The following is a 115,343-nucleotide window of genomic DNA, read 5'->3' on the forward strand; positions in this document are numbered from 1 at the left end:
ACGGTCACGACCGCCGGCTCGAGCGGCGGCACGCCGTCGGCACTGCCGAGGGGCTTGCCCAGCAGCAGGCGAACGTACTCCGACCCGATGAATCCGGCTCCGCCGGTGACGAGGATCCTCACGGGTCGGGAAGTCTACGCCGACCGTTCGGCGGCGGCGGCACGTGTTCTGGCACTGCCGGTTAGGGCCGCCCGGACGATTGCAGGTGCAACAGCGTTCCGGTAGAAAGTGCCAGCGACGTACGACTCGTCGTGTTGCACGTGTCGAAAAACGGGGGCGAGAAACGGCGTGTCGCTGGTCAATGCTGCTCGGCCATCGCCGGGTCCGGACACCACACCACCGCCCGGCCGCCGCATAGCGGGCCTGATCCGGCGACTGATCGCACCCGAGCGGCTGTACATCGGAGCGCTCGGTCTGACCGGCCTGGCGGCGGTCCTGTCGGTGGCGCTGCCGCCGGCGGAGCGCGGTGAACTCTCCGCGAACATGGTGAGCGCGACACTGGGCGCGGCCGTCGGTGGTCTGTCCCTGGACACGTTCCTGCTGTCCAGGCCGGGCGGCTGGGTCTTCTCCCGGGGGCGTCCCTGGGTCCTTGCGATGCTGGCGTCCTCGATCCTGCTCTCCGTCGTCGCCGCAGCCGTACTCACCGCGGTCGCCGGGATCGGCAGTTACCTGGTCGGCGTGGGGTCGGCCGCAGGTCTGACGATCTTCAACACGGTCTCGTCGATCGCGCTGCGGCAGAAGGGCTTCATGGCCGTCTACTCGCTGCGGGCGGCGAGCGGCGCGGTCCTGGTCGGTGGTTACGTCGGGCTGTACTTCGCCGGCTACCTCGACGGCGGCCTGTGGAGCATGGTCTGGCTGGTCGTCCAGTGGGTCAGCGCGCTGGCGGTGTGCGGCCTGGTGCTGGGGATGCTCCGGCGGATCGGGCGCGCGCCACGGGCGCAGGCGACCGGGGTGGACTACCGCGCCGACCTGGCCGCCGTCGGCAACCTCCATCTCGGGATCTTCGCCCAGATGATGACGCTCCGGTTCAACCAGATCCTGGTGGCCCGGTTCGTCGGGGCCGGCCCACTCGGCGTGTACGCCCTGGCGGTCGCCGCACTGGAGTTCGCGCAGGCCGGTGCCGTCGTACGGGCGCAGCGAATCCTGGCCAGCCGGGATGGCACGGATGGGCCCGACCCCACCCGAGCCGTGGTCACCGCGGCCCTGCCGGTCGCCCTGGCGGCCGTCCTCGGGCTCGGCGTGCTCGGTTACCTCCAACCCGAGTACCGGCACGCCTGGATCCTCGGCCTTGTCCTCCTGCCCGGTTCGCTGGCCACCGCCGCCGGCAAGAGCTGGAGCGCCCTGCTGCTGAAGAGGCGGGGCGAGCGGGCGACGACTGTGGTCGCCATGATCACCTTGGCGTTCGCGATCCCCGCGTACTTTGCGATCATCCCGTGGGCGGGTGTGTTCGGGGCGGCGATCGCCTCGACGCTCGCCTACGTCGTACACGCCTTCGCCTCCAGAGCGAGCCTGCGACGAGCGCAGTCGCCGAATCATGGGACGGTTTGACATGGATGTCTCGATTGTTGTCCTCGCGTGGGAGGACTTTGAGCGCACCCGCGCCTGTGTCCTGTCGCTGCCGTCGGAGGCGGAGATCGTTGTCGTCGACAACGGCAGCTCACTGCACATCCAGGAGTCGCTCAGCGAGTTCTGCGCCCAGCAGGGCGTCCAGTACGTCCAGTCCGGCTCCAACCTGGGATACGCGCGAGGAATGAACCTCGGCGTGCGCCACACGAGCCGGTCGAACGTGATCCTCTCCAACAACGACATCATCGTGCACGCCGACGCCGTGGCCCGGCTGCTGGCCGCCCTGCAGGACCCGAAGGTGGGCGCGGCCTTCCCGGGCGTCGTCACGCCTTCCGGGGTGTCGCAGACCGAGGGTGGGCGGTTCCTGGGCCTGGGCGTCGGTTTCGCCCACGCCACCGGGCTGAGCCTCGTGCTGCCGAACCTGCGGATCGTCGCGCCACCGGAGAAGGCGGACTGGCTGACCGGGCCCTTCGTCGCCATGCGCCGGAGCACCTTCGACGCCATCGGCGGCGTCGACGAGACCTCGTTCTTCTACTCCGAGGACATGCGGCTGTGCTGGGCCGTCCGTCAGCAGGGCCTGCGACTGGCGTACGTCCCGGAGGCCGTGATCATGCACGAGGACGACGCGACCGCGAAGCGGCGCTGGTCCGAGGAGGAGATCTCCCAGCGCCGCACCCGGGAGTTCATCCGGGCGAGCCGGACCATGGGCGGCCGGCGCGGCCGCATCGCCACGACCGCGTACGTGGGCGGGGTGCTGCTGCGCGCTGCGGTGGGAGGAAACCCGGTCCGCCGCGCCATCGCGCGTGGCGCCGTCGAGGGACTGCGTGCCTGATGAAGGTGTTGTTCGTCTGCACGACGGGCGGCTCGGGCCGGCGGCAGCTCGGTGGCGCCGAGCGCATCCTGACGGAGATCATCCCGGCTCACGCACGTACCGGCCTCGACGTCATCGCCGCCACCTCGGACGACGAGGTGGGCTACGCGCTGCGTGAGGCCGGGGTGCCGTGGATCGGGCTCAGCGCGACCAGCCGGGTCGATCTCGGCTACGCTCGGGAGATCCGCCGCCTCGTCAACGAGGTCCAGCCGGACGTGGTCTGTGCTCATCTGCTGTCGGCGGCGATGCACTCCCGGGCAGCGCTGAGCATGGAACGCAGGCGGACCCCACTCGTCGTCACCCTGCACAACAGTCTCTGGCAGTACCGGGACACGGCCGGGTCGTTCCAGCAGAAGGCGCTCATCCAGTCCAACATCACGCTGGACCTGGCCATGCGTCGCGCCCGTCCACACGCGACGGTGGCGGTGTCCGAGTTTGAGGCCGCCGAACTGCGCGAGCGTGGCGGTGTCAAGAACATCCACCTGATCCCCAACCCGCTGCCCGTCACGTGGCCCAGCCCGAAGCCGCACACCCCACAGCCGGGTCGCCGGCCGGTGGTCGGCTATCTCGGCCGGCTGGAGAAGGAGAAGGGGGTCGATCTCCTGTCCGAGATCGCCGCTCTCCTCCCCGAGTTGGACTTCAAGGTCGCTGGCGCAGGCACGCTGCCGATCGCCCCCCAGCCGAACCTCGACCTCGTCGGCCGGGTCGTCGCAGCGGACTTCCTCCAGGGGATCGACTGCCTCGTGGTGCCGTCCCGGGTCGAGTCGTTCGGGCTCAGCGCGCTGGAGGCGTTGTCGCTCGGCGTACCCGTGGTGCACACCGGCGCCGGCGGCCTCGCCGAGGTCACCCGGCATGCGACGGGCACCCTGGCGTTCCAGGCGGACCTGGCGCCGGCCGCGCTCGCCGACGCCATCCGGCAGGCCGTCGGCCGCCGAGCCGTCGACGAGGCCCAGCGGGTGGCCGAGTGGTACGCCCAGGAGTACGCCTTCGACCGGTGCGTCCAGCGGTGGCAGAGCCTGTACAGGTCCCTCCTGTGACGGGGATGCCGTCGCCCGACCGGTTGTCCGCACGTGATCCGCAAACAGTGAGGGAGGTGTCCGCGTGACAGAGACGTTGACGATCGTCACGGTTCTCTACCGGTCCAGCGACATGCTCGCCGAGACGCTCCCCACCTGGGTACGCGCCGCCGACGGGCTACCGGTGAGATTCATCTTCGCCGACAACTGGCCGGAGGACGAGAGCGCGAAGGTCATCGCCGACTGTCTGGACGACGACCGGTACGAGTATCTCCCCGACTCGTCGAACCCTGGCTTCGCCGCCGGCTGCAACCGAGCCGTCGCCGCGGTGCGGACGAGCCACGTCCTACTGCTGAACCCGGACGTCTGGTTGCCGGAGGACGCGCTGGCCCGCCTTTTCGCCGCCATCGCGGCGGACCCGGACAGCCCGATCGCCGTGGGTCTCGCGATGCACGGGGGCGAGTACGTCGGCATCGATCTGCACCCGGTCTCGCTCTTCATCGACCGGTCGGTGACGGTGCCGCGCGGACCACTCGGTCCGTCCGGTGGGGCGGCTGTCTTCCCCACCGCCCTCTTCCACCGCTTCGGCGGGTTCTACGAGCACCTGTTCGCCTGGGGTGAGGATGCCGACCTGGCGTTCCGCCTCTACGCGGCGGGCCTGCGGACCCGGCGGCTGGACTTCATGCTCCCGCACGCCGGTGGCCACAGCGTCGAAGGCGACAACAAGCTCCAGGGATTCCGGGCGTTCCTGCTGGCCCGCAATCGCCTCCTGGTCGCCGCGCGGACCTTCACCTGGCCGCTGATGCTCGTCGCGATACCGGTCCTCGCCCTGGCGCACGTGGCGCTGGCCGCCCGACGTGCCCGTCAGGGCCTGCTCCGCCCCTTCCTGCGCGGCGTGGGGCGTGGCCTGCTGGAGGGGCCTGCGGCCCGCCGGCAGTGGAAGGGCAAGCGATTCGGCTTTGCAACCCTGATCAGCTATCTGAGAGTTCGGAGCGCGTGATGTCAGGACACCCGTGGAGTGTCGTAACGGTCACCTACAACTCTGCGGACACGCTCCGGCGGTGCTGGAGCGGTGTCCACAAGCCCTATGAGTGGATCGTCGTCGACAACAACTCCGCCGACGACTCGGCCGCCGTGGCGGAGGAGCTGGGTGCCCGGGTCATCCGGTTGCCGGAGAACGTGGGCTTCTCCAAGGCCAACAACGTTGGCGTACGGCAGACGGCGAGCGAGTACGTGCTGTTCGCCAACCCGGACCTCGAGATCGGGCCGGACGGGTTCGCAACCATGCAGCGCCACCTCGACGTGCACGGTGGTCTGGTCGCGCCTCAGCTGCTCGCGACTGACGGCACGCCCCAGCCCAACGGCCGCGGTTTTCCTTACGCCACGGCGAAGCTGGGTAACCGGAAGATCTGGCCGCTGTCCCGGATGCACGCGAACTACCGGGTGGTGGCGAACGACGGCGAGGCCGTCTACGTGGCGTGGGTCATGGGTGCGGCGGTGGCCGCTCGCACCGCGGACTTCATCGCGATGGGTGGCTGGAACGACAAGTTCTTCCTCTACTACGAGGATCACGAGCTGGGGCTCCGGGCGTGGCGGCACGGCATGCCGGTCGCCCTGCTCGGCGACGTCCGCTGGACCCACCACTGGGCCCGCGCGACCAACTCGTTCCAGTGGTCCCGCGCGCACACCCTGGAACTGCAGAGCGCGAGGACCTTCTTCGGGATGTTCCCGGAGTTCCTGATCGGGTTGCCGACCGCGGCTCGGCGTAACCCGCATGCGGCCCGCCTGATCGGTTCGCCGGTGCCAGCGCAACGGGGCACGGGTGGGTCCGTACCGACGCCAGCTTGGCCGGCAGCGTCCAGCTAGTGTCCGCGTTCTCCCTTCGCCAGCGGGTGATGCGACGAACGACCATGTCGCAGCCATTGGCCGAGGCGTATCGTGGACGTGCGAACAGTTTCGGGGCCCTGCGGCTCGCGTTCGCACTCGCCGTGGTGCTCTCGCACGCGGCCGCGCTCGGCTTCGGGCGGCCGCTCTTCCGACAGGTCGACCTGGGCGACGTGGCGGTAGCCGGATTCTTCACGATCTCCGGGTTCCTGATCGTCCGTTCCGCTCGACGCAGCTCGGTGCCCCGCTTCCTGTGGCACCGGGCTCTGCGGATCTGGCCCGGCCTGTGGATCTGCCTGCTGGTGACGGGCCTGGTCGTCGCACCCCTGCTCCACCTCGATCGGCACGGCACGCTCGACGGACTGTGGCGGAGCCCCGGTGGCGTGCTCGAATACCTGCGGCAGAACTGGTGGGGTGGCCTCCGCCAGTTCGGTATCGCCGACCTGTTGCAGGGCGACACGCCGTACTGGCGGTGGCAGGGTGGCAACACGATCAATGGGTCACTGTGGACCCTCGGTTACGAGATCGTCTGTTATTTGCTGGTCGCCATGCTGGCGGCGCTCACCTTCCTGCGCCGGCAGTTGCGCTGGCTCGTGCTGCTCGCCGCGTTCGCCGTCTACGGGGTGATCTGCTGGAACTACGTCCTGCACGGCACCAACGGGCAGGGGCTCAGCGACGGGCAGGGCATCTGGGCGACGGGGACGATCGGCCCCCTACCGCTGCTCGGCGCGCTCCAGAAGACCGACCTGCTCTGGTTCGGCTTCATGTTCCTCCTCGGCGGGGTAGCTGAGCTGTACAGCGACCGTCTGCCGATCAACGATCTGCTGGGGGTGCTCGCCCTCGTCGTCTTCGGGTGTTCCGCCGTCAGCGGGCACTTCTTCGGCCCGGGGCTGGTCGCCTATGCGTACGCCATCCTCTGGCTCGCCGTGCGGCTGCCAAAGGCGCTGCACCGGGTCGGAAATCGCAACGACTACTCGTACGGGGTTTACATCTACTCGTTCGTGGTGCAACAGGTCATGGCCACGCTCGGGGTGCAGGCGATCGGTCTCACCGGCTTCTTCCTGGTCAGCGCCATGGTCACTCTCGGAATCGCGTTGCTCTCCTGGCACCTCGTCGAGGAGCCGGCGTTGCGGCTGAAGAACTGGACGCCAGCCATGCTGCGTGAGCCGGAAGACCAGCCGACACCGCGCGACGATGGTAGCCCGACCGGTGACGGACCGCCCGGGAGCATCATCGCGCCAGTCGATCGCTTCCGCAGCCCCGGAACCGGCCGCGAATCTGCTGTGGCACCAACGGCTGGTTAGGGACGACATGACGCTCCGCTCTTCCCGACGACGCCGTCAGGTTGGAGCATGACGCATGGTCGTTCCGCACTCGGGATGGGAATCGGTGTGGTCGTACAACTCGTCCGTGAGGACGTGAGCCGTTCCGACGCGTCGGCGGTGCCTGCGACCAGGCGCCGTGGCAAGCCGGCGGACTGGATCGCGATGGCCGTCCTGGTGGCTCTGATCCCGGTGATCCACGACCTCAGGACCACGCTCACGGCGTCGTACTGGCTCGACGAGGCGTGGGTCGCGCTATCGGTACGGCTGCCGCTCAGCGATCTGCCGGTGGCGACCTCGTCGACCCCGCTCGGGTGGAGTTTCCTGCTGCAACTGGTGCCGGACACCGATTACCTGCGGGTGGTGCCGATCGCGTTCCATGGGCTCTCGGTTGTCGCCGCGTACGTGCTCGGTCGGTCCCTGCACTGGCCGACGCAACGCCTCAGGGTCGTCGCGGGGTTCGTCTCCGGGGCGGCGGTGCTGCTCCTGCCTGCGCAGCAGATCCGCCACGATCTCAAGCAGTACACGGCCGACGCCGCCGTCACCGTGGCTCTGCTCGCGCTAGGTGCCTGGGCCGAGCGCACCTGGTCGCGCAGACGGCTCCGGGTGATCACGGCGGCGGTCACCGGGGGGATGTTGTTCAGTCACGTGACCGCGATCGCCGCCCCATGTGTGTTCGGCGGGTTGCTGCTGGTCACCGCGATGCGGCAGCAGTGGGCCCGGCTGCGGGAGGTGGTCGCGGCAGGGCTCTGCACGGTCACCATCATCGTGATCATCTATTTCAGCATCTCCGCCCAGGGCAAGAACGACGCGATGCAGCGGTTCTGGGCCGACAGTTTCCCCAGCCTCACCGAGCTGCCCGGTTACCTCGGCCAGCAAATCGACGCCCTGACCCCGGTGCTGGGCGCACCCGCCCTTGTCGTCGGCGGTCTGCTCGTCGCCGGCGTCGTCACCATCGTCCGACAGGGCCGTCCCGCCTGCGCGACCGCGGTCGTCCTGCTGCCCGTGGCGGTGACAACACTGGGAGTCGCCAGGTCCTATCCGCTGTTGGAGCTTCGTACCTCCCACTTCCTGCTCGTCACGACGGCCACGGTGGCCGGCATCGGCGTCGTCGGCCTTGCCCACGGTGTGGTTACACTGGTACGACGCTGGGTCCCCCAGTTGCCGCCCACCGTGGCGACCGTGGCGATCTGCGCGGTCATGCTGACCACGTTCGGAGTGCACAACGAACGCTGGTACCGGTTCGACGGCAACAAGTCGGGGCTCTACTACCTCGCCATGTCGGTGACCGACATCCGTTCGTCGACGGAGTACGTGGCCACGCACCGGTCCCGCAACGACGTCGTCGTGGTGAACGCGGGGGCCTGGTACGGCTTCGCCTTCTACTCCAAGCCCGACCCGGTCAAGATTGTCGCGCGATACGGCAACACCGTCGGTTGGTGGGTGGACATGCCGACCCGATCCGATGTCGTGGTGGTCCGGGACCTCGACGAGCAGGCGATCCGCGCCGGCCTCACCCAGGCCCTGGCCCTGGCAGGACGACGTGGTGGCGCCCGGATCTGGCTTATCCGCTCACACGTCATCGGCGAGGAGGCGAATGCCTGGCGGACGGTTCTCGCCGACTACCGCGTCGAGCAGGCCTTCGACGGAGTCGAACCGGTCATGCTGATCAGCGAGGGCTGACCAAGCCGCCCTGCGGCTACCGCGTCAGGGACCGTCCCTCAGCCGACCGCGGCCGGGGTGGATTGCCCGCTGGCTGCCCCGTCGACCGCGGCGTGTCCGCCCCGGCGAGCGCGACCGCCAGGACGAACACGGCAACCGCTCCGAGCCAGAGCCAGGCGTCGAAGAAGAAGATCTGTGCCGCGAGCCCGACCAGGAGGATGCGGGTCGTCACCGAACGCAGGCGCCACCAGAGCATCGTCAGCAGCGACAACAGGCCGGCCAGGCCGAGCAACCCGTAGTTGTACCAGAAGGTCAGGTAGGTGTTGTCGAAAACCTGCGCCTCACCATCACCGATGGCGACCCTCTCCAGGTAACGGACATTTGACTCGGGACCGTTGCCGAACACCACTGTCGACCAGTCCTTGGTGATGCCGTTCCAGACCACGCTGATTCGGGCGAAGCGCGCGTTCGCGCTGGCCGACTGCAGGGGGTCGGAGATGCGCGACTCTGCCGCGCCGGCGGGATCGGCAGGCCCCTTGGCGGGGCCGGAGGAGCCCGGGGGGGACGTGCCGGAGCCCGGTGCGGGAGTGGGTGTCGTCGGCGACCCGGGAAACCAGGTCGGCCCGGGTGCGGCAGTGGTGATGAACGAGAAGGCCGATGGTTTGACGGCCACCAGCATCAGGGCCGTCGCGGCGATGAGGATCGCGCTGCCTACACCGCGCCAGGAGATCGTGCGCCACTGCAACAGCAGCCAGAGCGCGAGGGCGAGTACGATGCCCACCCATGCGCTGCGGGTGCCGGAGAGCACCAGCCCCACGAGGTTCGCGACGACGGGGACGTACCAGTATTTTCCCCGGATGGTCAGCGCGATGAGAGCCATCGCCATCGCGAAGCTGCCGTAGATGATGGGATGTCCCGAGATTCCCACCGCGCGGGTCGCGTCGAACGCCGACGTGTAGGTCCAGTGGTAGGCGAGTTGGTCGAAGATCGGCCAGCTCAGGGTGATCGTCTGATACTTGGCGAACGCGGCGACGGGAACGCTGAACCAGGTGAGCCACTCGGCGATCCGGATGATCAGCTGTCGATCGCGACGGGCTTCCTCGATGACATGCCAGCAGAGCACACCGACACAGGCGAGCGGGGCGAGACCGACGACGATCGGCTTGACCCCGTGCCAGTGCACCAGACCGGAGATCAGCCCACACAGCGGGAGGACGAGCACCGCCAGGATGACGTTCCGCCGCCACCCGTCGCGCTCGGCGCGCAGCAGGCGCCCCCAGACCGCGAGGACGAACAGGAGCAGCAGCAGGGTGTACGACGGGTTGGTGGGGTAGCCGAAGTTGATGGTGACCGGGATCGCGAAGGCGACGATGAACACCGCCCAGGTGATCCGGACAGCGTCGAGCAGCACCCAACCGAGCACGGCACCGACGGCGACTCCGACCGACAGATCCCACCTGCCGACCACCAGGAACGCGACGGCGAGCACGCCCAGGCCGATGCCGAGAATGCGGTCCAAGCCCCCCGTGCCCTTGACCTTTTCGGCCAACGAACGCATCCCCCGATTGTTGTTGTCCACGATCAGCTACCGCGGCGCCACAGATCCCGCAGAGCGTCCCAGTTGCCAGCGATGCCCTGCTCGCAGGGCGTTTCGACGTAGTAGGCGCCGTTGGAGTTGTCCGGGTCCCACCAGAGACCGCAGATCGGCTTTCCATCCCCGCCGTCGAAGGCGTACTCAAGATAGCTGCCGGCCGTGTTGGTCACGCCGCCAGTCGTGCGGGTCGCCTCACGCATGCCTGGTGCCAGCGAAGCGCCGGAGAAGTTGAGCCCCAACCGGAACTTGCGCGCAGCGGACTTCTGAGTGTCACCCGGGTACAGCACGAAGTGCAACCACGCACCGCTGTGGTCGCAGAAGACGTGTTGCTTCTCGTCCGAGGGCAACTTCGGCGCACCGGGAGTGTTGTACGACACACACCCGCCGATTCGGCTCAGCCAAGGCTTGGCCAAGGGTGCCAGCTCGCCCTGGAAGGTGCTGGTGTTGATGGAGAGCTGGGTGGCCTCGTACGGCGAGAGGGAGGCACTGGCCGATGGTGTCGGCGAGTCTCCCCCGCCAGCGCCAGCCTTGCCGACGAAGAACCCCGCTGCTCCGGCAATCAACGCGATCACCAACGCGCCTACCGGCAGGATCCACTTGGGCCGCTTCGGATCGCGTCGCACCGGCGCGATCCGACGAGCCGTACCGCCGAACGGGTCGTGCGGGGCCGGGAACGGCGCAGGAGTGCTGGTGACCACGGGCGGCCCGCTCTGCGAGGCCACGGGTGAAGTGGGCGCCCCGGAGACGGGATGTGGGGATGCGGACACCGGCTGCCCGGAGACCGGGCTCGCGTGCATCGCCCAGGGGAGCTGCGGCGGATGCGCTGCCAGCTCCGGCGCACCGGAGACCGACTTCGGCGGCCCACTGACCTGCTGCGGCACGCCGGACACCGGCGGCGCCGAGGAGGGCGGCGCCGAGACCGGCAGGTCGGGCACCGGCTGGTAGTCCATACCGAGGCTCTGGAAGAGCCGCTGCGGGGCGTGCCCCTCGTTGGCCCGGTAGGCCACCCAGGGGTGGGCGGCGGAAAGGTCGGCATCCGCGTATGGGTGGCCGCCGGCGGCCTGGGCCAGCGCGTTGGCCGCCGCGGCAAAGGCCGTCCGCCAGCGCTCGTCGGACGCGGCAACCCCGTCCAAGACGGCCACTGTGGCGAACTGGCCTTCCCCGTCGACCGCGGCCCAGGCCTTGCCAACCTGACACGCGCCCAACATATGGGTGTACCTGTATGGGCTCTCCGCCTGCATCCCACTCCTCCGCTCAAGCGCCGAGCGGATCCTACAGAGCCGACGCCATCTCAGCGTCCCGCCGGTCGGCCGTGCGACAGCTCAGGAGAACGGACGGTTGCGGCAAACCTTGCCGACTGAAAGTTTTGATGCATAGAGTCACGGCGTGAATGAAGAAGCGGCTGCGGCGTCGGTCGAGCAGGTGCTCGACCTGTTCGACGGGGTGCGCCTCACCCCCACCCAGCGCCGCATCGCGCACTGCCTCGTGCAGCACGCCCCCGCCGTGGCGTACCTGTCCGCCGCCGAGGTCGCCGAGTTGGCCGGGGTCAGCCAGCCGTCGGTCACCCGGTTCGCCGTCGCGCTCGGCCACGACGGCTACCCGGCGCTGCGCCGCCGGCTGCGCGACCTCACCATCGCAACGCCGGCCGGATCGGCGGACAGTGGAAACGAACTCCAGCAGGCGGTACGCGCGGAGATGGGAAACCTGGACCGGCTGGCCGCTCAGCTCGCCGACCGGGACCGGATCGCCGAGACCGGGCGGCTGCTCGCCGAGAGCCGCCCACTGCCGGTGCTCGGCCTGCGCGCCGCAGCGCCGCTGGCCGCGTACTTCGCCTACTTCGCGGCCAAGGTGCACCCGGACGTACGGGTCCTCGACGACGGCGGCAGCCTGCTCACCGACCGGCTGGAGCAGGCGGCCGAGGCCGGTGCGTCCGCCGTGCTCGCCTTCGTGCTGCCCCGCTACCCACGGGAGACCCTGGACGCGCTGCGCGACGCCCGCGCCGCCGGGCTGACCGTGGTGGCGATCACCGACTCACCGGTCAGCCCGGCCACCGAGCACGCCGACGTGGTGCTCGCCGCGGCTGTCGGCGCGCAGCTCGTCTTCGACCTGCACACCGCACCGATGACCCTGGCCATGGTGCTGTTGCAGGCGATCTGCGACGCCACCCCGGCCGACACCCAGCGCCGACTGGAGGCGTTCGAAGCCTCCGCGGCCCGCCGACAGTTGTTCCTCGGTTGACCGGAGGAGAACCAGAGATGACCCAGCCCATTCGTGCCGCACGGGGCAGCCAGCTCACCACCCGGGGGTGGCAGCAGGAGGGCGCCCTGCGGATGTTGATGAACAACCTCGACCCCGAGGTGGCCGAACGCCCCGACGACCTGGTGGTCTACGGCGGCACCGGCAAGGCGGCGCGGGACTGGCCGTCGTACCACGCGTTGGTCCGCACGCTGACCGACCTGCGTGAGGACGAGACGATGCTGGTGCAGTCGGGTCGCCCGGTCGGGGTGATGCGTACGCACGAGTGGGCACCCCGGGTGCTGCTGGCCAACTCGAACCTGGTGGGCGACTGGGCGACCTGGCCGGAGTTCCGCCGGCTGGAGCAGCTGGGCCTGACCATGTACGGGCAGATGACCGCCGGTTCGTGGATCTACATCGGCACCCAGGGCATCCTCCAGGGCACCTACGAGACGTTCTCGGCGGTGGCCGCCAAGCGGTTCAACAGCACTCTCGCGGGGACGCTGACGCTGACCGCCGGATGCGGTGGGATGGGCGGCGCGCAGCCCCTCGCGGTCACCATGAACGGCGGCGTCTGCCTGATCGTCGACGTGGACCGCACCCGGCTCGACCGTCGGGTGCACGACCGCTACCTGGACGAGGTCGCCGACTCCCTGGACGACGCGGTCGCGCGGGTCCTCGCCGCGAAGCGGGATCGCCGGGCACTGAGCGTCGGCGTGGTCGGCAACGCCGCCGAGGTCTTCCCGGAGCTGCTCACCCGTGGCGTCGAGATCGACATCGTGACCGACCAGACCAGCGCGCACGACCCACTGGCGTACCTGCCGGTGGGGGTGGAGCTGGCAGACGCCCGCGACTACGCCGCGGCGAAGCCGGCCGAGTTCACCGACCGGGCCCGGGCGTCAATGGCCCGGCACGTGGCGGCGATGGTCGGTTTCCTCGACGCCGGGGCCGAGGTGTTCGACTACGGCAATTCGATCCGGGGCGAGGCGCAGCTTGCCGGCTACCAGCGAGCCTTCGACTTCCCGGGCTTCGTGCCCGCGTACATCCGGCCGTTGTTCTGTGAGGGCAAGGGGCCGTTCCGGTGGGCGGCGCTCTCCGGCGACCCGGCCGACATCGCGGCCACCGACCGGGCGATCCTGGAACTGTTCCCGGAGAACGAGTCGCTGGCCCGTTGGATCAAGCTGGCCGGCGAGCGGGTCGCCTTCCAGGGCCTGCCGGCCCGGATCTGCTGGCTCGGTCAGGGCGAGCGGGACAAGGCGGGTGTGCGGTTCAACGACATGGTCGCCTCCGGCGAGCTCTCCGCGCCGGTCGTGATCGGCAGGGACCACTTGGACACCGGCAGCGTGGCCAGCCCGTACCGGGAGACCGAGGGCATGGCCGACGGCTCCGACGCGATCGCCGACTGGCCGCTGCTCAACGCCATGGTCAACACCGCCAGCGGCGCCTCGTGGGTGTCCATCCACCACGGCGGTGGGGTGGGCATCGGCCGGTCGATCCACGCCGGGCAGGTGTGCGTGGCCGACGGCACCGCCCTGGCCGGCCAGAAGATCGAGCGGGTGCTCACCAACGACCCGGCGATGGGCGTCATCCGGCACGTCGACGCTGGCTACGACTCGGCCCGCGAGGTCGCGGAGCGAACCGGGGTCCGTGTGCCGATGACGGAAGGCGGACCGGCATGAGCGACGACCTTGCTGCCCGGTTCCGGGAGTTGTGGGACGAGATCGCGCCGGTCGGGCGGGACGCCGACAGCGGCGGCTACCTGCGGTACGCGTTGACCGCCCCGGAGATCGAGCTGCGCGGCTGGTTCCGCGCACAGGCTGAGCAACGTGCCATGCCGGTCATCGAGGACGGCAACGGCAACCTCTTCGCCCACTGGGGTGACCCGGAGGGCGAGGATGCCGTGCTCACCGGCAGCCACTTCGACTCGGTGCCGCACGGCGGGGCGTACGACGGGCCGCTCGGCATCGTCAGCGCGTTCCTCGCCGTGGACGAGCTGCGCGCCGCCGGGGTGACCCCGGACCGGCCGCTGGTGCTGGCGGCGTTCGTGGAGGAGGAGGGTGCGCGCTTCGGCGTACCGTGCCTGGGGTCGCGGCTGCTCACCGGGGCGCTGCCGCCAGAGCGCGCGGCCGGCCTGCGCGACGCGGCCGGGGTGAGTTTCGCCGAGGCGCTCGGCGACAAACCGGCGGGCGCCCGCCCGGAGCTGCTGGGCCGGTTCGGCGCCTTCGTGGAGTTGCACGTCGAGCAGGGCCGCGCGCTCGTCGACACCGACGCGCCGGTCGCGGTGGCCAGCGCGATCTGGCCGCACGGCCGGTGGCGCTTCGACGTCGACGGCGAGGGCAACCACGCGGGCACCACCCGGATGGCCGACCGCCGCGACCCGATGCTGACGTACGCGTTCACGGTGCTGGCGGCCAACAAGGAGGCCCGGCTGCGCGGCGCGCACGCCACAGTGGGTCGGGTCTCCGTCGAACCCAACGCCACCAACGCCATCCCGTCGAGGGTGACCGGTTGGCTGGACGCCCGGGCCGCCGACCCGCAGACCCTCGCCGGCCTGGTGGAGGCGGTGCGCGGCAAGCTCGCCGAGCGGGCGCGGCGCGACGGTACGGCGGTGACGGTCACCGAGGAGTCGGCGACCCCGCTGGTCGCCTTCGACGGCGGGCTGGCGCAACGGCTGGCCGCGCTGCTCGATGCGCCGGTGCTGCCCACCGGTGCGGGACACGACGCCGGTGTGCTCGCCGGGCACCTGCCCACCGCGATGCTCTTCGTGCGCAACCCGACCGGGGTGTCGCACTCCCCCGCCGAGGCAGCCACCGACGACGACTGTGCCGCCGGGGTCCGGGCGCTGGCCCGGGTGTTGAAGGAGCTGACATGCCGGTGACACCGACCCGCTGGCTCGCCGAGTACGCCTGGCTGCCCGAGCACGCCGAACCCACGCCCGACGTGCTGATCGAGGTCGAGGACGGCCGGATCAGCGCAGTGACGCCACTGACGCCCGAGAGTCAGCCACCGGCCGGGGTCGAGGTGCACGCCGACGCGGTGCCGCTGCCCGGCCTGACCCTGCCCGGCCTGTCCAACGTGCACTCACACGCCTTCCACCGGGCTCTGCGCGGGCGTACCCACGGGGGCCGGGGCGACTTCTGGACCTGGCGGGACCAGATGTACGCGGTGGCGGACCGCCTGGACCCCGACACCTACCTCGCCCTGGCCCGCGCGGTCTACGCCGAGATGGCGCTGGCCGGAATCACCTGTGTGGGCGAGTTCCACTACCTGCACCACCGGCCCGACGGCGGCGCTTACGACGACCCGAACGAGATGGGCGCTGCGCTGGTCGAGGCCGCCGCGCACGCCGGGATCCGGCTGACCCTGCTGGACACCTGCTACCTGACCTCCAGCGTGGACGGTCAGGCGCTCGCCGGCCCGCAGCGCCGGTTCGGTGACGGCGACGCGGCCCGCTGGGCGCAACGGGCATCGGCGTTCCAGCCGACGGACTCCCACGTCCGGGTCGGCGCGGCCGTGCACTCGGTGCGGGCCGTCCCGGCCGACCAGCTCCGAACGGTCGCCGACTGGGCCCGGGAACGACGGGCACCTCTGCACGTGCACCTCTCCGAGCAGCCCGCCGAGAACGACGAGTGCCGGGCCGTGCACGGGCGCTCGCCCACCGCGCTGCTCGCCGAGCACGGTGTGCTCGGGCCGGACACCACCGCCGTGCACGCCACCCACCCGACCAGCGCCGACCTGACGCTGCTCGGCGACAGCCGGACCGGGGTGTGCCTCTGCCCGACCACCGAGCGGGACCTCGCCGACGGCATCGGCCCGGCCCGCCTGATGGCCGACGCGGGGATCCGGCTGAGCCTGGGCAGCGACAGTCACGCGGTGGTCGACCTGTTCGAGGAGGCCCGGGCGGTGGAGCTGGACGAGCGCCTACGGACCCGCCGACGGGGCCACTTCGCGCCGGTCGACCTGCTGACGGCGGCCACGTCCGCCGGGCACGCCGCGCTGGGCTGGGCCGACGCCGGGAGGATCGCCGTCGGCGCCCGCGCCGACCTGGTGACGGTACGGCTGGACACCGCCCGCACCGCCGGGGTGCCGCCGGTGGGTGTGTTCTTCGCGGCCGCCGCGGCAGACGTCGAACAGGTCGTCGTGGACGGTCGGGTGGTGGTGACCGACGGCCGGCACCTGAGCGTGGACGTGCCCGCCGAGCTGTCGGCGTCGATCGAGGCGGTCACGCCCTCATGAGCAGCATGCTGGTCGACAACATCGGGGAGCTGGTCACCAACGGTGCCGGTGAGGGCCCGCTGGGCATTCGCCGCGACGCGGCAGTGCTGGTCGAGGAGGGCCGGGTGGCCTGGGTCGGGCCCTCCGCGTACGCGCCGGCGGCTGACCGGCGACTCGACGTCGGTGGGGCCGCCGTCCTGCCCGGCTTCGTGGACAGCCACGCCCACCTGGTCTTCGCCGGGGATCGCGCCGCCGAGTTCGCCGCCCGGATGGCCGGTGAGCCCTACACCGGCGGCGGCATCCGGACCACTGTCGGAGCGACCCGGGCCGCCACCGACGACGAGCTACGGGCCACCGTGCGCCGGCTGCGCGGGGAGGCGCTGCGCCAGGGCACCACGACCATGGAGATCAAGAGTGGGTACGGGCTGACCGTCGCCGACGAGGCCCGCTCGTTGCGGATCGCCGCCGAGTTCACCGAGGACACCACCTATCTCGGCGCGCACGTGGTCCCCGCCGAGTACGCCGACCGCCCGGACGACTACGTGGGGCTGGTCTGCGGCCCGATGTTGGCCGCCGCAGCGCCGCACGCCAAGTGGATCGACGTGTTCTGCGAGCGGGGTGCCTTCGACGTGGACCACGCCCGGGCGATCCTGGCCTGCGGGCAGGCCGTCGGGCTCGGTGTGCGGGTGCACGCCAACCAGCTCGGCCCCGGACCGGGCGTGCAGCTCGGCGTGGAGCTGGGCGCGGCCAGCGTGGACCACTGCACCTACCTGTCCGACGCCGATGTCGACGCGCTCGCGTCCTCCCTGGTCGACTGCATGTGCCATGAGGGTCCGCACACCAGCACCGTCGCGACCCTGCTTCCCGGCGCGGAGTTCTCCACCCGCTCGCCCTACCCGGACGCCCGCCGGCTGCTCGACGCCGGTGTCACAGTGGCGCTGGCGACGGACTGCAACCCCGGCTCCTCGTACACCTCGTCGATGGCGTTCTGTGTGGCCCTGGCGGTCCGCGAGATGCGGATGACCCCGGCGGAGGCGGTCTGGGCCGCGACCGCCGGTGGCGCGCGGGCGCTGCGCCGCGACGACATCGGTGTCCTCACCCCCGGCGCGCGGGCCGACCTCGTGGTCCTGGACGCGCCGTCCTACCTGCACCTGGCCTACCGGCCCGGTGTCCCCCTGATCCGCCAGGTAATGCGCAACGGAGTAACGCCATGACGACCGTGACCATCCAACCCACCGGAATCTCCGCCGACGACGTTCTCGCGGTGGCCCGCGGCAGCGCCACGATCGTCCTCGACCCGGCAACCACCGACGCGATGGCGACCAGTCGGGCCATCGTGGACGGCATCGAGTCGTCCGGCCGTCCCGTCTACGGGGTCTCCACCGGGTTCGGGGCGCTGGCCAACACCTTCATCGCCCCCGAGCGGCGGGCTGAGCTGCAACACGCGCTGATCCGGTCGCACGCCGCCGGGGTGGGTGCCCCGATGCCGCGCGAGGTGGTCCGGGCCATGATGCTGCTGCGGGTCCGGTCGCTCGCCCTCGGCCGCTCCGGGGTCCGGCCGCTGGTCGCCGAGGCCCTGATCGACCTGCTCAACCACGACATCACCCCGTGGGTGCCGGAGCACGGCTCGCTGGGCGCCTCCGGTGACCTGGCGCCGCTGGCGCACTGCGCGCTGGTGCTGCTCGGTGAGGGCTGGGTCCTCGGCCCGGCCGGCGAGCGGCAGGACGCGGCCGACGCGCTGACCGCCGCCGGGCTCAAGCCGATCGAGCTGGCCGCCAAGGAGGGGCTGGCGCTGATCAACGGCACCGACGGCATGCTCGGCATGCTGCTGCTGGCCATCCACGACGCGGCGCACCTGTTCGCCATGGCCGACGTGACGGCCGCGCTGGCCATCGAGGCGATGCTCGGCTCCGAGCGACCGTTCCTGCCCGAGCTGCACGCCATCCGGCCGCACCCCGGCCAGGCCGCGTCGGCGGCGAACATCCACCGGCTGTTGCAGGACTCCCGGGTGATGGACTCGCACCGCGACGACCTGGCGCACGCCGTGCAGGACGCGTACTCGATGAGGTGTGCCCCGCAGGTGGCCGGCGCGGCCCGCGACACCCTGGACTTCGTCCGCACAGTCGCGGGTCGGGAGCTGGTGTCCGTTGTGGACAACCCGGTGGTGCTGCCGGACGGGCGGGTCGAGTCGACAGGTAACTTCCACGGCGCGCCGCTCGGCTTCGCCGCGGACTTCCTGGCCATCGCCGCGGCCGAGGTGGGCGCGATCGCCGAGCGTCGGGTGGACCGGCTGCTCGACGTCACCCGTTCCCGGGAACTGCCGGCGTTCCTCTCCCCCGACGCCGGGGTCAACTCCGGGCTGATGATCGCCCAGTACACGGCGGCGGGGATCGTCGCCGAGAACCGTCGGCTGGCCGCCCCCGCCTCGGTGGACTCCCTGCCCACCAGCGGCATGCAGGAGGACCACGTCTCGATGGGCTGGGCCGCGGCCAAGAAGCTGCGCACCGTGCTGGACAATCTCACCAGCCTGCTCGCGGTGGAGCTGCTGGCCGGCGTACGCGGTCTGCAACTGCGCGCCCCGCTGGAGCCGTCAGCGGCCGGGCGGGCGGCCGTCGCGGCGCTCGGCCCGGCGGCCGGCGAGCCCGGCCCGGACGTGTTCCTCGCCCCGGTGATGGAGGCGGCCCGCGCCGTCGTCGCCGGGCCGGAGTTGCGCGCCGCCATCGAACGGGAGGTCGGCCCGCTGGGCTGACCTCCGCCGGGTCGCTGTCGTCCGCCGCGGGTCAGGCGGCGGACGGCAGCACCTGGTGCCCGTCAGGCGGCGGGCGGCAGGACTTCGCGCCCGTCAGTTGGCCGGCGGCAGGACCTTGGCGATCAGCTTGGCCAGCTCGCGCAGCGCCTTGCCGCGGTGGCTGATGGCGTCCTTCTCCGCCGGGGTCAGCTCCGCGTTGGTCCGGTCCTGTCCGTCGCCCAGGAAGATCGGGTCGTAGCCGAACCCACCGTCGCCGCGCGGGGCACGCAGCACCCGCCCGGACTGCCGGCCGTCGACCAGGTGCTCCTTGCCGCCGGGCAGCACCAACGCCACGGTGCAGACGAACGACGCCGCCCGCTGCTCGTCGGGCACGTCGCCGATCTGGTCCAGCACCAGCTGGAGGTTGGCCTGGTCGTCGCCGTGTCGGCCGGACCAGCGGGCGCTGAACACCCCCGGCATCCCGTTGAGCGCGTCGACCGCGAGCCCGGAGTCGTCGGCGATCGTCGGGAGCCCGGTCTGCCGGCACCCCTCCCGCGCCTTGATCAGCGCGTTCTCGCCGAAGGTAAGACCGGTCTCTGGCAGCTCCGCGTACTGCTCGACGTCGTCCAGCCCGAGCAGGGCGATCCGGTGCGCGCCGAGCGCGCCGTCCAGGATCCGCTGAAGCTCCACCAGCTTCTTGCGGTTACGGGTGGCGAGCAGGACCTTGTTCATGCTGAGACACCTTTGTTCGCGACTGCGGGGCTCGCAAGCTCACTCCTCACGCTCACCCGAGTGCCTTCCGCTGGGCTTCGGCCAACTCGGCGCAGCCGGCGACGGCCAGGTCGAGCAGACTGTCGAGCTGGTCGCGGGCGAACACGCCCGCCTCACCGGTGCCCTGCACCTCGACGAAGTCACCCGCGCCGGTGCACACCACGTTCATGTCCACCTCGGCGGCGACGTCCTCCTCGTAACAGAGGTCAAGCCGCGCCTCGCCGGCGATGATGCCCACGCTGACCGCGGCCACCGACCGGTGCATCACCTTCTCCGGCTTACCCGCCAACGACTTCCGGGCGGCGAGCCAGCCCACCGCGTCGTGCAGCGCGACGTACGCGCCGGTGATCGCCGCCGTGCGGGTGCCACCGTCGGCCTGGAGCACGTCGCAGTCCAGCACGATCGAGTTCTCGCCGAGAGCCTTGAGGTCGATGCTGGCCCGCAGGCTGCGGCCGATCAGCCGGGAGATCTCGTGGGTGCGACCACCGACCCGGCCCTTGACGCTCTCCCGGTCGGAGCGGGTGTTGGTGGCCCGCGGCAGCATCGCGTACTCGGCGGTCACCCAGCCGAGCCCGGAGCCCTTGCGCCAGCGGGGCACCCCCTCGGTGACGCTCGCCGTGCAGAGCACCCGGGTGCCGCCGAACTCGACGAGCACCGAGCCCTCCGGATGGGTGCTCCAGCCTCGGGTCAGGGTCACCGGTCGGAGTTGAGAGGGCCCTCGCCCGTCAGGTCGCGCCATACCTGCACCCTATGCGGTGCGACGGTCCACCTCCGCCGGGGTGTCCCGCCGGCAAGGCGCGGGAGGTCAGACGTCGTAACTCGCCCCGGGCCGGACCACGTCGATCGGTCCGGTGTACGCGGCGGCGGCCGACTCCAACGTGTGCGCCTCGCTGCCCCAGGCCGCGACCAGGTGGGTGAGCAGCAGCCGACCCACCGCGGCCTTGGTCGCCGTCTCGCCGGCCTCCCGGCCGGTCAGGTGCAGATCCGGTGGGTTGTCCACCCCGTCGAGATAGCTGGCCTCGCAGAGGAAGACGTCGGCGTTCTGGGCCAGCCGCAGCAACGCGTCGCAGGACGCCGTGTCCGACGAGTAGCACAGGGACCGACCGTCGTGCTCCAGCCGCACCCCGTACGTCTCCACCGGGTGGTTGACCCGGTCGACGGTGACAGTGAACGGGCCGATCGGGAAGGTGCCCGGCTGAAGGGCGTAGAACTGGTACACGTCCTCCACGGTGCCCTCGTCGCCGTAGGCGGCACTGAGCCGGTCCGGTGCGCCGGAGGGCGCGTACACCGGAAGCGCCGGGTAGGGGCCGTCCGGGGCGTACCGGCGGACCACCACGTACGTCACGGCGTCGAGGATGTGGTCACAGTGCAGGTGGGTCAGCAGGATCGCGTCCGGGGCGTGCAGCCCGGCGTATCGCTGGAGGCTGGACAGCGACCCGGAGCCGAAGTCGACCAGGAGCCGGAAACCGTCGGCCTCGACGAGGTAGGCCGAGCACGGTGACTCCGGGCCGGGAAAGCTGCCGGCGCAGCCGAGGACGGTCAGTCGCATCGAGTTGTCTCGCTGTCACTGTCAGTAGCATCCGTGGCGGCCGCAGTCCCAGCCATGATCTCTACCGACGCGTGCGTCACGCTGCGCAGCCTACGCCGGGGTGCCCGGCAGCAAGAATGATCCAACCGAAGTTGTCACGAACGTGACACCTGCTCACGGTGCCGTGGACAAGGCACGGGCCGCCGACGCAGATCGGCGGCCCGTGCCCGGGAAGACCACGTCGGTCAGGCCCAGAGCTGCCCCTCCAGGGCGTCCTCGGCATCCGACAGCGTGCCCCCGTACGCGCCGGTGGACAGGTACTTCCATCCGCCGTCGCAGACCACGAAAGCCACGTCGGCGCGCCGGCCGTCGCGGACCGCCTCGTGCGCCACCGCGAGCGCGGCATGCAGGATGGCCCCGGTGGAGAACCCGGCGAAGATGCCCTCGACCTCCACGAGCTGCCGGGTACGCAGCACCGCGTCCCGGGTGCCGACCGAGAACCGCCGGGAGAGCACCGAGGCGTCGTACAGCTCCGGCACGTACCCCTCGTCGATGTTGCGCAGGCCGTAGACCAGCTCGCCGTACCTCGGCTCGGCGGCCACGACCTGAATGCCGTCGACCTTCTCCCGCAGGTAGCGTCCGGTGCCCATCAGCGTGCCGGTGGTGCCCAGCCCAGCCACGAAGTGCGTGATGGTGGGCAGGTCGTGCAGCAGTTCCGGCCCGGTCGTCTCGTAGTGCGCCCGGGCGTTGGCCTCATTGCCGTACTGGTAGAGCATCACCCAGTCGGGGTGCTCGGCGGCGATCTGCTTGGCGGTGGCGACCGCCTGGTTGGAACCACCCGCCGCCGGCGAGAAGATGATCTCGGCCCCGTACATCCGGAGCAGTTGGACCCGCTCCGTGGAGACGTTCTCGGGCATCACGCAGACCAGTCGGTAACCGCGCAGCTTGGCCACCATCGCCAACGAGATGCCGGTGTTGCCACTGGTCGGTTCGAGGATGGTGTCACCGGTGCGGAGCCGGCCGGCCTCCTCCGCCGCACGGACCATGAACAGCGCCGCGCGATCCTTGATGCTGCCGGTCGGGTTCCGATCCTCCAGCTTGGCCCAGAGCCGCACCGGCGGCGCCCCGTCGGGCACCGTCGGCGAGAGCCGGGGCAGGCCGACGAGCGGCGTACCCCCGCAGGCGTCCAGCAGACTGTCGTACCGCGCCATGGCGGACGACCTCAGCGGGCGCTGTGCGAGCTGATCGCCGCAGCCGCGGCGAAGCCGAACGCGCCGCCGGCCACGGCCGGCAGGATGGTCACGCTGTCGCCGTCGGAGAGCTTGGCGTCCAGCGCACCGAGGAAGCGGACGTCCTCGTCGTTGACGTAGACGTTGACGAAGCGGTGCAACGTGCCGGTCTCGGTGATCAGCCGGCCGCGCAGACCGCCGTGGCGGGAGTCCAGGTCGGTGAGCAGATCGGCAAGGGTGTCGCCGCTGCCGTCGACGACCTTGGCGCCGCCGGTGTAGCTGCGCAGGATGGTGGGGATGCGAACCTCAATGGCCATGATGTCGAGCTCCTTGATCGGGTGTGCCTACGGTGACGGGACGAACGGGTGCGGGCGCTGACGGGTCAGCGGCCGGAACACTCGTAGTCGACCGTCGCCGGGCTCTGCCCGAACATGTAGGACTGGACCGCATGCGGGTCGACGCCCGCCTCCACGACCTGGACCGGCTCCTCGGCCACCACACCGTCGACGATCCGGAAGGACCGGATCTCCTCCGAGTCGGGCTCACGGGTCGAGACGAGCAGGTAGTGCGCGCCCGGCTCGCCTGCGAAGGAGACATCCGTCCGTGACGGGTATGCCTCGGTGGCGGTGTGCGAGTGGTAGATGATCACGGGCTCCTCGTCCCGGTCGTCCATCTCCCGCCACACCCGCAGGTGCTCCATCGAGTCGAACTCGTAGAAGGTCATCGACCGCGCGGCATTGTCCATCGGGATGTGCCGGGTGGGGGTGTCGCTGCCGACGGGGCCAGCGACGACGCCGCACGCCTCGTCGGGGTGGTCCCGCCGCGCGTGGGCGACGATCGCGTCGATGATCGACCGGTCGATGCTCAGCACGAGCACCAGCCTAACGCCTGATGAGCACGGGCCGAAGTGGTGCCGGTCACGCTTAGTCGATCAAGGCGTTGAGCAGCGACTCCTGCAAATATCCGAGGTACGCGTAGACCGACAGTTGGAACACCCTGCTGGAGGCCGGATCCTCGGCGACCGCGTCGTCCAGCTCTTCGCCCAGGTCCGTGCCGTCCTTGATCTCCAGCCGGACGCCCATCGCGAGCCGGGCGTCGTTCAACGCCCGCAGCCACGCCTCGGCCGCCTCGGCGTCCAGCCGCACCTCACCGCCGGCCTCGTCGGGAAGCGCGGCGAGGATTGCCCCGGCCTGATCGATCTTCGCGGTCTTCAGGTCGCCCTCGGTGTAGCGGCGGAACTCGGCGGTGCCTGGGGCGTCCTTGGGATAGACCGCCGGGAAGAGCCGACCGACGACCGGGTCGGTGTGGTCGAAGCCATCGGTCAGCAGGCCGACCACCTCGGAGGCCACCTTGCGCAACACCCGAACCTCGTCGACGGCGAAGGTGGCGACATAGCGGCCGGACTGGCGACGGAACATGCTCATGATCTGTCCACCGTCGCCCACAGCCCGTACGCGTGCAGCTGCGACGCGTCGTGCTCCATCCGCTCCCGGGCACCGGTGGAGACCACGGCCCGGCCCTTGTGGTGCACGTCCAGCATCAGCTGCTCGGCCCTCTCCCGGCTGTAGCCGAAAAGCTTCTGGAAGACCCAGGTCACGTACGTCATCAGATTGACCGGGTCGTCCCACACGATCGTCACCCACTGCCGGTCGGACGCCGGCACCTCGTCAGTGTCCGGCGTCTCGACCGGTGCAACCTGCGGAGCCGCCATGCCCCCCATCGTGCCACCGGTTTCCCGGAACCGAGGAACCGGAACGCCGGCCCGGCGTGGATCGCCCACCCCGGGCACCCCTGACTCGCCCCGAACGCCGTCGGGCGCGCGGTGCAAGGCGGACCCCAACCGAAGGGTCGCCACGCCGTCAGGCGAGCAGGATGCCGTGATCGACTGCATCGGAGAGCACCGCGCCCAGCGAGAGGCGGATCACCTCGAACCGTCGGGAGATCTCCCGGGACAAACCCAGCTCGACCTCCCGCACCGCCCGCTGGGACCAGGCCCGCGCCGCGCTGTGGTCGTTGTTGCCGGGCGTACGCCACTGCTGCCAGCAACCACCGGAGAGCGCCACGGCGACCGGCGGGAGCACCTCGGAACGGGCCGCCGCCGGGTAGCTGGACAGGGCGTCGATCGCCTCCGGGCCGGTCAGCCCGGCGACCCCGGCTGTGCTGGTGATCAGCAGCACCTTGTCCAGGTCCTGGCCGGGCCGGTCGTCGACCAGGCCGTACTGCACGGCGGTGGCGATCCGCCGGTGCACGCCCTCGGTCGGCGGCGCGCCGAGCACCCGGCTCGCGGCGTCGGTGATGATGCCGCGCACGGCCTGGTCGCACTGCGCCGTGGCCAACAACGACAACGCCGCCATCTCCCGGTCGAGGAGATCCGGGAGGCCAGCACAGCCGACCCCGAACACGATCTCCTGGACCGCCCGCAGGTGGATGTTCGCCAGCTCCAGGGCGAGGTGCTGGCGGATCCGCTGGGCGCACGAGCGGGTCTGCCGGTCGAGCCGCTCAGACCAGTCGCCAGGGTCGGCGGCCACCGCGATCCGGTCGTGCTGACCCGGCAGCACCGGCGGGTTGACACTGGCCCGTTGCAACCCTTCCCGCGACGACCAGCCCACCAGGGCCCGCCGCAGATCGGCGGCGGAGTCGGCGTCGTCGACCGGGAACCACCGCGCGCCGGCCAGCGCCGGCACCGCCGCCAGCAGCGCCGCCCGGTGTGCCGCGATGGTCACCGCAGCCGGGGTGGCCTCCGTCGCTCCGCTCCCGGCTGGCGGGACGGACGCCCCCGCGTCCTCCGTAGTCGCCGCGCCGTCGGCCAGCGGGGCCCAGCCCGCCGCGCCGGGGGTGACCGCGAAGACGACCTCCACCGAGGTCGGGGCGACCTCGGCGAGCAGGTTCAGCTCCGTGGCGGTGAACGCCTGGTCGGCGGCGATCACGAAGAGCAGCGCACCGGCACGGCCGACCGCTTCGAGCAGCACCCGGTTGCCGGCCGCGCCGAGCGTGGCGGTGTCCGGAACGTCGATCAGGGTGAAGTGCCGCAGCAGCGGCTCGGGCACGCTCAGCTCGACCCGCCGGGGCGGACGGGCCAACGCCGGACCGGCGGCGTCCCGGTCCGCGCCGTACGAGTGCGGTTGACGGTAACCGGGCACGAACGCCGCCCGGGTGGGCACCTTGGCATTGCGCACCACCAACCAGCTGCCCGCCGGCACGGTGAGCATCACCGGGTCGAGCTTGAGCAGGGTGGCGAGCACGGCGCGCCGCTCGGCACCGGCCGGGCCGACGGCGACCACGCCGAGCGGCTCCTCCGGTGCGGGACCGGTGACGCCGACCCGCGTGGGCAGCGGGCCGCAACTGGGCAGGTCGGTCGGGCCGGTCATGTCGTCCGGCGAATCGACCGAGGGGAGAGGGCCCTGCTTCATCAGGTGCCTCCCGTTGCAGGTGACCGGTTGCCCGGTCGCGTGAACATTCCAGTGGAGCAACCCCCGGATGTCGAAGACTACGGGCGAGCCGACGACCGGGCGGAACACCTCCGATACTCACCGGTAATTGTGCCGCTACTCAACTTCGTTCGGTGACGGTGCGGGCGCGCACGGAATTCATCGATATGCTGCCCGGATGAGTCGATGGGAGTTCGTCGGCCGAACAGATGAGCTCAACCGCCTGCTCGCGGCGGTGACCGGTGAGGCTGGCCGGGGGCTCTTCTTCAGCGGCAGCGCTGGCATCGGCAAGAGCCGGTTGCTGCGTGAGGGCGTGAACGCGTTGCCCACCGACCGGTTCGCGATCTGGTCCATCGCGGCCAGTGCCACCACGGCCGCGCTGCCGTTCGGCGGGCTGGTGCAGGTGCTCCCCGCCGAGCAACCCCAGGGCCTCTCCCCCGCCGGCATCCTGCGCTGGGCGCTCAACCTGCTGCAACAGCAGGCGGCCGGCCGACGCATCGTGCTCGCCATCGACGACGCCCACCTTCTCGATCCGCCCTCGGCGGCGCTGGTGCATCTCGTCGCCCGCGCGGAGAACGCCACAGTGCTCGGCACCCTGCGCGACGGCGAGCAGATCCCGCTGCCGATCCGTGCACTCTGGACCGACGATCTGGTCGAGCACGTCGAGCTGACCCCGATGCCACCGGAGGAGACCGCAGGCCTGCTGGCGGCCATCCTGGAGGGCCCGGTCGACGCCGGCTCCGCCGACCGGCTCGGCCAGCTGTCGGCCGGCAACCCGCTGCTGCTGCGCGAGCTGGTGCACGCCGCCACCGGCAGCGCGGAGCTGAAGCGCACCTACGGCATCTGGAAGTGGACCGGCCGACTGGAGCTGGCGCCGAGCCTGACCGACCTGATCGACACCCGGGTCGGCAAGCTCACCGACGGCGTCCGCGCGGTCGTCGAGCTGGTGGCGTTCGGCGAACCACTCGGTTTGCACCTGCTCAAGCAGGCCGCCGACCAGGCAGACGTGGAGACCGCCGAGGAACGCGGTCTGATCAGCGTGATCCAGCACGACCGGCGGACCAACGTCCGGCTGGCCCACCCGCTCTACGGCGAGGTGATGCGTCGCCGCTGCCCGGTCAGCCGCACCCGCCGCCTTCAGGCACACCTCGCGGAGCTGCTGGAGCAGGTCGGCAAGCGCCGACGCGACGACCTGCTGCGGGTGGCGGTCTGGCGACTCGACTCGGGCACCGCACAGGACCCGGCCATGCTGCTCGATGCCGCGGTGCAGGCCTTCACCCGCTACGACGTGCCGCTGGCCACCCGCCTGGCGCGCGCCGCGCTCAACGCCGACGGCGGCTCCGACGCGGCAGAGCTGCTGGCCACCATCCTGATGTTCGCCGACCGGCCGGAGGAGGCGATCGGCGTCCTCGACGCGGTGCCACCCGAGCCCGGCGACGAACGACGACTCTGCCGCTGGCTGACAGTGCGCGGGATGGTGAGCTACTGGGGGTTGAGCCGCCAGTCCACGGTGGATGAGCTCGCCAGCCGGGTCAAGCAGCTCGGTGACTCCGCGGACCAGTCCCGGGTGCACGCCTTCGAGGCGATCATGCGCCTGCACGGGCTCGACACGACGAAGGCGGTGCGGCTCAGCCAACGCGTACTGGACCGGCCGGCGGCCGGCGTCGCCGCCCGCGAGCTGGCCCGATCCACCATCGCGTACGTCCAGGCCGCACAGGGCCAGCTCAACCGCAGCGGTACGGCGATCGCCCAGGTGCACTCCGCCGCGGGCAGTTGGCGCACCGACATGCCGTACCTGCAGTTGGCACTGGAACTGGCCCGGGGCACCAGGCTCATGCTCACCGGTGACCTGGCCGGGATCGACGCGATCGTCGCCGACGAGTTCGCCGACCTCGCCGGTGCCGGCGACTTCCGGCTCGGCACCGGCTACCTGGCCATCCTCCAGGCGTACGCGGCCCGGATGCGTGGGCAGAGCGACGCGGCCATGCGAACCTCCCTGGGTGCCTGCGCGGTGCTGGCCACCAGCCGGGTCTACGCCGGTCTGGCCCAGGCCGAGCGCGCCCAGTCGGCGGCCCTGCGCGGCGACTCGGCGCAGGCCACCGCGGCGATGGCCGAAGCGGACCGCACCCACGCGCCGGGCATGGCGGTGCTCTACCCGTGGCTGGAGCAGGCCCGGGGCGCGGCGCTCGCCGCATCGGGCGACCTGCCGGGCGCGGTCAAGCACCTAGGCGACCTGGTCGACCGCCTGCGATCGGATGGTTTCGCCGGGCACGAGGTGCACGTCCTGCACGACCTGGTGCGGCTGGACCAGGCGGGCATGCCGGTCGGTCCCACCTGCTCCGACGGTGGCCGCCGCACCGTCGCGCAGCGCCTCGCCGAGCTGTCCGAACGGGTCGACGGGGCGCTTCCGCCGCTGCTGGCCCGGCACGCCCACGCGGCGGTGACCGACTCCGCCACCGATCTGCTCGCGGTCGCCGACGACTATGCCGCGTTGGAGCTGACCGTGTTCGCGGCGGAGGCCACCTCCCAGGCCGTTCAGCGGTTGCGCCGGCAGCACTCGCCTGCGGCCAACGATGCCCGGGAGCGCCTGGCCGGGCTGCTCGGGCGTTGTGACCTGATCCGCACACCGGCACTGCAGGCGGGCGCGCCGGTGCTCACCGAGCGGGAGTGGCAGGTGGCGCGCCTCGCCGCGCACGGCGCACCCAGCCGGGCCATCGCCGAGCGGCTCTACCTCTCGGCGCGCACCGTGGAAAATCACCTTCAGCGCATCTACGCCAAGCTCGGCGTGACCGGTCGCGCCGAGCTGTGGGCCGCGCTGCGCTCGATCCCGGGCCACGAGGGCGGCGACGCGGGCTGAACCTTAGGCTGGGGCGGTGAGCACCCACCGCCCCGCGCTGCTGACCGACCACTACGAGCTGACGATGGTCAGCGCGGCACTGAAGGACGGCACCGCCGACCGCCGGTGTGTCTTCGAGGTGTTCAGTCGCCGGCTGCCGAGTGGCCGCCGCTACGGCGTGGTCGCCGGCACCGCCCGGCTCATCGAGCTGATCCGCGACTTCCGGTTCGACCCCACCGAGGTCGACTTCCTGCTGCGGACCGGGGTGGTCGACGACGCGGCCGCGGCCTGGCTCACCGACTACCGCTTCACCGGCGACATCGACGGGTACGCCGAGGGTGAGCTGTTCTTTCCGGGCTCGCCGATCCTCACCGTCTCCGGCGGCTTCGCCGAGTGCGTGGTGCTGGAGACGGTGGCGCTCTCCGTGCTCAACCACGACTGCGCCGTGGCGGCAGCGGCGGCGCGGATGGTGACCGCGGCGCGGGGCCGGGCGCTGATCGAGATGGGGTCGCGTCGGGCGCACGAGGAGGCGGCGGTGGCCGCGGCGCGGGCCGCGTACCTGGCCGGGTTCCGGTTCACCTCCAACCTCGCCGCCGGTGAGCGCTACGGCATCCCGACGGCGGGCACGGCTGCGCACGCGTTCACCCTGCTGCACGACGACGAGCGGGCGGCGTTCGCCTCGCAGGTCGCCACGCTGGGCAAGGACACCACGCTGCTGGTCGACACGTACGACATCAGCCAGGGCATCCGCAACGCGATCGCGGTGGCCGGCCCGGAGCTGCGGGCGGTACGGATCGACTCGGGTGACCTGGCGGTGATCGCCCAGCAGTCTCGGGAGCTGCTCGACTCGCTGGGCGCCACCGAAACCAAGATCATTGTTTCCGGTGACCTCGACGAGTACTCGATCGCCGCGCTGGCCGCCGAACCGGTGGACATGTACGGCGCCGGCACGGCCGTGGTCACCGGCTCCGGTGCGCCGACCGCCGGGCTGGTCTACAAGCTCGTCGAGGTCGAGGGACGCCCGGTGGTGAAGCGCTCCGAGCACAAGGCCACCATCGGCGGCCGGAAGGTCGCGGTCCGCCGTCACAAGCCGACCGGCACCGCCACCGAGGAGATCATCGTCCCGCAGGGTGTGCCGGACCGGAAGCCCAACGACCGGATGCTCCAGCGCTCGTACGTGGTGGGGGGCGAGCCGGTCTCGCTACCCTCTCTCGACGAGTCACGGGAGCACCTGCGCGAGTGCCTGATCTCCATCCCGTGGGAGGGGCTGAAGCTCTCGGCCGGCGACCCGGCGGTGCCGGTCACCGTCGTACCCTCCGACTGACCTCGACCCAGATCGCCCGCACCGGCCGGATCACGAGAGGAACCCCCGAATGGCCAACGCTCTGATCATCGTGGACGTGCAGAACGACTTCTGCGAGGGCGGCTCACTGGCCGTCGCGGGCGGCGCGGGGGTGGCCTCGGGCATCTCCCGGCTGCTGGCCTCCGAGCCGGACCGGTGGTCCCACGTGGTCGCCACCAAGGACTACCACGTCGACCCAGGTGCGCACTTCGGCGATCCGCCGGACTTCGTGGAGTCCTGGCCCCGGCACTGTGTGGTCGGCACCAGCGGCTCCGAGTTCCACCCCGAGCTGGACACCGGCCGGGTCGAGGCGATCTTCCACAAGGGCGAGCACGCGGCGGCGTACTCCGGTTTCGAGGGGCATGCCGACGACGGCGAGTGCCTGGCCGACTGGCTGCGCCGGCACGACGTCGATCAGGTCGACGTGGTCGGCATCGCGACCGACCACTGCGTCCGGGCGACCGCGCTGGACGCCGCCCGGGAGGGCTTCGCCACCACCGTGCTGCTCGAGTTGACCGCCGCCGTCGCTCCGGCGACCACCGACGTGGCGCTGCGCGCGATGGACGGCGCCGGGGTGACCCTGCACGGCGAGCCTGTGATCAGGGCCGCATGAGGGCGTAATTGGTTGGCCATCGGGCCGCCTCCGGTCGAGGATGTCGCCGGAGGTACGGACCCACGTGAACATGAAGCCTTACCGGCAAGCGCTCGCCCTGCCCGGCCTGCGGTCGCTGCTGCTGGTCGCCGTCCTTGCCCGCATCCCGCTCACCGCTACCGGGGTGACGCTGACCTTCCACGTGGTGTTCGATCTTGATCGCGGTTACGGGGCCGCCGGTCTGGTGGGCGCGGCCGTCACAGTGGGCGCGGCGATCGGTGGGCCAGTGCTCGGCCGACTGGTGGACCGTCGCGGCCTGCGCCCGGTCCTGGTGGTCACCGGCATCGCCGAGGCGATCTTCTGGTCCACCGCGCCCACGCTGCCGTACCCCCTGCTGCTGCCGGCCGCCTTCGTGGCCGGCTCCCTGGCCCTGCCCATCTTCTCCGTGGTCCGTCAGTCCATCGCCGCGCTGGTCCCGGAGGCTCAGCGCCGCCCGGCGTACGCGCTGGACTCCATGTCGGTCGAGCTGTCCTTCATGATCGGGCCGGCGCTGGCGGTGGCCCTGGTCACCGCGATCTCCGCGCAGACCACCATGTACCTGGTCGGCGGCGGCATCGTCGCCGCCGGGATCGCCCTGTGGGTGGTCAACCCACCGATCCGGGGAGCCGCCGAGCCCAGCGGCCCACCTCGGCGGGTGCCTCGCCGGGAGTGGCTGACCCCCCGACTGCTCGCCGTGCTGGCGCTCAGCGCCGCCGCGACCCTGGTGCTCGGCGGCACCGACGTGGCGGTGGTCGCCGTGCTGCGCGCCAGCGGCGAGGTCGGCTGGACCGGCGCGGTGCTGGCCATCTGGGCGGTCGCCTCGCTGTTCGGCGGGTTCGCCTACGGGGCCGTGCACCGCTCGTTCTCCCCGTTGGCGCTGACCGCCGCACTCGCCCTGTGCACCATCCCGGTCGGGCTGGGCGGTGCGCACTGGTGGCTGCTGTGCCTGGCGCTGATCCCGGCTGGCGCGCTCTGCGCGCCGACCATCGCGGCCGGCTCCGACGCGGTCAGCCGCCTGGTCCCAGCCGAGGTACGCGGTGAGGCGATGGGCCTGCACGGGTCGGCGGTCACCGTCGGCATCGCGATCGGCGCGCCGCTCGCCGGCGCGGTGATCGACGCCAGCTCGCCACTCTGGGGCTTCGTGGTCACCGGAGCGCTCGGCGCGCTGGTCACCCTCGTGGTGCTTCCGATCGAGCTACGCCGCCGCCGCACCGCTGACGCGGCCAACCCCGCGCAGTCCGTCGAGGCCGACCTCGCCCCCACCGCCCGCTGACGGCTGCACCCACGCTGTCGACAGCGGGGGTCGGGGGCCGGGGTGGCCGGGCGTGCCGCGGCAGCGGACCAGCCAGGGTGTCCGCCGGGCTTCCGACCGGCATGCATGCATGCATGCTGAAGAGCGTGATGCCTGTGAGTCATCTTGATGACTCACAGGCATCAGGCACTTCAGGCACACAGCCCCGTCGGAGCCAGACCGGTCGAGCCGAGCCCGGCTGGACATGGCGACGGGCGCCGCTCCCGGTGATCCCGGGGGGCGGCGCCCGTCGTACAGCTGGGTTGAGCGTCAGTGCCGGTCGATGTCGCTGCCGGTGTCCTCGCGGTAGCTGGCACCGCCGTCCGACTCACTGGTGAGCGGCTTGGAGCCGCCCTCCGGCGGGCCGGCCAGGCTCTGGCCGCCAGCGGCCAGTTCCGGGAACTTCTCGTCGAACGCCGGCCGCTCGGAACGGATGCGGGGCATCCGGTCGAAGTTGCGCAGCGGCGGCGGGCTGCTGGTCGCCCACTCCAGCGAGTTGCCGTGACCCCAGGGGTCGTTCACCTCGACCACCGGGCCGGTCTTGTACGACTTCCAGCAGTTGTAGATGAAGGGCAGCGTGGAGATACCGGTGATGAACGCACCGATCGTGGAGATCATGTTCAGCGTGGTGAAGCCGTCACTGGGCAGGTAGTCGGCGTACCGACGGGGCATGCCCTCGTTACCGAGCCAGTGCTGCACCAGGAACGTGGTGTGGAAGCCGATCATGGTGAGCCAGAAGTGAATCTTGCCCAGCCGCTCGTCGAGCATCCGGCCGAACATCTTCGGGAACCAGAAGTAGATGCCGGCGAACACCGCGAACACGATCGTGCCGAAGAGCACGTAGTGGAAGTGCGCCACCACGAAGTACGAGTCCGACACGTGGAAGTCGATCGGCGGGCTGGCCAGCAGCACACCGGTGAGACCACCGAAGAGGAAGGTGACCAGGAAGCCGACCGCCCAGAGCATTGGCGTCTCGAAGCTGATCTGGCCCCGCCACATGGTGCCGATCCAGTTGAAGAACTTCATACCGGTCGGCACGGCGATCAGGTAGCTCAGGAAGCTGAAGAACGGCAGCAGCACCTGACCGGTGGCGAACATGTGGTGCGCCCAGACGCTCATCGAGAGCGCGGCGATCGCGACGGTCGCGGCGACCAGACCCTTGTAGCCGAAGATCGGCTTGCGGGAGAAGACCGGGATGACCTCGCTGATGATGCCGAAGAACGGCAGCGCGACGATGTAGACCTCGGGGTGCCCGAAGAACCAGAACAGGTGCTGCCAGAGCATCGGCCCGCCGGTTGCGGGGTCGTACACGTGGGCGCCGAGGATGCGGTCCGCGGCGAGCGCAAACAGCGCGGCGGCCAGCAGCGGGAAGACCAGGATCACCAGGAGGCTGGTGACCAGGATGTTCCACGTGAAGATCGGCATCCGGAACATGGTCATGCCGGGCGCGCGCAGGGTCAGGACCGTGGTGATCATGTTCACCGCGCCGAGGATGGTGCCCAGGCCGGAGATGGCCAGACCCATGACCCACATGTTGGCCCCGACGCCGGGCGAGTGCTCGACGCTGCTCAGCGGCGCGTACGCGAACCAGCCGAAGTCAGCGGCACCACCCGGGGTGATGAAACCGGCCGTCGCCATCGTGCCGCCGAACAGGAACAGCCAGTAGGCGAAGCTGTTCAGTCGGGGGAAGGAGACGTCGGGTGCGCCGATCTGGATCGGCACGATGTAGTTCGCGAACGCGAACACGATCGGCGTCGCGAAGAACAGCAACATGATCGTGCCGTGCATCGTGAAGAGCTGGTTGTACTGCTCGGGCGACAGGAACTGCAGCCCGGGTCGGGCCAGCTCAGCCCGCATGATCAGGGCCATCAGGCCGCCGATCATGAAGAACGCGAACGCGGTGACCATATACATGATCCCGATTTGCTTCGCGTCCGTGGTTCGCAGCAGCCGCGCGATGGCCGACCCCTTGACCGGCTCCCGGACCGGCCAGGGCCGGGTCACGACCGGCTTGGGTGCGACGGTGGTCACGAGTGGCCTCCGGTTCTCGGTTGTCCCGCTCGGCACACGCTGGTTATCGGCGGGCCGTCATCCGCAAGGAGGATAGTCCCCGGCAGGTCGCAGCGCCGCGTGGGGTGGCGTGACACGATCTACTACGGGCCTACAGCGGGCCGAGCAAGAGCCGGTAGTGCTCCCCGAAGATGCGGCCGCCGCGTCCGCGCAGCAGGGGGTCGCGCAGCGCCGGCGGCACGTCCCTGGTGCGGTTGCGGTCCCGGGTCCGGTCGCGCACCCAGCGCGTACGCGGCCGACGACGACTCTCGTACGCGACCAGGGCCGCGTCCACGCTGCCGGCGGCGCGCAGCGACTCGGCCAGCACCACGGCGTCCTCCAGTGCCATCGCCGCACCCTGGGACAGGGTCGGCGCGGTGGCGTGCGCGGCGTCACCGATCAGCAGGACGCGACCCCGGTACCAGCGGCCCAGCTCCACCTCGTCGGTGATCCCGACGTGCACCTCGTCGAGCGCCGCCAACACCTCGGGCACCGGGCCCCGGTAGTCGGCGAAGAGTTCGCGCAGCCGGGCCAGTGGCTCGGCCGGCTGCTCGGTGCCGGCCTCGTCGGCGTACAGGTGCAGTCGCCCGGCACCGATCGGCACCATCAGGAACCCGGAGCGCTGGCCGAGCAGGGCGGTCCACTCGGCGACCGGCGGGCCGTCGCGGAGCACGGCCCGGTAGACCACCTGCCCGACGGGGCGCGGCGGCCCACCGAGGGCGGCGAGGGCCCGCACCGAGGAGCGCGGCCCGTCGGCGCCGATGACCAGGTCGTACTCGGTGGTGGTGCCGTCGGTGAAGGTGACGCCGACGGCGCCCGGGAGCAGGTCCAGGGTGCGCACCTCGGCGCCGTGGCGGACGGCGCCGCCGGCCCCGCTGAGCAGCACCCGGTGCAGGTCGGCCCGGGGCAGCGCCCGGCATTCGCCGACGCCGGCCCAGAGGGTGTCGAGGTCGACGTCGCAGAGCTTCGCGCCAGCGGCATCGAAGAAGTGCTGCCGGTGGATCACCTGCCCGAGTGGACGGACCGGGTCGTGCAGGTCGAGACGGTGCAGCGCGCGGGCGGCGTTGCCGGGCAGGTAGAGGCCGGTCTCGGTGGACTCCCCGGGCGGCAGCCTGTCGGTGACGTCCGGCCGGAAGCCCGCCAGGCGTAGCGCCCGGGCCACGGCCAGGCCGGCGATGCCCGCGCCGACGACGAGGATGCGCAGGGGGGAGCCACCCATGGTGGTGTACGCCTCCGGAGGGGGAGCGGCACGCGTTGGAGGCAACACGCTACTCGGAGCTATTCGCGCACACCAGGCCCCAATCGGCCGGCTCGGCGGCGCTCGTCGGCGGCGCTCGTCGCTTAGCTGGCCGTCGAGCGGCAGCCGTCCGGGGGTGGTGGCAATCCTCACAATTCACCAGTTTGACGCGCGCGGTTGCGGATGAGTTTCAGACATGTGAATGTGTCATTGAGCGTGGGAGCGCTCCCGCACAGCCCCACCACATCCGGCGCCCGGCACGCGCCGAGTCAAGGAGCGTCATGAAACGTCAACTTCGGGCCCTGGCCGCCGCCGGGCTCCTCCTCACCAGCTCACTGGTGGCCGTGGCCCTCGGCGGCAACGCCTCCGCCGACACCCTGATCTGTGAGCAGTACGGCTCGACCACCATCCAGGGTCGGTACGTGGTGCAGAACAACCGCTGGGGCACCACCGCCCAGCAGTGCATCAACGTCACCGGCAGCGGCTTCGAGATCACCACCCTGAACGGCAGCAGCCCCACCAACGGCGCACCGACGGCGTACCCCTCGGTGTTCTTCGGTTGTCACTACACCAACTGCTCCCCCGGCACGAACCTGCCGATCCAGGTGAGTCAGATCAGCAGTGCCACCAGCAGCATCTCCTACCGGTACGTCAGTGGCGCCACCTACAACGCGTCGTACGACATCTGGCTGGACCCGTCACCCAAGCGGGACGGGGTGAACCAGATGGAGATCATGATCTGGCTCAACAGGCAGGGCCCGATCCAGCCCATCGGCTCCGTGGTCGGCACGACGAATCTGGCCGGTCGGACCTGGGAGGTCTGGCGGGGCAGCAACGGCTCCAACAACGTCATCTCGTACGTCGCGCCGTCGGCGATCTCCAGCCTGAACTTCAGCGTGCTGGACTTCATCAACGACGTCCGTAACCGGGGCGCGATCACCAACTCCTGGTACCTGACCAGCATCCAGGCCGGCTTCGAGCCCTGGCAGGGCGGCGTCGGCCTGGCGGTGACGTCGTTCTCGGCCTCGGTCAACGGCGGCGGCAACCCCACCACCCCGCCGCCGACCACCCCGCCGCCGGGCAATGCGGCCTGCGCGGTGAAGTACACGGCGAACTCGTGGAACAACGGGTTCACGGCCGACGTGCAGATCACCAACACCGGGTCCAGCGCAATCAACGGCTGGACGCTGAACTACTCGCTGCCCAGCGGGCAGACCGTCACCAACGCGTGGAACGCCACGGTCAGCCAGAGCGGCTCCGCGGTGACCGCCCGCAACACCGGCCACAACGGGTCCGTCGCACCGGGCGGCACGGCCAGCTTCGGCTATCAGGGAACGCTGAGCGGGGCGTACTCGTCCCCGACCAGCTTCTCGCTCAACGGGGCCACCTGCTCGCGCGCCTGAGCAGTATCCCAACCGACAGCGAGGGGCGTGACCATCTGGTCACGCCCCTCGCATTGTGCCCGCCACCCGCGCTCTCCTCGACGCGCTTATCCCAGTACCGTCGGTCGGATGACCTCCGCCTCCTCGACCAACTCCCTGTACGTCACGAGGTCAATCTCCTGCAGGGAGAGTCGGGCCGCGGCTGAGTGCAGGAAAGTGACAGCCCGGTCGAGCTGCACCTGGAATTCATTTCCCCCGACTGGCCCAGGAGAGGATTCGACGTCATAGCCCTGGACGTCCAGCGAAACCACCAGTGGGTTGATCACGTACTGAATCCAGATCGGTTTGAAATCGCGGTCGCCCAGTGCTGAAGCCGCAACCAACGCCGCGTCAACACAGATGAGCGCGTCCTGCGCGTAGGTACTCCAGGGTGAGTCGAGTTCGTGCCCATTCGGCCCAGCCGCAAGGATGCGCTGCCGGAGCTCACGGTGATCGCCCCGGGAGGGCCCACCCTCGATGAACCCCGACACCAGATCGAGGGCTATTCGAGCCGTAGGAAAGGTCCATTTGCCCGACGTCCGCCGCTCGACCTCGTCCAGCAGGGGGACCAACGCCTCGGCACATGCCCCGAACAGGGCTGCCTTCGAGCGCATCGGAAGCGACTCGACAGAGAGAGCAAGCTCTTCGATTGTCGAGTCAAGATCGAAGTTTGCCATCAGTTGTGCTCAATCCTCAGGTCTTCGCCCCGCACTGCTGAGGTGCGCCTTCGTAGTTCGACGACGGTGAGGTGCCACTCGCCGCTGTGTTGGGCCGACCGGCGGTGGTCTTCGATGTCTCTGCCGCCGGTGGCCGCCGCCTCAGTACGGGCGCCGGATCCCTCGCTCCGAGAGCGTCGTTTCGTAGAAGCCGAGGAAGCGCTCTGCCTCGCCGACGGCGTCGTCGAGCTCGTCGAGAGCTGCGGGGTCGCCGGGATCATGGCGCAGTAGACGAGCCGCCTCCTCCAGCTGCATCAACAGGGCAGCGAACGTATCGCCCTGCAGACAGATGCCGGGAAACGCCCTACCCACCAGCTGTACGACGGCACAGTTGGTGCCACGGGACAGCACCTGCGCTTGCTCCTGACTCATCTGGGCAGAATCGCAGAATCCCTCGAAGGTCGCCCAAGGAGGTCTCCTAACCCGGTGACCGACGTGAAGAGGTCGGTAGGGCTGCCAGCGCAACCCTAGGTGATCATGCCGTGCCGCACGCCCGCCGACGGCAGCGATGTACCTGCCGAAGCAGCGGCAACGAGGAGATCTGCAGCGGTCCGAAGCGGCTGACCTAGATGCATATCATTGGCATCCACCCCATTACCCTGGAGCCAAGTGGATGCTGTGCCGTAGCGGCGACGACCTCCGCTTCACGGTCGACGTGCAGATCACCAACACCGGGTCCAGCCCGATCAGCGGTTGGACGCTGACCTACAGCTGCCCAGTGGGCAGCAGGTCACCAACTCGTGGAACGCCACGGTCAGCCAGAGCGCCTCAACGGTGACCGTCCGCAACGCCGGCTACAACGGGTCCCTTGCACCTGGCGGCACAGCCAACTTCGGCTACGAGGGCACGCTGAACGGGCCGTACTCGTCCCCGACCAACTTCTCGCTCAACGGGGCCACCTGCTCAAGGAGCTGAGGGCGACGTGAAGACTGCGGGGTGAGCCAAATTTGCTTTCACCCGCAGTCTTCACTGCACGCGTCTATCAGTAGTCGGCGTTGACGCAATGTCAGTCTCGACTACAAATCAACGACCCTTGGACCGCTGATATCGCAGGAATTCCTGGGCCTCATTGACTGCAGATTCCGAAGCCTTGGAATGCCCATCCACTGAAGCAAGCAGGTCTAGCCAACGACCGGCATCCGGTGGGTTGGTATTGAGCACGCGGTTCACCATCCACGCACCCAACGCGGTCGGCTTCCGCCGCATCGACTCCCAAAGGTAAGGGAGATGCAGAGGTCCCGCACTTTCGAGAGCATGCACGACTGGCCCCGGGGCGCCAATATCTGAGCCATCAAGCCGCTCAAGGAAGGCGAAGAGCGGCGGAGCAAACGCCTGAATGTCGAAGTGATCCACGAGACGGTCACACACCTCACCCAGGCGGCCCCACCCCGCGCTACTCTCGTTGCCGAGATCGAAGTCCGCCGGCCCAAGCGCCTGCAGCTCCGCGATCAATCCTTCGAACTCATCCACTCCGCCGCCCTCCAATCAGACTAGCTAGATATCACAGAGATTTTGTCCAGGGAATTGCGAATCGATCTGGATCTTCATTTTAGCTTGCGCCGCCGGCGGTGCATTAGTGTGGGCGGCCAAATCCGCAAGATCGTCCTGCACCAGGTCGTGAGCAGTCCCAGTGTACGTGCCCTTGCGGGTTGGAATCTTTCGGTGTTCACCCTGCGGGACAGCAATCGCCGGCCCCGTCTTGGGATCGTATCCCGGGATTACTTGGCCGGCAGGGTGCTTTTGCGGAAGATGGTGGATGTCGAGACCATCATTCGCCTCGGACGCATTCTTGAGCTCGTTGTATTGACCCACCTGGTATGGGTCAACTGGTGACATGTTATGGACCAGCAAGGCTGCCGATCCAGCCATCACATGGTAGCTGTGTGCCGTCCTGACCGTCAGGTCATGCATTACTCGGAATGACGGGTAGGATTTGACCGCCTGCACTTCGGCAGTCCCTCCACCAAAGGGCAGGAGTTTCTCACCCACCTGGAGGTCCACCGCGTCCACCCAGTCGCGTCGGTCCTGGCTCCAGAACGGGTGATGTTGGGTGGTTTCAATTACAACGGCACTGCTCCCGACCAACACCGTGAGATCCGTGAGGTTGACGTCGTTGTTGACGTGCGTCGCAACAACCTCTTCCGCAGACCAAGCTCCCGTTGCAGGGTCGGCGGCCACCACCCGTTCACCGAGTCGAACTTTCTCGATCGGCTTGACGCTACCATCAGCGAGCAGAACGAGCGTTCCAGGCGCAAAGCTGTGGCACCCCTTATTGAATAGGGTTTTTACACCATCGACAAGGTCGCCGAGGAGACCCTTAGCCCGACTGGCTAGATTGGCGAACTTTTTCCACTTCCAAGGAGCCCCATATCTTGCAGCAAGTTTGCCCAACGCTCCACCGAGGGCCGAGCTAGCAACATTGATGGCGGTATTCAGACAGCCACCCATGTCGCCCTTGATGAAGCAGTCCAGGGCATCGGTAATGCCCAGCTCGTCCATCATGATCTTGGCGAGAGCCTTGGCCGCGTTCAGGAGCTTCTGCTTCGCTCGCGCGATCCGCGCCTGACGCTCCTTCTCAGCCGCCGCGGCAGCCGCGGCAGCCTTGTCCGCCTCGCTGGCACGAGGGTTGTTCCAGACGTTCTTGGTCGGCTCGTCCGGGTCATATGCGCCCGAGCAGCCGCCACATCCGTCGTTGTGTCCCTTGACGGCGTGGTAGTTGCCGTACATGTCCTCGTAGTCGGCACCGGGACCGCACGCGTCGTCGGAGCACGCCTTGAGGCCGTCGGGGTCAGAGAACGAGATCGGGTTGTTGTTGGCGTACGCGTACCCGTGCATCTGCTGCGGGTCGTTGACGTCGATGATCGGGTCGACCGAGATGAACCGGCCGGTGACCGGGTCATACTCGCGGGCACCGATGTTCACCAGGCCGGTGGTCGAGTCCTGATTGCCGTTGACGAAACCCTTCTCCGTCGGCCATTGCCCTGGTGTTGTCGGCGTGCCGCGGGTCTCGCCGAACGGCGTGCTCCGCCGGTGCACGATGGCACCGTTCTCGTCGACCGTCGCCTGGCCCGTGCCGTGGTGGTCGGAGGCGACGTAGTGCAGGCCGTTGAGCTTGCGGACGATCGTGCCGCCACCCGGCAGGGAGTAGTAGCGGGTGCCGTCGGTCGCCTTGGTGGTGTGGTCGAGCCGGATCTCCATCCCCGGCAGGTAAAGGGTGGTGGCGTTCGGCTCCTTGCGAAGCATCCGGGAGCCGTCGACGTCGTACAGGTAGCTGGTCTTCTTGCCAGCGGCGTCGGTGACGGACTCGAGGTTGCCCTCGGCGTCCCACTTCAGGGTCTGGTCCTCGCCGACCTTGGTTCGACGCGTCGTGTTGCCTGCGGCGTCGTAGCCGTACTCGTGGAGCTTCGAGCCCGCCGACGTCGTCTCGGTCATCGAGCGCAGGGTGTGCGGCTGCGGCTGGCCCGCGGCCGGGTACGTGTACGCGCGCTCCTTGATCGAGGTGCCGTTGGCGGCGAACTGCGACTCGGTCTTGCGATTACCGACCACGTCGTACGTGTAGGCGTGGTGGTACGGGGCCACCCCACCCACACCCGTCGTCGACGGGCCTCCGGCGCACGGGTCGGTGGCGGTGCTCGCCGACGTCCAGGCCCGCTCCATGCGGCGCAGGTAGTCGTAGGTGAAGCACTGCACGTCCCGGGTGCCCGAGGGTGTGTCGGCGATCTGGGTGATGTTCCCGGAAGCGTCGTAGCTGTAGCGGGCGTCGATGTCGATGACCGGGGCACCGCTGCGGTCCAACCGCTGGTTGGTCAGGCGCTTGGAGCCCTGCTCGTACCCGTAGGTCGACCAGACCTTGTTGTCGCCGAGCTTCGCCTCGGTCTGGATGACCTCACTGGTCGCCGAGTAGTCGACGTCCGTCAGGTACGGCACGTCGCCCTCGGTCGCGGTCAACCGCTCCATGCTGTCGTAGGTGTAGGCAATGCTCTCGAAGGGCAAGCCACCACCGTCGGACATGCCCACCGCTCCCACGGTGCCGTCCGGGTTGTACTCGGCCGCGAAGCTGTACAGCCCTGCGATTTCGGCGCCAGCGTGCTCGGGCACCTGGTAGTAGGTGGCGTGCGGCCGGTAGAACTCGTCGTAGGCGGTGTAGTAGGTGGCGTACTCGGCACCGTCGATCCACCGGCTCGTCATGGAGAGCTGCCCGAGCATCTCCAGGTCGTAGATCCAACTGCTGAGGAGTACGCCGGTCTCGGCCGATCCCTTGTAGGTGGCGGCCGTCCGGCCGATCGCGTCGTAGGTGGTGCTGATCGTCTCGTTCACACCATTGGTGGTGCTGGTGAGCCGGTCCAGATTGTCGTAGGTCATCGTCGACGTACCCGCATCCGGGTCGATCGACTTGACCTTGCGGCCGAGCTGGTCGTACTCGTGCTTCCAGACGTTGCCGGCGGGGTCGGTGACCGTCGCGAGCTGGCCGGAGCGGTTGTAGGTGTAGGCCGTTTTGTCAGAAGCCCCCGACGGCTCAGCGCCCTTGTACTGCAGCAGCTGCGTCGTCTGCCCGATCGCGTTGGAGATCGTTGTGGTGGGGGTGCCGCCCTGCGGCGGGTCGACCGACACCCGGTCGCCGCCGTATGTGGTGCTGGTGCGCCACTTCTCGTTGCCCGCTACCGCGAAGATCTCCGCCTTGACCCGGTCGGCCCCGTCGTAGACGTAGAGCGTCTGACCATCGACCTCGCCGTTGCGGGCAGGGAAGATGGCGTCCGTCGGGACACCGGCCGCGTTGTAGGTCGCGTACGTCTTGTCGAGGTTTCCGGTCGGGGTGTAGAAGGTGTCCGCGATCATCCGGGTGCCATCCGGCCCCTCGGTCTGCACCTGACGCGGACGCAACAGACCGTCGTGCAGCTTGTACTCGACGCTGTACGAGCCGTCGTTCTGCCGCTTCTCGGTCTTGACCGCGACCGGCTTGTCGGTGCGGATCAGGTAGCTGTACTTGATGCTCGGGCTAAGGCCCGTCGCACCGGTACGGTCCGGCATCCACACCTTGGTCAGCCGGCCCAGAGAGTCGTACTCCAACTGACTGACCAGGTTGTTCTGGTCAGCCTGCTTGACCGGGCTGCCCCAGGCCGTGGCGTACTCGGTGGTGGTGACGTGGCCGAGCGGGTTGGTCTCGACCACCTTGGTGGTGAGGCCGTTCGTCTCGGTGTACTCGGTGGTGGTCGTCTTCCCCATCGCGTCGGTCGCGGTCAAAGGCCGACCGTACGAGTCGAAGGTCCCCGACGCGGCGGTGATGTAGGTGGCCGTGGTGCCGTTGTGGCTTGCCATCCGCTCCGACTTGGTGGGGTTGCCCACCGTGGGCGCCACACCGAACGCCTTGCCGTCGTAGAGGGTGCGGGTGTCCGAGATGACCTGGGTCTTGCGATCCGGAGTCACCGAGCACGCCACCGACACCGACTCGGTCCGCGCCACCAGGCTGTACAGGTGGGCGCTGGCGTTGTCGGCGTAGGTGGTGCGGTTGCAGGCCTCGTCACCGGTGACGGCGACGTCGCCGAGGTTCTCCGTCTGCGTGACCCGACCGAAGGTCGTTTCGAAATCCGAGACGTTCTTGGTCTGGCGCCAGCCGCCGGCGGCGAGCGCGACGAAGTTCTGGGTCACCGAGGTGTTGGTGAACCAGGCCTTCTTGGCACCCCAGCTGTGCGACTCGGTGGCGGTGTTGTGCCGCCACGGCGTCGCGATGCTGCGGCTGACCACCGCCGCGCCGTCATAGACGGTGCTCTCCAACTGGTGACCGGAGAACTCGTCGTAGTCGATGTGCTCGACGCCGGCGGAGTCCTTCACCCGGATGTCCCGGGTATCGGTACTGTTCGGCATCTTGTCGCCGTGCATGCCGCGCAGGTAGCGGTACTCGGTCTTGGTGGTCTGGGTCTGGCCGTTACCAACGGTGACGACGACCTTGCCGTAGCCCCGCCATTCACTCCAGGTGAGGTCCTTCGGGTCGGAGATCCCGTCGGGCTCGGACTTCCGCCAGGCGGCACCGTCCTGGTAGTCGTACCTGGTGACCATGTCCGGTGCGCCACCGGTCCGGTCGGTCTCGACAACCGCGGCGACCACGTACTTGAAGAACCAGTCCGTGATGGGGTCGCCGCTGCCGTACGGGTTCCACTTGACCGGGTAGCACCGTTTGGTGCTGTTGCCCTCGGTCGGCAGCGTGCTCTTGGTGCAGTCCGGGGTCGCGTAGTTGACGTCGATCTGGCCGCCGGTGTCCGTCCAGACGGTGGCGAGGCGAGGCCGGACCAGCGGACCAATGTTGTCGTCGTCCCGGTCGACCCGGTTCGACAGCTGGAGGTTGCCCAGTTCCACCGACGGCATGGCGATGTCGGTGCCGTACAGACCGGTGTGGGTGATCTTGTGCAGCCAGAGGGTGCGGGAGCCGTCACCGTTGTCGAGGAGTTGGTGGTCGAGCTTCCAGGTGTCGACCGGCTCCCACCCGCTGCCCTGACGGATCTCGGTGGTGATGCCGGTCAGGCGCGCCCGGGTCCAGAAGGTCGGAGTGATCTGGTCAAGCTTGCACTTGGTGTCTTTGTTGCAGTTGCGGTCGAAGGGGACGTCCGGCCAGTACGGCGCCGTGGTCGTGTTCAGATCCTGTGGGTCACAGTCGATGGAGCCGGTCGCCAGGCACCGCTCCTTGACGTCGAACCGCACCCGCGCCGGAGCGTTGGTGGTGTAGACCGCTTCGTGCCGCTGCCCGTAGTCGATCCGCTTGAGGTAGCCGCCGCGGTGGTAGGGCACACCGTTGGCATCGGTGTTCTTGGCCCGGGCGTAGTAGTTCGTCTCGGGCGCGTAGAAGTACGAGCTGACGTTGCCGTAGCGGTCCTTGACGTAGTCGAGGCTCCACCGCCACGCCTGGTCGCAGTACGAGGCAGTGAAGGTGGACTTGTTGCACGGCTCGTTGGCGTCGTCACCGAAGACCGGCAGCGTCCAGGTCGACCCGGTGACCTCCTTGTTGGTGGTCCAGCCCGGGAGCTTGTTCAGGCCGAAGAAGTACTCCGTGCCGTCGGTCGTGGTGACCTTCCAGTGCTCACCGTCGTTGTCGCCGTTGTCGGCGCCGGTGAGCCGCTCCACCTTCGAGCCGTCATCGGTGGCGAACTTCCAGGTGCTGCCGCTCTTGACCAGCTCGGTGGACTTGCCGTTGAGCAGGATGGTGGCGTTGTCGTACGCCCAGCACTGGTCGGCGTACTGGTCGTGCCCGTCCTCGGCACAGGACTTGTAGCGGCGCTCGATGTGCCCCGGCTCGTAGTTGAAGCCCTCACCCAACCAGGAGCCCTGGTTGTTGGTCGTGGCGGTACGGCCGTCGATCGACTGCGAGGAGTACGCGAGGGTGATGCCCGGAGCGCCGCCACCCGGAACCGGGGGCGTCCGCATCGGGTAGCTCCACGAGAACCCGCCGGTGGACGGCGCCACCGACCACTTCGACGACGGCGCGAGCTTCGTCGCCCCGTAGTCGCCCTGCGAGGAGGATTCGGCCGCGGCCAGCGCGAAGGTCGAACCCGTCGCGGCCGCGCTGACCGTGGCGAAGAGCGTGCGCGACTCACCGTCGTTGACGGTAGGCACCGGTTCCGCCGCGCAACCGGTCTTCTCCGGGGTGGTCAACGCACACTCCGGCAGCTTCACCAGCTTCAGGCGTGATCCGAAGTCACCGCCGAAAGCGCCGCTCAGGCCTTCGTAGCTGACGCCTAGCTGGATGTCGCCAGCGCCCTGCTGACCATCGGCGCGGTTGACCCGCACCAGCGGGCCGTCGACCCTGGCCCGCTCGGAGGCAGCGCGGTCGAGCACCTCGACGCGTACCTTGCCCGGAGCGGCAACCGGCGGAGTGCCGGCCTTCTGTACTGGGCTGGCAGCGGCCGACACCGACACCGCGAGGCCACCGGCCTTGCCGGTCGCGGCCGGGGCCGTTGACGCAGCGGCGGTACGCGCGCCGGCCTGCTCAGGTGCACCGGCGGGCGGGGCGGGTACCGCGATCTCGGTGGCTCCCGCCGCCGGCCAGGTGACCTTGGCCGGCGTGGTGGTGGCGGGGGCCGCAGCCGGGTTGGCCGTACGCGGCTTCACGCCCAGAGGTGCCCGGTTCGGAACAGTCTTGCCGACGTCGGTCGCCGTCGGGCGTTTGCGCTCGGCGGCAGCCGACGCGGGGGCGTTGACGACCTGGATGACGCTTGCGCACATCACGACGGTCATCGCCCAAGACACTGGTCGCACTACCCGGCGCTGCAACGCGCCGGATGTGCCCAGAAGTCGGGAGAACATCCACCCTCCCCAGGGTTGGTTGGACAAAGGCATGAGGCATCGGGGCCGCCCTTCCCAGGGCGGCCCCGATGCTGGTGGTGTCAGAGGTTCGGCTGCTCGACGACCAGACGGGTCCGGTCGATCTTGACCTTGTCTGCCACGCCGTTGTAGATCCGGATGTCGTCGATCGCCCCGGACAGGTTCTCCTGCTCGGCGCCGTTCACGAAGGACCGGCCGAACTGGACGTTGCTGAGAGCGGGCAACGGCCTGTCCAACTGGAGTCCGAGGGCCTGACCGTTGAGATAGAACAGCAGCTCACGGGTGTACCCGTTGTAGACCAACGCGATGTGGTCGCCTGGACGGGCTATTGACGGGGAACTGTCGAATCGGGCCGGCTGTGTGATCCCGGCAGCGGCCATCTCCCAACGCCCTTCAGTGTTGCCCCGAAGGACCACGACGCTGTTGTTGGTGGCGTCCTTGATGGAAATCGCCGTCATCGGGTGGCCCTGCGAGCCGCTGGTGAACCGAACCCGAGCGGAGATGGTGAAGCTTCCTGCCGGGTCGACGACGGGGGTGGCCGTCTCGGCGTACTCACCGGCCTTGCCGGTGAGCTGCAGGTATCCGGCACCCATCATCGCATTGAACGGGTTGGGGGTCCGAATGAGAGTGCTCGGTTTCCCGAGTCGCAGCGCCTCACCACCGGCATCGTAGTTCGGGCTCAATCCCGAGGTCTCGGTGCTCAACTGCCAGTAGCCCTTACGGTCCAGCTTGTGCTTCTCCAAGCCGGCCGTGTCCTCGCTGACGACCGGGCGGTCGAAGACGGAGACATCCGCCATCGCGCCCTTCCAGAAGTCCGAGTATCCGCCGCCCTTGTAGGTGTGGCGGCCGAACTGGAGGGCACCACGGGCCTCGACCAGCGAACGTCGATCCTTGAACACCGGAGCGCCGGAACCGACCTGCAGGGAGATCTTGTTGTTCGGGCCGTCGAAGACAGCCGTGACGAAGGTCCAGTCGGTGGTTGCCGGCCCCGCGTTCACCCTCCATTCACCCAGGTTGATGACATCGTTCGTCGGCATCCGGAAGAACCAGTTGCCCTGTTCGACACCCAGGCTGAAGCCCGGCTCACCGGTGGCGTCCTGACTGACCGCCACCTGACGGCGGCTGGGGTCGTCCACCCGGAACCAGCCGGTGACGGAGAAGCTTCGTGCGGTGCTCACCACCGAGTTGTCCGTGACGAGATAGGCGTTGGACGTGCCGTCGAAGGTGGCGGCGGTGTCCCATGCTCCGAGCGAACCTGCCACGCCGAACTTGACGCCACTACCGATCTTGGCGTCGTGCGCGCCGAGTTGGTCGCTCGCTGACTTCGCAGTCGCGATGTCCGACAGTGGCCACTGTGCGACCGGCGGACGCTTACCCACCCGGAAGGTGCAGGTGGCGATCGTGCTGGACCGTTTCGCCACGTCGACCGCCTTGACGAAGAGCTGGCGCGGTCCCTCCTTGTCGGGCGTCCACTTGATCGTCACGGGGCCGCCAGCAGTGGCCGGCTTGACCGACACGGTGGCGCTGTCGTTGAAGTTGTACAGGTACTCCACGACGTCGGTGGCGGCCGAGTCGAAGGTGAAGCTGCCCTGGACGCCGATGGAGCCGCGCCACTGGTCGTCGTCGAGACAGTCGGCCGTGGTATCTGCCGCATCATCGGGCAGATACTCCGGCGAATCGACGTCCGGCGCGCTGGGACTGGTCTTGTCGTAGTAGAACTGGCAGACGTTACGTGTGCCGTCGGAACTCCAAGGGCCCCAACTCACTCCGTCGCTCGCCCGAACCTCCCAGGAGATCGGCACGTTCTGCGCGATGGTGGTCGGCACGTAGTAGCTGAACAGCGAACCGCTGGCCTTCAAGGGGGTGGTGTAGCTGACGGTCTGGAGGCTCCCGCCGGCCGGCGTCCAGGTGACCTTGAACTCGGCCTTGACCTGCTCGGTGTGTGCGGACGAGTGGTCCGGGTCCCGCAGGACGGCGTTGAGCCTCGGCGGAACGTCCGTGTAGGGCGCGGTCGTGCCGTACACGCAGCCACCACCGGGTGACATGGTCAGCTCGGACTGGTTCGCGATCACTGGCGCCCGGTTGTAGCGGACGGAGAGCACACCGTTGTCGCAGAACCGCTTGGTGTGGGTGGAGTCGCTCTCGCTCACCGAACGGAGGCCGAGAGTGACACTGCTCCAGCCCTTGCTGACCGCCTGCTGGACCGCGGCCTTGGCTTCCCACTCGGTGTTCTGGTTCGTGGAGGTGCAACTCGACTGCACCTTGGTCGGTGAGTTGTTGGCCAGGTGCGTGGCACCCGACCACCCCGACCCGCCGGGCTGGTTGCTCCAGTTCGTGCTGGACTTGATGCCGGAGGGCATCAGGTAGAGCGCCGCCGCGCGTGCGGTGGTGTTGTAGACGTGCTGCAAGGTCACCCGGAACTTGGCCTCCAGGATGGTCTTGCCGGCGTACGGGGTGGCCAACTGGTAGAAGATGCGCTTGACCTTGGAGTTGTTGCAGGAGCTCGGGCAGAGACCGATGCGCTCGTGTCGCTTCGTGTCGAACTTCCAGTACTCCTCGGACGGGTAGCCGCTGTCGACCATCGCCCAAGCGCTGTTGGTGCTGCTCTGCCATACCGGGTCCACGTACACCGGGTAGGTGGTGTCCGGGTTGGCGAGCATCGCCGCATCCGGGGTCAGGCTCAGCGTTCCCTGGGTGTAGTCGAGGCCGACCTGTCCCACCCGCGAGTCCTCGCCCGGCCCTCGGGCCGAAGCGTCGTTCGGGTCCTCGGGTTCACCGGCCGCGGCGGTGCTGCGCTGGAGGTCACCGCCGCCCTCCTCGTTGCCGCTGTCCCACATGGTCGGGGCGTCGGCCTCCATGACCGGGTTTCCGGTCGCGGGGTCGAGAGCGACCACGCCACCTTCCTCGGTCTCCTGGATGTCGAGCCCTTCGCCGGTCACCCCCAGCCGGAGATCCCTCAGCTCAGGCAGATTTGCGGCCTCGGGGGTCTTCAACACCAGGACGTGCGAGAAGCCCTCGACCGTGACGTTGGCGACCAGGTCGACGTCGGGAAAGACCTCCGGGTAGGTGGCCTGGTCGCCGGAGATGGTCGGGGTGGGCAGTGAGTGGGGCCAGGTGAGCGTCATGACCCGGAAGTCACGCTCGACAACCATGAGAGGCGTGGTGCCCCCGCCGGACAAACGCATGTTGAGCAGCGCCGCGGTCGGCGTGATCGTTCCGTCCGACTGGGCCACGAGCGCTGCACTGGCCGGTACCCAGGTGTCACCCCGGAGGACGCGTACCGCCTGGTTGTACTCGTTGGCGATGAGCGTGCCGTCCGGCTGGGCGAAGACCTCGCGGTATTCGCCGCGCTGGGCGAGCACCTCGACAGGCTGATTGAGGTCCACCGCCGCGACCAGTGCCTCGGCTTCGGTGTCCCGGACCGGATCGGTCTCGACGGCGGCCACCGGCGCGGTCGGCGGGGCCGGCTCGGGAGCGGCCACGTAGGCGGTGCCGGACAGCAGGCCGGCGAGGCCCACTGTGAGGCCGAGCGTGAAGAGCCGACCCCGCTTTCTGGTACGACGGATCACCGTCAGGTCCTCCCCCGTTGAACTGCGCCAATTCATGTTCTTCATCAGTTGACCGCCGCCCCGAACGTGCTCACGTTGGCCGGGATGCCGTTCACGCCGGGCTGCCAGGTGTCGGTGGGCGTCGTCGACCCGCCGGCCAGGCTCGACCAGGTGAAGCCGTAGACGGCGTCGGTGCCGTACGGGCTGGCCACCAGCAGCCGCTTCGAGGTGACACCGAGCGAGGTACCGACGATCTCACTCGCCCGGGGGCTGCCCGGAAGGCTCGTTCCGTTTCGCTCGATCTTCACCGGTGCGTTCGTCGAGCCGAGCGCGGGAAGGACCCATACCTGACCGACGTCACTGGTGTTGACGCCACCGTCCTCGGTTGGGGCGTAACTGTCCCTGCCCGGGATGCCCACCGCGATGAACATCGTCGAATTGGTGCCCTCGACCGCAGGGTTGGTGTTCACCACCGCGACCTTCTCGCCGAGGTAGTCGCCGCTGCTCGAGCTCAACTGGCGTCCGTTGTCCAAGACCGAACTCACCTGCGTAAAGGTGTTGGTCGCGGTGACATGGAAGACGTGCGCCGTGCCGGCGTCAGTCGGTCTCGGGAAGGTCGGTCGGACGCCGAGGTCATCCTCACCGGGCGCCCCCACGACCACCAACGAATCCTGGGTGCCCTGGGCCGACCCGACCGGCCGGTACGGCGCGATGGCGATCGACTTACCGAAGTTGTCGTTGGCTTCGGCCCTATCCCGCTCCGGACTCGACACCGCGTCCTGGTTGAGCTCGGCGGCGAGCGTGGGCAGCCCGCTGGTCAGCACGTGACTGAAGACGTTCACCGCTCCGGCGAAGACCTCGGTGCCGATCGCCTCACCCGGCGAGCTGACGCCCCAGTGGTACTTGGATGCGGCCACCGCGTAGCCGGTGCGGTCGTCGATCTCGGCCACGCCGGGAATGCCGGCGCCCTGGCTGAGCGCCACGTTCACGTTGCCGCGGATGTAGTGGACGATGCCGGTGACCGGGGCCGCGAGGCTTTCACCAGGCGCGCCGATGACCAGATACGGCTGACCGCTGGCGGTCTGGCTGCCGGCAACCGCGTAGCCGAACCAGTCGAAGGCTTCGGCGGTGTCCGGCACGTTGGTGACGTCCTGGTGGTAGGTCAGGGAGTTCGGGCCCTTGGCCAGCCCTGCCGGTGAGCCGAGCAGGACGAGCACGACACCAGCGTCCTGCAGGCCGTTGACATCCTGATACGGGACACCCACCGCAAGGTCGGTGCAGCCGTCGTTGTTGGCGTCGTACGAGGAGATCGAGGTGCCGAAGCGGTCACCCGGCTCGGGCGCTCCGGGCACCTTGTCGACGCCCTCCTGCAGGGTCTGCACAGTGGAGCCGCCGCCATAGCTGACGTGCACCTGCCCGGCGCGGATCTGGCTGTTCACCGTGGCCTCGGGGTCGGCGATCGCGACATCGGCGACGCCGTCGCCGTTGAAGTCACTCTCCGTGCCGTTGGTGCAGCCGGCCACCGGTGCAACAGTGGTGTAGACCTGCATCTCGCAGAACGAGGACCAACTGTCGCTGCCGGTCACGCCGTCAGATGCCTTGACCCGCCAGCGGTAGATGCCACCGTCGACGAAGGCGCCGGCCGGGACTGTGGTCGCGGCGGTGGCCCCGTTGCCGACTCCGCTAAGGACAGCCGAACCGATCGGCGTGTCGGCGTTCATCGCCCACCACTCGAAGGCGACCGTCATGGCGGTCGCATCCGCGTCGGAGACGGTGGCCTTGAGCTGCGGCGTCACCGTGTTGACAGTGGGGCGGGCGGAGCCGGTGACGCAGCTGGTGGCCGGCACTGTCGCCCTTGCGGTCACCGTCGGGTACGAGTTGTAGGTGACGGTGGCCTTCGGCACGCTGGTGGTGCCGGAGTAGTTGCGGGACCGGAACTGCTTGAACGATGTCGAGTCGGTCTCGTCGGTCGCTCGTAGGCCCATGTCCGCGCGGGTGTCGCCCGCGTTGGCCGCCCGCTGGAAGAAGCTGGTGGCAGCCACGCCGACCCAGTTGTCGTCACAGCTGCTGTCGAAGCCGGCCGACGCCGTGGTCACCTTCTCCTGGTAGTTCCAGGCCGGTTGGTTGCTCCACACGATGCCGTCGGAGATCGAGCCTGTGGTCCAGAGTTCCCAGGACCGCCCGGCGCACTGCACCGACCACCAGTTCCACAGCGAGATGGTCGCCGTGTTGATCTGCTTGCCGACCAGGGCGGTGGTGTCCCAGCGGGCGAACGTCCGGGTGATCGGGCCGGTCGGGCCGAGCTTGCCGAGCCGCAGATCATCCTCGCCGCCACGGTCGACGCTCTCGTTGGCCTGCACGAAGGTGTCGAAGGTGGTGGAGAGCGGGTTGATCTGCGGGTCGATGGTGATCGGGTACTGCCGCTCCGGCGCCTTGAGCCACTTCTGGTCCGGCGTGAGGGTCAGTGCGATGCCACTTCCCGCGGCGGTCTTGGCGACCTTCGCCACGGTGGAGGTGACCGGCACCTTGTTGACGGGTGCACCCTGGGCGTCGACCCGCGCGTCCCACATCATCAGGGCCGGGGTCGTCGCAATGGCGCGACCCGTCGCGTCCCTGATGGTGGTGTCGCCGCCCACGCCGCGCTGGGTCTCCGCGACGTTGCGGCCGGTCAGCGGCAGCGTCAGCGTCGCGACCCGGCTCAGGGCAGCGGGGCTCTTGACCACGAACAGGGTTTCGAGGCCGTTCCGGCTCGCCCGTACGACGAGGTCGACGTCGGGCAGGGCGTTCACATAGGTCGCCCGGTCCTCGCGCAGTTGCGGCTCCGGCAACGCTCCAGCCCAGGTGACGGCCACCCGGTCGTCGCCCTTGCCCACGGCTGCCAGCTCGTGGGTGCCGTCCGGTTGCGGGCCGGAGATCGACAGGTCGTAGGGATGCGCCGCGGGACGGACCGTGCCGTCGGCGGCGCGGTGAAGGGTCAGATCGACCGGGACCCAGCCGCCGTCACGGCGGACCCGGGTCGGCCCGAGGGACAGCTCCGCCCGGAACTGCCCGTCGGGCAGGGCGAACACCTCGGTGGTCTCGGAGGTGAGGCTCTTGACCTGCACCGGTTTGCCGGTCTTGCGGGCTGTCCGTACGGACATCGCCTCGTCGGACCTGTTTTCTACGCCACCCGTTACGCCATCAGGCCCGGCGGCGAGGTACTCCGCCGGTTCGCCCGATATGCCAGCCAATGCGACCGCCGTCAGCACGGCAACACCTGCCGCAAGGCATGAACGAACGGTGGCAGTCTTTCGACCTGCCACGAACCCTCCCCCGTGTGTTCTCAGATATCGATCGGGACTGTAGGGAGAAGCCCGCTCTACGCACAAGTAGCGTCACAAACAGTGAGGAGGAAAGCGACAATCGCCACATTTCGTCGGCGCCGATCACGGAGTGGAGTCTTCCCTGCTCAGAGCGGATGCGGCGGGAGCGGTCCAGCAACCCCTGGTCAAGCGCAATGCCGCAGGAATTCGGGCGCTGAAAATTGCCGCCCGGACAGCAGAAATGCCACCCAGAGCGGGGTTCACTCGACACCCGGGTGGCCCTGTTCGACGCACTGTCAAACACGGCACTGCGGCGGCGAAAAGCAGCCCGGCGCCAATCGGCTACGCGCCGAATCGACCGCTGCAACACATTTACAACCGACGGTGCCAGCCATCCCGACCTGCCAGGATGCCCGCAGCCACGGCAGGTCTAGCGCTGGGCGTCCCGGCATATCCGCCGCTTCCCGAGAGAGCGAGAAGGAGTGCTGGGGCCGAGGCCCATCAACGATCATCATCGTGGCCAGGAGGAGCTAACGCACGTTCTCAGGCGATCGGAGGACATTCCCTTTCCGCGCTGAAGCCTCCGCATCAGCCGCGCTCGATCGACCCCGATTCCGGGAAGTCGGGGCATCCTCACGACGGGGACACCCCGACTTCACCGAAGCCGAGTCGATCAAGCCAGGAGCCGGTCAGACCCGGGTGAGGCGTACGGCGTCGGCGACGATGAGGCCCGTCGCGCTGCTCCACCGGCTCACGCCCACCCGGTTGGCGTCGCCGGCCGGCAGCGTGAACGTGCCGAGGGACCGCCACTGCCCACCGGTGGCCCGCTGGTCGACGATGATCGTCCGGTTGCCGGTGGTGGTGGCGACGACGTACGGGGTGGCACCGTTGTAGCCGGAGGTCGCCGGCCACCACGCATCGACGCGGTAGTTGGCCGTCGCCGGGACGTTGAACCTGTACCAGGCGACGTCGCTGGCCGCGACGGGTTCCGCGTAGCGGTAGTCGGCGCCGTACCGCTGCCCGGAGTACGTCGACACACCCCAGTTGGCGCTGGCGGTGAACCGACCGGAGGTGGTGTTGTCCACGATGGAGGACCACGCCGGGGGGTTCCCGCCGCCCGACATCTTCGCCGCCACGTCGGCGCGCATGACGTTCAGGTCGATGAAGGACGGGTCGATCTTGCCGCTGGTGCTGGTCTCCCGGTGCCCCCGGGCGTAGCTGCTGTCCCGGCCCAGCCGGGTGAGCACGGCGGCGGTGGCCGCGATCGACGCGTTGTACTGCGCGGCGGTCATCTCCTGGTTGACGCCGTTGTAGTCGATCTCCCACCCGATCATCAGGGTGTTGCCGTCCCCGGCCGGGATCGGCCCGCTGCCGCCGCTGGTCCCGGCGTGGTTGCAGCGGCCGGCGGAGATGACGTGGAAGACACCGTTGTAGTCGACGAGCGCTTGGCAGAGCGGGCCGGCCAGATCCGACCGGCCGTTGATGCAGATGCCGAGCGCCGGGTGCGGGTTGCTGGCGCTGGAGGTCGCGGCAGTGTGGTGCCAGAGCACCCCGATCGGGTCGAAGGAACCGGGCCGCATCCGGTTGAGCCAGTCGCCCTCGACGACGACCTGGACCCCGGCACCGCGCAGCACGTCCACGAGCCAGGGAATGGTGGCCATCAGGCGTCCTGGAGCAGGTCGGCGAGGCACTCGGCCTTCGGCGCGGCGCTGGCCGGGGCGGGTCGTGCGACGACTGTCAGTGCGGCGACCACCAGGGCGGGGATGCCGAGCACCCCTCGGCGGTGCAGACGGATGGACGGTGTGCGGGCCATGGCGATCCTCCAGCGACAGGGGGACACGAACGGATCGACGATCGTGATGACGGGACGCTATACCGTCACGTACGTCGATGTCGATACCCTTCATTGCCGAGTCACGGAGTGAAGGAAACCGCCGGTTCAGACCTCGCCGAGGGCGTCGATGTCGCGCATCTCCTCCGCCGTCAGCGAAAAGTGGAAGACGTCGAAGTTCGCGGTGATCCGCTCCGGGGTCACCGACTTCGGGATCACCACGATCTCGTGGTCGATGTGCCAGCGCAGCACCACCTGAGCCGGGGAGACACCGTGCGCGGCGGCGATCCTGGTCAGCACCGGGTCGCTCAGGTCGCTGGTCTTGAACGGGCTGTAGCCCTCCAGCACCACGCCCCGGTCCCGGTGCTCGGCGTGCCGCTGCCGGTCGTACAGCGACGGGCTCCACCGGATCTGGTTGACCGCCGGGTTCTCCTCGGTGGACTGGATCAGCTCGTCGATCTCCGCGGTGCTGTAGTTGCTCACCCCGACCGCCCGGACGAGGTTCTCGTCCCGGGCGGCGAGCAGCTCCCGCCACATCGGGATGCTGTCCGCGGCCGACGACGGCGGCCAGTGGATCAACCAGAGGTCCACCTGGTCGACGCCGAGCGCCTCCAGGCTGGCCTCCAACGTCGCGCGCTCCCGGCCCACCCGGTCCGGCGGGAGCTTGGTGGTGATGAAGACATCCTCCCGGCGCAGCCCGCTCTCGCGCACCGCCCGGCCGACCTCGCGCTCGTTGCCGTACATGGTGGCGGTGTCGAGGTGCCGGTAGCCGGTGTCGAGCGCGGCCAGCACGGCGTCGTAGCCCGCCTGGCCGGTGGCCTGCCAGGTGCCGAAGCCGAGCAGGGGCATCCGCACGTCACCGGGGAGCAGGGCGGTGGGCTGGTCGGTGTGGTCCATGAGGTCCGTTCTACCCCGCCGCGCCCCCGGCCGCCGAGCGAACCGGACACTCCGGCATCCAGCGCGGTGGTCCGGTTTACCGGAGAATGCGGGTGTGAGCGACCGGCTGGAGGAGTACCGGCGACGACGGGACGCTGCCCGTACGCCGGAGCCGGTGCCGGAGCAGAGCCCCACGGCGGCCGGCACCGACACCGACGCCGGTCGCTTCGTCATCCAGCAGCACCACGCCCGCAGCCTGCACTGGGACCTGCGCCTGGAGCACGAGGGGGTGCTGGCCTCCTGGGCGGTGCCGCGTGGCCTCCCCCGCGACCCCGGCCGCAACCACCTCGCCGTGCACACCGAGGACCACCCGATGGAATACCTCGACTTCTCCGGCGAGATCCCCGCTGGCGAGTACGGCGGGGGCCGGATGCTGATCCACGACCGGGGCACCTACCGGTGCGAGAAGTGGCGCGACGACGAGGTGATTGTGACGCTCGCCGGTGAGCGGACCGCCGGTCGCTACGTCCTGTTCGCCACCGGCGGCCGGGACTGGATGGTCCGACGCAGCGACGCGGCGCCGCCGGGTTGGACACCGATGCCCGACCTGGTCCGCCCGATGCACGCCACGCCGGCCGCCAGGCTTCCCCGCGACCGCGCCGCCTGGGGGTACGAGCTGCGCTGGGACGGGGTCCGGGCGATGGCGTACGTCTCCGGCGGGCGGCTGCGGTTGCTCTCCGAGACCGACGAGGACATCACCGGCGGCTATCCGTGGCTGCGGGCGATGGCCGAGGCGCTCGCGCCCACCGAGGCGGTGCTCGATGGTGTGCTGGTGCGCATCGACGGTGCCGGCCGGGTGCGTCCGATCCGCCAGAGCACGGGCAGCCGGGTTCCCGCAGGCGCGCAGTACCTGATCGTCGACCTGCTCTGGCTGGAGGGCGTCAGCAGCGTCGACGTGCCGTACGCGCAACGCCGGGAGCTGCTCGATGGGCTGGCCCTGGCCGGTGCGCACTGGCAGACTCCGCCGTGGTTCCCCGGCGCGGGCGACGAGGCCCTGCGCGCCGGGCAGGAGCAGGAGCTGCCGGGCGTGGTCGCCAAGCGGCTGGACTCGGTCTACGAGCCGGGGCGGCGCAGTCGACGCTGGCTGAGCGTCGACGCGGTGTGACGGCGAGGAGCGACGTGTACCTGACCCACCTGGACTGCCCGCGCTGCGGCAAGGAGCACGCCGCCGAGGTGTTGCAGAACCTCTGCGAGTGCGGTTCCCCGCTGCTCGCCCGCTATGACCTGCCTGCGGTGGCGAAGGCGGTCACCCCGGAACGTTTTCCGCTGCGCCCGGCTGACCTGTGGCGCTACCGGGAGCTGCTGCCGGTCGCCGACCCGCGGCACGTCACGACGCTCGGCGAGGGCTGGACGCCGCTGCTGCGCACCCCGGCGTACGGCGCCGAGATCGGCATCACGGACCTGATGGTCAAGGACGAGGGGTTGATCCCGACCGGCTCGTTCAAGGCGCGCGGGGCGGCGGTCGGGGTGAGCCGGGCCCGTGAGCTGGGCGTCGAGCGGATCGCGATGCCCACCAACGGCAACGCCGGGTCGGCCTGGGCCACGTACGCCGCGCGGGCCGGAATGGGCGCGACCATCGTCATGCCGCTGGACGCGCCGGGCATCTGCCGACGCGAGTGCGTCGCCGCCGGCGCCGATCTGCGCCTGGTGGACGGGCTGATCAGCGACGCCGGTCGGCGGGTCGCCGAGCTGATCGCCGCGTCCAACGGGTCGATCTTCGACGCCGGCACGCTGCGTGAGCCCTACCGGCTCGAGGGCAAGAAGACGATGGGGTACGAGATCGTCGAGCAGCTCGGCTGGCAGGCGCCGGACGTGATCATCTACCCGACGGGCGGCGGTGTCGGCCTGATCGGCATCCACAAGGCGCTGCACGAGCTGCGCGAGCTGGGCTGGATCGGCGACAAGCTGCCCCGGCTGGTGGCGGTGCAGTCGACCGGCTGCGCGCCGATCGTGCGGGCGTTCGCCGCCGGTGAGGATCGGGCGCAGCCGTGGGTGGACGCGCACACTGTGGCGTTCGGCATCACCGTGCCGACGCCGTTGGGTGACGAGCTGATCCTGGCGGCGCTGCGGGAGTCTTCCGGCACGGCCGTCGCCGTCGACGACGCGGAGATCCTGGCCGACCTTCGGGACTTCGCCGCCCGGGAGGGGCTGCTGCTCTGCCCGGAGGGGGCGGCCTGTCTGACCGCGGCCCGGCACCTGCGCGCCGGTGGGTGGATCCGGGCCGGTGAACGGGTGGTGGTGCTCAACACCGGCGCCGGGTTGAAGTATCCGGACACCGTCGACGTGTCCGGCGTACCCCTGATGGGTTGAACGCGCGAGCACCCCGCGGACCTGGTGGTCCGCGGGGTGCCGACGTGTCGATCTACTGGTAGGTGATGTCCGAGGGTGAGTAGAGGCAGTTGACGCCGTCGGCGCCCTCGCCGATCTCGGTCGGCTCGCTGCCCTTCGGCACACCCTTGTACTTGACGCAGATGGAGGTCTCCCGGTCCGGGTCGCCGATGATGGTGATCCGGCTGAACCGGGCGGTGTCACCCCAGTTGGTGTTGATGCCGGCGATCGCGTCGGTGTCCCGGACGATCACGTTGTCGATCACCACGTGCCGCTGGTACGACGTCGAGCAGTTGCCGCAGGCCCGGTAGAGCTTCCCGGCGTTCTCCACCCGGAAGTTCTTGATGTAGACGGTGCCCGAGCCGTTGTGCTGGAAGACCTTGTCGCTGGCCGAGCGGGCGCCGCCGCCGTCGACCGTGTACGTGGTGCCGCCCCGGAAGGTGGCCGCGTCCTCGCCGACGTCCTCCCACCAGACGTTGATCAGGGTGCAGTTGCCCTCGCAGTGCACACCGTCGCCGGCCGGCGCACCGATGATCACGTTGCGGAGGGTGGCACCGGCGGCCAGCTCGAACATCGGGTCCTGGCTCTCGCTCTGCCCGCCGTCGCCGATGCCGTAGTAGCGCTTGAGCCCGCCGTCGAACGTGCCGGAGACGGCGATCGTGGCGTCGACCTTCTGGCTGCCGGTCGGCGTCGGCCAGCCAGCCGGCGGCGGAGTGGTGGTCGGCGGCGGCGTGGTCGGTGGCGGCGTGGTGGTCGGTGGCGGCGTGGTCGGGGTGCCGCCACCGGACGAGTCGACAGTCACGTCGTCGAAGCCTCCGCTGGCGTACGCGGTGACCAGGCCGATGCGGCCCGCGCCAGCAAGGCTGTTGCTGCCGGAGGCGATCTGCGTGCCGTTGACGAAGCCCCGGATGGTGCTGCCGCTGGTCTCGATGCGCAGGGTGTACCAGGTGCCGGTGCCGACGCCCAGCGCCGCTGAGCCGATCGCGGTGACGCTGCTGCCGTTGACCGCCTGGAGCTCGGCCCGACCGGAGCCGAGCAGGGCCAGCCGGTACATCTTGGTGCTGCTGGTGGACCGCGCGGCCAGCCCGACCAGGGCGCTGGAGGAGCCGAAGCTCGCCGGCCTGACCCGGGCCTGTACGGAGTAGTCGGTCCAACTGGTCTGGCCGGCGAACTGCCGGGCCAGCTCACTGCCGGCGTTGGACTGGTTGAGCACGCCCGAGCCGTCGACCGTCCAGGTGCCGCCCGACTTGGACCAGCCGGAGGTGTTGCCGTCGTTGAAGTCGTCACTGAAGACGGTGGCCGCGAAGGCCGAGGTCATGCCGGCGGTGAGGGCTGCCGCGGTCACGCCGGCGCCCACCGCCAGGAGTAGTGGTCGGCGGCCGGAGAGTCGTCTCTTCTGCACAGTTGTCCTCCTTGACGCATGTGGTGGCGATCCCTCGGCGCCCACTCGGGGACGTGTCGGCATGGCATTCGGCCATTGCCTGGGATCGGTGCGCGCCCCCGTCGGTTGCCCGGACCGAAGCGGGGTGAAGCGGGATCAAAGGCCCTGGGAAAGGGCTTTCCCGCTCCTTCGAGGCTAGGACTGCGTACGCATCGACGTCAATGCCTGGCGTTTGCAGGTCTGTTGCAGGATTTCGGGATGATCAGTAACTGTCCGGCTTGGTCAACCGCCACGCCGCATTGATCAGCCCGATGTGCGAGAGCGCCTGCGGGATGTTGCCGAGCTGCGCACCGGTGGCCAGATCGATCTGCTCGCTGAACAGGCCCACGTCGTTGGCGTACCCGACCACCCGCTCGAACAGCGCCTCGGCCCGCTTCGACTCACCTGCCATCACCAGACACTCCACCAGCCAGAACGAGCACAACAGGAACCCAGCCGGGTCCGTCGTCCACCGCCGCAGCAGGCCCTCCTCGGTGCCCAACTCCCGCTCGACCATCGCGATGGTCGAGCGCATCCGCGGGTCGGTGGCCGGCAGGAAGTGCGTCACCGGCAGGGCGAGCACCGAGGCGTCCAACTCCGCCGACCCGAACGCGCCGGTGAACGCCCCGATCCGGTCGTTCCACCCCTCGCGCAGCACGGTGTCGTGGATCTCGTCGCGCACACGGGCCCAACGACCAGGGTCGGCCCGATCTCCGAGTCGGTCGGCGAGCCCCACCGCCCGGTCCATCGTCAGCCAGCAGGACACCTTCGACGACAGGTAGTGCCGCTCCTCGTCCCGGGTCTCCCAGATGCCCCGGTCCGGCAGGTGCCACGTCGCCGCCACCTGCTCGGTCAGCCCGAGCACCATCTCCCGTAGCTCCTCCTCGAACGTCGCGCCGAGATAGTCGCGCAGCCGCCACACCGCCGACACGACCTCCCCCGGCACGTCCAGCTGTCGCTGCCGCCAGGCGTCGTTGCCGATGCGGACCGGCCTGCTGTCGCGGTATCCGCCCAGGTGGTGACAGTGGTGCTCGGAAAGGTCGCGCTCGCCCTCCACGCCGAAGAGCACCGGCACCGGTTCGTCGCCGATCCGGCCGATCGAGCGGGTCGCCCAGGCGAACAGCCGGGACGCCTCGTCGGGGCAGGCCGCCACCCAGAGGGCGCGCATCGTCAACGAAAAGTCCCGCAGCCAGGAGTAGCGGTAGTCGTAGTTCCGGTCGCCGCCGATCTGCTCCGGCAACGACGTGGTCAGCGCGGCGGCGACCGCGCCACTGCGGGCGTACGTGAGGCCGGTCAGCACCGTCGCGCTGCGCCGCACCAGCTCGGGATACCGACCGGAGTACCCGTGCGTCTCCCGGTACGCCTCCCACGCCCGCGTGGTCTCGGCGAGCATCGCCACCGGGTCCATCCGGACCGGCGGATCGCCGTAGGCCTCGCCGAAGGCCACGTCCATCCCGACCACCTGGCCGGCGGACACCTCGAACTCGTGGGTCACCCGGTCGCGGCCCGCCCGCAGCTGCAGCCCGTTGGCGCGCAACACCAGCACCACCGGGCCCGCGCGGGCCAGCACCCCACCGTCGGCCTGCTCATGCAGGTACGGCGTGAGCAGGCCGTACTCCGGGCGGGGCGCGAAGTCCAGGCCCATCCGGACGCGGCCGGACAGCCCCTGCACCACCCGGATCAGCACGGCGGGTGAGTTTCTGCCCAGCTCGTGGGCGCGGGCGCCGATCTCGGCGGCCAGGGCATCGGTGACCGCCACGCTGCCGTGCGGCGTGTGGTGCACCGTCCGCAGCACCAACGTGTCCGGCCGGTACGCGCGTTCCACCCGGAACCCCGGGCCGCCGACGCCGACCGGCGCCAGCTTGAAGTGCCCGGCGCGCGGGTCGAGCAGCCGCCCGAACACGGAAGCTCCGTCGAAGCGGTGCGGGCACCACCAGTCGATCGAGCCGTCCTTGCCGACCAGGGCACCCGAGCGGGAGTCCGAGAGGAACCCGTAGTCGGAGATCGCCGGCTGCTGCTCCACCCGCCGCGGTTACCCGCGGCGGCCCGGATCAGGCCGCCGCCGGGCCGGTCAGGCGGTCGGTGGCTCGTCCTTGCCCGCCGCCTCGGCCGCGTCGGCCTCCTCCTTGGTCTTGTGCACGGCCTTGTCGGCGTGCTCCGGCGGGCCGTAGACCGTGTACAGCACCAGCGGGTTGGGGCCGGTGTTGACGAAGTTGTGCTTGGTGCCCGCCGGCACGACGACCAGGTCCCCCGCGACGACCTTCCGCTTGGCGCCGGCAACGCGAGCCTCACCGATGCCACTGACGAAGGTCAGGATCTGGTCGATGTCCTCGTGCACCTCCTCGCCGATCTCCCCACCGGCGGGGATGGTCATGATGACCAACTGGGTGTGCTCACCGGTCCACAGCACCCGCCGGAAATCCGGGCTCTTCTCGGCGACGGTTGCGATCGTGAAATGTTCCATGCCCACGCTCATACCCCGTTCTGCGGCGCGCCACGCCGGGACTCGCGAATGGTGGAATTCCCCACGGTCGGCAGGTTTGGATCCGGGCGGACCGGGGATCGACAACGCGGACCGGCACGAACAGCCGGTCGAGCCAGGTCCCCGCCGGCGTACCGCCGAACGGCTGCGGTGGTGGGAGACGGCCAGAGCGCGGCGACGCTCGACCACGGTCGAGCGGCGCCGCGCGCTCTTCTGGGCCGCGCCGCCTCCACCATCCACGACGGCCGGGCACGGACTAGCGGTGCAGCCAGGTGAGCAGGTCGGGTGGGGCCAGCGCCGAGACCCGCTCCTGGTAGCGGGCCCGCGCGGCCGCTTCCAGCAGGTCGCGCCCCTGGCCCGAGCCGCCCTGGCGGAAGAAGGCACGGCGGTCGCGCAGCACGCCGAGCGTGTCCGGGGCGAGCCGGTCGGCGCGCTCCCGCATCCGCCCGAAGGTGGCCGCCTCGACCAGCTCCGGCCAACGCTCGGCGGCGACCGGGATGCCCCACCGGTCGGCGAGCCGCCGCATCTCACCACCCAGGTCGGCCAGCAGATCGTCGTAGTGCACCAACTCGACGTTCGGCTCGTCTCGACGGGCCCAGGCGTCACGCAGGTGCAGCATCACCCCGGGCAACGAGTCCAGGTCGGTACGCGGATCCACCTCCCGGTCGACCCAGCTCGGCAACCACTGCTCCACCGGGAGGCGCTTTCTCGGCGGCCCGGTCGGGGCGGGCTGGCCGGTCAGCTCGGCGAGGCGTACCCGGTCGAGGTTGCCGGCCTGGTGGTAGAGGGAGACGGCCATGTCCAGCGGATGCCGGGCCACAACCACGTAGTGCACCCGGGGGTCGAGTGGCACCCCGTCCAGTGGGGTGTGCGTCTTGATGAACCGCCGGTGCGGCTGCGCGGCCAACCGGTCGTACACCGCGTCCTGCGGCTCGGCCAACCAGTCCAGCCACGGCGACAGCACGTTCAGCGGCGCCGGCAGCTCCGGGGTGCCCAGCACCAGCAGAGCGCAGATCATCTGCATCCAGGTCGTGCCGCTCTTGGAGCGGGTGCTGATCACGATATCGCCGTCGCGGAAGGGAAATCCGACCCACCGGGCGCTGTCCTCGTCGTCGGAGCGGTAACGATGGGCTGGCGTGGGCATCGGGAAATCGTAGTCGCGCAGCCGACAGCGCAGCAGCCGAATTACGACTCCACGGCCTGTGAGACATGCGCATGCCTGGCTAGATTGAAGTATGGTGCCCGCCCACGGGAGCCGGGCGGCGGAACCGGTCTACCGCCCCATTCTCGCCTGCCGACGAGGCGAGCTGGACGCTCTGAGCCACCTCGACTCCACAGCCGCCGCACTGGTCGCCCCGATCCTGGAGATCGGCACGATCGACAGGTCCACCATGGACACTATCCGCCGGCTACCGCCCGGACTCCTGCCGGCCGTCGACGTCAGCGCGCTGCCCGACACCCCAGCGACAGAACTGGGCCGTTGGGACGTACCGCTGATGCCGGTGATCGGGCTCGCGGAGAGCGACCACCGGCTGGCCGCGCACGGCGCGGCGGCGCGGACGCACGGCCGGCGGGCGCTGGTCCGCCTGCGGGCCGGTCAGGACCGGGCCGGGCCGGACGGGAGCACGACCGCCGTGGAACGGGTCTGGCGGTGCACCGCTCTCGCCCCCGAGGAGTGTGACCTGCTGGTGGACGCGGGAGACGTGTGCTGCCCGGCGGATGTGCGGTCAGCCGAGCCTCGGGTGCGTCGCCTGCTGGACTGGGCGCGCCGGCACGCCTGGCGGTCCGTGACGGTGGCGGCGGGCGGGATGCCACCGACGTTGTCCCGGCTGCCCACCGACGAGCCGATCCGGCTCGACCGCTGGGACTGGCAGCTCTGGCAACGACTGGCCGACGTCGGCGTCGACTACGGCGACTACGGGGTCCACCCGGCCGTGCCCGGCACCGGCGACCCCGGTGACCGGCTGCCGACGGTGCGATACACCGACGACGGCAGCTGGTGGGTCTACCGCTGGGCGCGGCGAGGTGGCCGCAGCGAGGAACGGTTCGCCGACCTGTGCCGCACGCTGGTGTCCGCGCCGCACTGGCCGAGCACCGGCGCGGCCTTCTCCTGGGGCGACCACGAGCTGCTGCGCCGGGCCCGTCGGGGCGCCGGCGCCGGCTCGGCCGCCAACTGGGCGGCGTGGAGCACCTCCCACCACCTGGCGTACGTGCTCGCGACGCTGTCGCGCCGGGTTGCCGGCCTTGAAGATGCCGAAGCCGACGAAGACGCCCTCCGCCCGGACGAGGACATCGCGCCGAGCTGGCGCCCCCGGCCGGGTCCGCCGCAGCGGGGGCGAACGCCTCGGTGAAACCGCTGCTACTGCCTCTCGGTGAAGCCGAACTGGATGATGCCCTCGTCGTCGACGGTGGCGTCCACCGACGCGTCGCCGAGCAGCTCGGCGGCATCCTCGTCCAGGAAGATCCGGGCACCCTGGTTGTCGACCACACGGTCGCCCTGCGCCGGCTCGGGCACCAACTCCACGGTGAGCGAACCCGCCTCGGTGTCGGCGGCGATGCGGACCCCGCCGTCCTGGGCGACGTCCTGCTGGTTGGCGAGGTCACGGATGACGAGCACAGCGTTATCGGTCATGGTGAGCATGAGCGGAACTCCTCGTGGATTCTCGGCTCGCGGTCGGATGACGGGCAGACCGGACAGTCGGCCCGCGTACGAGCACACGTGGGAGGCGACAGGAGGGGCGAGCGGTCATCGCCGTCGCATCGGATCGGGGCAGCTGACGGCCCCGTCACCTCCACCGTGCCCGCTGGTCGGCGATCCGTCAAATAGAGCCAGGTCAGTCGAGAGCGGGGGCCGGGGCAAGCAGGGCGCGAATCTCGTTGACCGCCGCGCGGCCGGCCCGGTTGGCGCCGATCGTGCTGGCCGAGGGGCCGTACCCGACCAGGTGAACGCGCTCGTCGGCGACCACCCGGGTGCCGTCCATCGTGATACCGCCGCCCGGCGCGCGCAGGCCCAGCGGGGCGAGATGGTCGATGGCAGCGCGGAAGCCGGTGCACCACAGGATCACGTCCGCCGACACGTGTCGGCCGTCCGCCCAGGCCACCCCGTCGGGTGTGATCCGGTCGAACACGGGTAGCCGGTCGAGGACACCCCGCTCACGCAACCGGCGTACCTCCGGGGTGACCGGCAGCCCGGTCACGCCCACCACGCTGCCCGGTGGGCGGCCGGCCCGGACCGCCTCGTCCACCCGGGCGACAGCGGCACGGCCCAGCTCCGCGCCGAACTCCTCGTCCCGGAACTCCGGCGGCCGGCGGGTGACCCAGGTGGTGGCCGCCGCGACGGTGGACACCTCGCCGAGCAGTTGCACGGCGGAGGTCCCGCCACCGACGACCACGACCCGCAGGCCGGCGAACTCGGTCGGGCCCCGGTAGTCGGCGGTGTGCAACTGCCGGCCGCGAAACGACGACCGACCCGGGTAGTGCGGCCAGAACGGCCGGGTCCACGTGCCGGTCGCGTTGATCAGCGCCCGGGCGATCCACCGGTCCTGGTCGGTCTCCACGTCCAGCCGGCCGTCCGGCCGGGAGCGCACCGCACGTACCCGCACCGGCCGTCGCACCGGCAGCTCGAATGCCCTCTCGTACGCGGCGAAGTAGGCGCTCACCTGCTCGGCCGCCGGGCGCTTGGGCTCGGCGGGCGGGAGCGGCAGCCCGGGCAGGTCGTGGAAGCCGTGCACCCGGTCGAAGACCAGCGTGGGCCAGCGGTGCTGCCAGGCCCCGCCCGGCCCGTCGTCGCCGTCGAGGATGACGAAGCCGCTGCCGGGCGGGAAGCCGGTCCGGCGCAGGTGATAGCCGGCGCTCAGGCCGGCCTGACCGGCGCCGATCACCACGACGTCCGCGGAGTGGGTGTCCACGCGGTGTACAACGCTGCGCCCGGCACCGCTGTGCCCGCTTTCGACCGTCGCGCCGATCACAGACCGCCATTCCGGCGACTGTCACCTGACCTGCGCTTACGCTGAGCGAATGAGCGACTTCCGTCGGTACGCGGCAGAGTTTCTCGGCACCCTGCTGCTGGTCTTCTTCGGCGTGGGCAGCGCGGTGGCCGCGCGGGTTCAGGGCGGCGTGGTGGTGGTCGCGTTGGCCTTCGGCTTCGTGATGCTCGCCCTCGTCTACACGATCGGCCCGCTCTCCGGCAGTCACGTCAACCCGGCGGTGACGCTCGGTGTGCTGCTGTCCGGCAAGATCTCGGTGGTCGGTGCGATCGCCTACTGGATCGCGCAGTTCGTCGGCGCGACGGTGGCCGCCTTCCTGCTCTGGGGGCTGACCCGCTGGGGCGACGTCGCGGACCAGACCGGTGCACTGGGCTCGAACGGGTACGGCGCGCACATCAACCGGGGCGGCGCAGCGGTGCTGGAGATCGTGCTGACCTTCCTCTTCGTCCTGGTCGTCCTGGTGGTGACCAGCCGAAGCGAAAATCCGGGGACCGCCGGGGCGGCCATCGGGCTGGCCCTCGCCGCCACCCAACTCGTGGGCGTGACGCTCACCGGCGCCGCGGTCAACCCGGCCCGAGCGTTCGGCCCGGCGGTCTTCGAGGGCGGTGTGGCCCTGCGGCAGCTCTGGGTGTTCATCGTCTTCCCGCTGCTCGGCGGTGCGCTCGCCGCCCTGGTCGCTCCACTGGTGATGGGGGCGCAGCGGCACTACTGGGGTGGGCACGAGAAGTCGGTCGGCCGGCCGACGTAGCTCACGTGGCAGTAACTTTCGCGCGCTGCTCTTCTCCGGCGATTACCTTCGTGGCAGCATCAGCGCATGCATCGCCGTCACTTTCCCCGAGCCCTCGCGCTGCTCACGCTGGTCGCCACCGTGGCCACCGTCGGCGCGCCCGGTGCCACGGCCGAGTCGCCCACCCCCGCGACGACCCGACTGCACGCCACCATCGACACGATCCTGGCCGACACCCGACTCGCCGGCGCTCAGGCGTCGGTGGTCGTGGTCGACACCGGCACGGGACAGACGCTCTACGACCGCAACGGTGACCGCCGGCTCGTCCCGGCCTCCAACACCAAGCTGATGACCTCGACGGCGGCCCTGGAGCTGCTCGGCCCGGGGCACCGCTTTACCACCGACGTGCGCACCAGCGGCAAGCGCCGCGCCGGCCTGCTCTCCGGCAACCTCTACCTGCGCGGTGGCGGTGACCCGACCATGCTCGCCGCCGATTACGACGCGCTCGCCGCGCAGGTCGCCGCCGACGGCGTACGGGTGGTCGCCGGCAACCTGGTCGCCGACGACACCCGCTACGACCGCACCCGACTCGGCCCCGACTGGACCTGGGACGACGAGCCCTACTACTACGCCGCGCAGGTCTCCGCGCTGACCGTGGCCCCGGACACCGACTACGACGCCGGCACCGTGATCGTGCAGGCCGCCCCGGCCGGTCGGGCCGGCGCCCCGCCGGTGGTCAGCACCACCCCGGCCACCGGGTACATCCGCGTCGACAACCGGGCCGAGACGGTCGCCGAGGGCGAGACCTCGATCTCGATCGAACGCGAACACGGCAGCAACACCGTCGTGGTGACCGGCCAGATCGCCGTCGGTGACGAGCCTGCCAGCGACTGGGTGACCGTCTGGGAGCCCGCCGGCTACGCGGCCGACGTGTTCCGGTCGGCGTTGCACCGGCACGGTGTGCGGGTGCTCGGCCGGACCGTGCTCGGCCAGCCCACACCGGAGACGGCCCACCCGGTGGCCCGGCACGACTCGATGAGCCTGGGCGAGCTGATGACGCCGTTCCTCAAGCTCTCCAACAACGGGCACGCCGAGGTGCTGACCAAGGAGATCGGCCGGGTGCTGTCCGGCGAGGGCACCTGGGCGGCCGGGTTGACCGCGATCAGCGAGTACGTCGCCGACACCGGAATGGACACCGGTCGGCTGCGTCAGCGCGACGGCTCGGGGCTGTCCCGGCGCAACCTGGTGCCGGCTACGGAGTTCGTCGACCTGCTGGCCGCCGTGCGCGCCGAACCGTGGTTCCAGACCTGGTACGCGGCCCTGCCGATCGCCGGGCAACCCGAGCGGTTCGTCGGCGGCACCCTGCGCAGCCGGATGGCCGGCACCGCGGCGGCGGGCAACGTGCACGCCAAGACGGGGAGCCTGACCGGTGTCTCCGGACTCTCCGGCTATGTCACCAGCGCCGACGGCCGCCTGTTGGCGTTCTCCATCCTGCTGAACAACTACCTGACGGCGTCGGTCAAGTCGCTGGAGGATCAGATCGCCGTGGCCCTGGCCGGGTTCCGCGAGGATGCTGCGACGGCGGCGCGGATGGCACCGCCAGCGGTGCCGGAGACGCCGCGGACCCCGGAGGGCGTCGAGTGCTCCTGGGTCAAGCCGATCACCTGTTGAGCTGTGGCCGGGAGGCACTGGTGTGCCTCCCGGCCGGGCGCGCGCTCAGGCCGGTCGGTCCGGTGGGGGGACCACCGCCGTGGGGTCGCCACGCTCGATGAGCGCGTCGATCTCGGCGGCCCGCAGCCCGCGCAGCGCCAGCACCCGGGTGCCCCAGCGGTGCAGACGGCACGGGTGCGGGCTGGCATCGTTGCGGCAGACCACTCCCCCGGACCACCGCCGGGGGGCGTGCACCACCACCGCCCGCACCGCGAACTGGGTGTCCTCGCCCGTCACGTACGGCGGCAGGGGGATGTCGCGGAGCACCTCCCCGGACGCTTCACCGGCACCGGACGAAGCGGCGCCACGGACGCGGTGGGCGGTGCTACTGCTCATCTCCGCTGCCTCCACACTGGATGGTCGGGTGGGAACAGCAGAAAGTTACGACCATATCGACGGTCCGCGACGGACAAACTGTCCCGCTGTGCCATCGCGCAGCGGTCGGCTGGTCAGCGCACCGCCACGGCCTGGAGGCCGACGTTGCCGCAGTGCGGGGTGAAGACCTTCTCGACGGTCCAGGTCAGGAGCAGTTTGGCACCCTTCGGCACCGTGAACCGGACGGTGAACTGAGCGCTCTTACCGGTGTACGGGTCCTCCAGCACGGCGGTCCTGACAGGTCCGCCGGTGGACAGTCGCGCGTCCAGGCGCCCCCGGGCCATCCACGTGCCGGCATAGAGCTGGACCGTGCGCGACTCACCGCTGCCAGCGACGGCCAGGCGGAAACCGTTGCCGGCGCCGCAGGTGTAGACGCCGTTGGAGCTGTCGCTCGCCGACCGCTGGGACGAGCCGTCGGACCAGCGGACGTGCTCCTGGTTGCCGTCCCAGCCGACCCGCCTGCCGGCACCGCCCTCGTCGGCGATCTCCCCGGAGCCGGCGCGCTTGCGGACCGTCGAGGTGCCGCCGCGCTCCCCCCAGTGCATCCAGTCCCGGGCGCCCACGGCGGTGAGGTCGACCTCGGCGGGCATCTCTGCCTGGGTGACCGACAGCGCCGACGCCTCGGGCGATGGCGGCGGTGGGGCCGGTGCGCTGGCCGACGGTGTCGGCTCGGGCGAGGGTGGACGCTGGCGCGGACGCAGGCCCGGCATCGCCGGCCCCGCCTCACCGGTGCGCCCGTCGGTGGCCGGGAGACCGGGGGAACGGGCGGCGCCCGCTGTCACATCGCCGGAGCGACCACCCTGGCCGTCGCCGGGCTCCGGGTCCGACCGGCTGCCGAGGTAGGCAACCAGCACCACCAGACACGCGAGTACGGCCGCACCCTCCACCGCCCAACGTCGCCGCCGCCGGACACGGGCGACACGGCGGAGCACGGCGAGGGTCTGCCCGAAGGTGCCGGCGCCCGAGCGGTGCTTCGGCGGCGCGTCCCCGGCACCCGGATCCGCCCGCGTGCGGTCTTCGTCCGACACCGACCCCTCCAACTCCACCACCCGGCCGCCGTCGACCGCCGCGCGTCATACCGTCCACTGTGGGCCGTTTCGCGTTCGTACCGGCGTGGACGACACGCTAGATCCGGACTGCCTGACGTGTCCAGCCCGCAACCGGACGCTGCCGGACAACCCGCCCGCGCGAACCGGCACTTCGGCAGGCCACGAGCGCCGCTCGCGTCAGCCGATCCGGAAGCCGAGGAGTTGCGCGATGACCACGGCCTGCCCGACGTCGATGACGGCACCGGCCCGCTCGACGGCCGTCGGGTCGAGCGCGGTGAGATCGCTGCCGCGCAGGTCGGCGCCGCCCAGCTTGACGTTGAGCAGCTGCGCGCCGGACAGATCGACGCCAGCCACGGTGGCCCCGGTGAGATTGGCCCGGGTCAGGTCCACCTCGCGCATCCGCACCCCGGTCAGCCGAACACCCCGCAGGTCGGCGCCGGGCAGGGTGACGAAGGACCAGTCACCGCCGTCGACGGTCAACGGTCGCAGGTCGCACTCGAAGAAGGTGCTGCCGACCAGCTTGCAGCCGGTGAACTCGGCCTCGAAGAAGTTGCACCGCCGGAACACGCAACGGGTGAAGGCCGAGTCGACGTGCCGGGACGCGTTGAACCGCACGTTGCCGAACGTGCACCCGGTGAAGACCGCTCCACGGCTCACCGCCTCGGTCAGGTCCACGTCGAAGAACTCACAACCCACGAAGTGTCGGTCGGTCAGCTCCTCGCCATACCAGTCCTCGTTACGGTAGGTCACGTCCTCGGTCAGCTCCGGCATCTGGCCAGGCTAGTAGCCAGCAACGACAGCCGCGCAGCCGACGTGGCACGCTGTGACCCCCTTCCGGTACGGGCGAACCGGCGAGTAGGTTCGGCGACGTGAGTGTGGCTCGGAGCAAGGACCCGGATCAGATCGGTTTCGACCCGGCGCGGTTGGCGCGGATCGACGAGCACTTCGGCCGGTACGTCGACGACGGCCGGCTGGCCGGCTGGCAGGTGGTGGTCACCCGTCGCGGCGAGGTGGCGCACTCCTCGACGTACGGGCTGCGGGACCGGGAGTCGGGCGCACCGGTCGCGGCCGACACGCTCTGGCGGATCTACTCGATGACCAAGCCGGTCACTTCGGTCGCGGCGATGATGCTGTGGGAGGAGGGCCGGTTCGAGCTGACCGACGAGATCAGCCGCTGGCTTCCGGAGTTCGCCGACCTACGGGTCTACTCCAAGGGATCGGTGCTGAAGCCGTACACCGTGCCGGCGACCGAGCCGATCCGGGTCTGGCACCTGCTCACCCACACCGCCGGCCTGACGTACGGCTTCATGCAGACGTCGGTGGTCGACGGGCTCTACCGGGCCGCCGGCTACGACCTGTACCCGCCGGCGGACGTCGACCTGGCCGGCGCCTGCGCGGTCTTCGGGAAGCTGCCGCTGCTGTTCCAGCCCGGTTCGGCCTGGGGCTACTCGGTCGCCACCGACGTGCTCGGTCGGCTCGTCGAGGTGATCTCCGGGCAGAGCCTCGACGCATTCTTCGCCGACCGGATCTTCGGGCCGCTGGGCATGACCGACACCCGCTGGTGGGTGGAGGGCGAGGAGGCGGACCGCCTGGCCGCGCTCTACGTCCCGGACCCGCGCAGCGGGCGGGCCGTCCGCTACGACAGCCTCGGCTCGCTCGCGTTCAACAAGCCGGCCCTGCTGTCCGGCGGCGGTGGCCTGATCTCCAGCGCCGCCGACTACCACCGCTTCACCCAGATGTTGCTGCGCGGCGGCGAGCTGGACGGGGTTCGGCTGCTCGGGCCGCGCACGGTGCGGTTCATGACCCGCAACCACCTGCCCGGCGGGCAGGACCTGGGCACCCTGTCCACCGGCGGCTTCGCGGAGTCGACCCTGGACGGGATCGGCTTCGGCCTGGGCTTCGCGGTGACCGACGACCCGATCCCCAGCCGGGTGCCAAGCAGCGTCGGCGAGTACTACTGGGGTGGAGTGGCCAGCACCGCGTTCTGGGTGGACCCGACCGAGGAGATCACCGCGCTGCTGTTCACGCAGCTGATGCCGTCGAGCACCTACCCGCTGCGCTCCCAGCTGCGCCAACTCGTCTACGCCGCCCTGCTCGACTGAGGCGGTACGACCGCCGAGCCGCTCGGCGCTGACCTCCGCGGACCCGGCGGCAGCGACGCCGGGAGGTCAGGCCGCCGACCCGACCCGTGTGTCGCCGCCGCTGTAGAGCTGCCCCAGATGTGGGGCACGCGGCGGCAGCTGTCCCGGCAAGCGCGCCGCACCCCAAGCACGCCGCACCCCAAGCACGCCGCACCCCAAGCGCACCGCACCCCGAGCACACCGCACCCCGAGCACGCCGCACCTCGAGCGCGGCCAGCGACCTGCCGCCGCCGGCCGCCCCATATCCGGGGCAGCTCTACAGCACGGCGGCCCCACCCATGACCTCCGCCTCGGGTGTCCGCGGTCGTCGGTGGTCGAGGTGGTCGAGGTGGTCGAGGTGGTCGGGGCGCCGCGCTGGCCCCCCGAACGCGATCGACCTCAGTCGGCGAGGCGGGCCGGGAAGCCACCGGTGGCGATCGGGCCCCAGGCGTCGATGGTGACCCGGATCAGCGACTTGCCCTGGCGCACCATCGCCGCCCGGTAGTCGTCCCAGTCCGGGTGTTCGCCGGAGATGCTGCGGAAGTATTCGACAAGCGGCTCCAGCGCCTCGGGCAGGTCGAGCACCTCGGCGGTGCCGTCGATCTGCACCCAGGGGCCGTTCCAGTCGTCGCTGAGCACGCACGCCGAGACCCGCGGATCGCGGCGGATGTTGGTCACCTTGGCCCGCTCGGGGTAGGTCGAGACGACGAGCCTCCCCTGCCCGTCGATCCCCGCCGAGACCGGGGAGGACTGCGGGCGACCGTCGGCCCGGGTGGTCATCAGCAGGACGCGGTGTCGCGGCCGGAGGAAGTCGAGCAGGCTGTCCCGGTCGACCCGGGTGTTCCGTGCGATGCTGCGCGCCATTCCTCGTTCCTACCAGGGTGCGGGCGGGTCGGCGGCAGCGGGTCAGCGGGGCCGGGCCGTGGAGCGGTGCACCGCCTGGGTGGGCACCCGGGGGCGGCTGGACGGGCGCCAGGCCCGGCCGTTGGCGTAGATCACCCGAAAGCCGAGGTACGACGCCAGCGGCGCCCAGTGGGCCGAACCCATTCGCAGCTCGGCGGCATTGTGCCGCTGGCCGTTCGCGAGCACGTCGAGGAGGACGGTTTCGAAAGCCGCCGATTCGACCCAGTCGACTTCTCGGGTGAAACCGCAGATCAGAGCGGCTCCGGTGACCTCAAGGAACTCGCGCAGCACCGCGTCGGAGGCCCGCAGGACGGAGCAACTGCCGAAATAGAGTCGCCGTCCCTCGGCCCGGCCGGCCATCAGGTCGGCCACCTCGTTCAACTCCACGGACTGCCAGTCGGTGAGGCACAACCGGCTCGGTTCGCCGTGCATGGCGAAGAAGCCGACCCGGTGGTCCGCGTACTGCTTGAGCAGCCAACGGTCCAGGAAGTAGAACAACTCGTCGCGGGTGGCCGCGTCCTTGTGGATGAAACGGATCTTGCCGAGCCGCTCCAGCAGCTCAAGGGTGGGCAGGACGGAGCCCCGCTCGTTGAGGTCGCGGTGCCACTGACCCTCGACACAGAAGACGCCACCGCGTGCCACGTGCACCTCCGCCAGTCCGCAGCCCGAGGCTGACGTTACCGGCCGCCAGCAGCCAGGGAACATCACCCTCGGTGTGGCTGATTGCGACGTTCGGTGCGCTTGATCCCGCAAGAGCCGATCGGCGATCAATGGTTGTTTCGCAAATCAGCCTAATTCCCAGCCAATACCCAGGGACCGCAGATTGTGAGGACGATTCTCGTTAATCGCCTCCAACCACACCGATCAGTGTCAAGGTGGAGATCGCGGGACTTCTCGGTCGATGTCCCGTGGCCACCCCATTCGCTCTCCTATCGGGAGGACTTCTGTGCGCGTAAACACCTTGAAGCGTGCTGCCATCGCATTCGCCCTGGCGTTGCCCGGGGCAGCGATCGCTGCGGTGGTCGCCGCGCCAGCGGCGTATGCGGACGGCTGCTACACGTGGAACCGCACCCTGGCCCAGGGGCGCTCCGGCGACGACGTCCGACAGCTGCAGATCCGGGTCGCCGGCTGGGCCGGCAACCGGAACATCGTGGAGAACGACGGCCGCTACGGACCGAAGACGGCCGCCGCGGTCAAGCGGTTCCAACAGGCGTACGGGCTGCGCGCCGACGGTGTCGCCGGCCCGCAGACCTACGCGAAGCTGTACCAGCTCCAGGACAACGACTGCACACCCGCGCACTTCAGCTACAACGAACTCGACAACGGGTGCGGCGGAAGTGGCTGGAGCGGCGGTCCGCTGTCGGCGGCCCAGACCAAGCAGAACGCGCTGCGCACCATGTGGAAGCTGGAGGCGCTGCGCAAGAGCCTCGGCGACAAGCCGCTCAACGTGTCCAGCGGATACCGCAGCCGCGCCTGCAACAACCAGGTCGGCGGCGCGTCGGACAGCCAGCACCTGTACGGCAACGCGGCCGACGTCACCTCACGGACGTCGTCGCTGTGCCAGGTCGCCCGCGGCGCCCGTAACAACGGCTTCAGCGGGATCTACGGGCCGGGTTACCCGGACCACGACGACCACGTGCACGTCGACTCGCGTCGGGAGAACAACAGGGACAACAGCTCGAACACGACGAGCTGGTCCGCGCCGGACTGCGGGATCTGAGCCGGCGACGACCGACTCATCTGTTGGGCGCGACGTCGGCCCGGGTCGGGTGGGCGGAGGGGTGCGCTCAGCTCGCCCGGGGCCAGCGCGGCGCGGTGACGGGGGGAGTCACCGGCCGGCCAGCAGCGGTGGGCCGTACACCCGGTGGGACGACCCGCGCGGCCTGCTGCCGCGCCGGCAACCCACCGGTACGCCCGGCCGGCGCCTGGTAGCCGGTCGTCGCCGGCCGGCTACCGGCGGGACGTGCGGGAGACGGCCCGGTCGCCGTGAACGGGAACGGTACGTGCACGAACGGATTTCCGTGCCGGATCAACGCCTCGATCTGGCGTTCGTTGAGCCCGTGTGTCTCCAACACCCGTCGCCCCCAGCGGTGCAGGCGGCACGGGTAGGAGGCGCCGTCGTTGCGGCACAGCGGCCCGGTGGGCCACTCCTCGGCGGTGTGCACGACCACCGCCCGCACCGCCAGCCGGACATCTTCCGGGGTCAGCGATGCCGGCATCGGCACCTCACCCAGTACCTGATCGATGGGATCCGTCGACTGCTCACCAACTCGCACGGCAGGCCTCCCGCAGTTCGGCAGCGGTACGGCGGACCCACCGCACCGACATCCTCGGCCATGGGTACGGCCGGCACCGGACGAAAGTTCAATTCTGGTACGCGGTAAGCAGATCCTCCGGCGACAGCACTCGGATCCCCTCGACGACGGTGCCGCTGCGCGACACGGCAACGGCCGGCACCGCGTCGTCGGCACCGGGCAGCCGGGACCGATACAGCAGCAGCCGACCCAGGTCATGCGCGTCGAAGGGCCGGCTCTCCTGCCATTTGATCGAACCGACGAAACTGATGCGCTGAGCGACGGGCCCCCGGTCGGCGCCAACCAGGTCGATCTCCGGGTCGTTGGTCCGGGTCCAGTAGCTGCCGATCACCGCTGCCTCCGCCGGCAGGTGGTCGCCGCTCAGCCGGCGCAGCGCCTCTCGGACGACAGGTTCAATGGCCCGTCCCCGCCAGGACGCCCACGACCGGACGATCCGATCCAGGGTCAGGTCACCTCGCCCGCGCTCGATCTCGGACAGGTGAGGTCCCAGGAATGACAGCCAGAAGCGCAGGTACGGGTCGGCCACCGCATAGCGGGTTTCCCGCGACGGCTTGGTCGACAGCGGAACGGCGACCTCCACGGCCCGCTTCTGGGCCAGCAGGCGCAGGGCGCGGTTCAGGGACGCCTGTGGAAGATCCCCCGCGGCGCGGGAGATCAGCGAGAAGGTCCGCTCACCGCTGCCGATGGCCCGCAGCACCAGCCCTGCCTGGGACTGGGGCGGAAACTCCGCCGCCAGCGCTCGCTCGCCGCTGACCAGCAGGGCGGAGGTCGGATCCCGTACTGCCTCGCTCAGATAGTCGTGGACGGATGCGCCGTTCGGCCACTCGTCGAGGATCAGCGGCAGACCGCCGGACACCAGGTAGGCGTCGAACGCGTCGGCGGCGGACAGGTCGAGCATGTCGCGGACGTCGGCTGGGCTCAGCGGCGGAATGACCATCTCGGTGGCTCGCTGGTGGAACGGCCGGCCGTAGTCGTTCAGGGCCTCCATCATCGCCAGATCCGAGCCGACGCAGATCAGCAGGACGGGCCGCCGGGACAACTCGCGATCGAAGACCTTCTGCAACGTTCCCTCGAAGCCCGGGTCACTCGCGATGAGGTACGGCATTTCGTCCAGGACGACGACGCTCGGTCGGTCGGACGGCAGCGCGGCGGCGAGCAGGGTCAGAGCGGCGTCCCACGTCTGCGGTTGCTGCTCACGAAGGATCTGTGCCCCCGGCAGCGTCGAGGCGGCCGCCGTTTCCACGAAGAGTGCGAGGTCGGCTGCGACGGTCGGCTGCGCGGAGGCGGTGAAGAAGAGATGCGGCACGTCGGCCCGCTCGACGAACTCCTCCACCAGTCGGGACTTGCCTACCCGTCGGCGACCGCGCATGAGAAGGGCCCGCCCAGGCCGACCAGCACGACCACCTCGTTGCACCCGAGAAAGCATGCCGCCGAGGAGGTGGAGTTCACGGTCCCGTCCGACAAAGCCATCCACGATCACTCCTGAGACAACCAACAATGGAACAACCAAAAATGAGTGTAACCTCATCCGTGTTGGTATGCCTGGCCATCTGGCCCAGCGAACGGCTCGTCAGACCAGGCCGGCGTCGTGCACGAGCAGGGCCACCTGGACCCGGTTGTTGAGATCGAGCCGGGTCAGCAGCCGGGAGACGTACGCCTTCACCGTCGCCACGCTCATGAACAGCTCCCCCGCGATCTCCGCATTGGTGTGCCCGCGGCCCAGGGCGACCGCCACCTGCCGCTCCCGCTCACTGAGCCCGGTGAGCAACCGCAGCGCCCGCTCCCGCCGCGGGTCGGGGCCGGCCGGGCCGGGGGTGGCGGCGGTCACGTGGGCGATCAGTGTGCGGGTCACCGTCGGGGACAGGGTCGCCTCACCGGCCGCCACCCGGCGCACGGCGTGCACGATCTCCGCCGGCGGGGTGTCCTTGAGGAGGAAACCGGCAGCCCCGGCGCGCAACGCCCGCAGCACCTGTTCGTCGGCGTCGAAGGTGGTCAGCACCAGCACCTCCGGCGGGTGTGGCTGGGCACGCAGGGCCTCGGTGGCGGTCAGCCCGTCCACCCGGGGCATCCGGATGTCCATCAGCACCACGTCCGGGGCGTACGCGGCGACGGCGGCGGGGACCTCACCGCCATCGGCGGCTTCGCCGACCACGGTCAGGTCCGGCAGACCGCCGAGGATCATCGAGAGCCCGGCCCGGACCAGCGCGTCGTCGTCCACGATCAGCACGCGCACCGGCGACACTGCCGACTGCGGCCCCGCCGCACCGGAAGGGTCGGCCACACCGGAGGCGTTGGCGGTGCCGGAAGGGCCGGCCACGCCGGAAGGGCCGGTCACGCCGGAAGGGCCGGTCACGCCGGAAGGGCCGGTCACGCCGGCCACGGCAGCCAGGCGGCCAGCCGGAAGTCGCCTGCGTCGTCGCGACCGTAGGCGAGCCGGCCACCGGCGAGGGTGACCCGTTCGCTGATGCCGACCAGGCCGGTGCCGGCGCCGGGCAGAGTGTCGCCGGCCGGTGCGCCGACCGGCCAGCGGTTGCCGATCGCCACGGTCAGGCCACTGCCCGGGCCGCCCGCGACGTCCACGGTGACCGCCGCGCCGGCCGCGTGCTTGCGGGCGTTGGTCAGCCCCTCCTGCACGATCCGGTACGCGGCCCGGCCCAGCGCCGCCGGCACCTCCCCCGGGCTGGCGACGCTGTCGCTGACGTTGACGCGCACCCCGGCTGCCCGCGATTCGGCGATCAGGGCCGGCAGGTCGGCGAGTGTGGGTTGCGGCGGCTCCGGGGCGTCGCCGTCGTCGCTCTCGGCCCGGAGCACCCCGATCACCTCCCGCAGGTCCTGAAGGGCGGCGTGGGCGCTGCCCCGGATCACCCCGGCGGCCCGGGCCACCTCGTCCGCGGGAGCGTCCGGGCGGAACTCCAGCGCCCCGGCGTGCAGGCTGAGCAGCGAGATCCGGTGGGCCAGCACGTCGTGCATCTCCCGGGCGATCCGGGTGCGTTCGAGGTGGCGGGCCTGGGCGACCCGGAGCTGCTGCTCGGCTTCGGCCCGCTCGGCCCGATCCCGCAGCGACACGATCAACTGCCGTCGGGCCCGGACGAACATCCCCCAGGCCAGCACGGTGAGAGTGATCACCACACCCCAGGCGACGGTGGCCCAGTAGGGCATGACCGGATCCGGACGAGTCCAGCTGTAGACCAGGTTGGTGATGAGACCGACGCCGGTCACCGCCACCGAGACTGCGGTCCGCCGGTGCACCACCACGGTGAAGTAGAAGATCAACAGCGGGATGGAGGCGGCCATCGAGAACAGGTTCAACGGCAGGGTCGCCACCATCAACCCGAGCGGCCACCGCCTCCGCAGCCAGAGCAGCCCGCAGCAGACCAGCCCGATCAGCGCGTCCACGCCGACCATCCAGTCGTGCGGCAGCGCGACCGCCGTCTCCGGGTTGGGCGACAGGGCGTCCGCCGTGGCGTACAGCACCCAGAGCAGGCTGATCAGGAAGGCCAGGGTGTCGACCGCCCAGTCCCGGGTGGTCCGCCGGGGCCGGCGGGTCGCCGTCTCCGGGCTGGTCGCGCCGGCCAGCGCCCCGGGCAGCAGCCAGGGGTGTTCCGGCACGGCGAGGCTGGTCACGGCACCATGCTAGGCAGCCGAAGGGCGCCACGACCAGCTACCAAAGTCGAGACCCGCCGGTCGACCAAGGTCGGTACGGCATCGACCGGCGGCCGCAGCGGATGGCCGGGCGGCGCGGGCAGGCTCGACCACATGATCACCGTGGAGAACCTCACCAAGCGATACGGGCCACACCCGGCGGTGGACGACGTCTCGTTCCACTGCGAGCCGGGGACCGTCACCGGCTTCCTCGGCCCCAACGGCGCCGGCAAGTCGACCACCATGCGCATGATCTGCGGGCTCACCGCGCCGACCGCCGGCCGCGCCACCGTCTCCGGGCGCCCTTACCGGGAGCTGCCCAACCCGGGGCGCGAGGTCGGGGTGCTGCTGGACGCCTCCGCTCAGCACGCTGGGCGGACCGGCCGCGAGGCGTTGACGCTGTCCGCGTACACCATGGGTTTGGACCGGCGCGAGGTCGCCGCGAAGCTCGACCTGGTCGGGTTGAACGCGGTGGCCGCGAAGCGCCGGGTCCGGGCGTACTCGTTGGGCATGCGCCAGCGCCTCGGCCTGGCGCATGCGCTGCTCGGTGACCCCCGGGTGCTGATCCTCGACGAGCCGGCGAACGGCCTGGACCCGGAGGGGATCTTCTGGATGCGCGGCCTGCTGCGCGACTTCGCCGACCGGGGCGGCACGGTGCTGCTCTCCTCCCACCTGCTGCGCGAGGTGGAGGCGGTCGCGGACCGGCTGGTGGTGATCGGGGGTGGCCGGATCGTGGCCCAGGGCAACAAGAACGAGCTGCTGGCCGGCGGCGGCACTGTGGTCCGGGCCCGCGACGGCGCGGCGTTGCGCCGGGCGCTGGAGGTGGCCGGGCTCAGCGCCGCCGACAGCTCGGAAGGACTGCTCGTGCAGGCCGACGCCGAGGTGGTCGGCCAGGCCGCCGCCGATGCCGGCGTCGCGCTGGCCGAGCTGCGCCCCGCCAGCGGCGGTGGCCTCGAACAACTCTTCCTCACCCTGACCGCCGGCGAATCCACCAAGGAGGCCGTCCGATGACCACCACCGCGCCCGCCGCGAGCGCCGTCGCGCCCCAGCAGCACACTCCGGTACGCCGACCGTCGCTGCTCCGGCTCACCGTCGTGGAGCTGCGCAAACTCGTCGACACCCGGGCCGGCCGCTGGCTGCTGATCACCATCGGCCTGATCGCCGCAGTGGTCGTCACCCTCCAGTTGATCTACGCGGACGACGCCGACCAGACGTTCTCCAACTTCTTCGTCCCCTCGCTGCTGCCGGTGGGGGTGCTGTTGCCCGTGCTCGGCATCCTCTCGATCACGAGCGAGTGGTCGCAACGGACCGCCCTCACCACGTACGCCCTGGTGCCCCGCCGGGAGCGGGTGGTGACCGCCAAGCTGGTCGCGGTCATGGTGGCGGCACTCGCTTCGGTGCTGGCCAGCCTCACCCTCGCCGCCGTCGGGACGCTGGTGGCCTCCGCCATCGGCGGCGCTGGCACCTGGCAGCTCGACGGGTCGCTGATCGTGAACGCGGTGATCCTCCAGGTCACCAGCGTGCTGATGGGCGCCGCCTTCGGTCTGCTGCTGCTCAACCCGCCGGTGGCCATCGTCGGCTACTTCCTGCTGCCCACCATCTGGGGAGTGCTGGGCGAGATGGTCCGGCCCCTGCGCGGCCCCTCCGAATGGCTCGACACCAGCAAGACGATGGAACCGCTGTTCAGCAGTGACGCCCTCACCGGGGAGCAGTGGGGACGGATCGTGGTGTCCTTGCTGGTCTGGCTGGTCCTGCCGCTGGCCGCCGGGCTGTTCCGGACGCTCCGCCGCGAGGTGTCCTGACCATGGACATGGCCGGCTACCGACCACGCACCGTGGTCAGCGGCGGCCCGGTGGAGCTGGCGGTCATGTGGGGCGGCTTTCCGCTGCTCGGCGCGGGCGTGGGATGGCTCCTCGCGGCCACGACGGGTTGGCTCGCCCGGCTGCCCTGGGTGCCGTTCGGCGATCTGATCGAGTGGCTGGACCGGCTGCCCGAGCCGCAGGCCACCGCCGGCACGATCGCGGTGGGGGTCCTGGGCGGCCTGGTCCTCGCCGGGATCGGCACCGCCGAGCGGCTGATCGTCACCGTCGACCCGGCGCAGGTCCGGCTGCGCCGCTCCGACCAGGACCGGACCGTCGCACGGGTCGACGCCCGGGTCGTTTTCCTCACCGACGGGCATTTGGTGCTGCTCGACGCCGACGGCGCGGAACTCGTCCGGGAGCCGACGGACCTGCCAGCCAGCCAACTGGCTGCGGCCTTCCGAACGCACGGCTGGGGTTGGGCGGACGACGACCCGCACCGGTCGGCGTACCGGCTGTGGGTGCCCGACCTGCCCGGCCTGCCCGCCGGCGCGGACGCACTGCTGCGCGCGCGCGTTCGGGCGATCGAGCGGGACCGCCGCGACGACGCCCGGGAGCTGCGCCGGGAGCTGGGCCTGATCGGTGTGGTGCTGCGCGACGAGAGCAAGCGGCAGTACTGGCGGCTGACCGCGCGAGCTGTCGCCTCGGGGCCGGAGCAGTCGACTTCGGCCGAGCGGGAGCCGGACGGGCGGTAGCGTCTGTCCCAGCAGACCCTGGGAGCCGCGCGATGACCGAACAGCAGCCGTACCGGGTGGTGTCCCGACACCCCGGCTTCGAGCTGCGTCGGTACCCGGCCCACCTGGTGGCCGAGATGCAGATCCAGGCGTCGTTCACCAGGGCGCCGATCGAGGCGTTCCGGCCGCTGGCCGCGTACCTCGCGGGTGCCAACCGGGCTCGGCACCCGATCGGGTCGAACACGCCGGCGACGTCCGCGTCCGACGGCTCGGAGAAGATCGCCATGACGGTGCCGATGGTGCAGGTGGAGGGTGAGTGGCCGGGTGCGTACCTGCTCCAGTTCGTGATGCCGGCCACCTTCACCGCCGCCACAGTGCCCGAGCCGGTGGACGCCCGGGTGCGGATCCGCGAGATTCCGGCGCAACTGGCCGCGGCCATGCGCTTCTCCGGCCGGTGGACGGAGCAGGCGTTCAGCCAGCGGGCAACCATGCTCGGCCGGTCGGTCACCGCCGCCGGGCTGCAACCCACGGGCGCGATCCGGTACGCCCGCTTCGACCCGCCGTGGAAACCGTGGTTCCTGCGCCGCAACGAGGTCGTGCTGCCGGTCGTCGAGTGAGCTACCGGCGGTCGATGACCGCCGGCCGGGCCAGCAGCAGGGCCATCGCGAGCCCGGAGAGCAGCCCGCACAGCGAGACCAGCAGGTCGGAGTCGGCCGCGTTGATCGGGCTGTTGCCGGCCAGCTCGGTGAACGTCGCCCCGATCGGCAGCAGGATCATCATGGAGATCGCGGTGGCCAGCAGGAATGCCACCGGACCCAGCAACGCGGCGAGGGCGGCCAGCGCGTGGTGCCGCCAGATCGGCCGACCGCCCGGCCAGTCCCAGGCCAGCAGGGTGACGCCGGTGAGCAGCACCGCACCGAGGGCCGTCTCCGGCAGGAGTCGCGTGCCGGGCCCGACGGCCCGGACCAGCCCGACGCCGACCAGCGCCGCCACGGCGAGGCCGGCAGCCAGCCCGACGCGGGCCCGGCTACGAGCCGGGGCCGCCGCCAACGCTGCACCGACGGCCAGGACGACCAGCAGCGCCGCCGTGGCCAGGGCGCCCTGGGTCAGCTCCGGCTCCCGGTCGGTCGGTGACTCGATGCCGGCCGCCACGAGCGTCAACACCCCGGCCACACAGGCCGCGCCGGTCAGCGTCCTCCGCTCGACGGCTGACGGCGCCTCACCGCCCTGAGCTGACGGCGCGCCGCGCTCCCGCCACCACAACGTCGCCGCAAGCGCACCGAGCACGGCGCAACCGCCGACGGCGAGCAGCACCGTCGCCCGGACACCGATCGGGTCGACCCGGTCGATCGCCACGTCGACGGCGACCCAGCAACCGCCGAGCAGCACCGCCGACCGACTCCACCGCAGGTGCCCCCGGCCGGCCAGCACCAGTCCGACGGCCACCGCCATGATCGCCATGAACCGCAGGTCGCGGGCCCAGTAGGCGTTGTTGCCCGGCAGCCTCTCCGACCACGGGCCGATCGGCTCGGTCAGCGGTTGCAGCACTGTCACGCCGTATGCCCAGAGCACCACGGCGGCGGCGGAGAGCAGCAGCCCGACCGGACGCGCGAATCGCATCCATGGACGGTAGCGGCCTGGCCGCTTCCTCGGGGGGCGGGGACGCGGTCATCCGGCGACCCCGACCGAGGACCGCGCGGGGCGGTGTCGCAGCGACCGCCACGTCGGCAGCACGCTCGCCAGCACCGCGAGCAGCAGGCACAGCCCCACCACCCCGGCGACCACCGACCACGGCACCACCAGGTCGACGGGGGCACCGACCTGCTCGGCGAGGCCGGCGCGGATGCTGAGCAGACCGACGAAGGCGACAGCCCCACCGAGCAGCGCACCGATCAGCACCACCAGTGCGGATTCGGCAGTGACCAGCCAGACGACCTGTCGCCGGGTCGCACCGGCCATCCGGATCAGCCGTAGGTCCGCGGCCCGGCCGGCGGCTGCCAGCAGCAGCGTGTTCGCCACCGCGATGGCCCCGTAGCCGGCCGACACACCGATCAGCAGCAGCGTGAAGAGCCAGACGAGTCGGTCCTCGGCGGCATCCGCCTCGGCCGCCCAGGTGGCGACGTCGACGATCCGCGCGCCGACCGGCGCTGCGATCCGGTCCCGGACGTACACAGTGGACGTCAACGCCGACGGGTCGTGCGTACGCACCACCGCCCTGGGCACGAGCAGGTCCCCGGGGAGCGAGGCGTCGGTGACCACGGCGACGACGCGCAACGACACCAGCGTCCCGTCGGCGAAGACCACCGCGTACGGCTCGGACGGCCGCAGGTTCGCCGAGGCGGTCACCACCACGGTGTCGTCACCACGCAGGTCGTCGAGCGAGCCGGCGACGACGGTGAGCGCACGGTTCGCGGCGGCGAAGCCGGCCGGGTCCACACCCAGCGCGGTCAGCGGCCGGTCCGCCGGCGCTGTTCCGGGATCGGTGCGGAAGACAGTGGTCGGCAGGAGGGCGGTGCCACCGGTCGCGGCGACGGCCTGGTCCGACAGACCGGGCGCCCGGTCGGGCAGCACGATCCAGCCGACGTTCACGTTGTCCGCCCGTCCTGCCGCGTAGGCGGCGGTGGTGGTCCGCACCATCCCGGACACCAGCACCGCGAAGGCGACGGTGAGCAGCACCGGGGCGGCAGTGGACGCGGTCCGCCGCGTCGCGGTCAACGCCCCGCCCCGGACCAGCATCCCGATCGCGCCACCACGTCGCCGCACCGGAGACCGCAGCAGTCGCACCACCGGCCCGACCACCGCCGGGGAGAGCACTGTTGCGCCGGCCACCAGCGCCATCACCGCGTACAGGGCGTACTGCCCAGCGACGCGGGCCTCGTCGGCTGTCGCCGTCCCGACGCTGAGGGCGACGCCCACCGCGACGAGCAGCGCACCGGTGGCGACGCGCAGCCGCCCGATCGGTCGCTGCTCCACCGCCGCCTCGCGCAACGCCTCCAACGGTCGAACCCGCGCCGCCGGCCGGGACGCCGACCAGACGGCCAGCAGCGAGATCACCGGACCGGCGACGAGCGAGAGGGCCACCGGCCAGGGCTCGTACCCGACCCGGAAGGTCGGTGGTTCGAAGCCGGCGTCGACGAGAAGCCAACCGAGCAGCGGCGCGAGCCCTCCGCCGACCAGCAGGCCGACGATCCCACCCGAGGCGCCGACGACGAGCGCCTCGCCGTAGACCATGCGGCGGACCTGTCGCCCGGTAGCGCCGACGGCGCGCAGCAGGCCCAGCTCACGGCGGCGTTGCGCGATGGTGAACGCGAAGGTGGAGGCGACCACGAACACCGTTACGAAGCCGGCGAGGGCCGCCGTGGCGGTGAGCACCTGCATGCCGATCCAGCGGGTGCGGGCGTCGTTGCGCGGCTCCAGCGCGCCACGCGCGTCTCCGGTGAGCACCCGTCCGTCGGTGCCGACGATCCCGCGAGCCGCCGTGGCGACCCGCTCCGGGTCGGCGTCCGCCGTGAGCACCAGCCCGATGGCCCGGACGCCGGGCGCGAGCGTCGCGGCGACCTCGTCCGCGACATGGACGCCGTCCCCGTCGACCAGACCGGTGACGGTGTACGACTCCGCACCCACAGCCGTCAGCAGGGTGACCGGTGCGCCGGTGCGCAGCCCGAGCGCGCGGCCGACGACCACCTCGCCGGGCCGGCGCGGCGGCTCGCCGGCCATGAGGCGCAGTCCACCGAGCTGGGCACTGGACCAACTGTGCCCCTCGTGGGTGTCGCTGCCCGCGGGTCGACCGTCGATGAGCGGCTGGGCGTAGAAGGTCCGGTCCGGCACCGCCGCCGCGACACCGGGCAGGGCCGCCAGCCGGCCGACGAGTCCCGCCGTCGCGGTGGCGGACCAGGGCCGGGTCGGCACGAACGAGTCGGCCGACGCGCCCGCTTCGGGGCTCTGCACCACGACCGCCGCCCGCGCGAGCCGGTCCGGCACCTGTGGGCGCCCGGAGGCGAGGAGCAGGGTGGCCGCCGCGACCAGGGTGACCCCGATGGCCACGGCCACGAACGCGCTGACCGACCGCCGGATGCTCACCACGACGGCCCCGCGGCCGTCTCCGCAGGAGTCGTCTCCCGTTCGGCGATCCGGGCGGCGACCACCGCCGCGGTGATCCCGCCCTCCAGCTCGTCGACGACGCGGCCGTCGGCGAGCAGCAGGACCCGATCGGCGTACGCGGCGGCGGCAGGATCGTGGGTCACCATCACGACGGTCTGCCCGTGGTCGTCGACGAGCCCACGGAGCAGTCGGAGCACCTGTCGGGACGCCGCGCTGTCCAGCGCCCCGGTCGGCTCGTCGGCGAAGACCACAGCCGGGCGGGTGATCAACGCGCGGGCCACGGCGACGCGCTGCTGCTCGCCGCCGGACAGCTCACTCGGCCGGTGTCCGGCCCGGTCGGCCAACCCGACAGCGTCGAGCGCGGCGACGACGTCCCGAGCCGGCGGGCGGCGGCCGGCCAGGCGCAACGGCAACTCGACGTTCTGCGCGGCGGTCAGCGTGGACACCAGATTGAACGCCTGGAACACGAACCCGATCCGGTCACGCCGCAGCCGGGTCAGCTCGTCCTCGCCGAGGTCGTCGAGGCGGGTGCCGTCGATCGTGACGGTCCCCTCGGTCGGGCTGTCCAGCCCCGCCGCGCAGTGCAGCAGGGTGGACTTCCCCGAGCCCGAGGGGCCCATCACCGCCGTGAAGGTGCCGCTCGCGAAGCTGGTCGTCACACCGTCGAGCGCCGTCACCCGCCGGGTCCCGGTGCCGTACACCGCGCGCAGCCCCGTCAGGGTCACCGTGTCTGTGGTCACGACCGCCACGGTGCCCGGTGCGCGGGGTGGCGCGCGTCGTGCCGGCGCGGGCACTTTCCAGCCCTCCCCCGGGTGGAGGCGAGGGCCCGGAACCGCCGGTACGTCGTCCTGCGGGATGACCGCCCGTGGGTGGACGCGGCCGACCCGGCTGGCCGCTACCGTCTGGCAGGTGACCGCTCCCCTGCTGACCCGGCGGCTGCGACCGGTGGACCTGTACATCGTGGACGCCGTGCTGGCCGTGGCGGTCGGTGGGCTGCTCTGCCCGTACGCCGCGCTGGAGTCGCCGCTGCACGGTGGCGTACGCGAGCCGCTCTGGGTGTCAGTGCTCGTCGGGATGGTCCTCGGGCTGCCGTTGGCCGTCCGGCGACGGTGGCCGATCCCCGTCGCCGTCGTGATCAGCGGCAGCACCGCCGCGACCCTGGTCACCGGCGTGATCCCCAACTTCGCCGCTGCCGCCCCGGCGGTCGCCATCGGGCTGTCCTTCTACACGGTGGCCGTGTCGACGACCACCCGCCGCTCGCTGCTCAGCGCCGCCGGTTGTCTCGCCCTGGTGAGCGTCGCGCTGGTGCTGACCGCCGGCGATCTGTGGTCACGCACCGGTGCCGTCGTCTACGCCACCGTCATGATCGCGCCCGCCTGGGTGATCGGCTGGCTGCTCCGCGAGCGACGCGCCCTCGCCAGCCGGCAGAGTGACCAACTGGTCCGTCAGGCCGCCACCGAGGAACGACTGCGGGTGGCCCGTGAGCTGCACGACGTGGTCGCGCACACGCTGAGCCTCATCGTGGTGAAGGCGGCCGTCGCCAACCACGTCGCCGAGGCCGACCCACGGGAGGCGGGGGCCGCCCTGCGGGTGATCGAGGAGACCGGCCGCACCGCGCTGACCGACGTCCGTCGGGTGCTCGGCGTCCTGCGGGAGGGCACCCCGTACGCGCCGACGCCCGGGCTGGACGAGTTGCCCGTGCTCGCCAAGCAGGCGGCGATCGGCGGTGTCGACGTCCGGCTCGACGTCCGGCGGGAGGAACCGGCCGGCGCGGTCCCGGAGTCGGTGGGCCTCGCTGTGTACCGGATCGTGCAGGAGGCGGTGACCAACGTGGTGAAGCACGCGGCGCCGGCCGCCTGCCGGGCTACGGTGACCGTCACTCCCGACGAGGTGCGGGTGGAGGTGACCGACGACGGTCGGCGTCCGGTGCTGATCGGCGGGGAGGGGCACGGGTTGATCGGCATGCGGGAACGGGTCGCGTTGCACGGTGGGGAGTTCCGGGCCGGGCCACGCTCCGATGGCGGCTTCGCGGTGACGGCCAGCCTGCCCTACCGGGTGGCCACGTGATTCGGGTGCTGATCGCCGACGACCAGGCGCTGCTGCGCGGCAGCTTCCGGCTGCTGGTGGATCTCGCCGGGGACTGCACGACTGTCGGCGAGGCGGGCACCGGTGTGGAAGCCGTCGCGTTGACCGAACGGTACCGTCCGGACGTGGTGCTGATGGACATCCGGATGCCGGAGATGGACGGCATCGAGGCGACCCGGCGGATCTGCGCCGACCCGGCGACGGCCGGCACCCGGGTCATCATCCTGACCACGTTCGACCTGGACGAGTACGTCTACGGGGCGTTGCGCGCCGGCGCCAGCGGCTTCCTGCTCAAGGACACCCCACCGGCGGACCTGCTGACCGGGATCCGGGTGGTCGCCGCCGGTGAGGGGCTGCTCGCGCCGACGGTGACCCGCCGGCTGATCGACGAGTTCGCCCGGCAGCCGGAGCCGACCCGGCCGCTGCCCCGGCAGCTCGACGGGGTGACCGAGCGGGAACGGGAGGTGCTCGCGCTGATCGCCCGGGGCCTGTCCAACGCGGAGCTGGCCACGCACCTCAACCTCAGCCAGGCCACCGTCAAGACGCACGTCGGGCGGCTGCTGACCAAGCTGGCCGTACGCGACCGGGCGCAACTGGTCATCGTCGCGTACGAAACGGGACTGGTGGGGCCGGGCGGCCTACGCTGAGCCGGTCGGCCGCGAACCCAGGAGGAGCCATGACCCGGTACGTCGCCCTGCTGCGCGGGGTCAACGTCGGCACCACCAGGCTGGCGATGGCCGACCTGCGTCGGATCGTCGCCGACCTCGGGCACGAGGACGTCAAGACGTACCTGCAGAGCGGCAACGTGGCCTTCGGCAGCACCGTGCGCGACGCGGAGAAGCTGGCCGCCGGGATCGAGCGGGCCCTGGCCGACGAGCTGGCGTTGACGGTGCCGGTGCTGGTGCGCAGTGGCCGGGAGCTGGCGGCGGCGGCCGGCGGCAACCCGTACGCCGACCGGGAGGACGACCCGACGAGGCTGCTGGTGGCCTTCCTCGCCACCCCGCCGAAGAAGTCCACTGTGGACGCGCTGACCGTGCCCGGTGGGGAGAACGTGTCGTTCACGGTGACCGGCCGGGAGGTCTTCCTGCACTTCGTCGACGGCGGTTACGGGCGGTCGAAGTTCACCAACGCGTACCTGGAGAAGAAGCTCGGCGTGGTGTCGACCAGCCGCAACTGGAAGTCGGTGCGGGCCCTGGCGGAGATGACCGCCGCCTGACCAGGGTGGGGGCCGCGGCTCGGCGACCCCCACCGACGCTGCTCAGAAGTGGTACGCGGTCTCGTACTCGGGCACCAGCACCCGGCTGCGCGGCGAGATCCGGCGGACGGCCGCGATCATGTCGTTCAACCGGGTGCGGTCGGTCGGGGCGACCGGCGGCGGGTTCTGAAGCGCCGTCTCGAAGTTGTCGAAGTGCACCGGCACCACGACCTTCGGATAGTCGAGGCCGGCCAGCAGACGCGGCAGGTAGTCGCCGGTGGTGGTGGCGTTCTGCAGGGCCACCATCGCCACGTCGGGCGACAGGCCGGTGAGGTTCCGCTCGGCGACGTCGCTGGCCCCGGTGAAGTACACCGACGGGCCGCCGTCGATCCGCAGCAGGTAGCCCAGCGTGTCGCCCTCCGGCAGGTCCGCGATGGTCGCCGGCTGCGCGGGCTGGCTCACCCGCACCCCCGGAAAGGCCAGGGAGTACGACGGGTTGCGGCTGTGCAGCGAGCCGACGACCTCGACGGTGTGGTCCCCGAAGTCCAGCACCTCCCCACCCTTGACCGGGCTGAGCTGCGTCGACGGCACCCCGTAGGCCAACCCCAGGTGGTACGCGGTCAGCGTGCCGAACACCCGCGCGCCGGTGCGCTTGGCGATGTGGGGCACGTCCATGAAGTGGTCCCAGTGGGTGTGCGTGACCAGCACCGTCGTGGCCTTCTCGACGCGCGGGTCGATCACGTCGGCGCGCACTGTCAACGGGGTGTCGGTCCTGAACGCGCCGGTGAACAGCCCGGTGTCGATCCGGCTGAGGAACGGGTCGACGAGAACCGTGCGGTCGGCGATGTCGACGCGCCAGCCGGCCGTACCCCACCAGCGGAAGCTGACCGCGCCCTTGCGCCGGGCGGTGGGGGTGGGTGCGGCGGCCGGCGTCGCGGCGTGGGCCGGGGTGGCGGCGCCGGCGGCGAGCCCACCGGTGGTCACCAGGGCGGTGGTGGCGGCGGTGTCGCGCAGGAAACGTCGGCGGTCGAGACTGGGCATGCGGTTCCACTCCCCGTGGTCGGGCGGTTGGTCGACCACGAGCCAACCAGCGCCACCGGGCTCCGGTCCAAGATCGAAGACGACCGACTCCGATACGTCAGCGGATATCGGGCCAGCTCAGGTGCGGCACGCCGAGGCTGCGGCGGGTGCGGAATCAGTCGCCGCGCAGCGCCTCGACGGCCGTCCGGGCGGCCTCCCCCATCGCCAAATCCACGTCGATCCGCCGCGAGGCCAACCGGTCGGCACGGGCGAAGACGGCGATCGCATACCGGCCGCCGTCGGGATATTCGGCAACCCCGGCCTCCAGGTGCAGACCGGGCAGGGTGCCGGTCTTTCCGGAGACCCGGACGCCCGGCGGGAACCCGGCGGCCAGCCGGGTCCAGAAGATCTGCCGGGCCATCCAGGTGCGGACCATCGCGCAGGCGGCAGGCGGCCCGGCCTCGTCCCGCCAGATCAGGGTGAGCAACCGGGTGATCTCCCGGGCGGTGCTGGAGGTGGTGTGCTCAGGGTCGAAGACCCGCATCGCCCGGACCCGTTCCTCCGGCAACGTGGGGAAGATCCGGGCGAACTCCGCCTCCGTGCGTGCGCCCACGTCGGCGAGCATCAACTCGACCAGGTCCCGAGGGCCGCCGAGGACGCGGGTACGGCTCAGCCCCAGCTCGGCGGCGAGCATCGGCAGCAGGTCCGGGCCGACCCGGCGCAGCAGCAGGTCGGCGGCGGTGTTGTCGGTGACCGACATGGCGAAGTACGCGAGGTCGCGCAGCGACACCTCGGCGTCGTCGGTGCAGCCGGCCAGACCCCACCCACCGAGCCGGTCGTCGGCGGTGACCAGGACCCGTTCGGTGGGGTCCAGTTGACCGGCCTCGACCTGCCGGGCGAACTCCAGCACCAGCAGGACCTTGAAGATCGAGGCGATCACCACCTGGTCGTCGGCCCGCAGCCCGATCTCCGGAACGCCGTCGGCGGTGCCGCCGGGGGTCGGGTCGGTGGCGTCCACGTCCACCACGTGCAGGCTGGCCGTCACCCCCACGGCGGCGAAGATGGCCTCGATGCGCTCGCTGACGTCCACGCCAGCACGGTATCCAGCGGCCAGGCTTCGGCGCTGGCGTAGGGTCCGGCCGTGGATCTGCTCCGGCACCTGCGGCACTTCGTGGTGGTCGCGCACGAACTGCACTTCGGGCGGGCTGCGGAGCTGCTCGGGATGGCCCAGCCGCCCCTGAGCCAGTCGATCCAGCGGCTGGAACGGGAGCTGACCGTCGAGTTGTTCGACCGGTCCCGCCGCCAGGTACGCCTCACCACCGCCGGTGAGCTGCTGCTCGGCGAGGCGGAGGAACTGCTCGCGGGTGAGGGTCGGCTCCGCAACCTGATGGGGCAGGTCCGGGCCGGTGAGCTGGGCGTACTCCGGGCCGGGGTGCCACCGGAGACGCCCGCGGTGACGCTGCGCGCGCTGCTGGACGGGCTCACCACCCGGGCAGCCGGCCTGGACGTGGAGCTGCACGAGCTGACGACCGCCGAGCAGGTGCGGATGCTCGCCGAGCGGACCCTCGACGTGGGGCTCGTGCACCACCCGGTGTCGGCGGACGGGCTGCGCTTCGGCGCCCCGGTGGACGTACCCCTGGGGGTGTTGCTGCCCCGCACCTCGCCGCTGGCCCGCGACCGGGAGGTGGCGCTCGCGTCGCTGGCCGGTCTGGATCTGGTGGCCGCGCCCCGGGCTACCGCTCCCGGCTGGCACGACCACCTGCTGGCGGTGTGCCGACAGCAGGGTTGGCGCCCGGCCCGGGTGCGCCCGGCCCGCAACCCGGAGTTCCTCTTCGGCCTGGTGCTGGCCGGCGGCGGGGTGGCCGTGGAACCGGCGACGGTGGCGCGACGGGAACCCCGCGTCGCCTGGCGGCCGATCGCCGGCGCGCCGCTGGCCAAGCGGACGTCGGCGGCCTGGCCGGACCGGTCGGCGCACCCGGCGGCGTCGATGTTCGGGCAGCTCGCCGCCGAGGTGCTGGCCGACGCCGAGCCCGCGCCGCCCGCGCCGGCCGGAACCTCGCCGCCGGCGGCACGGCCCTGGCCTGTGCTCTTCGACACGACCGGGTGAACCGTCCCGGCGTTGCGCTCGTCACCTCGGTTTGGGCGGTGCACCGACCGCACACCCGGGTATGGATGACAGGCAACGAAGATGACGCGAAGGAGCCGCAGTGGCAATCACCATTCCCGACATCAGCCTGAACGACGGCACCACCATTCCGCAGCTCGGCTTCGGGGTGTTCCAGATCGAGCCGAAGGACACCGTCGCGGCGGTGACCACGGCCCTTGAGACGGGCTACCGGCACATCGACACCGCCGAGATGTACGGCAACGAGGCCGAGGTCGGTGAGGCGATCCGGATGTCCGGCCTCGACCGGGGTTCGGTGTACGTGACCAGCAAGCTGAACAACGGCTTCCACCGCCCCGACGACGCCCGCAAGGCGTTCGACTCGACGCTCGCTGCGCTGAAGATGGACTACATCGACCTGTTCCTGATCCACTGGCCGTTGCCGACCCTGTACGACGGCGACTACGTCTCGACCTGGAAGGTGCTGGAGGAGTTCCAGCGCGACGGCCGCGCCCGCTCGATCGGCGTGTCGAACTTCCAGGTGGCGCACCTGGAGCGGCTGGCCGCCGAGGCGGACGTCGTGCCGGCGGTCAACCAGATCGAGGCGCACCCGTACTTCACCAACGACGAGGTCCGCGCCTACGGCCGCGAGCACAACATCCTCACCGAGGCGTGGTCGCCCATCGCGCAGGGCAAGGTGCTGGACGACCCGACGGTGGTCGACATCGCCGGTCAGCTCGACCGGACCCCGGCGCAGGTGGTGCTCCGCTGGCACGTGCAGCGAGGCGACATCATCTTCCCGAAGTCGACCACGCCGAAGCGGATCGAGGAGAACACCCGGATCTTCGACTTCGAGCTGGACGACACGGCGATGGAGCGGATCACCGCGCTGAACAAGGGCGAGGCCGGGCGGCAGGGCCCGAACCCGGACACCTTCGCCTACGTCCCCCGCTGACCTGAGCCCGCCGCTCGGCGGGCAGGTCTCCTGAATGCGTGATGCCTCAGAGTCATCTTGATGACCCTGAGGCATCACGCTGTTCCCGGCGGGTCAATCACGCTGTTCCCGGCGCTCAGGAGCCGACGCGCTCGGCGATCCGGCGGAACACCGCGTGGGTCGGCGATCCGGGCTCGGGGACGTAGACGATCATCCGCTGGTCGGTCTCCGGCACCAGCAGGACGCGGCACTCGAACTCCAAGGGCCCCAGCTCGGGGTGCGGCACCCGCTTGACGACCGGTCGGCGTTCCTCGACGTCGTGCTCGGCCCAGAGCCGGGCGAACCGGGGTGAGGTGCCGAGCAGCTCGGTGACCAGCTCGCGGATCGCCGGGTCGGCCGGGTAGCGCCCGTAGGCGGCCCGCAGGTCCGCGACCGTGGTTCGCACGAATCGGATCACCTCGGCATCGGTCCAGTGCGCGCTGGTCGCCGGCTGCCGGAACGTCCAGCGGATCATGTTGCGGTCCGCGTCGGGCACGGCCGCGAGATCCCCCACGAAGTACGTGGCCAGGCGGTTCCAGGCCAGCACGTGGTACGCGGCGTCGACGAGGTACGCCGGGGTCTCGGTCATGGCGTCGAGCAGGTGCCGCAACCCGGAGGGCACCTCCCGGCTCGGCCCGCCGACCGGTGGCGGATTTTCCCCGGCGATCCGGAACAGGTACTCGCGCTCGTCCCGGCTCAGCAGCAGCGCCCGGGCCATCGAGGCGAGCACCTGCCGAGACGGGTGCGGCCCTCGGCCCTGCTCAAGCCGGATGTAGTAGTCGATCGACATCCCGGCGAGCTGGGCGACCTCCTGCCGGCGCAGCCCGGGGGTACGTCGGCGTTCGCCCTCGGGGAGCCCGACCTCGGCGGGGCGCAGCCGGGCGCGGCGGGTACGCAGGAACGCCGCCAGTTCGTCGCGCCGCAACCCGCTGCCCGTCATGCCTCCAGCATGCCCCGGTCCGTCCCGGCGAAGGTGGTACCGCTGGTCCCAGCCTCCGCCCGTCTCTCCCCGGGCGCGGCCAGCCCGGCGAGGCTCGACGGCATGACGAACAGGATCGCCCTGATCACCGGGGCCAACAAGGGGATCGGCTTCGCCACAGCCCGCCAGCTCGGCGCCCTCGGGATGACCGTGCTGGTGGGTGCCCGCGACGCCGAGCGCGGTCGGGCAGCCGAGCGGGAGCTGCGCGACGGCGGCACGGACGCCCGGTTCGTGCCGATCGACGTGACCGACGCCGAATCGGTGACAGCCGCAGCGAAACAGGTCCAGGCGGAACACGGGCAACTGGACGTGCTGGTCAACAACGCCGGCATCGTCCTCGCCGACGGCGCTCAGGGGCTGCCCAGCGAGACGACAGTGGCGACGCTGCGCCGCGTCTACGAGACGAACGTGTTCGGGGTGGCGACGGTGACCAACGCGCTGCTGCCGCTGCTGCGCCGCGCGCCGGCGGCCCGGATCGTCAACGTCTCCAGCGAGGTCGGCTCGATCGCGGTCATGACCGACCCGGCGGGAGCGCTGTTCGCGCTGACCTCAGTGCCGTACCCGTCGTCGAAGGCGGCGCTGAACATGCTCACCGCGATGTACGCCAAGGAACTGCGGGACACCCCGATCAAGGTGAACGCGGCGAACCCGGGCTACTGCGCCACCGACCTGAACAGCAACAGCGGCTTCCGCACCGCCGAGCAGGGCGCCGAGGTGAGCGTGCACCTGGCGACCCTGCCAGCCGACGGACCGAGCGGGCTGCTCTGGGGCTTCCAGATGGACGCCGGCGGTGGGTACGGCGTGCTGCCCTGGTGACGGTGAGCGCTTGACCTGGAGTGCGCTCCAGCCGGCAGGGTGACCCGTGCGCCCACCGGTAGGGCGCACGAGAGGAGATCCCCATGCGGTACCGCACGATCGGCGCTGACCCGGCGACCCGGCGCGAGGTCAGCGTGCTGAGCCTCGGCGCGATGCTCTTCGGCAGCGCCACCGACGAGGCCACCTCGTACGCGATCCTCGACCGGTACGTCGAGGCTGGTGGCACGTTCATCGACACGTCGGACAACTACGCGTTCTGGGTGGACGGCGGGCAGGGCGGGCAGAGCGAGGAACTGCTCGGCCGGTGGCGGCGCAGCCGGGGCGTCGGTGCCGAGATCGTCATCGCCACCAAGCTGGGCGCTCGACCGCTGGCCCCGGGGACCAGCTACCTGGACAACGCGGAGGGCCTTTCCGCCAAGGTGATCCGCGAGTCCGCGGAGCGCAGCCGGGAACGGCTCGGGGTGGAGCGACTGGACCTGCTCTACGCACACATCGAGGACCGGACCGTGCCGCTCCAGGAGACCGTGGAGGGCTTCGCCGAACTGGTCGCCGAGGGCACGGTGGGTCTGCTGGGTGCCAGCAACCACCGGGCCTGGCGGGTGGAGCGGGCCCGGGCGTTGGCCGCCGCCGCGGACCTGCCGGGGTACGAGGTGCTCCAGTACCAGCGCAGTTACCTGCCGAACCGCACCGACCTGGTCAGCGAGTTGGACCCGGACGGCGAGCCGGGCGGCGTCAGCGGTGACCTGCTCAGCTACCTGCGTGCCGAGCCCGACTTGACCCTGGTGGCGTACTCGCCGCTGCTCAAGGGGGCGTTCACCCGGGCGGACAAGCCGCTCAGCTCGGCGTACGACCTGCCGAGCGCGCCCCGGCGACTGGCCGCGCTGCGGGAGGTGGCCGGGCAGAGCGGCGCGACGGTCAACCAGGTGGTGCTCGCCTGGCTGCTGGGCGGTGAGCTGCCGTCCATCCCGCTGGTGGGCGCCTCGTCGGTGGCGCAACTGGAGGAGAGCCTGGCAGCGGTCGAGCTGGAGCTGACCGCCGAGCAACGGCACCGCCTCGACACCACCTGGTGACCGGTCACCGGCCGCCCCGCCGACCTCAGCTTGCGGTCGGCGGGGCTGTCAGGTCGAGTTGCCAGTCGTTGGCGCGCATCAGCTGCCCCGGCGGGTATTCGAAGTCCGTCTCGCCGAGCAGTGTGAAACCGGCCTTGCGGCAGACCGCGTTCGAGGCGGGATTGTCGACCGAGGGGTAGGCGTGGGCGTAGCGCCGGTCCTGCCGAGCGCGCAACACGTCGATGACCGCCCGCACCGCTACGGTCGCCAGCCCCTGCCCCCGGTAAGAGGGCAGCACCGCCCAGCCCAGCTCGTAGACCGGTCGGTCGCGCCAGTCGCGGCCCCAGTAGCCGACACTGCCGGCCCGCACGCCGTCCGGCAGCACCAGCGTGAACATCGCGCCCTGTCCGGTCCCGGCGAAGTGCACGTACCGGTCGTGCCGGGCGAGCACCTGCTCGTCGGTCTCCGGGCCGCCGGTGTGCTTGCGGGTGTCCGGTGAGTTGAGCTCCCGCAGCAGGTCGAGGTCGTCCTCGTCCCACGGTGCGATGCGTACCTGTGCCATGCCCACTCCCCTGTCCGTCGACCACAGTCAAGCCGACCCCACTGACATTCCGCCCCGAAACGCCGCCCGCTAGATCCGATCTAGCGGGCGGCGTGCTGCTTTCTCGCGCCGAAGAGGTGGAACCGACAACTCGGGAGGGGGGATGATGACACCGCTCAGGATCGCCGTGATCATCGGCAGCACCCGGGAGGGGCGGGCCGGCGACCGGGTCACCAGCTGGTTCACCGAACAGGCCGCGCGGCACGACGACCTGGCGGTGACCGTCGTTGACCTGACCGAGTACGACTTCCCGGCCAGCTACCCCGCCGAACCGACCGCGTCGATCCGGGCGTTCGTCCGCGAGGTGGGTCGAGCGGACGCGTTCGTCGTGGTCACCCCCGAGTACAACCACAGCTTCCCCGCACCGCTAAAACAAGCCATCGACTACGCGTACGACGAGTGGCAGGCCAAACCGGTCGGCTTCGTGTCGTACGGCTGTCGGTCCACCGGCCGGTACGCGGTCGACCAGCTCCGCACCGTCTTCACGGCGCTGCACGCGATGACGGTGCGTGACGTCGTCGGGATCGACCTGCTCGGCGGCGAGCCGACACCGCAGTGCACCGACGAGCTACGCCGGGACGCCAGCGTCCTGCTCGACCAGCTCCGCTGGTGGGGCCTGGCTCTGCGCGACGCCCGGGCGGCTCGACCGTACGTCTCCTGAACACGTCCAACACGAAAGGTAAGGATCATGAGTAGACGCACCACCGGCCTGGCCATCGAGGCCGAGGGGCTCACCCGCTCGTTCGGGGACACCCGGGCGTTGGCCGGGATCGACCTTCAGGTGCCCGCCGGCACCGTCTACGGTCTGCTCGGCCCCAACGGCGCGGGCAAGACCACAGCGGTCCGGGTGCTCGCGACGTTGCTGCGCCCCGACGGCGGTTCGGCCCGGGTCTTCGGCCACGACGTGGTCACCGAGGCCGACAAGGTCCGGTCCCGGGTCAGCCTCACCGGCCAGTACGCCTCGGTCGACGAGGACCTGACCGGTACGGAGAACCTGGTGCTCCTCGCCCGCCTGCTCGGTCTGCGCAAGCCGGCCGCCCGGGAGCGCGCGGCGGCCCTGCTCGCCGCGTTCGGACTGACCGAGGCGAGCGACCGCCAGGTGAAGAAGTACTCGGGTGGGATGCGGCGGCGCATCGACATCGCCGCCAGCATCCTGAACACGCCCGACCTGCTCTTCCTCGACGAGCCGACGACCGGCCTCGACCCCCGCAGCCGCAACCAGGTGTGGGAGATCGTCCGGGCGGTGGTGTCGCACGGCACCACAGTGCTGCTGACAACCCAGTACCTCGACGAGGCCGACCAGCTCGCCGGGCGGATCGCGGTCGTCGACCACGGCCGGGTGATCGCGGAGGGCACCCCGGGTGAGTTGAAGTCGTCTATCGGCTCCGGCACCGTCCACCTGCGACTGCGCGATCCCGGCCAGCGGCCGGAGGCGGAGAGGGTGCTCCGGGAGGCGCTCGGCGTGCCGGTGCAGCTCGCCGCCGACCCGGTGGCGTTGACCGCCCGCGTCGGTGAGGCCGGCACCGACCTCGATGCCAGCGCCCAGGCCTCGCGCGCGCTCGGCGAGCTGGCCCGCGCCGGCATCGTCGTGGACAACTTCTCCCTCGGCCAGCCGAGTCTCGACGAGGTCTTCCTTGCCCTGACCGATCACCCCGCCGTGCCGGCCGGCGAGCCCGACAACAAGCTGGAGGCAGCCCGATGAGCGACACCACGACCACCACCGAACGGGCGCCGTCCGTCTACGTGCCGTCCGCCGACGCGCTGGCGACAGTGCTCGCGCCCGGTACCCGACCGCCCCGACCCAGCGCGCTGGGCGCGTCGCTCACCTTCGGCTGGCGGGCCATGCTGAAGATCAAACACGTGCCGGAGCAGCTCTTCGACGTCACCGCGTTCCCGATCATCATGGTGCTGATGTTCACGTACCTGTTCGGTGGCGCCCTCGCCGGCAGCCCGCGCGAATATCTGCAGTTCTTCCTGCCCGGCATCATGGTGACCAGCGTCGTGATGATCACCATGTACACCGGCGTCGGCCTCAACACCGACATCGAGAAGGGCATCTTCGACCGGTTCCGGACGCTGCCCGTCTGGCGTCCGTCCGCCCTGGTCGGCATGATCTTCGGCGACGTGCTGCGCTACATCCTCGCCGCCCTGGTGATCCTGGGCCTGGGGCTGGCGCTCGGCTTCCGGCCCGCCGGCGGGGTCGTCGGCGTGGCCATCGGGATCGGGCTGCTGGTGGTCTTCTCGTTCGCCTTCTCCTGGGTGTGGACGTTCTTCGGGCTGATCCTGCGCAGCGAGAAGTCGGTGATGGGGGTCAGCATGATGGTGCTGTTCCCGCTGACGTTCCTGAGCAACGTCTTCGTCGACCCGAGCACCATGCCCGGCTGGCTCCAGGCGTTCGTGAAGGTCAACCCGGTGACGCAGCTGGTCGCGGCGATCCGTGGGGCGATGAGCGGCGACTCGGACCCGTCGGCCACCATGTGGTTGCTGGTCTGGAGCGCCGGCTTCCTGGTCGTCTTCGGCACCCTGACCATGCACAGGTACAACCGCCGCTGACCCGGCCCCGACCCGTTCGGCGGGCGCCGCCACGACTGTGGCGGCGCCCGTCGGCTGTCGTCTGGGCACCAGGGTGAACGCTGACGGTCAGACGACCGCCGGCACCTCGGCTCGGGTGGCGCCCCGCAGGCGGGTGGCGTCCTGGCTGGGAGGCGCGCCGAACTGGCGACGATATTCGCGGCTGAACTGCGACGGGCTCTCGTAGCCGACTCGGATGCCCACCCCGGTGACGTCGTTGGGGTGCGTGGCGAGCAGGAGCCGGGCCTCCTGCAGTCGGATCTGCTTCTGGAACTGGATCGGACTCATCGCGGTCACTGCCTGGAAGTTGCGATAGAACGCCGACACGCTCATTCCGGTCAGCCGTGCCAGATCCTCCACCCGGAACGGCTGCGCGTAGTGGTCACGGATCCACCGGACCGCCCGGGCGATGTGACTGAGGCTGCTGTCGGCCAGACCGAGCTGCCGTACGGCCGCACCCTGCTCCCCGGTGAGCAGCCGCCACAGGATCTCCCGCTTGATCAGGGGCGCGAGCACCGTGACGTCCCGCGGTCGGTCCAGCAAACGAAGCAGTCGGATCACCGCGTCGCCGAGCTCGTCGGGAGCGTCGCTGACCAGCAGCCCCGACGGCGTCGGCCCAGCCAGGGGCGGAAGGTCGCCGGGCGCCGCCTGCAGCAGCAGCTCCGCGACCATGGCCGGGTGTAGCACCAGCCCGAACCCCAGAGCCGGCGCGTCGGCGCTTGCCTGCGTGAAGCGGCCGGTGACCGGCAGGTCGACCGACGCGACGAGGTACTGGCCCGCGCGGTACTCGTACACGCGGTCGCCCAGCGCCATCTGTTTGGCGCCTTGAGCGATGAGTGCCAGCACGGTGCCCGACATCGACGTGGTCGGTGCCGTCTGCTGGTCGACCTTGGAGATCAGCACCCCCTCGATGGCGGTGCTCATGTCCGTTCGGGCGTGCCGGGCCAGCAGTGCCCGCAGCTCGTCGAGATCCACGGGCCGATTGAAGCACAGGACCGATCCTCGCCACAACGAGAGGATCAGGCAAGGACCGGCGAGCATCCTTCTAACGTTTCTGCTGGTGGGTGCGCTTCCATAGGAGTGTCAGTTTCCTGAAGAGCGCAGCACAGCTCAACGATTAGGAGTCTCCACGATGTCTGTCCACCACGGGTTCCAGGCCACCATGACCGCTCAGCCGGGCAAGGCGGACGAGCTGATCCAGTTGTTGCTCGACGCACCGTCCCTGCCGCACGACGACTGCGTGGTCTTCCTCGTGGCCCGCTCGGCGTCCGACCGCGACGTCGTCCACGTCATCGAAGGCTGGACCAGCGCCGAGGCGCACAGCGCGTTCTTCGGCGGCGAGCAGGCGCAGGCCCTCGTCGCGAAGCTTCAGCCGCTGCTGGCCGGCGACTCGGCATACACCGACGCGGTGCCGGTCGGCGGCAAGGCGACCTTCTGAACCGGCGACCGCACCGACCGCCCCTGACCGTTTCAGCGAAAGGATCCGTGATGAACCTCCCCCGACCGGGCATCGACCCCGAGTTGCTCGTACCCCTGGCCGAACTGCCGCCGATGCCGCCCCTCGGCCCCGAGGTGATCGAGCAGCTGCGCCACTTCCCCCAACCGTCGATCGACAGCCAGCTGGAAGGCCGAGCGGTCGAGCGGCGCGAGGTCACCGTTCCCGCCAGTGACGGAACGCCGATCCCGCTGTCCATTCTCAGTCCCACCGATCGCGCCGCCGGCGCACCCTGCGTCTACTGGATCCACGGCGGCGGGATGATGTGGGGCGACCGCTTCTCGAACATAGATGTCCCGCTGGAATGGCTCGACCGGTTCGGCGCCGTCGTGATCACTGTGGACTACCGGCTGGCGCCGGAGGCAACCGGTACGACGCTGGTCGACGACTGCTACCAGGGCCTGCTCTGGGTCGCTGAGAACGCCGTGGACCTCGGCATCGACCCGGCCCGCGTCGTCGTGGCCGGCGCCAGCGCAGGGGGTGGCCTGGCGGCAGGAGTCACGCTGATGGCTCGCGACCGCAACACCCCGACCATCGCCGCGCAGTTGCTGTCGTGCCCCATGCTCGACCACCGCAACGACACCATCTCCAGCCGTCAGTACAGCGGGCTGGACGGCGTGTGGACCCGGGAGATGAACGAGTTCGGGTGGCGCAGCGTCCTCGGCGGGCACACCGACCAGAACGTCTCCGCGTACGTCTCACCCGCGCTGGCGGACGACCTGTCCGGTCTGCCGACCACGTACATCGACGCCGGGACCGCCGAGGTCTTTCGCGACGAGGACGTCAGCTACGCGACCCGGATCTGGGCCGCCGGTGGCCAGGCCGAGTTGCACCTGTGGGCCGGGGGCTTCCACGGATTCTCGGCGCTGTTCCCCGAGGTCCGCGTGTCGGCCGCAGCACGGCGCGCCCAGACCGACTGGCTCGCCCGGGTCCTGGACCCCAGCCCCGACCTCAAGGACTGAGCCGAACCCATGGCCGGCGCTGACCAACCGACGCGCCGGCCATGGGTTCAGAGCCGCCAGCGCAGCGGCTCGGGCGGCAGGTAACGGCAGGTGCTGCCGGTCGAGACGGCCTCGCGCAGGTGGCCGGCGAGGGCCGGGTGCCGCTCGTCGAGCTTGCGCAGTGAGTCCCTGATTCGCGCGGTCACCGTCTTACGGGCCCGCTCGGCCTCGTCGCCCAGGCGGCGGCTCCGACCGGCCAGCCCCGCTGCGGCACGTAGCTCGTCGAGCAACGCACCCCGCTCGGCGTCCAACGCGGCCACCTTCCGGTCGTCGTCGCGGGCGGCGGCCCGGTCGATCTCCTCGTCGAGGCGTGCCAGGTGCCGCCGGTAGCGGGCCTTCGCCTCGTCGTCGAGGACCGGGTCGGCGCCCATCCGCCGGGCGGCGACCAGCTCCGGCCCGGCAGCCGGGTCGAGCAGCTCCACTGCGGGCACGTCGCTGCCCGGCCGGCTGAGCAGCAGGTGCAGGTCGTGCAGACCCTTGGCGTCGGGCAGATGCACCACGACACCGGCGTACGCGAGTTGCCAGACCGGCCCGTCGCGCCGAAACTCGTACCCCTCGCCGGCTGGCGCGACCGCCGTGGCCTGACGGGGCGCGAAAGCCTGGCCTGGCCCGGCGTTGGCCGCCCCGACGGCCTGGCCCGGCGCGGCACCCTGGCCCGGCGCGGCACCCTGGCCTGGCCCGGCGGCTGCGGCCGGTGCGACGGCCTGGCCCGGCGCGACGGCCTGGCGTGCGGTGGCGGTCTGCTCGGCCGCTTCGGTGGGGGCCGGTTCGGCGAGCCGGTGCAGCACCTGCGTCATGCCCAGAGCCGTTGCCTGTTGAACGGTGGTGGCGCGCAGCGCGGCGAGTGTCGCGGCGTCGCCCGGGTGGCCCCGGCCGGCGAGGGCGTCCACGAGGCCGGCCCGGGCGATGAGCGACCAGGTACGGGCACCCAGCCGGTCGGCGGACTCACGGGCGGCCGTGAAGCCGGCGATGGCGTCGTCCCAGCGTTGCTGGGCGGCGTCGATCATTGCCAGCCAGTGGTCGACCGGGCCGCTGACGTCGCAGCCGAAGAGCGCCACCATCCACTCTCCCCGGTGCGGGGCGAGTGCGGCCCGTGCGGCGTCACAGCGCTGCGGGTCGGCGGACGCGGCGGCGGCCTGCGCGCGTAACCGTAGCCAGATCGGCGACACCGGGCGCGGATAGCGGATGGCGGCGTCCTCGATGCCGGCGGTCAGCCGGACCGCAGTCTCGCCGTCGCCCCGCTCCGCGGCGGTGATCGCCCGCAGCAACTCCTGGTAGGGGTAGTCGATCGGAGCCAGCGCGTCCAGCAGGGCGTCGGCCTCGGCGAACCGACCCTGGAGCAGCGCCCGGGACCAGCGCAGGTGATGGCCCATGAACCCGAACTCGGCATGGCCCGGGTCGGAGAAGTCGCTGAGGACGGCGAACCGCTCGTCGGCCTCGGCGAAGTCACCCCGGAAAGCCGCGATGATCCCGCTGTCGATGGCCGCCGAAATCTGGTGCCGGCTGAGGTCGCCGTGCCGGTCCGCGCCGACGAAGGTGGTGAGCTCCTCGTTGAAGTGCGGGTCGCCCAACTCCAGTAGCGCCACCCAGCGCAGCGAGGTGGCCCACAGCTCGGTCTCCCGGTCTCCCGTGCGGCGGGCCACGTCCCGGATCTCGGCGGTCAGCGCGGCGCGGGCCGCCGCGGTGCCCAACCCCCAGGTGGTGTCGTGGCGGGCCCAGAGGCTGAACGTCAACGCCTCGTCGTCCTGCCCTCGCCGGGCGATCGTCTCGGTGGCGGTGATCAGGTCGGCGACCAGCGCGCCGACCGACGCGTCGGCGTCCGGTTCGCCGATCAGCTTCCGGTACGCGTCACGCACCAACTCCGCCGCGTCGATCGGCTGAATGGCCTCCACCTGGCGGGCCCGGTTCACGATGAGGGCGACGCGGGCCAGCAACACCGGGTCGTCGAGCGTGCGAGCCAACGCCCCGGCCTCGGTGAGCAGTGCGGCGGACTCCTCCCGGCCGGCGTGGTGATATTGCGCCTCGCCGAACTCGATGAGGATCCGCACGCGTTGCTCCGGGTCCTCGACGACCTCCAGCGCCCGGCGGAAGTGCACCGCCGCCTCGTCGGCGGCCAGCCGGACGAACGCGTCCCGCCCGGCGGCGACCAGCAGCGTGGCCACCCGCGCGCGGTCGAGTGCGGGGCCGGCGAGGTAGGCGTGGCGGGCGAGGTCGGCCGGGACCAGCTGATCGGTGAGCTCCCGCAGGTCGTCGACCGCCCGGACGACCGCGCCGTGCCGCGCCTGCCGCTCGTCGGGGGACAGCCCGTCGTAGATGGTCTCCCGGACCAGGTCATGGGCGAAGACGAACCGGCCGCCGCCCCGGGCGACCACCAGCCGGGCGGTCACCGCACGGTCGAGCAGCCGGTCGGCCTGCGCCACCGGGGCGGCGCCGCAGGCCGCCAGGACCTGGCGGTGGAACTCGCGCCCCAGCACGGCCGCGACGGTGAGCGCCTCGACCACGGCCGGCGGCAACTGGGCCAGGCGGCGGCGCACCGCTTCCCGTACGCCGGGTGCGATCGTGCCGGCCGCGTCGTCGGCGTGCCACAGCCTGGCGGTCTGCTCGATGAAGAACGGGTTGCCACCGGTGCGCCGGTGCACCTCGTCGACGAGGTCGGCGTCGGGTTCCCGCCCGGCGGTGCGTGCCATCAGCGCGGCCACCTCGTCGCGGGCGAGGCCGGTGAGGGTGATCGTGGTGGCCTTCGCGACCAGCGGCATCAGCAGGGGGCGCAGCGGGTGCTCGCCCGACTCGACCTCCGCGTCGCGGTAGGTGCCGACCAGCAGCAACCGCTCGAACCAGGTGTGCTGGGCGGCGAAGCTCAGCAACCGCAGTGAGGCCGGGTCGGCCCAGTGCAGGTCGTCGAGGACGACCACGACCGGCCGCTGCTGGGAGACCGCGACCAGCGCGGCGGTCACCGCGTCGTACAGCGCGAACCCTTCCTGGTCGGCGCTGTCCGTGTCGACGCCGGCCCAGGTGGTAAGCCGGTCGGCCTGCTGCTTGCTGGGGTCGGCCTCGCCGAGCAGTGCCGCGAGGGCCGGCTCGGCGTCCGGCCGTGCCACCGCCCAGTCGCCGGCGGAGCGCCGCAGGCCACGCAGCACCTGCACCCATGGCCAGTAGCCGGGGGCGCTGTCGGAATCCCAGCAGGCGGCGCCGAGCACCAGCGCGCCGCGTTGCCGGGCCTCCCGGGCGGCCGACGTGACGAGGGTCGTCTTGCCGATGCCCGGCTCACCGGTGACCAGGACCAGACCGCCGTGGCTGGTGGCGGCGCGGTCAAATTCGGCGCGCAGCAGACCTGCGGGGTGATCCCGCCCGATGATGGCGTCGCCGCGCCGCGCGTCCATGGTTTCCAGACGGTACTGGAACAGTCCGACAGCGCGAGCGAGTTAGCCGGCCGACCCTCTTTCTTGATCTTGAAGGCGCACCCACCTGTCCCTAACCTTCCCTATCCGAGTAGGATGGGGAACGATGACGGAAGACATGTACTCTGTTGAGCAGGTCGCCGACCGGCTTGGGCTGCACGTGCGGACGGTGCGCAGCTATATCCGCTCGGGCCGGTTGCGCGCGGTGCGGATCGGCAAGCAGTACCGGATCGCCGCCAGTGATCTCGATGCGCTCACCGGTCAGGCCCCGGTCGCGCCCGGCGTCGCCCGGCAGGCGGAGGTGTCGAGCATCGTCCAGATCGACGGCGTCGACAGAGCCGCCGCCGACCGGCTCGGCACGCTCGTGCTCACCAGCGCCAACACCGGCCACGACCAGGCCAGCCCGCTGCGGGTGCAGACGGTGTACGACGAGCAACGCCACCGCATGAAGATCATCGTCCTGGGTGACCCGGCCTCCACCGCCGAGTTGCTGCACCTGCTCGACGCCGTGCTCAACGCCGACAACGGCCTGCTCGACCGGGAGGTCAACGATGCCTGACGAGATCCAGGAACGCGCCGGAGTGCCGGTGCTGGTCTGTGACCCCGACGGCCCGCCACTGACCACCGAGCAGGACGCGCTGGACCTGATCGGGGCGGCGTTCCTCGGCGCCCAGGTGGTCGCCGTGCCGGCCAACCGACTCGACGCACGCTTCTTCTCGCTGGGCACCCGCTTCGCCGGCGACGTGATGCAGAAGTTCGTCAACTACCGACTGCGGCTGGCCGTCGTCGGCGACATCTCGGCGCAGCTCGCGGACAGTTCCGCGTTGCGCGCCCTGGTGCACGAGTCGAACCAGGGTGGACACATCTGGTTTCTCCCCGACCTCGACGCGCTCGACGCCCGCCTCCGCGCGGCGCGATAGCCCATCACCCGCCGCCAGCAACCGCCATCTCCACCTCGTCCGCCTCGACCGCCCTCGCCCGGGCCTGCTCGGCCGCCCACCGCAGGTATGCCAGCCACTCCTCGGACGACCAGCCGTTGCGCCGGCCGACACCCGCCTCGGCGGGGAGCAGGCCGGCCACGACCCGGTCGAGGATCAGGGGCTGCACACCGCCCACCCCACGCCGGTAGCCGACGAAGTAAAGGACCTTCGTGAACAGGCCCGGCCCCAACCAGGGCAGGCGAGCGTGGTCGGGGTCGCCGAAGCGGCGGTACGCCGTGCACAGCGCGTCCTCATCGGGCGCTGGCGTGGACAGCTCTTCCAGCGCGTACGCCAGGCGTTTGCCGTCCGGGTCGGCGTCGAGTGACCTGGTGGCGCGCCACGGGCCGTACCCGATGGGTCCGTAACCCCAGACCAGCACGGCGGTCAGCAGTTGCCGTGGGCTCGCGGACCCCGCCCGGTATGCCTCGGCGACCGCGAAGACGTCGCGTCGCCAAATCTCCCCGCTCGCCGGCAGGGGGTCGGGCCACGTGTCCGGCGGCAGCCCCGCCCGCCAGCGGCCGATGTTGACGCTGACCGGAGCCTGCTCACCCGGTAACGGTTCCTGCATGGCGTCTCCCTCAGGTCGCGAACAGCTCGAAAGCCGAACGCTATGGCCGGGCATGCAGACCCGACTGTCCGAGAACGCCATATCGCGGTATCAAGGACCACCACCTCGCCCAATCGTGCCGTGAGCGGCCTGCCGGCCGGTGGTCTGAGGCGTTCGGAGCAGGGCTTGTCCTGACGAACGTGATGCCTGTGAGTCATCAAAATGACTCACAGGCATCAGCCTTCTGCGCCAGGGTGTGGTCACTCGAAGTTCGGCGTCCAGATGCGGGCCTTGTAGAACTCCGCGCCGGACCGGCTGCGGTCGGGGGAGGCGGAGAACCGGACCGTGGGGCTGCCCCAGGTGCGGGCGCCGGTGTTGTCGGCCCGGACCGACACGGCCTCGCCCGACGAGTGCCGCACGTACGCCTTGACCCGGGTCTGGCTGGAGATTCTGCGCGCGCTGAAGCTGCCGCCCGCGGTGTTGATTTCGTACACCCCGTGCGTCGCGGTGGCCAGCATCCGGTACTTGTTGCTGTAGTCGGGCTGCAGGTCGTGACCGAGATTGCCGCTGCCGATGCTGACCGCGGCACCGTAGTGCTTCAGTCGGGTGCCGCGGCGCGATCCCTCGACCGCGTACCCCTTGATGACGCCCTTGCCGATGGCCCACAGCAGGCTGTACGTCGGGTCCCACAGCACACCGTGCGCCCCGGCCAGGCTGATGGTCTGCACCTTGGCCAGCGAGCTGAGGTTGCCGACCGAGCTGGGCGCGTACACCGTCAGGTGGCCGTTCGAGCTGGCGACCACCACGGAGCCGTTGCCGGGGATGCGTTCAATGGCGTGCGGGTTGCCGCCCGGCGTGGCGCTCCACTTCAGGTCACCGAGCCCGGTGTGCTTCTTGCTGCCGATGTCGACGATCCCCGCCTTGCCGCCGGAGGCGACCACCAGCGCGATCCAGCCTTGGGCGGAGGTGCTGCGGATCTTCACATCCGACAGGTTGGTCCAACCGCCGGAACCCGGGCTGAAACTCCAGTGCACGTTCGCGTCGCTGAAGCCCTTGTTCTTGTTCCAGACCAGCACCTTGTTCTTGACCTGCTCGGCGGTGGCGACGTAGTAGTTGGTCGCAGCCATCGCCGTGCCCGGGCCGAACAGTGCGGCGGCCGGCGCGGCTGCCGCACCCAGTGCCAGGCCGCGAAGGAGCGTACGTCGTTCCATACTGATGTCCCCCTATGTCTGCAGGTGGTATCGCCGCACCGTACCGCGCGTTCCACTGTGGTTTGTGGATGCGTAATCAGTCCGACAGGAACCTGTGAGGGCGGAGAACGTCGCACGGTTGATCTACGGTGCTCCCGTGCTTCCCCGAAACGTGAAAATCATCGATCAGGTCCGCGCCGAGGCGCTCCGCCGCGGCATCCCCGCCGCCGACGTGGAGCGCTGGCTGGAGCTCGCCCGCCCGTCCGCCTTCATGACACAGGGGGGTGACGGGCCCGTCGTGGGCGCCATCCGTGGACCCTTGATGCTTCCGGCCGACGCCGAGGACCCCGAGTATCCCTTGATCGCCACCATCGACTGCGCTGCTCTTCCGGCAGACGTGACCGACCTTCCACTACCGTCCGACGGCCAACTGCTGCTGTTCGGCTGGCCCGAGGAAAGCGGCTGGGGCGAGGTCAGGTACGTGCCGGCAGGCGTGGCGGTCGAGGAGCGCGAGCGGTATCCGGCTGACTTCCCTCCGGACGACGAGGAGTTCGCCGAGGTCTACACGGAGATCCCGCAGGGCGATCTGCACCTCACTGTCGACATCTCGCTGCCCTACGTCAAGACGATCCCGGGGCCCCCGTGGTCTCCGCCGCTGCCGGGAGATCCCCCGTTCGAAGCTATGACCGACGTGTGGAAAGAAGTCCTGAGCAAGGTGCCCGACGGCCCGTTCTCTTACGGAGGCTGGACTACGCCGCTGCTGTTGGGCGGCTACGGCACTGAATGCAACGGTTTCAACCCCGCGTGGTTGGCGGCCAACCCCTCGGGCCGCTCCGGCCAGGACGAGTCGGTGCGAGGGGTTGATGGGCCAGCCGACCATGGTGACTGGGTCGTGCTTGCCGAGTTCCACGGCGGCAGACAAGGCGGCGCGAGCATCCACTGGGTGATCCAGCGTGCCGACCTTAAGGAGCGACGCTTCGACCAGGCCAGGGTCCTCGTCTACTGGAATCCGTGAGGCTGGACTAGCCGCCCGGCGACCGGGTACGCGCAGTGCATGGGTAGCCACAAGCAGAACAAACACGACAGCGGTGGCGAGTCGGCGCGAGGTCGGCGGCATCCGGGCAGCGGCGCTCGGGGCCGCCAGGGTTCGCCCGTGGAGCACTCGCCTGACCAACGTCACCGCCGCACCGCGACCGGCTCCGCTGGCACCGAGCGCGACCTGGGTCGAGCCAAGGTTTCCGGCGACGGGCGAATTCAACGGCAGGGTGGCTCGTGAGCTGACCAGCCAAGGGTGTTGCCGCCTCGTGTTCGCGGGGCGGCAACACCGGGTGATCGACTACGCGGTGGCGAATTCTAGCCCACATATTGACACTTGCCTATCATTTTTGAGGAAGTCGCCCTAGCGTTCGCAGCATGTCCGCTCGCCGCGTCGCCGCCGTCGTCGCCCTCGCCGCGCTGGCGAGCCTGCTCGCCGTCAACGCCGCGAGCGCGGACGGCCCGGCCATCAGCACCCCCGGCAACCCGGTGGTGGTAGCCAACGAGCCGCACCAGCTCACCCTCAGTTGGGCGCCCTCGACCTGGATCGGCGATCCGGCGGCGGAGCAGCCGATCAACTACGAGGTGCAGGCACTGCTGGGCCCCAACACGTACCGCTGGCTCGGCACCACGCTCGACACCACGATTACGCTGACCGACCTCGCGCCCGGCACGACGTACTGGATCGCGATTGGCGCCCGTGCGCTCGGCGGCTATTCCGACAGCTCGCCCGGCGTCACCGTGCGCACCGCCAGCGGCCGCGCGACGGTCAGCTACCTAAATCTCGACTGGTCCCCGACGAACAACCAGATCCAGCACCTCCTCAAGGTCACCAACACCGGCAGCGGGCCGCTCGATCTGAGCGCGGTGCGGGTGCGCTACCACCTGCGCTTCGAGGGCGGCAACACGTCGCTGGTGCCGAACTGCGACTGGGCCGCGCTGGGCTGCGACCGGATCCGGCAAACCGTGCAGTTCTTCATCCCGCCGGGCGGGCCGTCCCCGTTGACGACACCCGGGCCTGGCTATCCGATCCCGGGCACCGCGGCCCCCGGCTGGGTGGAGCTGACCTTCACCGGCGGGATGCTCGAACCTGGCGCGTCGACCGGGCCGATCCAGCTACGGCACCACCGGCACAGTTGGAGTGACATCGAAGAACGCGACGACCCGAGCTGGCTCGCCGCCACCAGCCAGTGGACCGAGAACGACAAGATCACGCTGGACGTTGACGAGGTACGCGAGTTCGGCGACCTCTCCACCTGACCGCGTCCGGTGACCGGCACGAGCGGTGTCCGGCCGGCAATGTCCTGACGAGCGTGATGCCTGTGAGTCATCAAAATGACTCACAGGCATCAACCGCTTCAGGGCACGAACCAGGAGTCCAGACCGGCGAGCCAATCCGGCTCGACGGTCGACCATCATCTTGTTCGATCGACTGGCAGGTCTTCGACGTGGCCCCACTTGAGTTCGGTGCCGCCAACCAGAGCCGCCTCACCCCAGGAGACCCGGAATAGACCTTCGTCGGAGTTGCAGGCAAACCCGACGAGCAGCACCTTCGGCTCGTCGGTCAACTGCTCCACGGCATCCCGAAGAGCTGAGCGGTCGCGGGCCTCCTCTGGCGTGAGCGGCATCAGCGGCAGAGTGACCTCCTCATGGCTCGGCTCAGGCCCGAAGAGGATCAGCAGGTCTCGGATCAGCCGGTTGAGGTCACGCCCGGGGCGGGCGTCGCGCATGTCCAGGTCGCTCCGGGTCGCATACCGCCAGGGCAGCAGCAGATGACCTCGGCAGATGGTGACCCGCACCTGAGCGCCCGGCGGATGGACGTCCACCACATCGGGAAAGTCGTGCAGATACTCGTGCAGCACCTCGTACTGCTGCTTCCACCGGACCGGGCCGAAGGCATGATCGGTGTCCAACTCCGATGCCTCGCGCGCATCCTGGGCCAGCTCGACCGCGCGGCCCAACGCCGCCGGCACAGCAGTACGCAGAGCGGTTGCCAAATCCAGCCCGAACTTCTCGATCGACCACTGGGACGGACCGTCAGCATCGCCCATGCGGCTCACTCCCCGTGTCGAGTCACACACTCACAGACAACAAGGCTCCCATGATGGTCAATGGATGAGAAGGCCGGACAACAACTCCAGAGCAGCAGCCAGCCATCAGCGGGTGAAGCTCGCAGGGAGGTGAATGCTTGCCGGGGGGACACCGAGGGCGAGCAGTCGTGGCCGCGCACTGGTCAGCATCGCGGGCGGGCCACAGAGGTAGATCTCCTGACCCGGCTGGTGGTGGCCGAGGGCGATGGTCAAGGCGTCACCCTGCTCGGCCGGCTCCGCGCAGGGGTCGTCGGAGAAGGCCGGCACGATGGTCAGCCAGTCGTGGGCGCACTGTAGTTTGTCGAGGCTGACCGAGTCGTACAGGTCGGTGAACGTGCGCGCGCCGACGACCAGCGTCACCCGCCGTCCGTCCGGTGCGGCGGCGACCTGCTCGACCAGGGAGCGCAGCGGCGCCAGGCCGGTGCCACCGACGACGAGCAGCAGATCGCTCGTGCTCGCCGGGTCGAGGCGCAGACCGGTGTCGACGGGTGGGCCGAGCCAGAGCAGCTCGCCGGGGCGTACCTCATGGACCAGGCGGTGGGAGACGGTGCCGGCGGGTACGGCGCGGACGTGCAGCTCGACGGTGCCGTCGGCACGGGGGGCGTTTGCCGGCGAGAGCCAGCGCCAGTGCCCCGGCAGGCGCGGCGTGCACACCGGCACGGCCTGGCCCGGTTGGAAGGGCAGCCGCCGCCAGGGACGTACCGTCAGGATGGCGATGTCGGGCGACGGCTGGTCGTGGCCGATCACCTGGACGTGCCACCACGCCCGGCCTTCGCCGGCCTGCGCGGCGGCGCGCCGCACGGCGTGCGTGGCGCGGCACAGGGCGCGCTCCGCGGCCCGGGCGAGCTGCGGCGTCCACAGTGGTCGGGCATGGCGGGCCACGGTGGCGAGCAACGCGTCGCCGATGGTGGTGGAGTGCGGGAGCAGGTCGAAATGACGGTACGCGCGGCCGAGGACCTGGAGCAGCGCCGCCCGGCTCGCCGGGTCGCCACCGCCGACCATGAGGCGGCCCAGCGCGGTGAAGAACAGTGGCGCGTCGCGGTGTGGGAGCAGGCCGGGTCGGCGGTCTTCGACTGTGCACCAGAAGTCGCCGGCGGCCCGCACGTCGACCGACGCCCAAGCGGCGGCCAGGCCCACGCGAGCCGGGTGTTCGTCGTCGATCAGGGTGGGCATGCCGGCTCCGAGACGTTGACGGATCGAGAGGCACCGGGGCGGGCGGGACGCGGCTGCGCCGTTGAGGGCCGGCGCAACTCCGAAACCAGCACCCGCCCCGGGCCATGGGTCGACTCTCGCGCTTGACCAGGCAATACGGCATGTCACAGTGATCGTCGACGGCATGTGCGGCCCGTATGCGGTCAACCAGGCGCCACCCTGGTCGGGCAGACTGCGGGCATGATGGAACACCCGGTGCTGTATCTGGTCGTCTGCGCCGCGGGTCCGGCGGAATACATCGACGAGCTGGTCGATGTGCTGATCGCCGACGGGTGGCGGGTGTGCATGATCGTCAGCCCTACCACCGCTCCGTGGCTGGACCGGGAGGCGTTGCAAGACAAGACCGGCTATCTCGTACGCGTGGAGTGGCGCATGCCCGGCGACCCGGAGCCGCACCCGCCGGCCGATGTGGTCGTGGCCGCCCCGCTCACGTTCAACACGGTGACGAAGTGGGCGCTGGGCATCAACGACACCCTGGCGCTCGGGGTCCTCAACGAGTCGCTGGGCGCAGGACTACCGATCCTTGCCTTCCCGCACGTCAAGGCGGAGTTGGACGCCCATCCGGCGTACGCCGGTCACCTGGCGGTGCTGCGCGGTGCCGGCGTTGTCGTCGCGAAGGGGAAGGTGCTGAACCCGACGGACGAGAAGGATCGTTGGGCCATGGTCATCGAGGCGCTGCGGCTGCTTCGCCCGGCCTGAGGAGTTCTTCCTTGTTCGGCCGCCCTTGAGGTATGCGTCGTGCGTATACCAGCGCGCCACGCAGCGTGTTCAATGGATACGCTCGATGAGGCAAGACGGACGGAGCCGCCGGTGACCCACGCGAACTGCCCTCGGTGCGGCGGACGGCTGGCCCGGGACAACGACAGCGGACGGTGTACGCCATGCCAGGCCGCCGAGCGGGACCGGTTGAGCGCGCCGCCGGTGGTCCCGGCGAACTTCTGGGAGCACGAGCCGGTGCGGCGGGCCCTGGCGGAGCGGCATCTCGGGCGGGTGATCAGGGCGTACCGGTGCCATCCGTACCACGGGCGGGTCGCCTTGCCGCAGACCGTGGTGGCGGGGTGGTTGGGGATCACACAGGCGCAGTTGAGTCGCGTGGAGAACGGGCCTCCGCTGGTGCACCTGGACCGACTGACGCATTGGGCGCAGCTTCTCGGGATTCCAGCTTCTTGCCTCTGGTTCGGTCTCCCCGGCCAGCCTTACCGAGCCGACGATCACGCCGCAGACGACCGTCATGCCCACAACTCGGTAGCTGAGCAGGGCGAACCGGCTGCAATGGCGGTTACCGTGGATGGGGCATCAACCCAAGGGGGTGGCGCTACGGACCGGCGACGCTTCAACGCAATGGCCGCGCTCGCGGGACTCGCCGCAGCCGGTCACCCTTACCTGCTCACAGATCCTGCCAACGTGCCTCGAAACATCGGCATGGAACAGGTACGACTGGCTAGTTCGCTGGTTCAAGATTTCCGGCGAGCCGATGCGGCAGTCGGTGCTGACCAGCTCTGCGACGTTGCCGTCCAGGCTCACGCCAGGCTGTCAACGTGGGCGGCAAGGGCGACCTACAGCCGACAAGTCGGCGATGCCCTTCAAAGCGCGCTGGCCGACCTCGGTATCCAGGCCTCATGGCTCGCTACCGATGCTGAGCGCAGGCACGAAGCCAGGCCCTTTCTGAACGAGGCCATCACCCGCGCACGGATCGCAGACGACCCTCGCATGGAAGTACAGGCGCTCACCCAGTTGTCCATGCTGCTCCGCGACAGTCAGCCCGGCGAGTCGCTGCACTGCGCTGAGGCGGCGCTACGCGTTTCGGCCAGATGGGCGACACCTCGACTCACCACGCTGTTACATCTGCGGAGGGCGCACACCTACGCCCTGCTCACGGACGCGGGTGGCTTTAGCCGGGAGATGACCAAGGCTCGTCGCGAGTTGGAGCGCGGACCACACGAGGATGACCTCGGGTTTGTGGACTTCGTCAACGAGCAGGAAGTGAACGGCATCCAGGGGCTCTCGTACCTCGCGCTGGACAAGCCCGACCGTGCCACTCAGTCGTTCCGCGCAATCATCGCCAATCCGTCGCCGGGACATCGCCGGAACCAGGTCTACTACACCGTGCACCTGTCGGAAGCGGCGTATCGGCAGGGCGACATCAATGAGGCAGCCCGCATCGCGCTGAGCGTCCTGCCCGCGGTCAGCCAGATGAACTCGGGTCGAATTAGCCGGCGCCTTGCGCGGGTGCGCTCGAACCTCGCGGCGTCACGGCAGGCGACCACGGCAACGCGCCAGTTCGTCAACGCCTACGACCAGGCGGTGAGTGTGTGATCGAGGGCTTGCAACTCCGCCATCACAACGCCGACGAGGCTAAGGGGATCCTCGATCAGCTTGTGGACCTCTACCTGAAGGTATACGCGGGCGGCGGCGAGTTCCACAGCGAGGACCGATTCCGGCGTCAGCTCTCCATGCACATGCAACGGGTTGGGTGGGAGCTGGTGACCGCAACGGTCGACGGGACTCTGGTCGGCTACATCTACGGATTCCCGCTTCCTCCACAGACGCGGTGGTGGGACGGGATCCACCAGCCCGTGCCGCCGGGGTTCACCGACGAGGACGGCAGACGCACCTTCGCGCTCAGCGAACTGCTAGTACATCCCAACTGGCGACGTCAGGGCATCGCTGCGGCGCTGCATGACGATCTGGTTGGTGGCCGCACTGAGCCGCGAGCCACGCTGCTGGTCCGTCCCGACAACGTCGCCGCCCAAAGGGCGTATCGCTCCTGGGGCTGGAGCAGCGTCACCAAACTACGGCCGAATTGGGAAGCAGCGCCTACCTTCGATGTCTTCGTTCGCTCTGCCCATATCGTTGAGCCGGAAGGACTGCATGTCGGGGCGGCGCAGTCGCATCCACGCCCGCTACCGTTCGAAGATGACGGATCTTGAGCGGGGTGTATACGAGCACCTGATTACTCGTGAGCTGGCCGACCGCCTCCAGCACGTCGACCCCGCCCTGATCCAACACAACAAACTCGACCCCGCCGACGCCCACCACGCCCTCGCCCGGCACATCGCCGCTCTGGCCTCCCGAGCCCTCCAATCGGTCGCCAGCGGCGACGACAAGCTCCACCACCAGATTGCAATGGCGAACCAGATCGCCGAGGCCATCGCCGAAGTGAGCCCCAAGGCAGCGACCGAACAGGACCAGGTGACCGACGCCAAGCACCTGCTCCACGCCATCGCCGCCCCACCAACACCGCCCGCGCTACCAGCCTTCCCGCAGCGCCCCACCACTCCCCTCTCCACCGGCGCCCTGCTGGTCAACGGCCGCCACCAGCCCCGCATCGGCCACGAGGTCAACCACGAGATGGCCTCGGCCGAGAGCGTCGACCTGCTCTGCGCGTTCATCAAGTGGTACGGCCTTCGCATCGTCGAGCCAGCCATCCGCGAGCTGATCGCCCGTGGCGGCAAGGTCCGCGTCATCACCACCACCTACCTCGGCGCCACGGACCAAAGAGCCCTCGACCGACTCGCGGAGCTAGGCGCCGAGATCAAGGTGTCGTACGAAACGAGGACCACCCGTCTGCACGCGAAGGCGTGGCTGTTCCGCCGCAACAACGGCACCACCACCGCGTACGTCGGCTCGTCCAATCTGTCGAAGACCGCGCTGGTGGACGGCATGGAGTGGAACGTCCGCATCTCGAACATGGAGCAGCCGCACGTCATCGACACGTTCACGGCGACGTTCGAGGACTACTGGAACGATCCGGCGTTCGAGACGTACGACGCGACCAGGGACGCCGAGCGCCTACGGCACGCGTTGAGCGG

The 115,343-nt window shown here is 70.6% G+C and carries 100 protein-coding genes and 1 pseudogene (1 of these 101 running past the window's edge); 50 read left to right on the plus strand and 51 right to left on the minus strand.

Features of this window, described 5'->3' with window-relative positions; genetic code table 11:
* Positions 1-122: pseudogene (locus KBX46_RS33335) on the minus strand (dTDP-glucose 4,6-dehydratase); the annotation flags it as partial.
* Between the two features lie 166 nt (positions 123-288).
* Between KBX46_RS33335 and KBX46_RS26425 the strand changes: the two are divergent.
* From KBX46_RS26425 to KBX46_RS26455, 7 genes are all read left to right on the plus strand, one after another.
* Entirely contained in the window at positions 289-1,548 is a 1,260-nt protein-coding gene (locus KBX46_RS26425; RefSeq protein WP_307871506.1) for a hypothetical protein, read from the plus strand.
* Between the two features lies 1 nt (position 1,549).
* On the plus strand, positions 1,550-2,398 hold the full coding sequence (locus tag KBX46_RS26430; RefSeq protein WP_210794522.1) for a glycosyltransferase: 849 nt from the start codon (positions 1,550-1,552) through the stop codon (positions 2,396-2,398).
* Entirely contained in the window at positions 2,398-3,474 is a 1,077-nt protein-coding gene (locus KBX46_RS26435; RefSeq protein WP_210794524.1) for a glycosyltransferase family 4 protein, read from the plus strand. Before KBX46_RS26430 ends, KBX46_RS26435 begins: the two co-directional genes overlap by 1 nt.
* A gap of 64 nt (positions 3,475-3,538) precedes the next feature.
* Complete coding sequence (locus KBX46_RS26440) at positions 3,539-4,453, plus strand: glycosyltransferase (RefSeq protein WP_308159698.1); 915 nt, start codon at positions 3,539-3,541, stop codon at positions 4,451-4,453.
* Entirely contained in the window at positions 4,453-5,319 is an 867-nt protein-coding gene (locus KBX46_RS26445; RefSeq protein WP_210794526.1) for a glycosyltransferase, read from the plus strand. Before KBX46_RS26440 ends, KBX46_RS26445 begins: the two co-directional genes overlap by 1 nt.
* 44 nt (positions 5,320-5,363) lie before the next feature.
* Complete coding sequence (locus KBX46_RS26450) at positions 5,364-6,641, plus strand: acyltransferase (RefSeq protein WP_210794528.1); 1,278 nt, start codon at positions 5,364-5,366, stop codon at positions 6,639-6,641.
* Between the two features lie 48 nt (positions 6,642-6,689).
* Positions 6,690-8,342 (plus strand): hypothetical protein, encoded by a 1,653-nt coding sequence (locus KBX46_RS26455; protein ID WP_210794529.1) that lies wholly within the window; start codon positions 6,690-6,692, stop codon positions 8,340-8,342.
* Positions 8,343-8,358: 16 nt separating this feature from the next.
* Here the strand turns inward: KBX46_RS26455 and KBX46_RS26460 are convergent, their stop codons facing one another.
* Positions 8,359-9,879, minus strand: coding sequence for an O-antigen ligase family protein (locus tag KBX46_RS26460; protein ID WP_210794531.1), 1,521 nt, complete (start codon positions 9,877-9,879; stop codon positions 8,359-8,361).
* Positions 9,880-9,902: 23 nt separating this feature from the next.
* Positions 9,903-11,123, minus strand: a complete 1,221-nt coding sequence (locus tag KBX46_RS26465; protein WP_247668230.1) for a hypothetical protein — start codon at positions 11,121-11,123, stop codon at positions 9,903-9,905.
* 178 nt (positions 11,124-11,301) lie between these two features.
* On the opposite strand from KBX46_RS26465, the gene KBX46_RS26470 reads away from it, so the two are divergent.
* From KBX46_RS26470 to hutH, 6 genes are read left to right on the plus strand one after another with little or no spacing between them, the layout of a single operon-like run.
* On the plus strand, positions 11,302-12,153 hold the full coding sequence (locus KBX46_RS26470) for a MurR/RpiR family transcriptional regulator (protein WP_210794534.1): 852 nt from the start codon (positions 11,302-11,304) through the stop codon (positions 12,151-12,153).
* 17 nt (positions 12,154-12,170) lie between these two features.
* A complete protein-coding gene (hutU, locus tag KBX46_RS26475) occupies positions 12,171-13,829 on the plus strand; it encodes a urocanate hydratase (protein WP_210794535.1) in 1,659 nt (552 codons plus the stop codon).
* Entirely contained in the window at positions 13,826-15,028 is a 1,203-nt protein-coding gene (locus KBX46_RS26480; protein WP_210794537.1) for an allantoate amidohydrolase, read from the plus strand. Before hutU ends, KBX46_RS26480 begins: the two co-directional genes overlap by 4 nt.
* Positions 15,019-16,386: a formimidoylglutamate deiminase gene (locus KBX46_RS26485; RefSeq protein WP_210794538.1), complete on the plus strand. Its 1,368-nt coding sequence runs from the start codon at positions 15,019-15,021 to the stop codon at positions 16,384-16,386. The genes KBX46_RS26480 and KBX46_RS26485 overlap by 10 nt, the downstream gene beginning before the upstream one ends.
* Entirely contained in the window at positions 16,383-17,579 is a 1,197-nt protein-coding gene (gene hutI / locus KBX46_RS26490) for an imidazolonepropionase (protein ID WP_210794540.1), read from the plus strand. The genes KBX46_RS26485 and hutI overlap by 4 nt, the downstream gene beginning before the upstream one ends.
* Positions 17,576-19,114 carry a histidine ammonia-lyase gene (gene hutH / locus KBX46_RS26495; RefSeq protein WP_210794541.1) on the plus strand — a complete coding sequence of 513 codons (1,539 nt, stop codon included), beginning with the start codon at positions 17,576-17,578 and terminating at the stop codon, positions 19,112-19,114. Before hutI ends, hutH begins: the two co-directional genes overlap by 4 nt.
* Positions 19,115-19,207: 93 nt before the next feature.
* Here the strand turns inward: hutH and rdgB are convergent, their stop codons facing one another.
* The 9 genes from rdgB to KBX46_RS26540 all read right to left on the minus strand — a co-directional run bounded on the left by rdgB (position 19,208) and on the right by KBX46_RS26540 (position 26,031).
* Positions 19,208-19,825: an RdgB/HAM1 family non-canonical purine NTP pyrophosphatase gene (rdgB, locus tag KBX46_RS26500; RefSeq protein ID WP_088946439.1), complete on the minus strand. Its 618-nt coding sequence runs from the start codon at positions 19,823-19,825 to the stop codon at positions 19,208-19,210.
* Between the two features lie 52 nt (positions 19,826-19,877).
* Positions 19,878-20,603, minus strand: coding sequence for a ribonuclease PH (rph, locus tag KBX46_RS26505; RefSeq protein ID WP_099850933.1), 726 nt, complete (start codon positions 20,601-20,603; stop codon positions 19,878-19,880).
* A 66-nt stretch (positions 20,604-20,669) separates the two neighbouring features.
* Positions 20,670-21,413: an MBL fold metallo-hydrolase gene (locus KBX46_RS26510; RefSeq protein WP_088946437.1), complete on the minus strand. Its 744-nt coding sequence runs from the start codon at positions 21,411-21,413 to the stop codon at positions 20,670-20,672.
* 224 nt (positions 21,414-21,637) lie between these two features.
* The gene (locus KBX46_RS26515) at positions 21,638-22,603 is read right to left on the minus strand and encodes a PLP-dependent cysteine synthase family protein (RefSeq protein WP_088946436.1); all 966 of its coding nucleotides are present in this window, start codon (positions 22,601-22,603) and stop codon (positions 21,638-21,640) included.
* Between the two features lie 11 nt (positions 22,604-22,614).
* Positions 22,615-22,938 (minus strand): MoaD family protein, encoded by a 324-nt coding sequence (locus tag KBX46_RS26520; RefSeq protein WP_210794543.1) that lies wholly within the window; start codon positions 22,936-22,938, stop codon positions 22,615-22,617.
* Between the two features lie 65 nt (positions 22,939-23,003).
* Positions 23,004-23,492, minus strand: coding sequence for a Mov34/MPN/PAD-1 family protein (locus KBX46_RS26525; protein WP_210794545.1), 489 nt, complete (start codon positions 23,490-23,492; stop codon positions 23,004-23,006).
* A 52-nt stretch (positions 23,493-23,544) separates the two neighbouring features.
* Positions 23,545-24,045, minus strand: a complete 501-nt coding sequence (locus KBX46_RS26530) for a DUF2017 domain-containing protein (RefSeq protein ID WP_088946434.1) — start codon at positions 24,043-24,045, stop codon at positions 23,545-23,547.
* Entirely contained in the window at positions 24,042-24,332 is a 291-nt protein-coding gene (gene clpS, locus KBX46_RS26535; protein ID WP_088946433.1) for an ATP-dependent Clp protease adapter ClpS, read from the minus strand. The genes KBX46_RS26530 and clpS overlap by 4 nt, the downstream gene beginning before the upstream one ends.
* 148 nt (positions 24,333-24,480) lie before the next feature.
* Positions 24,481-26,031 (minus strand): hypothetical protein, encoded by a 1,551-nt coding sequence (locus KBX46_RS26540; protein ID WP_210794547.1) that lies wholly within the window; start codon positions 26,029-26,031, stop codon positions 24,481-24,483.
* Between the two features lie 196 nt (positions 26,032-26,227).
* Between KBX46_RS26540 and KBX46_RS26545 the strand changes: the two genes are divergently transcribed.
* Genes KBX46_RS26545 through KBX46_RS26560 form a run of 4 tightly spaced genes read left to right on the plus strand, consistent with a single transcriptional unit; the run spans position 26,228 to position 32,131 of the window.
* Positions 26,228-28,906 (plus strand): LuxR C-terminal-related transcriptional regulator, encoded by a 2,679-nt coding sequence (locus KBX46_RS26545; protein WP_210794548.1) that lies wholly within the window; start codon positions 26,228-26,230, stop codon positions 28,904-28,906.
* Positions 28,907-28,922: 16 nt separating this feature from the next.
* Positions 28,923-30,209 (plus strand): nicotinate phosphoribosyltransferase, encoded by a 1,287-nt coding sequence (locus tag KBX46_RS26550; protein WP_088946430.1) that lies wholly within the window; start codon positions 28,923-28,925, stop codon positions 30,207-30,209.
* 49 nt (positions 30,210-30,258) lie between these two features.
* A complete protein-coding gene (locus KBX46_RS26555) occupies positions 30,259-30,840 on the plus strand; it encodes an isochorismatase family protein (RefSeq protein WP_088946429.1) in 582 nt (193 codons plus the stop codon).
* A gap of 40 nt (positions 30,841-30,880) precedes the next feature.
* Entirely contained in the window at positions 30,881-32,131 is a 1,251-nt protein-coding gene (locus tag KBX46_RS26560; protein WP_210794550.1) for an MFS transporter, read from the plus strand.
* A 288-nt stretch (positions 32,132-32,419) separates the two neighbouring features.
* Here KBX46_RS26560 and ctaD read toward each other — a convergent pair whose 3' ends face one another.
* Both ctaD and KBX46_RS26570 read right to left on the minus strand, forming a co-directional pair.
* Complete coding sequence (gene ctaD / locus KBX46_RS26565; RefSeq protein ID WP_088946427.1) at positions 32,420-34,180, minus strand: cytochrome c oxidase subunit I; 1,761 nt, start codon at positions 34,178-34,180, stop codon at positions 32,420-32,422.
* A 130-nt stretch (positions 34,181-34,310) separates the two neighbouring features.
* Positions 34,311-35,417: an FAD-dependent monooxygenase gene (locus tag KBX46_RS26570; protein ID WP_210794551.1), complete on the minus strand. Its 1,107-nt coding sequence runs from the start codon at positions 35,415-35,417 to the stop codon at positions 34,311-34,313.
* Between the two features lie 299 nt (positions 35,418-35,716).
* On the opposite strand from KBX46_RS26570, the gene KBX46_RS26575 reads away from it, so the two are divergent.
* Positions 35,717-36,838: a cellulose binding domain-containing protein gene (locus tag KBX46_RS26575; RefSeq protein WP_210794553.1), complete on the plus strand. Its 1,122-nt coding sequence runs from the start codon at positions 35,717-35,719 to the stop codon at positions 36,836-36,838.
* A gap of 86 nt (positions 36,839-36,924) precedes the next feature.
* On the opposite strand, the gene KBX46_RS26580 is transcribed toward KBX46_RS26575, so the two are convergent.
* Together KBX46_RS26580 and KBX46_RS26585 are read right to left on the minus strand one after the other, a co-directional pair.
* The gene (locus tag KBX46_RS26580) at positions 36,925-37,533 is read right to left on the minus strand and encodes a hypothetical protein (protein ID WP_210794555.1); all 609 of its coding nucleotides are present in this window, start codon (positions 37,531-37,533) and stop codon (positions 36,925-36,927) included.
* Between the two features lie 141 nt (positions 37,534-37,674).
* The gene (locus KBX46_RS26585) at positions 37,675-37,944 is read right to left on the minus strand and encodes a hypothetical protein (RefSeq protein ID WP_210794556.1); all 270 of its coding nucleotides are present in this window, start codon (positions 37,942-37,944) and stop codon (positions 37,675-37,677) included.
* 321 nt (positions 37,945-38,265) lie between these two features.
* Between KBX46_RS26585 and KBX46_RS32730 the strand changes: the two genes are divergently transcribed.
* Positions 38,266-38,487, plus strand: a complete 222-nt coding sequence (locus KBX46_RS32730) for a cellulose binding domain-containing protein (protein WP_247668231.1) — start codon at positions 38,266-38,268, stop codon at positions 38,485-38,487.
* Positions 38,488-38,595: 108 nt separating this feature from the next.
* Here the strand turns inward: KBX46_RS32730 and KBX46_RS26595 are convergent, their stop codons facing one another.
* From KBX46_RS26595 to KBX46_RS26625, 7 genes are all read right to left on the minus strand, one after another.
* Positions 38,596-39,042, minus strand: a complete 447-nt coding sequence (locus tag KBX46_RS26595; protein ID WP_210794558.1) for a hypothetical protein — start codon at positions 39,040-39,042, stop codon at positions 38,596-38,598.
* Positions 39,043-39,066: 24 nt separating this feature from the next.
* The gene (locus KBX46_RS26600; RefSeq protein WP_210794560.1) at positions 39,067-45,864 is read right to left on the minus strand and encodes an RHS repeat-associated core domain-containing protein; all 6,798 of its coding nucleotides are present in this window, start codon (positions 45,862-45,864) and stop codon (positions 39,067-39,069) included.
* 80 nt (positions 45,865-45,944) lie between these two features.
* A complete protein-coding gene (locus KBX46_RS26605; protein WP_210794562.1) occupies positions 45,945-49,496 on the minus strand; it encodes a laminin G domain-containing protein in 3,552 nt (1,183 codons plus the stop codon).
* A complete protein-coding gene (locus tag KBX46_RS26610; protein ID WP_210794564.1) occupies positions 49,496-52,570 on the minus strand; it encodes an integrin alpha in 3,075 nt (1,024 codons plus the stop codon). Before KBX46_RS26610 ends, KBX46_RS26605 begins: the two co-directional genes overlap by 1 nt.
* An 851-nt stretch (positions 52,571-53,421) precedes the next feature.
* Entirely contained in the window at positions 53,422-54,393 is a 972-nt protein-coding gene (locus tag KBX46_RS26615; RefSeq protein ID WP_210794566.1) for an N-acetylmuramoyl-L-alanine amidase, read from the minus strand.
* A complete protein-coding gene (locus tag KBX46_RS26620; protein ID WP_172861953.1) occupies positions 54,393-54,545 on the minus strand; it encodes a hypothetical protein in 153 nt (50 codons plus the stop codon). Before KBX46_RS26620 ends, KBX46_RS26615 begins: the two co-directional genes overlap by 1 nt.
* Positions 54,546-54,671: 126 nt before the next feature.
* Complete coding sequence (locus KBX46_RS26625) at positions 54,672-55,460, minus strand: aldo/keto reductase (RefSeq protein ID WP_210794568.1); 789 nt, start codon at positions 55,458-55,460, stop codon at positions 54,672-54,674.
* A 94-nt stretch (positions 55,461-55,554) separates the two neighbouring features.
* On the opposite strand from KBX46_RS26625, the gene KBX46_RS26630 reads away from it, so the two are divergent.
* Together KBX46_RS26630 and KBX46_RS26635 are read left to right on the plus strand one after the other, a co-directional pair.
* Entirely contained in the window at positions 55,555-56,604 is a 1,050-nt protein-coding gene (locus KBX46_RS26630) for a DNA polymerase ligase N-terminal domain-containing protein (RefSeq protein WP_210794570.1), read from the plus strand.
* 14 nt (positions 56,605-56,618) lie between these two features.
* Entirely contained in the window at positions 56,619-57,809 is a 1,191-nt protein-coding gene (locus KBX46_RS26635; protein ID WP_210794572.1) for a threonine synthase, read from the plus strand.
* 52 nt (positions 57,810-57,861) lie between these two features.
* Here the strand turns inward: KBX46_RS26635 and KBX46_RS26640 are convergent, their stop codons facing one another.
* The 4 genes from KBX46_RS26640 to KBX46_RS26655 all read right to left on the minus strand — a co-directional run bounded on the left by KBX46_RS26640 (position 57,862) and on the right by KBX46_RS26655 (position 62,873).
* A complete protein-coding gene (locus KBX46_RS26640; RefSeq protein ID WP_141908060.1) occupies positions 57,862-59,229 on the minus strand; it encodes a pectate lyase in 1,368 nt (455 codons plus the stop codon).
* Between the two features lie 241 nt (positions 59,230-59,470).
* The gene (locus KBX46_RS26645; RefSeq protein ID WP_210794574.1) at positions 59,471-61,270 is read right to left on the minus strand and encodes a glycoside hydrolase family 15 protein; all 1,800 of its coding nucleotides are present in this window, start codon (positions 61,268-61,270) and stop codon (positions 59,471-59,473) included.
* Positions 61,271-61,318: 48 nt separating this feature from the next.
* Positions 61,319-61,711 carry a cupin domain-containing protein gene (locus KBX46_RS26650; RefSeq protein WP_247668233.1) on the minus strand — a complete coding sequence of 131 codons (393 nt, stop codon included), beginning with the start codon at positions 61,709-61,711 and terminating at the stop codon, positions 61,319-61,321.
* A 274-nt stretch (positions 61,712-61,985) separates the two neighbouring features.
* On the minus strand, positions 61,986-62,873 hold the full coding sequence (locus KBX46_RS26655) for a sulfotransferase domain-containing protein (RefSeq protein WP_210794579.1): 888 nt from the start codon (positions 62,871-62,873) through the stop codon (positions 61,986-61,988).
* A gap of 91 nt (positions 62,874-62,964) precedes the next feature.
* Here KBX46_RS26655 and KBX46_RS26660 point away from each other — a divergent pair, with 91 nt between their 5' ends.
* On the plus strand, positions 62,965-64,080 hold the full coding sequence (locus KBX46_RS26660) for a beta family protein (RefSeq protein ID WP_210794581.1): 1,116 nt from the start codon (positions 62,965-62,967) through the stop codon (positions 64,078-64,080).
* A gap of 8 nt (positions 64,081-64,088) precedes the next feature.
* Here KBX46_RS26660 and KBX46_RS26665 read toward each other — a convergent pair whose 3' ends face one another.
* Both KBX46_RS26665 and KBX46_RS33035 read right to left on the minus strand, forming a co-directional pair.
* Positions 64,089-64,370 carry an adhesin gene (locus KBX46_RS26665; protein ID WP_088946415.1) on the minus strand — a complete coding sequence of 94 codons (282 nt, stop codon included), beginning with the start codon at positions 64,368-64,370 and terminating at the stop codon, positions 64,089-64,091.
* 193 nt (positions 64,371-64,563) lie between these two features.
* Positions 64,564-65,637 (minus strand): NAD(P)-binding domain-containing protein, encoded by a 1,074-nt coding sequence (locus KBX46_RS33035; RefSeq protein WP_088946414.1) that lies wholly within the window; start codon positions 65,635-65,637, stop codon positions 64,564-64,566.
* Between the two features lie 109 nt (positions 65,638-65,746).
* Between KBX46_RS33035 and KBX46_RS26675 the strand changes: the two genes are divergently transcribed.
* Together KBX46_RS26675 and dacB are read left to right on the plus strand one after the other, a co-directional pair.
* Positions 65,747-66,463, plus strand: a complete 717-nt coding sequence (locus KBX46_RS26675; RefSeq protein WP_099850885.1) for an MIP/aquaporin family protein — start codon at positions 65,747-65,749, stop codon at positions 66,461-66,463.
* 66 nt (positions 66,464-66,529) lie between these two features.
* Positions 66,530-68,113 (plus strand): D-alanyl-D-alanine carboxypeptidase/D-alanyl-D-alanine-endopeptidase, encoded by a 1,584-nt coding sequence (gene dacB / locus KBX46_RS26680; protein ID WP_210794583.1) that lies wholly within the window; start codon positions 66,530-66,532, stop codon positions 68,111-68,113.
* Positions 68,114-68,158: 45 nt separating this feature from the next.
* Here the strand turns inward: dacB and KBX46_RS26685 are convergent, their stop codons facing one another.
* The 3 genes from KBX46_RS26685 to KBX46_RS26695 form a co-directional block, all read right to left on the minus strand.
* The gene (locus tag KBX46_RS26685) at positions 68,159-68,488 is read right to left on the minus strand and encodes a hypothetical protein (RefSeq protein ID WP_172861950.1); all 330 of its coding nucleotides are present in this window, start codon (positions 68,486-68,488) and stop codon (positions 68,159-68,161) included.
* Positions 68,489-68,601: 113 nt separating this feature from the next.
* On the minus strand, positions 68,602-69,555 hold the full coding sequence (locus tag KBX46_RS26690; protein ID WP_210794585.1) for a hypothetical protein: 954 nt from the start codon (positions 69,553-69,555) through the stop codon (positions 68,602-68,604).
* 198 nt (positions 69,556-69,753) lie between these two features.
* The gene (locus KBX46_RS26695) at positions 69,754-70,347 is read right to left on the minus strand and encodes a pentapeptide repeat-containing protein (protein ID WP_210794587.1); all 594 of its coding nucleotides are present in this window, start codon (positions 70,345-70,347) and stop codon (positions 69,754-69,756) included.
* A gap of 98 nt (positions 70,348-70,445) precedes the next feature.
* Here KBX46_RS26695 and KBX46_RS26700 point away from each other — a divergent pair, with 98 nt between their 5' ends.
* Positions 70,446-71,678 (plus strand): serine hydrolase, encoded by a 1,233-nt coding sequence (locus tag KBX46_RS26700; RefSeq protein WP_210794589.1) that lies wholly within the window; start codon positions 70,446-70,448, stop codon positions 71,676-71,678.
* 417 nt (positions 71,679-72,095) lie between these two features.
* Here KBX46_RS26700 and KBX46_RS26705 read toward each other — a convergent pair whose 3' ends face one another.
* On the minus strand, positions 72,096-72,560 hold the full coding sequence (locus KBX46_RS26705) for a PPOX class F420-dependent oxidoreductase (protein ID WP_099850879.1): 465 nt from the start codon (positions 72,558-72,560) through the stop codon (positions 72,096-72,098).
* Positions 72,561-72,602: 42 nt separating this feature from the next.
* Complete coding sequence (locus KBX46_RS26710) at positions 72,603-73,241, minus strand: DUF6642 family protein (protein WP_088951490.1); 639 nt, start codon at positions 73,239-73,241, stop codon at positions 72,603-72,605.
* A 304-nt stretch (positions 73,242-73,545) separates the two neighbouring features.
* Between KBX46_RS26710 and KBX46_RS26715 the strand changes: the two genes are divergently transcribed.
* Positions 73,546-74,319 carry a D-Ala-D-Ala carboxypeptidase family metallohydrolase gene (locus KBX46_RS26715; RefSeq protein WP_210794591.1) on the plus strand — a complete coding sequence of 258 codons (774 nt, stop codon included), beginning with the start codon at positions 73,546-73,548 and terminating at the stop codon, positions 74,317-74,319.
* 67 nt (positions 74,320-74,386) lie between these two features.
* On the opposite strand, the gene KBX46_RS26720 is transcribed toward KBX46_RS26715, so the two are convergent.
* From KBX46_RS26720 to KBX46_RS26735, 4 genes are all read right to left on the minus strand, one after another.
* Entirely contained in the window at positions 74,387-74,818 is a 432-nt protein-coding gene (locus KBX46_RS26720) for a hypothetical protein (protein ID WP_231927230.1), read from the minus strand.
* A 145-nt stretch (positions 74,819-74,963) separates the two neighbouring features.
* Entirely contained in the window at positions 74,964-76,283 is a 1,320-nt protein-coding gene (locus KBX46_RS26725) for an ATP-binding protein (RefSeq protein WP_374225026.1), read from the minus strand.
* Between the two features lie 201 nt (positions 76,284-76,484).
* A complete protein-coding gene (locus tag KBX46_RS26730; RefSeq protein WP_210794661.1) occupies positions 76,485-77,303 on the minus strand; it encodes a response regulator transcription factor in 819 nt (272 codons plus the stop codon).
* On the minus strand, positions 77,282-78,538 hold the full coding sequence (locus KBX46_RS26735) for a histidine kinase (RefSeq protein ID WP_210794595.1): 1,257 nt from the start codon (positions 78,536-78,538) through the stop codon (positions 77,282-77,284). The genes KBX46_RS26730 and KBX46_RS26735 overlap by 22 nt, the downstream gene beginning before the upstream one ends.
* A gap of 132 nt (positions 78,539-78,670) precedes the next feature.
* On the opposite strand from KBX46_RS26735, the gene KBX46_RS26740 reads away from it, so the two are divergent.
* The 4 genes from KBX46_RS26740 to KBX46_RS26755 are packed head-to-tail and all read left to right on the plus strand — an operon-like array spanning position 78,671 to position 81,706.
* Positions 78,671-79,567 (plus strand): ABC transporter ATP-binding protein, encoded by an 897-nt coding sequence (locus KBX46_RS26740; protein WP_210794596.1) that lies wholly within the window; start codon positions 78,671-78,673, stop codon positions 79,565-79,567.
* On the plus strand, positions 79,564-80,358 hold the full coding sequence (locus KBX46_RS26745) for an ABC transporter permease (RefSeq protein ID WP_099850872.1): 795 nt from the start codon (positions 79,564-79,566) through the stop codon (positions 80,356-80,358). Before KBX46_RS26740 ends, KBX46_RS26745 begins: the two co-directional genes overlap by 4 nt.
* Before the next feature lie 2 nt (positions 80,359-80,360).
* Positions 80,361-81,110 (plus strand): hypothetical protein, encoded by a 750-nt coding sequence (locus KBX46_RS26750; RefSeq protein ID WP_210794598.1) that lies wholly within the window; start codon positions 80,361-80,363, stop codon positions 81,108-81,110.
* A gap of 32 nt (positions 81,111-81,142) precedes the next feature.
* Positions 81,143-81,706, plus strand: a complete 564-nt coding sequence (locus KBX46_RS26755) for a heme-binding protein (RefSeq protein ID WP_210794600.1) — start codon at positions 81,143-81,145, stop codon at positions 81,704-81,706.
* A gap of 1 nt (position 81,707) precedes the next feature.
* Here KBX46_RS26755 and KBX46_RS26760 read toward each other — a convergent pair whose 3' ends face one another.
* Genes KBX46_RS26760 through KBX46_RS26770 form a run of 3 tightly spaced genes read right to left on the minus strand, consistent with a single transcriptional unit; the run spans position 81,708 to position 85,930 of the window.
* Positions 81,708-82,709, minus strand: coding sequence for a hypothetical protein (locus tag KBX46_RS26760; RefSeq protein ID WP_210794602.1), 1,002 nt, complete (start codon positions 82,707-82,709; stop codon positions 81,708-81,710).
* Positions 82,710-82,757: 48 nt separating this feature from the next.
* Positions 82,758-85,172 carry an FtsX-like permease family protein gene (locus KBX46_RS26765; protein WP_308159701.1) on the minus strand — a complete coding sequence of 805 codons (2,415 nt, stop codon included), beginning with the start codon at positions 85,170-85,172 and terminating at the stop codon, positions 82,758-82,760.
* Positions 85,166-85,930 carry an ABC transporter ATP-binding protein gene (locus tag KBX46_RS26770; protein ID WP_210794604.1) on the minus strand — a complete coding sequence of 255 codons (765 nt, stop codon included), beginning with the start codon at positions 85,928-85,930 and terminating at the stop codon, positions 85,166-85,168. Before KBX46_RS26770 ends, KBX46_RS26765 begins: the two co-directional genes overlap by 7 nt.
* Before the next feature lie 169 nt (positions 85,931-86,099).
* On the opposite strand from KBX46_RS26770, the gene KBX46_RS26775 reads away from it, so the two are divergent.
* The 3 genes from KBX46_RS26775 to KBX46_RS26785 are packed head-to-tail and all read left to right on the plus strand — an operon-like array spanning position 86,100 to position 88,491.
* Entirely contained in the window at positions 86,100-87,257 is a 1,158-nt protein-coding gene (locus KBX46_RS26775) for a sensor histidine kinase (RefSeq protein ID WP_231927228.1), read from the plus strand.
* Positions 87,254-87,922 (plus strand): response regulator transcription factor, encoded by a 669-nt coding sequence (locus tag KBX46_RS26780; RefSeq protein ID WP_099850861.1) that lies wholly within the window; start codon positions 87,254-87,256, stop codon positions 87,920-87,922. The genes KBX46_RS26775 and KBX46_RS26780 overlap by 4 nt, the downstream gene beginning before the upstream one ends.
* Before the next feature lie 29 nt (positions 87,923-87,951).
* On the plus strand, positions 87,952-88,491 hold the full coding sequence (locus tag KBX46_RS26785) for a DUF1697 domain-containing protein (protein ID WP_210794606.1): 540 nt from the start codon (positions 87,952-87,954) through the stop codon (positions 88,489-88,491).
* 42 nt (positions 88,492-88,533) lie between these two features.
* On the opposite strand, the gene KBX46_RS26790 is transcribed toward KBX46_RS26785, so the two are convergent.
* Together KBX46_RS26790 and KBX46_RS26795 are read right to left on the minus strand one after the other, a co-directional pair.
* Entirely contained in the window at positions 88,534-89,511 is a 978-nt protein-coding gene (locus tag KBX46_RS26790) for an MBL fold metallo-hydrolase (protein ID WP_210794608.1), read from the minus strand.
* 154 nt (positions 89,512-89,665) lie between these two features.
* On the minus strand, positions 89,666-90,580 hold the full coding sequence (locus KBX46_RS26795) for a serine hydrolase (RefSeq protein ID WP_141908044.1): 915 nt from the start codon (positions 90,578-90,580) through the stop codon (positions 89,666-89,668).
* Positions 90,581-90,631: 51 nt separating this feature from the next.
* Between KBX46_RS26795 and KBX46_RS26800 the strand changes: the two genes are divergently transcribed.
* Entirely contained in the window at positions 90,632-91,597 is a 966-nt protein-coding gene (locus tag KBX46_RS26800; protein WP_210794610.1) for a LysR family transcriptional regulator, read from the plus strand.
* A 100-nt stretch (positions 91,598-91,697) separates the two neighbouring features.
* Positions 91,698-92,549: an aldo/keto reductase gene (locus KBX46_RS26805; RefSeq protein ID WP_210794612.1), complete on the plus strand. Its 852-nt coding sequence runs from the start codon at positions 91,698-91,700 to the stop codon at positions 92,547-92,549.
* A 115-nt stretch (positions 92,550-92,664) separates the two neighbouring features.
* Here KBX46_RS26805 and KBX46_RS26810 read toward each other — a convergent pair whose 3' ends face one another.
* Positions 92,665-93,507, minus strand: a complete 843-nt coding sequence (locus KBX46_RS26810; protein WP_210794614.1) for a helix-turn-helix transcriptional regulator — start codon at positions 93,505-93,507, stop codon at positions 92,665-92,667.
* A 102-nt stretch (positions 93,508-93,609) separates the two neighbouring features.
* Here KBX46_RS26810 and KBX46_RS26815 point away from each other — a divergent pair, with 102 nt between their 5' ends.
* Together KBX46_RS26815 and KBX46_RS26820 are read left to right on the plus strand one after the other, a co-directional pair.
* Entirely contained in the window at positions 93,610-94,362 is a 753-nt protein-coding gene (locus KBX46_RS26815; RefSeq protein ID WP_210794616.1) for an SDR family oxidoreductase, read from the plus strand.
* A gap of 83 nt (positions 94,363-94,445) precedes the next feature.
* The gene (locus tag KBX46_RS26820) at positions 94,446-95,432 is read left to right on the plus strand and encodes an aldo/keto reductase (protein ID WP_210794618.1); all 987 of its coding nucleotides are present in this window, start codon (positions 94,446-94,448) and stop codon (positions 95,430-95,432) included.
* Between the two features lie 25 nt (positions 95,433-95,457).
* Here KBX46_RS26820 and KBX46_RS26825 read toward each other — a convergent pair whose 3' ends face one another.
* The gene (locus tag KBX46_RS26825) at positions 95,458-95,973 is read right to left on the minus strand and encodes a GNAT family N-acetyltransferase (protein ID WP_210794619.1); all 516 of its coding nucleotides are present in this window, start codon (positions 95,971-95,973) and stop codon (positions 95,458-95,460) included.
* Positions 95,974-96,115: 142 nt separating this feature from the next.
* Here KBX46_RS26825 and KBX46_RS26830 point away from each other — a divergent pair, with 142 nt between their 5' ends.
* The 3 genes from KBX46_RS26830 to KBX46_RS26840 are packed head-to-tail and all read left to right on the plus strand — an operon-like array spanning position 96,116 to position 98,565.
* Positions 96,116-96,673: an NADPH-dependent FMN reductase gene (locus tag KBX46_RS26830; protein ID WP_088946389.1), complete on the plus strand. Its 558-nt coding sequence runs from the start codon at positions 96,116-96,118 to the stop codon at positions 96,671-96,673.
* Between the two features lie 27 nt (positions 96,674-96,700).
* Positions 96,701-97,714, plus strand: coding sequence for an ATP-binding cassette domain-containing protein (locus tag KBX46_RS26835; protein ID WP_210794620.1), 1,014 nt, complete (start codon positions 96,701-96,703; stop codon positions 97,712-97,714).
* The gene (locus KBX46_RS26840) at positions 97,711-98,565 is read left to right on the plus strand and encodes an ABC transporter permease (RefSeq protein WP_210794621.1); all 855 of its coding nucleotides are present in this window, start codon (positions 97,711-97,713) and stop codon (positions 98,563-98,565) included. The genes KBX46_RS26835 and KBX46_RS26840 overlap by 4 nt, the downstream gene beginning before the upstream one ends.
* An 87-nt stretch (positions 98,566-98,652) precedes the next feature.
* Here KBX46_RS26840 and KBX46_RS26845 read toward each other — a convergent pair whose 3' ends face one another.
* On the minus strand, positions 98,653-99,558 hold the full coding sequence (locus tag KBX46_RS26845; protein WP_308159702.1) for an AraC family transcriptional regulator: 906 nt from the start codon (positions 99,556-99,558) through the stop codon (positions 98,653-98,655).
* A gap of 157 nt (positions 99,559-99,715) precedes the next feature.
* Between KBX46_RS26845 and KBX46_RS26850 the strand changes: the two genes are divergently transcribed.
* Both KBX46_RS26850 and KBX46_RS26855 read left to right on the plus strand, forming a co-directional pair.
* Positions 99,716-100,021: a putative quinol monooxygenase gene (locus KBX46_RS26850; RefSeq protein WP_210794623.1), complete on the plus strand. Its 306-nt coding sequence runs from the start codon at positions 99,716-99,718 to the stop codon at positions 100,019-100,021.
* Positions 100,022-100,071: 50 nt separating this feature from the next.
* A complete protein-coding gene (locus KBX46_RS26855; RefSeq protein ID WP_210794626.1) occupies positions 100,072-101,040 on the plus strand; it encodes an alpha/beta hydrolase in 969 nt (322 codons plus the stop codon).
* 47 nt (positions 101,041-101,087) lie between these two features.
* Here KBX46_RS26855 and KBX46_RS26860 read toward each other — a convergent pair whose 3' ends face one another.
* The gene (locus KBX46_RS26860) at positions 101,088-104,459 is read right to left on the minus strand and encodes an AAA family ATPase (RefSeq protein ID WP_210794628.1); all 3,372 of its coding nucleotides are present in this window, start codon (positions 104,457-104,459) and stop codon (positions 101,088-101,090) included.
* A 124-nt stretch (positions 104,460-104,583) separates the two neighbouring features.
* Here KBX46_RS26860 and KBX46_RS26865 point away from each other — a divergent pair, with 124 nt between their 5' ends.
* Positions 104,584-105,036, plus strand: a complete 453-nt coding sequence (locus KBX46_RS26865; RefSeq protein ID WP_141908031.1) for a helix-turn-helix domain-containing protein — start codon at positions 104,584-104,586, stop codon at positions 105,034-105,036.
* A complete protein-coding gene (locus KBX46_RS26870; RefSeq protein WP_141908030.1) occupies positions 105,029-105,397 on the plus strand; it encodes a DUF4180 domain-containing protein in 369 nt (122 codons plus the stop codon). The genes KBX46_RS26865 and KBX46_RS26870 overlap by 8 nt, the downstream gene beginning before the upstream one ends.
* 4 nt (positions 105,398-105,401) lie before the next feature.
* Here the strand turns inward: KBX46_RS26870 and KBX46_RS26875 are convergent, their stop codons facing one another.
* Together KBX46_RS26875 and KBX46_RS26880 are read right to left on the minus strand one after the other, a co-directional pair.
* The gene (locus KBX46_RS26875; protein ID WP_210794631.1) at positions 105,402-106,025 is read right to left on the minus strand and encodes a hypothetical protein; all 624 of its coding nucleotides are present in this window, start codon (positions 106,023-106,025) and stop codon (positions 105,402-105,404) included.
* A 239-nt stretch (positions 106,026-106,264) separates the two neighbouring features.
* A complete protein-coding gene (locus KBX46_RS26880) occupies positions 106,265-107,215 on the minus strand; it encodes a DUF6528 family protein (protein ID WP_210794633.1) in 951 nt (316 codons plus the stop codon).
* A gap of 136 nt (positions 107,216-107,351) precedes the next feature.
* On the opposite strand from KBX46_RS26880, the gene KBX46_RS26885 reads away from it, so the two are divergent.
* Together KBX46_RS26885 and KBX46_RS26890 are read left to right on the plus strand one after the other, a co-directional pair.
* Positions 107,352-108,209, plus strand: coding sequence for a DUF1963 domain-containing protein (locus KBX46_RS26885; RefSeq protein ID WP_210794635.1), 858 nt, complete (start codon positions 107,352-107,354; stop codon positions 108,207-108,209).
* A gap of 398 nt (positions 108,210-108,607) precedes the next feature.
* Positions 108,608-109,489, plus strand: a complete 882-nt coding sequence (locus tag KBX46_RS26890; RefSeq protein WP_210794637.1) for a cellulose binding domain-containing protein — start codon at positions 108,608-108,610, stop codon at positions 109,487-109,489.
* A 155-nt stretch (positions 109,490-109,644) separates the two neighbouring features.
* Here the strand turns inward: KBX46_RS26890 and KBX46_RS26895 are convergent, their stop codons facing one another.
* Together KBX46_RS26895 and KBX46_RS26900 are read right to left on the minus strand one after the other, a co-directional pair.
* Positions 109,645-110,289 (minus strand): hypothetical protein, encoded by a 645-nt coding sequence (locus tag KBX46_RS26895; protein ID WP_210794640.1) that lies wholly within the window; start codon positions 110,287-110,289, stop codon positions 109,645-109,647.
* Between the two features lie 96 nt (positions 110,290-110,385).
* Positions 110,386-111,492, minus strand: coding sequence for an FAD-binding oxidoreductase (locus tag KBX46_RS26900; RefSeq protein ID WP_247668236.1), 1,107 nt, complete (start codon positions 111,490-111,492; stop codon positions 110,386-110,388).
* Positions 111,493-111,711: 219 nt separating this feature from the next.
* Here KBX46_RS26900 and KBX46_RS26905 point away from each other — a divergent pair, with 219 nt between their 5' ends.
* The 4 genes from KBX46_RS26905 to KBX46_RS26920 all read left to right on the plus strand — a co-directional run.
* Positions 111,712-112,230 (plus strand): flavoprotein, encoded by a 519-nt coding sequence (locus KBX46_RS26905; protein ID WP_210794642.1) that lies wholly within the window; start codon positions 111,712-111,714, stop codon positions 112,228-112,230.
* Between the two features lie 207 nt (positions 112,231-112,437).
* Positions 112,438-113,847, plus strand: coding sequence for a helix-turn-helix domain-containing protein (locus KBX46_RS32740; protein ID WP_247668237.1), 1,410 nt, complete (start codon positions 112,438-112,440; stop codon positions 113,845-113,847).
* Positions 113,844-114,461, plus strand: coding sequence for a GNAT family N-acetyltransferase (locus KBX46_RS26915; protein ID WP_210794644.1), 618 nt, complete (start codon positions 113,844-113,846; stop codon positions 114,459-114,461). The genes KBX46_RS32740 and KBX46_RS26915 overlap by 4 nt, the downstream gene beginning before the upstream one ends.
* Positions 114,448-115,343, plus strand: partial view of a DEAD/DEAH box helicase gene (locus KBX46_RS26920; RefSeq protein WP_210794646.1) — the beginning only. It continues 2,188 nt past the right edge of the window; only the first 896 of its 3,084 coding nucleotides appear in the window; its start codon is at positions 114,448-114,450; its stop codon lies off the right edge, out of view. Before KBX46_RS26915 ends, KBX46_RS26920 begins: the two co-directional genes overlap by 14 nt.

Origin of the sequence: Micromonospora sp. C81 (assembly GCF_018070425.1) — a bacterium.
Lineage (GTDB): Bacteria > Actinomycetota > Actinomycetes > Mycobacteriales > Micromonosporaceae > Micromonospora > Micromonospora zamorensis.

Coding starts and splice junctions, on each gene's coding strand:
- KBX46_RS26430 (WP_210794522.1), top strand. CDS start 1,550: ATGGATGTCTCGATTGTTGTCCTCGCGTGGGAGGACTTTGAGCGCACC.
- KBX46_RS26435 (WP_210794524.1), top strand. CDS start 2,398: ATGAAGGTGTTGTTCGTCTGCACGACGGGCGGCTCGGGCCGGCGGCAG.
- KBX46_RS26445 (WP_210794526.1), top strand. CDS start 4,453: ATGTCAGGACACCCGTGGAGTGTCGTAACGGTCACCTACAACTCTGCG.
- KBX46_RS26450 (WP_210794528.1), top strand. CDS start 5,364: ATGTCGCAGCCATTGGCCGAGGCGTATCGTGGACGTGCGAACAGTTTC.
- KBX46_RS26455 (WP_210794529.1), top strand. CDS start 6,690: ATGACGCATGGTCGTTCCGCACTCGGGATGGGAATCGGTGTGGTCGTA.
- KBX46_RS26460 (WP_210794531.1), bottom strand. CDS start 9,879: ATGCGTTCGTTGGCCGAAAAGGTCAAGGGCACGGGGGGCTTGGACCGC.
- KBX46_RS26465 (WP_247668230.1), bottom strand. CDS start 11,123: ATGTTGGGCGCGTGTCAGGTTGGCAAGGCCTGGGCCGCGGTCGACGGG.
- hutU (WP_210794535.1), top strand. CDS start 12,171: ATGACCCAGCCCATTCGTGCCGCACGGGGCAGCCAGCTCACCACCCGG.
- KBX46_RS26480 (WP_210794537.1), top strand. CDS start 13,826: ATGAGCGACGACCTTGCTGCCCGGTTCCGGGAGTTGTGGGACGAGATC.
- KBX46_RS26485 (WP_210794538.1), top strand. CDS start 15,019: ATGCCGGTGACACCGACCCGCTGGCTCGCCGAGTACGCCTGGCTGCCC.
- hutI (WP_210794540.1), top strand. CDS start 16,383: ATGAGCAGCATGCTGGTCGACAACATCGGGGAGCTGGTCACCAACGGT.
- hutH (WP_210794541.1), top strand. CDS start 17,576: ATGACGACCGTGACCATCCAACCCACCGGAATCTCCGCCGACGACGTT.
- rdgB (WP_088946439.1), bottom strand. CDS start 19,825: ATGAACAAGGTCCTGCTCGCCACCCGTAACCGCAAGAAGCTGGTGGAG.
- rph (WP_099850933.1), bottom strand. CDS start 20,603: ATGGCGCGACCTGACGGGCGAGGGCCCTCTCAACTCCGACCGGTGACC.
- KBX46_RS26510 (WP_088946437.1), bottom strand. CDS start 21,413: ATGCGACTGACCGTCCTCGGCTGCGCCGGCAGCTTTCCCGGCCCGGAG.
- KBX46_RS26515 (WP_088946436.1), bottom strand. CDS start 22,603: ATGGCGCGGTACGACAGTCTGCTGGACGCCTGCGGGGGTACGCCGCTC.
- KBX46_RS26520 (WP_210794543.1), bottom strand. CDS start 22,938: ATGGCCATTGAGGTTCGCATCCCCACCATCCTGCGCAGCTACACCGGC.
- KBX46_RS26530 (WP_088946434.1), bottom strand. CDS start 24,045: ATGAGCATGTTCCGTCGCCAGTCCGGCCGCTATGTCGCCACCTTCGCC.
- clpS (WP_088946433.1), bottom strand. CDS start 24,332: ATGGCGGCTCCGCAGGTTGCACCGGTCGAGACGCCGGACACTGACGAG.
- KBX46_RS26540 (WP_210794547.1), bottom strand. CDS start 26,031: ATGAAGCAGGGCCCTCTCCCCTCGGTCGATTCGCCGGACGACATGACC.
- KBX46_RS26545 (WP_210794548.1), top strand. CDS start 26,228: ATGAGTCGATGGGAGTTCGTCGGCCGAACAGATGAGCTCAACCGCCTG.
- KBX46_RS26555 (WP_088946429.1), top strand. CDS start 30,259: ATGGCCAACGCTCTGATCATCGTGGACGTGCAGAACGACTTCTGCGAG.
- KBX46_RS26560 (WP_210794550.1), top strand. CDS start 30,881: ATGTCGCCGGAGGTACGGACCCACGTGAACATGAAGCCTTACCGGCAA.
- KBX46_RS26570 (WP_210794551.1), bottom strand. CDS start 35,417: ATGGGTGGCTCCCCCCTGCGCATCCTCGTCGTCGGCGCGGGCATCGCC.
- KBX46_RS26575 (WP_210794553.1), top strand. CDS start 35,717: ATGAAACGTCAACTTCGGGCCCTGGCCGCCGCCGGGCTCCTCCTCACC.
- KBX46_RS26580 (WP_210794555.1), bottom strand. CDS start 37,533: ATGGCAAACTTCGATCTTGACTCGACAATCGAAGAGCTTGCTCTCTCT.
- KBX46_RS26585 (WP_210794556.1), bottom strand. CDS start 37,944: ATGAGTCAGGAGCAAGCGCAGGTGCTGTCCCGTGGCACCAACTGTGCC.
- KBX46_RS26600 (WP_210794560.1), bottom strand. CDS start 45,864: ATGTTCTCCCGACTTCTGGGCACATCCGGCGCGTTGCAGCGCCGGGTA.
- KBX46_RS26605 (WP_210794562.1), bottom strand. CDS start 49,496: ATGAAGAACATGAATTGGCGCAGTTCAACGGGGGAGGACCTGACGGTG.
- KBX46_RS26610 (WP_210794564.1), bottom strand. CDS start 52,570: ATGTCCGTACGGACAGCCCGCAAGACCGGCAAACCGGTGCAGGTCAAG.
- KBX46_RS26615 (WP_210794566.1), bottom strand. CDS start 54,393: ATGGCCACCATTCCCTGGCTCGTGGACGTGCTGCGCGGTGCCGGGGTC.
- KBX46_RS26620 (WP_172861953.1), bottom strand. CDS start 54,545: ATGGCCCGCACACCGTCCATCCGTCTGCACCGCCGAGGGGTGCTCGGC.
- KBX46_RS26625 (WP_210794568.1), bottom strand. CDS start 55,460: ATGGACCACACCGACCAGCCCACCGCCCTGCTCCCCGGTGACGTGCGG.
- KBX46_RS26650 (WP_247668233.1), bottom strand. CDS start 61,711: ATGGAACATTTCACGATCGCAACCGTCGCCGAGAAGAGCCCGGATTTC.
- KBX46_RS26655 (WP_210794579.1), bottom strand. CDS start 62,873: ATGCCCACGCCAGCCCATCGTTACCGCTCCGACGACGAGGACAGCGCC.
- KBX46_RS26660 (WP_210794581.1), top strand. CDS start 62,965: ATGGTGCCCGCCCACGGGAGCCGGGCGGCGGAACCGGTCTACCGCCCC.
- KBX46_RS26665 (WP_088946415.1), bottom strand. CDS start 64,370: ATGCTCACCATGACCGATAACGCTGTGCTCGTCATCCGTGACCTCGCC.
- KBX46_RS26675 (WP_099850885.1), top strand. CDS start 65,747: ATGAGCGACTTCCGTCGGTACGCGGCAGAGTTTCTCGGCACCCTGCTG.
- dacB (WP_210794583.1), top strand. CDS start 66,530: ATGCATCGCCGTCACTTTCCCCGAGCCCTCGCGCTGCTCACGCTGGTC.
- KBX46_RS26685 (WP_172861950.1), bottom strand. CDS start 68,488: ATGAGCAGTAGCACCGCCCACCGCGTCCGTGGCGCCGCTTCGTCCGGT.
- KBX46_RS26695 (WP_210794587.1), bottom strand. CDS start 70,347: ATGCCGGAGCTGACCGAGGACGTGACCTACCGTAACGAGGACTGGTAT.
- KBX46_RS26705 (WP_099850879.1), bottom strand. CDS start 72,560: ATGGCGCGCAGCATCGCACGGAACACCCGGGTCGACCGGGACAGCCTG.
- KBX46_RS26720 (WP_231927230.1), bottom strand. CDS start 74,818: ATGCCGGCATCGCTGACCCCGGAAGATGTCCGGCTGGCGGTGCGGGCG.
- KBX46_RS26725 (WP_374225026.1), bottom strand. CDS start 76,283: ATGCGCGGTCGCCGACGGGTAGGCAAGTCCCGACTGGTGGAGGAGTTC.
- KBX46_RS26740 (WP_210794596.1), top strand. CDS start 78,671: ATGATCACCGTGGAGAACCTCACCAAGCGATACGGGCCACACCCGGCG.
- KBX46_RS26745 (WP_099850872.1), top strand. CDS start 79,564: ATGACCACCACCGCGCCCGCCGCGAGCGCCGTCGCGCCCCAGCAGCAC.
- KBX46_RS26750 (WP_210794598.1), top strand. CDS start 80,361: ATGGACATGGCCGGCTACCGACCACGCACCGTGGTCAGCGGCGGCCCG.
- KBX46_RS26755 (WP_210794600.1), top strand. CDS start 81,143: ATGACCGAACAGCAGCCGTACCGGGTGGTGTCCCGACACCCCGGCTTC.
- KBX46_RS26760 (WP_210794602.1), bottom strand. CDS start 82,709: ATGCGATTCGCGCGTCCGGTCGGGCTGCTGCTCTCCGCCGCCGCCGTG.
- KBX46_RS26785 (WP_210794606.1), top strand. CDS start 87,952: ATGACCCGGTACGTCGCCCTGCTGCGCGGGGTCAACGTCGGCACCACC.
- KBX46_RS26790 (WP_210794608.1), bottom strand. CDS start 89,511: ATGCCCAGTCTCGACCGCCGACGTTTCCTGCGCGACACCGCCGCCACC.
- KBX46_RS26810 (WP_210794614.1), bottom strand. CDS start 93,507: ATGACGGGCAGCGGGTTGCGGCGCGACGAACTGGCGGCGTTCCTGCGT.
- KBX46_RS26815 (WP_210794616.1), top strand. CDS start 93,610: ATGACGAACAGGATCGCCCTGATCACCGGGGCCAACAAGGGGATCGGC.
- KBX46_RS26820 (WP_210794618.1), top strand. CDS start 94,446: ATGCGGTACCGCACGATCGGCGCTGACCCGGCGACCCGGCGCGAGGTC.
- KBX46_RS26825 (WP_210794619.1), bottom strand. CDS start 95,973: ATGGCACAGGTACGCATCGCACCGTGGGACGAGGACGACCTCGACCTG.
- KBX46_RS26830 (WP_088946389.1), top strand. CDS start 96,116: ATGATGACACCGCTCAGGATCGCCGTGATCATCGGCAGCACCCGGGAG.
- KBX46_RS26835 (WP_210794620.1), top strand. CDS start 96,701: ATGAGTAGACGCACCACCGGCCTGGCCATCGAGGCCGAGGGGCTCACC.
- KBX46_RS26840 (WP_210794621.1), top strand. CDS start 97,711: ATGAGCGACACCACGACCACCACCGAACGGGCGCCGTCCGTCTACGTG.
- KBX46_RS26850 (WP_210794623.1), top strand. CDS start 99,716: ATGTCTGTCCACCACGGGTTCCAGGCCACCATGACCGCTCAGCCGGGC.
- KBX46_RS26855 (WP_210794626.1), top strand. CDS start 100,072: ATGAACCTCCCCCGACCGGGCATCGACCCCGAGTTGCTCGTACCCCTG.
- KBX46_RS26860 (WP_210794628.1), bottom strand. CDS start 104,459: ATGGACGCGCGGCGCGGCGACGCCATCATCGGGCGGGATCACCCCGCA.
- KBX46_RS26865 (WP_141908031.1), top strand. CDS start 104,584: ATGACGGAAGACATGTACTCTGTTGAGCAGGTCGCCGACCGGCTTGGG.
- KBX46_RS26870 (WP_141908030.1), top strand. CDS start 105,029: ATGCCTGACGAGATCCAGGAACGCGCCGGAGTGCCGGTGCTGGTCTGT.
- KBX46_RS26875 (WP_210794631.1), bottom strand. CDS start 106,025: ATGCAGGAACCGTTACCGGGTGAGCAGGCTCCGGTCAGCGTCAACATC.
- KBX46_RS26880 (WP_210794633.1), bottom strand. CDS start 107,215: ATGGAACGACGTACGCTCCTTCGCGGCCTGGCACTGGGTGCGGCAGCC.
- KBX46_RS26890 (WP_210794637.1), top strand. CDS start 108,608: ATGTCCGCTCGCCGCGTCGCCGCCGTCGTCGCCCTCGCCGCGCTGGCG.
- KBX46_RS26900 (WP_247668236.1), bottom strand. CDS start 111,492: ATGCCCACCCTGATCGACGACGAACACCCGGCTCGCGTGGGCCTGGCC.
- KBX46_RS26905 (WP_210794642.1), top strand. CDS start 111,712: ATGATGGAACACCCGGTGCTGTATCTGGTCGTCTGCGCCGCGGGTCCG.